Origin of the sequence: Lysinibacillus sp. RC46, from assembly GCF_041262385.1 — a bacterium.
Lineage (GTDB): Bacteria > Bacillota > Bacilli > Bacillales_A > Planococcaceae > Lysinibacillus.
Map to the genome: position 1 here is coordinate 57,672 of NZ_JBGCCF010000009.1, position 115,343 is coordinate 173,014.

119 protein-coding genes, 1 pseudogene and 1 riboswitch (2 of these 121 cut by a window edge) are annotated in these 115,343 nt (G+C 36.0%); of the genes and pseudogenes, 41 read left to right on the forward strand and 79 right to left on the reverse strand.

Going from position 1 to position 115,343, the window contains the following annotated elements:
* The 4 genes from ABH966_RS10310 to ABH966_RS10325 all read right to left on the reverse strand — a co-directional run.
* A protein-coding gene (locus ABH966_RS10310) for a carbon starvation CstA family protein (RefSeq protein ID WP_370078063.1) crosses the window boundary here: on the reverse strand, positions 1–1,314 show its 5' portion. It extends 480 nt beyond the left edge of the window; the window shows 1,314 of its 1,794 coding nt (coding positions 1–1,314); it begins with the start codon at positions 1,312–1,314; its stop codon lies beyond the left edge, outside the window.
* A gap of 118 nt (positions 1,315–1,432) precedes the next feature.
* The gene (locus ABH966_RS10315; RefSeq protein ID WP_370078065.1) at positions 1,433–2,179 is read right to left on the reverse strand and encodes a LytR/AlgR family response regulator transcription factor; all 747 of its coding nucleotides are present in this window, start codon (positions 2,177–2,179) and stop codon (positions 1,433–1,435) included.
* 4 nt (positions 2,180–2,183) lie between these two features.
* Positions 2,184–3,935 carry a LytS/YhcK type 5TM receptor domain-containing protein gene (locus tag ABH966_RS10320; protein WP_370078272.1) on the reverse strand — a complete coding sequence of 584 codons (1,752 nt, stop codon included), beginning with the start codon at positions 3,933–3,935 and terminating at the stop codon, positions 2,184–2,186.
* 23 nt (positions 3,936–3,958) lie between these two features.
* Entirely contained in the window at positions 3,959–4,456 is a 498-nt protein-coding gene (locus ABH966_RS10325; protein WP_370078067.1) for an NUDIX hydrolase, read from the reverse strand.
* Positions 4,457–4,626: 170 nt separating this feature from the next.
* Here ABH966_RS10325 and ABH966_RS10330 point away from each other — a divergent pair, with 170 nt between their 5' ends.
* Positions 4,627–5,178: a hypothetical protein gene (locus ABH966_RS10330; protein WP_370078069.1), complete on the forward strand. Its 552-nt coding sequence runs from the start codon at positions 4,627–4,629 to the stop codon at positions 5,176–5,178.
* 132 nt (positions 5,179–5,310) lie between these two features.
* Here ABH966_RS10330 and ABH966_RS10335 read toward each other — a convergent pair whose 3' ends face one another.
* Positions 5,311–5,754, reverse strand: a complete 444-nt coding sequence (locus ABH966_RS10335; RefSeq protein WP_370078071.1) for a MarR family winged helix-turn-helix transcriptional regulator — start codon at positions 5,752–5,754, stop codon at positions 5,311–5,313.
* A 144-nt stretch (positions 5,755–5,898) separates the two neighbouring features.
* Between ABH966_RS10335 and ABH966_RS10340 the strand changes: the two genes are divergently transcribed.
* Complete coding sequence (locus ABH966_RS10340; RefSeq protein ID WP_370078073.1) at positions 5,899–6,390, forward strand: CarD family transcriptional regulator; 492 nt, start codon at positions 5,899–5,901, stop codon at positions 6,388–6,390.
* A 60-nt stretch (positions 6,391–6,450) separates the two neighbouring features.
* On the opposite strand, the gene ABH966_RS10345 is transcribed toward ABH966_RS10340, so the two are convergent.
* Together ABH966_RS10345 and ABH966_RS10350 are read right to left on the reverse strand one after the other, a co-directional pair.
* Entirely contained in the window at positions 6,451–6,624 is a 174-nt protein-coding gene (locus tag ABH966_RS10345) for a hypothetical protein (RefSeq protein ID WP_370078075.1), read from the reverse strand.
* 532 nt (positions 6,625–7,156) lie between these two features.
* Positions 7,157–7,528 (reverse strand): HesB/IscA family protein, encoded by a 372-nt coding sequence (locus ABH966_RS10350; protein ID WP_370078077.1) that lies wholly within the window; start codon positions 7,526–7,528, stop codon positions 7,157–7,159.
* A 367-nt stretch (positions 7,529–7,895) separates the two neighbouring features.
* Here ABH966_RS10350 and ABH966_RS10355 point away from each other — a divergent pair, with 367 nt between their 5' ends.
* Entirely contained in the window at positions 7,896–8,588 is a 693-nt protein-coding gene (locus ABH966_RS10355; RefSeq protein ID WP_370078079.1) for a DUF2225 domain-containing protein, read from the forward strand.
* Positions 8,589–8,638: 50 nt separating this feature from the next.
* Here ABH966_RS10355 and ABH966_RS10360 read toward each other — a convergent pair whose 3' ends face one another.
* Entirely contained in the window at positions 8,639–8,875 is a 237-nt protein-coding gene (locus ABH966_RS10360) for a NifU family protein (RefSeq protein WP_010857481.1), read from the reverse strand.
* 83 nt (positions 8,876–8,958) lie between these two features.
* On the opposite strand from ABH966_RS10360, the gene ABH966_RS10365 reads away from it, so the two are divergent.
* Positions 8,959–9,294 (forward strand): YuzD family protein, encoded by a 336-nt coding sequence (locus ABH966_RS10365; protein WP_370078081.1) that lies wholly within the window; start codon positions 8,959–8,961, stop codon positions 9,292–9,294.
* 59 nt (positions 9,295–9,353) lie between these two features.
* Here ABH966_RS10365 and ABH966_RS10370 read toward each other — a convergent pair whose 3' ends face one another.
* Positions 9,354–10,418 (reverse strand): NAD(P)/FAD-dependent oxidoreductase, encoded by a 1,065-nt coding sequence (locus tag ABH966_RS10370; RefSeq protein ID WP_370078083.1) that lies wholly within the window; start codon positions 10,416–10,418, stop codon positions 9,354–9,356.
* A 342-nt stretch (positions 10,419–10,760) separates the two neighbouring features.
* Here ABH966_RS10370 and ABH966_RS10375 point away from each other — a divergent pair, with 342 nt between their 5' ends.
* Complete coding sequence (locus ABH966_RS10375; RefSeq protein WP_285398312.1) at positions 10,761–10,997, forward strand: YuzB family protein; 237 nt, start codon at positions 10,761–10,763, stop codon at positions 10,995–10,997.
* Positions 10,998–11,115: 118 nt separating this feature from the next.
* Here the strand turns inward: ABH966_RS10375 and ABH966_RS10380 are convergent, their stop codons facing one another.
* Together ABH966_RS10380 and ABH966_RS10385 are read right to left on the reverse strand one after the other, a co-directional pair.
* Complete coding sequence (locus ABH966_RS10380; RefSeq protein ID WP_370078085.1) at positions 11,116–11,871, reverse strand: TIGR01457 family HAD-type hydrolase; 756 nt, start codon at positions 11,869–11,871, stop codon at positions 11,116–11,118.
* Positions 11,868–12,320: a DUF86 domain-containing protein gene (locus tag ABH966_RS10385; RefSeq protein WP_370078087.1), complete on the reverse strand. Its 453-nt coding sequence runs from the start codon at positions 12,318–12,320 to the stop codon at positions 11,868–11,870. The genes ABH966_RS10380 and ABH966_RS10385 overlap by 4 nt, the downstream gene beginning before the upstream one ends.
* A gap of 88 nt (positions 12,321–12,408) precedes the next feature.
* On the opposite strand from ABH966_RS10385, the gene ABH966_RS10390 reads away from it, so the two are divergent.
* On the forward strand, positions 12,409–12,675 hold the full coding sequence (locus ABH966_RS10390; RefSeq protein WP_068985326.1) for a DUF3055 domain-containing protein: 267 nt from the start codon (positions 12,409–12,411) through the stop codon (positions 12,673–12,675).
* Positions 12,676–12,842: 167 nt separating this feature from the next.
* Here the strand turns inward: ABH966_RS10390 and ABH966_RS10395 are convergent, their stop codons facing one another.
* Positions 12,843–13,037: a hypothetical protein gene (locus ABH966_RS10395; protein WP_142510565.1), complete on the reverse strand. Its 195-nt coding sequence runs from the start codon at positions 13,035–13,037 to the stop codon at positions 12,843–12,845.
* A 64-nt stretch (positions 13,038–13,101) separates the two neighbouring features.
* Positions 13,102–13,629: a D-glycero-alpha-D-manno-heptose-1,7-bisphosphate 7-phosphatase gene (locus ABH966_RS10400; protein ID WP_370078089.1), complete on the reverse strand. Its 528-nt coding sequence runs from the start codon at positions 13,627–13,629 to the stop codon at positions 13,102–13,104.
* Between the two features lie 122 nt (positions 13,630–13,751).
* Between ABH966_RS10400 and ABH966_RS10405 the strand changes: the two genes are divergently transcribed.
* Positions 13,752–13,961, forward strand: a complete 210-nt coding sequence (locus ABH966_RS10405; RefSeq protein ID WP_370078091.1) for a hypothetical protein — start codon at positions 13,752–13,754, stop codon at positions 13,959–13,961.
* Between the two features lie 98 nt (positions 13,962–14,059).
* On the opposite strand, the gene ABH966_RS10410 is transcribed toward ABH966_RS10405, so the two are convergent.
* The 7 genes from ABH966_RS10410 to ABH966_RS10440 all read right to left on the reverse strand — a co-directional run bounded on the left by ABH966_RS10410 (position 14,060) and on the right by ABH966_RS10440 (position 20,943).
* Positions 14,060–14,413 carry a YutD family protein gene (locus ABH966_RS10410; RefSeq protein ID WP_370078093.1) on the reverse strand — a complete coding sequence of 118 codons (354 nt, stop codon included), beginning with the start codon at positions 14,411–14,413 and terminating at the stop codon, positions 14,060–14,062.
* A gap of 32 nt (positions 14,414–14,445) precedes the next feature.
* Positions 14,446–15,369 carry a lipoyl synthase gene (lipA, locus tag ABH966_RS10415; protein WP_370078095.1) on the reverse strand — a complete coding sequence of 308 codons (924 nt, stop codon included), beginning with the start codon at positions 15,367–15,369 and terminating at the stop codon, positions 14,446–14,448.
* A gap of 449 nt (positions 15,370–15,818) precedes the next feature.
* Positions 15,819–16,586 (reverse strand): sporulation protein YunB, encoded by a 768-nt coding sequence (gene yunB / locus ABH966_RS10420; protein WP_370078274.1) that lies wholly within the window; start codon positions 16,584–16,586, stop codon positions 15,819–15,821.
* Between the two features lie 64 nt (positions 16,587–16,650).
* Complete coding sequence (locus ABH966_RS10425) at positions 16,651–17,760, reverse strand: HD-GYP domain-containing protein (protein ID WP_370078097.1); 1,110 nt, start codon at positions 17,758–17,760, stop codon at positions 16,651–16,653.
* A gap of 41 nt (positions 17,761–17,801) precedes the next feature.
* Positions 17,802–19,166 (reverse strand): bifunctional metallophosphatase/5'-nucleotidase, encoded by a 1,365-nt coding sequence (locus ABH966_RS10430; RefSeq protein WP_370078099.1) that lies wholly within the window; start codon positions 19,164–19,166, stop codon positions 17,802–17,804.
* Positions 19,167–19,264: 98 nt separating this feature from the next.
* A complete protein-coding gene (locus ABH966_RS10435; protein WP_370078101.1) occupies positions 19,265–20,086 on the reverse strand; it encodes a sulfite exporter TauE/SafE family protein in 822 nt (273 codons plus the stop codon).
* Positions 20,086–20,943, reverse strand: a complete 858-nt coding sequence (locus ABH966_RS10440) for a DUF72 domain-containing protein (protein ID WP_370078103.1) — start codon at positions 20,941–20,943, stop codon at positions 20,086–20,088. The genes ABH966_RS10435 and ABH966_RS10440 overlap by 1 nt, the downstream gene beginning before the upstream one ends.
* Before the next feature lie 430 nt (positions 20,944–21,373).
* Here ABH966_RS10440 and ABH966_RS10445 point away from each other — a divergent pair, with 430 nt between their 5' ends.
* Complete coding sequence (locus tag ABH966_RS10445; RefSeq protein WP_370078105.1) at positions 21,374–22,198, forward strand: GNAT family N-acetyltransferase; 825 nt, start codon at positions 21,374–21,376, stop codon at positions 22,196–22,198.
* 61 nt (positions 22,199–22,259) lie between these two features.
* On the opposite strand, the gene ABH966_RS10450 is transcribed toward ABH966_RS10445, so the two are convergent.
* The 3 genes from ABH966_RS10450 to ABH966_RS10460 form a co-directional block, all read right to left on the reverse strand.
* Positions 22,260–22,862 carry a nitroreductase family protein gene (locus ABH966_RS10450; protein WP_370078107.1) on the reverse strand — a complete coding sequence of 201 codons (603 nt, stop codon included), beginning with the start codon at positions 22,860–22,862 and terminating at the stop codon, positions 22,260–22,262.
* Positions 22,863–22,940: 78 nt separating this feature from the next.
* The gene (locus ABH966_RS10455) at positions 22,941–23,543 is read right to left on the reverse strand and encodes a DsbA family oxidoreductase (RefSeq protein WP_370078109.1); all 603 of its coding nucleotides are present in this window, start codon (positions 23,541–23,543) and stop codon (positions 22,941–22,943) included.
* Between the two features lie 93 nt (positions 23,544–23,636).
* Entirely contained in the window at positions 23,637–24,074 is a 438-nt protein-coding gene (locus tag ABH966_RS10460; protein WP_370078276.1) for an Rrf2 family transcriptional regulator, read from the reverse strand.
* Between the two features lie 695 nt (positions 24,075–24,769).
* Here ABH966_RS10460 and ABH966_RS10465 point away from each other — a divergent pair.
* A complete protein-coding gene (locus ABH966_RS10465) occupies positions 24,770–25,120 on the forward strand; it encodes a DUF3592 domain-containing protein (RefSeq protein ID WP_370078111.1) in 351 nt (116 codons plus the stop codon).
* A 230-nt stretch (positions 25,121–25,350) separates the two neighbouring features.
* Here the strand turns inward: ABH966_RS10465 and ABH966_RS10470 are convergent, their stop codons facing one another.
* Positions 25,351–25,818, reverse strand: coding sequence for a DUF6097 family protein (locus ABH966_RS10470; RefSeq protein ID WP_370078113.1), 468 nt, complete (start codon positions 25,816–25,818; stop codon positions 25,351–25,353).
* A 716-nt stretch (positions 25,819–26,534) separates the two neighbouring features.
* Here ABH966_RS10470 and ABH966_RS10475 point away from each other — a divergent pair.
* Positions 26,535–27,404 (forward strand): ferritin-like domain-containing protein, encoded by an 870-nt coding sequence (locus ABH966_RS10475; protein WP_370078115.1) that lies wholly within the window; start codon positions 26,535–26,537, stop codon positions 27,402–27,404.
* Between the two features lie 89 nt (positions 27,405–27,493).
* Here ABH966_RS10475 and ABH966_RS10480 read toward each other — a convergent pair whose 3' ends face one another.
* The 7 genes from ABH966_RS10480 to ABH966_RS10510 form a co-directional block, all read right to left on the reverse strand.
* Positions 27,494–28,852, reverse strand: a complete 1,359-nt coding sequence (locus tag ABH966_RS10480; RefSeq protein ID WP_370078116.1) for a lytic polysaccharide monooxygenase — start codon at positions 28,850–28,852, stop codon at positions 27,494–27,496.
* A gap of 416 nt (positions 28,853–29,268) precedes the next feature.
* A complete protein-coding gene (gene sufB / locus ABH966_RS10485) occupies positions 29,269–30,666 on the reverse strand; it encodes a Fe-S cluster assembly protein SufB (protein ID WP_031417705.1) in 1,398 nt (465 codons plus the stop codon).
* 100 nt (positions 30,667–30,766) lie between these two features.
* Positions 30,767–31,195 (reverse strand): Fe-S cluster assembly sulfur transfer protein SufU, encoded by a 429-nt coding sequence (gene sufU, locus ABH966_RS10490; protein WP_370078118.1) that lies wholly within the window; start codon positions 31,193–31,195, stop codon positions 30,767–30,769.
* Positions 31,185–32,414: a cysteine desulfurase gene (locus tag ABH966_RS10495; RefSeq protein ID WP_100544504.1), complete on the reverse strand. Its 1,230-nt coding sequence runs from the start codon at positions 32,412–32,414 to the stop codon at positions 31,185–31,187. Before ABH966_RS10495 ends, sufU begins: the two co-directional genes overlap by 11 nt.
* Positions 32,414–33,721 (reverse strand): Fe-S cluster assembly protein SufD, encoded by a 1,308-nt coding sequence (gene sufD, locus ABH966_RS10500; protein WP_370078120.1) that lies wholly within the window; start codon positions 33,719–33,721, stop codon positions 32,414–32,416. The genes ABH966_RS10495 and sufD overlap by 1 nt, the downstream gene beginning before the upstream one ends.
* Positions 33,722–33,739: 18 nt before the next feature.
* Positions 33,740–34,519 carry a Fe-S cluster assembly ATPase SufC gene (sufC, locus tag ABH966_RS10505; RefSeq protein ID WP_370078122.1) on the reverse strand — a complete coding sequence of 260 codons (780 nt, stop codon included), beginning with the start codon at positions 34,517–34,519 and terminating at the stop codon, positions 33,740–33,742.
* A gap of 708 nt (positions 34,520–35,227) precedes the next feature.
* Complete coding sequence (locus ABH966_RS10510; protein ID WP_370078124.1) at positions 35,228–35,764, reverse strand: hypothetical protein; 537 nt, start codon at positions 35,762–35,764, stop codon at positions 35,228–35,230.
* Between the two features lie 291 nt (positions 35,765–36,055).
* On the opposite strand from ABH966_RS10510, the gene gltC reads away from it, so the two are divergent.
* Entirely contained in the window at positions 36,056–36,958 is a 903-nt protein-coding gene (gltC, locus tag ABH966_RS10515) for a glutamate biosynthesis transcriptional regulator GltC (RefSeq protein ID WP_370078126.1), read from the forward strand.
* 38 nt (positions 36,959–36,996) lie between these two features.
* Positions 36,997–37,305, forward strand: a complete 309-nt coding sequence (locus ABH966_RS10520) for a hypothetical protein (protein ID WP_370078128.1) — start codon at positions 36,997–36,999, stop codon at positions 37,303–37,305.
* On the opposite strand, the gene ABH966_RS10525 is transcribed toward ABH966_RS10520, so the two are convergent.
* From ABH966_RS10525 to ABH966_RS10550, 6 genes are all read right to left on the reverse strand, one after another.
* Entirely contained in the window at positions 37,288–38,382 is a 1,095-nt protein-coding gene (locus ABH966_RS10525) for a polysaccharide deacetylase family protein (RefSeq protein ID WP_370078130.1), read from the reverse strand. The two genes, ABH966_RS10520 and ABH966_RS10525, sit on opposite strands and share 18 nt — an antisense overlap.
* Positions 38,383–38,404: 22 nt before the next feature.
* Positions 38,405–41,596 (reverse strand): hypothetical protein, encoded by a 3,192-nt coding sequence (locus ABH966_RS10530; RefSeq protein ID WP_370078132.1) that lies wholly within the window; start codon positions 41,594–41,596, stop codon positions 38,405–38,407.
* Positions 41,593–43,017 carry a glycosyltransferase family 2 protein gene (locus ABH966_RS10535; protein ID WP_370078134.1) on the reverse strand — a complete coding sequence of 475 codons (1,425 nt, stop codon included), beginning with the start codon at positions 43,015–43,017 and terminating at the stop codon, positions 41,593–41,595. The genes ABH966_RS10530 and ABH966_RS10535 overlap by 4 nt, the downstream gene beginning before the upstream one ends.
* Entirely contained in the window at positions 43,014–44,057 is a 1,044-nt protein-coding gene (locus tag ABH966_RS10540; RefSeq protein ID WP_370078136.1) for a HEAT repeat domain-containing protein, read from the reverse strand. Before ABH966_RS10540 ends, ABH966_RS10535 begins: the two co-directional genes overlap by 4 nt.
* Before the next feature lie 2 nt (positions 44,058–44,059).
* Positions 44,060–44,956 (reverse strand): response regulator, encoded by an 897-nt coding sequence (locus ABH966_RS10545; RefSeq protein WP_370078138.1) that lies wholly within the window; start codon positions 44,954–44,956, stop codon positions 44,060–44,062.
* 717 nt (positions 44,957–45,673) lie between these two features.
* Positions 45,674–46,507 (reverse strand): amidase, encoded by an 834-nt coding sequence (locus ABH966_RS10550; RefSeq protein ID WP_370078140.1) that lies wholly within the window; start codon positions 46,505–46,507, stop codon positions 45,674–45,676.
* A gap of 296 nt (positions 46,508–46,803) precedes the next feature.
* On the opposite strand from ABH966_RS10550, the gene ABH966_RS10555 reads away from it, so the two are divergent.
* Positions 46,804–47,085: a hypothetical protein gene (locus ABH966_RS10555; protein ID WP_370078142.1), complete on the forward strand. Its 282-nt coding sequence runs from the start codon at positions 46,804–46,806 to the stop codon at positions 47,083–47,085.
* On the forward strand, positions 47,000–47,299 hold the full coding sequence (locus tag ABH966_RS10560) for a hypothetical protein (protein WP_370078144.1): 300 nt from the start codon (positions 47,000–47,002) through the stop codon (positions 47,297–47,299). The genes ABH966_RS10555 and ABH966_RS10560 overlap by 86 nt, the downstream gene beginning before the upstream one ends.
* Here ABH966_RS10560 and ABH966_RS10565 read toward each other — a convergent pair.
* The 15 genes from ABH966_RS10565 to ABH966_RS10635 form a co-directional block, all read right to left on the reverse strand.
* Positions 47,294–48,460, reverse strand: a complete 1,167-nt coding sequence (locus ABH966_RS10565; RefSeq protein ID WP_370078146.1) for a dicarboxylate/amino acid:cation symporter — start codon at positions 48,458–48,460, stop codon at positions 47,294–47,296. The two genes, ABH966_RS10560 and ABH966_RS10565, sit on opposite strands and share 6 nt — an antisense overlap.
* Positions 48,461–49,313: 853 nt before the next feature.
* The gene (locus tag ABH966_RS10570; RefSeq protein WP_370078147.1) at positions 49,314–52,490 is read right to left on the reverse strand and encodes a hypothetical protein; all 3,177 of its coding nucleotides are present in this window, start codon (positions 52,488–52,490) and stop codon (positions 49,314–49,316) included.
* Positions 52,487–53,911 (reverse strand): glycosyltransferase family 2 protein, encoded by a 1,425-nt coding sequence (locus ABH966_RS10575; protein WP_370078149.1) that lies wholly within the window; start codon positions 53,909–53,911, stop codon positions 52,487–52,489. Before ABH966_RS10575 ends, ABH966_RS10570 begins: the two co-directional genes overlap by 4 nt.
* The gene (locus tag ABH966_RS10580) at positions 53,908–54,954 is read right to left on the reverse strand and encodes a HEAT repeat domain-containing protein (RefSeq protein ID WP_370078151.1); all 1,047 of its coding nucleotides are present in this window, start codon (positions 54,952–54,954) and stop codon (positions 53,908–53,910) included. Before ABH966_RS10580 ends, ABH966_RS10575 begins: the two co-directional genes overlap by 4 nt.
* On the reverse strand, positions 54,951–55,823 hold the full coding sequence (locus tag ABH966_RS10585) for a response regulator (RefSeq protein ID WP_370078153.1): 873 nt from the start codon (positions 55,821–55,823) through the stop codon (positions 54,951–54,953). Before ABH966_RS10585 ends, ABH966_RS10580 begins: the two co-directional genes overlap by 4 nt.
* A 532-nt stretch (positions 55,824–56,355) precedes the next feature.
* Positions 56,356–57,204: a MetQ/NlpA family ABC transporter substrate-binding protein gene (locus tag ABH966_RS10590; RefSeq protein WP_370078155.1), complete on the reverse strand. Its 849-nt coding sequence runs from the start codon at positions 57,202–57,204 to the stop codon at positions 56,356–56,358.
* 87 nt (positions 57,205–57,291) lie between these two features.
* The gene (locus tag ABH966_RS10595; protein WP_370078157.1) at positions 57,292–57,960 is read right to left on the reverse strand and encodes a methionine ABC transporter permease; all 669 of its coding nucleotides are present in this window, start codon (positions 57,958–57,960) and stop codon (positions 57,292–57,294) included.
* A complete protein-coding gene (locus ABH966_RS10600) occupies positions 57,950–58,978 on the reverse strand; it encodes a methionine ABC transporter ATP-binding protein (protein ID WP_370078159.1) in 1,029 nt (342 codons plus the stop codon). The genes ABH966_RS10595 and ABH966_RS10600 overlap by 11 nt, the downstream gene beginning before the upstream one ends.
* A gap of 320 nt (positions 58,979–59,298) precedes the next feature.
* Positions 59,299–59,403, reverse strand: a riboswitch (SAM riboswitch).
* 64 nt (positions 59,404–59,467) lie between these two features.
* Positions 59,468–59,770, reverse strand: coding sequence for a thioredoxin family protein (locus tag ABH966_RS10605; RefSeq protein ID WP_370078161.1), 303 nt, complete (start codon positions 59,768–59,770; stop codon positions 59,468–59,470).
* Positions 59,771–59,786: 16 nt separating this feature from the next.
* On the reverse strand, positions 59,787–60,128 hold the full coding sequence (locus tag ABH966_RS10610) for a toprim domain-containing protein (protein ID WP_132361835.1): 342 nt from the start codon (positions 60,126–60,128) through the stop codon (positions 59,787–59,789).
* 381 nt (positions 60,129–60,509) lie between these two features.
* A complete protein-coding gene (gene gcvH / locus ABH966_RS10615; RefSeq protein ID WP_132361837.1) occupies positions 60,510–60,890 on the reverse strand; it encodes a glycine cleavage system protein GcvH in 381 nt (126 codons plus the stop codon).
* A 175-nt stretch (positions 60,891–61,065) separates the two neighbouring features.
* Complete coding sequence (locus tag ABH966_RS10620) at positions 61,066–61,422, reverse strand: arsenate reductase family protein (RefSeq protein ID WP_370042360.1); 357 nt, start codon at positions 61,420–61,422, stop codon at positions 61,066–61,068.
* Between the two features lie 783 nt (positions 61,423–62,205).
* Positions 62,206–63,990, reverse strand: coding sequence for an acyl-CoA dehydrogenase family protein (locus ABH966_RS10625; RefSeq protein WP_370078164.1), 1,785 nt, complete (start codon positions 63,988–63,990; stop codon positions 62,206–62,208).
* Between the two features lie 120 nt (positions 63,991–64,110).
* Positions 64,111–65,283 (reverse strand): acetyl-CoA C-acetyltransferase, encoded by a 1,173-nt coding sequence (locus ABH966_RS10630; RefSeq protein WP_370078166.1) that lies wholly within the window; start codon positions 65,281–65,283, stop codon positions 64,111–64,113.
* Between the two features lie 50 nt (positions 65,284–65,333).
* Complete coding sequence (locus ABH966_RS10635) at positions 65,334–67,718, reverse strand: 3-hydroxyacyl-CoA dehydrogenase/enoyl-CoA hydratase family protein (RefSeq protein WP_370078168.1); 2,385 nt, start codon at positions 67,716–67,718, stop codon at positions 65,334–65,336.
* A 364-nt stretch (positions 67,719–68,082) separates the two neighbouring features.
* Here ABH966_RS10635 and ABH966_RS10640 point away from each other — a divergent pair, with 364 nt between their 5' ends.
* Positions 68,083–68,427, forward strand: a complete 345-nt coding sequence (locus tag ABH966_RS10640; protein ID WP_370078278.1) for a thioredoxin family protein — start codon at positions 68,083–68,085, stop codon at positions 68,425–68,427.
* 58 nt (positions 68,428–68,485) lie between these two features.
* The gene (locus ABH966_RS10645) at positions 68,486–68,989 is read left to right on the forward strand and encodes a C39 family peptidase (RefSeq protein WP_370078170.1); all 504 of its coding nucleotides are present in this window, start codon (positions 68,486–68,488) and stop codon (positions 68,987–68,989) included.
* Positions 68,990–69,044: 55 nt separating this feature from the next.
* Here ABH966_RS10645 and spoIIP read toward each other — a convergent pair whose 3' ends face one another.
* The 5 genes from spoIIP to ABH966_RS10670 form a co-directional block, all read right to left on the reverse strand.
* Positions 69,045–69,950 (reverse strand): stage II sporulation protein P, encoded by a 906-nt coding sequence (gene spoIIP, locus ABH966_RS10650; protein ID WP_370078172.1) that lies wholly within the window; start codon positions 69,948–69,950, stop codon positions 69,045–69,047.
* Entirely contained in the window at positions 69,940–70,479 is a 540-nt protein-coding gene (locus ABH966_RS10655; RefSeq protein WP_370078174.1) for an RNA polymerase sigma factor, read from the reverse strand. The genes spoIIP and ABH966_RS10655 overlap by 11 nt, the downstream gene beginning before the upstream one ends.
* Positions 70,480–70,964: 485 nt before the next feature.
* Entirely contained in the window at positions 70,965–71,852 is an 888-nt protein-coding gene (locus tag ABH966_RS10660; protein ID WP_370078176.1) for a 5'-3' exonuclease, read from the reverse strand.
* A 210-nt stretch (positions 71,853–72,062) separates the two neighbouring features.
* The gene (locus ABH966_RS10665) at positions 72,063–72,611 is read right to left on the reverse strand and encodes a GNAT family N-acetyltransferase (protein ID WP_370078178.1); all 549 of its coding nucleotides are present in this window, start codon (positions 72,609–72,611) and stop codon (positions 72,063–72,065) included.
* Positions 72,612–72,837: 226 nt separating this feature from the next.
* Positions 72,838–73,830 (reverse strand): agmatinase family protein, encoded by a 993-nt coding sequence (locus ABH966_RS10670; RefSeq protein WP_370078180.1) that lies wholly within the window; start codon positions 73,828–73,830, stop codon positions 72,838–72,840.
* 551 nt (positions 73,831–74,381) lie between these two features.
* Here ABH966_RS10670 and ABH966_RS10675 point away from each other — a divergent pair.
* Positions 74,382–74,789 carry a DUF6157 family protein gene (locus ABH966_RS10675; protein ID WP_370078182.1) on the forward strand — a complete coding sequence of 136 codons (408 nt, stop codon included), beginning with the start codon at positions 74,382–74,384 and terminating at the stop codon, positions 74,787–74,789.
* Between the two features lie 116 nt (positions 74,790–74,905).
* Here ABH966_RS10675 and ABH966_RS10680 read toward each other — a convergent pair whose 3' ends face one another.
* The 5 genes from ABH966_RS10680 to ABH966_RS10700 all read right to left on the reverse strand — a co-directional run bounded on the left by ABH966_RS10680 (position 74,906) and on the right by ABH966_RS10700 (position 80,308).
* Positions 74,906–75,931, reverse strand: coding sequence for a polysaccharide deacetylase family protein (locus ABH966_RS10680; protein ID WP_370078184.1), 1,026 nt, complete (start codon positions 75,929–75,931; stop codon positions 74,906–74,908).
* A complete protein-coding gene (locus ABH966_RS10685) occupies positions 75,919–76,665 on the reverse strand; it encodes a hypothetical protein (protein WP_370078186.1) in 747 nt (248 codons plus the stop codon). The genes ABH966_RS10680 and ABH966_RS10685 overlap by 13 nt, the downstream gene beginning before the upstream one ends.
* The gene (locus ABH966_RS10690; protein ID WP_370078188.1) at positions 76,646–78,319 is read right to left on the reverse strand and encodes a GNAT family N-acetyltransferase; all 1,674 of its coding nucleotides are present in this window, start codon (positions 78,317–78,319) and stop codon (positions 76,646–76,648) included. Before ABH966_RS10690 ends, ABH966_RS10685 begins: the two co-directional genes overlap by 20 nt.
* Before the next feature lie 571 nt (positions 78,320–78,890).
* The gene (locus ABH966_RS10695) at positions 78,891–79,529 is read right to left on the reverse strand and encodes a sugar transferase (RefSeq protein WP_370078190.1); all 639 of its coding nucleotides are present in this window, start codon (positions 79,527–79,529) and stop codon (positions 78,891–78,893) included.
* Positions 79,530–79,864: 335 nt separating this feature from the next.
* Entirely contained in the window at positions 79,865–80,308 is a 444-nt protein-coding gene (locus tag ABH966_RS10700; protein ID WP_370078192.1) for an SACOL1771 family peroxiredoxin, read from the reverse strand.
* A 1,125-nt stretch (positions 80,309–81,433) separates the two neighbouring features.
* Between ABH966_RS10700 and ABH966_RS10705 the strand changes: the two genes are divergently transcribed.
* A complete protein-coding gene (locus ABH966_RS10705; protein WP_370078194.1) occupies positions 81,434–82,114 on the forward strand; it encodes an NUMOD4 domain-containing protein in 681 nt (226 codons plus the stop codon).
* 330 nt (positions 82,115–82,444) lie between these two features.
* Positions 82,445–83,131, forward strand: a complete 687-nt coding sequence (locus ABH966_RS10710; protein ID WP_370078280.1) for a ZIP family metal transporter — start codon at positions 82,445–82,447, stop codon at positions 83,129–83,131.
* A gap of 42 nt (positions 83,132–83,173) precedes the next feature.
* Here ABH966_RS10710 and ABH966_RS10715 read toward each other — a convergent pair whose 3' ends face one another.
* Positions 83,174–84,202 (reverse strand): S-layer homology domain-containing protein, encoded by a 1,029-nt coding sequence (locus ABH966_RS10715; protein WP_370078196.1) that lies wholly within the window; start codon positions 84,200–84,202, stop codon positions 83,174–83,176.
* Positions 84,203–84,875: 673 nt separating this feature from the next.
* Here ABH966_RS10715 and ABH966_RS10720 point away from each other — a divergent pair.
* Positions 84,876–85,040 (forward strand): hypothetical protein, encoded by a 165-nt coding sequence (locus ABH966_RS10720; protein ID WP_370078198.1) that lies wholly within the window; start codon positions 84,876–84,878, stop codon positions 85,038–85,040.
* Between the two features lie 468 nt (positions 85,041–85,508).
* Positions 85,509–86,408, forward strand: a complete 900-nt coding sequence (locus tag ABH966_RS10725; protein ID WP_370078200.1) for a 3-hydroxyacyl-CoA dehydrogenase — start codon at positions 85,509–85,511, stop codon at positions 86,406–86,408.
* A 609-nt stretch (positions 86,409–87,017) separates the two neighbouring features.
* Here ABH966_RS10725 and ABH966_RS10730 read toward each other — a convergent pair.
* The 3 genes from ABH966_RS10730 to ABH966_RS10740 all read right to left on the reverse strand — a co-directional run bounded on the left by ABH966_RS10730 (position 87,018) and on the right by ABH966_RS10740 (position 88,200).
* Positions 87,018–87,218, reverse strand: a complete 201-nt coding sequence (locus ABH966_RS10730; RefSeq protein WP_370078202.1) for a hypothetical protein — start codon at positions 87,216–87,218, stop codon at positions 87,018–87,020.
* Between the two features lie 3 nt (positions 87,219–87,221).
* A complete protein-coding gene (locus ABH966_RS10735) occupies positions 87,222–87,812 on the reverse strand; it encodes a sigma-70 family RNA polymerase sigma factor (RefSeq protein ID WP_370078204.1) in 591 nt (196 codons plus the stop codon).
* Positions 87,813–87,957: 145 nt separating this feature from the next.
* A complete protein-coding gene (locus ABH966_RS10740) occupies positions 87,958–88,200 on the reverse strand; it encodes a glutaredoxin family protein (protein WP_370078206.1) in 243 nt (80 codons plus the stop codon).
* Positions 88,201–88,409: 209 nt separating this feature from the next.
* Here ABH966_RS10740 and ABH966_RS10745 point away from each other — a divergent pair, with 209 nt between their 5' ends.
* The 4 genes from ABH966_RS10745 to ABH966_RS10760 all read left to right on the forward strand — a co-directional run bounded on the left by ABH966_RS10745 (position 88,410) and on the right by ABH966_RS10760 (position 90,561).
* Positions 88,410–88,583, forward strand: coding sequence for a YvrJ family protein (locus ABH966_RS10745; RefSeq protein ID WP_083227054.1), 174 nt, complete (start codon positions 88,410–88,412; stop codon positions 88,581–88,583).
* 1,076 nt (positions 88,584–89,659) lie between these two features.
* The gene (locus ABH966_RS10750; RefSeq protein ID WP_370078208.1) at positions 89,660–89,962 is read left to right on the forward strand and encodes a hypothetical protein; all 303 of its coding nucleotides are present in this window, start codon (positions 89,660–89,662) and stop codon (positions 89,960–89,962) included.
* Positions 89,963–89,982: 20 nt separating this feature from the next.
* A complete protein-coding gene (locus tag ABH966_RS10755; protein WP_370078210.1) occupies positions 89,983–90,249 on the forward strand; it encodes a S8 family serine peptidase in 267 nt (88 codons plus the stop codon).
* A gap of 105 nt (positions 90,250–90,354) precedes the next feature.
* The gene (locus tag ABH966_RS10760; protein ID WP_370078212.1) at positions 90,355–90,561 is read left to right on the forward strand and encodes a hypothetical protein; all 207 of its coding nucleotides are present in this window, start codon (positions 90,355–90,357) and stop codon (positions 90,559–90,561) included.
* Between the two features lie 86 nt (positions 90,562–90,647).
* On the opposite strand, the gene ABH966_RS10765 is transcribed toward ABH966_RS10760, so the two are convergent.
* On the reverse strand, positions 90,648–91,178 hold the full coding sequence (locus tag ABH966_RS10765) for a hypothetical protein (RefSeq protein ID WP_370078214.1): 531 nt from the start codon (positions 91,176–91,178) through the stop codon (positions 90,648–90,650).
* Between the two features lie 48 nt (positions 91,179–91,226).
* A complete protein-coding gene (locus ABH966_RS10770) occupies positions 91,227–91,706 on the reverse strand; it encodes a hypothetical protein (RefSeq protein ID WP_370078216.1) in 480 nt (159 codons plus the stop codon).
* Positions 91,707–92,232: 526 nt separating this feature from the next.
* On the opposite strand from ABH966_RS10770, the gene ABH966_RS10775 reads away from it, so the two are divergent.
* Together ABH966_RS10775 and ABH966_RS10780 are read left to right on the forward strand one after the other, a co-directional pair.
* Positions 92,233–92,805 carry a DinB family protein gene (locus ABH966_RS10775; RefSeq protein WP_370078218.1) on the forward strand — a complete coding sequence of 191 codons (573 nt, stop codon included), beginning with the start codon at positions 92,233–92,235 and terminating at the stop codon, positions 92,803–92,805.
* A 45-nt stretch (positions 92,806–92,850) separates the two neighbouring features.
* Positions 92,851–93,189 (forward strand): CHY zinc finger protein, encoded by a 339-nt coding sequence (locus tag ABH966_RS10780; RefSeq protein ID WP_370078220.1) that lies wholly within the window; start codon positions 92,851–92,853, stop codon positions 93,187–93,189.
* A 63-nt stretch (positions 93,190–93,252) separates the two neighbouring features.
* Here the strand turns inward: ABH966_RS10780 and ABH966_RS10785 are convergent, their stop codons facing one another.
* Positions 93,253–94,455, reverse strand: a complete 1,203-nt coding sequence (locus ABH966_RS10785; RefSeq protein WP_370078222.1) for an alpha/beta hydrolase fold domain-containing protein — start codon at positions 94,453–94,455, stop codon at positions 93,253–93,255.
* A gap of 641 nt (positions 94,456–95,096) precedes the next feature.
* Between ABH966_RS10785 and ABH966_RS10790 the strand changes: the two genes are divergently transcribed.
* Positions 95,097–95,351, forward strand: coding sequence for a hypothetical protein (locus ABH966_RS10790; RefSeq protein ID WP_370078224.1), 255 nt, complete (start codon positions 95,097–95,099; stop codon positions 95,349–95,351).
* Positions 95,352–95,485: 134 nt separating this feature from the next.
* Here the strand turns inward: ABH966_RS10790 and ABH966_RS10795 are convergent, their stop codons facing one another.
* The 3 genes from ABH966_RS10795 to ABH966_RS10805 all read right to left on the reverse strand — a co-directional run bounded on the left by ABH966_RS10795 (position 95,486) and on the right by ABH966_RS10805 (position 97,274).
* On the reverse strand, positions 95,486–95,896 hold the full coding sequence (locus ABH966_RS10795; protein ID WP_370078226.1) for a UPF0158 family protein: 411 nt from the start codon (positions 95,894–95,896) through the stop codon (positions 95,486–95,488).
* A gap of 98 nt (positions 95,897–95,994) precedes the next feature.
* Complete coding sequence (locus ABH966_RS10800) at positions 95,995–96,288, reverse strand: hypothetical protein (protein ID WP_370078228.1); 294 nt, start codon at positions 96,286–96,288, stop codon at positions 95,995–95,997.
* Between the two features lie 137 nt (positions 96,289–96,425).
* Positions 96,426–97,274 (reverse strand): pyridoxamine kinase, encoded by an 849-nt coding sequence (locus tag ABH966_RS10805; protein WP_370078282.1) that lies wholly within the window; start codon positions 97,272–97,274, stop codon positions 96,426–96,428.
* Between the two features lie 191 nt (positions 97,275–97,465).
* On the opposite strand from ABH966_RS10805, the gene ABH966_RS10810 reads away from it, so the two are divergent.
* From ABH966_RS10810 to ABH966_RS10820, 3 genes are all read left to right on the forward strand, one after another.
* Positions 97,466–98,017: an ECF transporter S component gene (locus tag ABH966_RS10810; protein ID WP_370078230.1), complete on the forward strand. Its 552-nt coding sequence runs from the start codon at positions 97,466–97,468 to the stop codon at positions 98,015–98,017.
* Between the two features lie 406 nt (positions 98,018–98,423).
* On the forward strand, positions 98,424–98,741 hold the full coding sequence (locus tag ABH966_RS10815; protein WP_370078232.1) for a hypothetical protein: 318 nt from the start codon (positions 98,424–98,426) through the stop codon (positions 98,739–98,741).
* 203 nt (positions 98,742–98,944) lie between these two features.
* Entirely contained in the window at positions 98,945–99,385 is a 441-nt protein-coding gene (locus ABH966_RS10820) for a cell wall hydrolase (RefSeq protein WP_370042418.1), read from the forward strand.
* Positions 99,386–99,524: 139 nt separating this feature from the next.
* Here ABH966_RS10820 and ABH966_RS10825 read toward each other — a convergent pair whose 3' ends face one another.
* From ABH966_RS10825 to pdxR, 4 genes and pseudogenes are all read right to left on the reverse strand, one after another.
* Entirely contained in the window at positions 99,525–100,058 is a 534-nt protein-coding gene (locus tag ABH966_RS10825) for a helix-turn-helix domain-containing protein (RefSeq protein WP_370078234.1), read from the reverse strand.
* Positions 100,059–100,127: 69 nt separating this feature from the next.
* Positions 100,128–100,658 (reverse strand): annotated as a pseudogene (locus ABH966_RS10830) (hypothetical protein); the annotation flags it as partial.
* Positions 100,659–100,718: 60 nt separating this feature from the next.
* A complete protein-coding gene (gene deoC, locus ABH966_RS10835) occupies positions 100,719–101,363 on the reverse strand; it encodes a deoxyribose-phosphate aldolase (RefSeq protein WP_370078236.1) in 645 nt (214 codons plus the stop codon).
* A 578-nt stretch (positions 101,364–101,941) separates the two neighbouring features.
* Positions 101,942–103,372, reverse strand: a complete 1,431-nt coding sequence (pdxR, locus tag ABH966_RS10840) for a MocR-like pyridoxine biosynthesis transcription factor PdxR (protein WP_370042423.1) — start codon at positions 103,370–103,372, stop codon at positions 101,942–101,944.
* A gap of 417 nt (positions 103,373–103,789) precedes the next feature.
* Between pdxR and qoxA the strand changes: the two genes are divergently transcribed.
* The 4 genes from qoxA to qoxD all read left to right on the forward strand — a co-directional run bounded on the left by qoxA (position 103,790) and on the right by qoxD (position 107,580).
* Entirely contained in the window at positions 103,790–104,629 is an 840-nt protein-coding gene (gene qoxA, locus ABH966_RS10845) for a cytochrome aa3 quinol oxidase subunit II (protein ID WP_370042425.1), read from the forward strand.
* Between the two features lie 122 nt (positions 104,630–104,751).
* Positions 104,752–106,698 (forward strand): cytochrome aa3 quinol oxidase subunit I, encoded by a 1,947-nt coding sequence (qoxB, locus tag ABH966_RS10850; RefSeq protein ID WP_370042427.1) that lies wholly within the window; start codon positions 104,752–104,754, stop codon positions 106,696–106,698.
* Positions 106,698–107,294, forward strand: a complete 597-nt coding sequence (gene qoxC / locus ABH966_RS10855; RefSeq protein WP_370042428.1) for a cytochrome aa3 quinol oxidase subunit III — start codon at positions 106,698–106,700, stop codon at positions 107,292–107,294. Before qoxB ends, qoxC begins: the two co-directional genes overlap by 1 nt.
* A gap of 1 nt (position 107,295) precedes the next feature.
* Positions 107,296–107,580 (forward strand): cytochrome aa3 quinol oxidase subunit IV, encoded by a 285-nt coding sequence (qoxD, locus tag ABH966_RS10860; RefSeq protein ID WP_370042430.1) that lies wholly within the window; start codon positions 107,296–107,298, stop codon positions 107,578–107,580.
* A gap of 148 nt (positions 107,581–107,728) precedes the next feature.
* Here qoxD and ABH966_RS10865 read toward each other — a convergent pair whose 3' ends face one another.
* Positions 107,729–109,195, reverse strand: a complete 1,467-nt coding sequence (locus tag ABH966_RS10865) for a DUF7309 domain-containing protein (protein WP_370078238.1) — start codon at positions 109,193–109,195, stop codon at positions 107,729–107,731.
* 539 nt (positions 109,196–109,734) lie between these two features.
* On the opposite strand from ABH966_RS10865, the gene ABH966_RS10870 reads away from it, so the two are divergent.
* The 5 genes from ABH966_RS10870 to ABH966_RS10890 all read left to right on the forward strand — a co-directional run bounded on the left by ABH966_RS10870 (position 109,735) and on the right by ABH966_RS10890 (position 112,351).
* A complete protein-coding gene (locus ABH966_RS10870; protein WP_370078240.1) occupies positions 109,735–110,016 on the forward strand; it encodes a hypothetical protein in 282 nt (93 codons plus the stop codon).
* 442 nt (positions 110,017–110,458) lie between these two features.
* Positions 110,459–110,665: a hypothetical protein gene (locus ABH966_RS10875; protein WP_370078242.1), complete on the forward strand. Its 207-nt coding sequence runs from the start codon at positions 110,459–110,461 to the stop codon at positions 110,663–110,665.
* A 51-nt stretch (positions 110,666–110,716) separates the two neighbouring features.
* Positions 110,717–110,935: a hypothetical protein gene (locus ABH966_RS10880; protein WP_370078244.1), complete on the forward strand. Its 219-nt coding sequence runs from the start codon at positions 110,717–110,719 to the stop codon at positions 110,933–110,935.
* A 301-nt stretch (positions 110,936–111,236) separates the two neighbouring features.
* A complete protein-coding gene (locus ABH966_RS10885) occupies positions 111,237–111,749 on the forward strand; it encodes an SMI1/KNR4 family protein (protein WP_370078246.1) in 513 nt (170 codons plus the stop codon).
* An 89-nt stretch (positions 111,750–111,838) separates the two neighbouring features.
* Positions 111,839–112,351 carry an SMI1/KNR4 family protein gene (locus ABH966_RS10890; protein ID WP_370078248.1) on the forward strand — a complete coding sequence of 171 codons (513 nt, stop codon included), beginning with the start codon at positions 111,839–111,841 and terminating at the stop codon, positions 112,349–112,351.
* A gap of 265 nt (positions 112,352–112,616) precedes the next feature.
* Here ABH966_RS10890 and ABH966_RS10895 read toward each other — a convergent pair whose 3' ends face one another.
* The gene (locus ABH966_RS10895; RefSeq protein WP_370078250.1) at positions 112,617–113,333 is read right to left on the reverse strand and encodes a hypothetical protein; all 717 of its coding nucleotides are present in this window, start codon (positions 113,331–113,333) and stop codon (positions 112,617–112,619) included.
* Here ABH966_RS10895 and ABH966_RS10900 point away from each other — a divergent pair.
* The gene (locus ABH966_RS10900) at positions 113,300–114,385 is read left to right on the forward strand and encodes a hypothetical protein (RefSeq protein ID WP_370078252.1); all 1,086 of its coding nucleotides are present in this window, start codon (positions 113,300–113,302) and stop codon (positions 114,383–114,385) included. The two genes, ABH966_RS10895 and ABH966_RS10900, sit on opposite strands and share 34 nt — an antisense overlap.
* A 325-nt stretch (positions 114,386–114,710) precedes the next feature.
* Here ABH966_RS10900 and ABH966_RS10905 read toward each other — a convergent pair whose 3' ends face one another.
* A protein-coding gene (locus ABH966_RS10905) for an HNH endonuclease (RefSeq protein ID WP_370078254.1) crosses the window boundary here: on the reverse strand, positions 114,711–115,343 show its 3' end. The gene runs 1,131 nt beyond the window's last position; the window shows 633 of its 1,764 coding nt (coding positions 1,132–1,764); the start codon falls outside the window, past its right edge; it ends in the stop codon at positions 114,711–114,713.

The following is a 115,343-nucleotide window of genomic DNA, read 5'->3' on the forward strand; positions in this document are numbered from 1 at the left end:
TGTCCCGGCATCAATAGCCGTTAAAATAAAGACCGCTTCAAACATGATCACGAATTGATAGAAGTAAGAAGACATTTCAGCAAACCAAGGAATCCCTGTGAAAATATCAGTCATCCCAACTGCTAGCGTTACAGCTCCACCTGTACGTCCTTCTAAATCCATCCCAATACTTTCCGCTAATGCATGTAAATGTACCGGCTCCATTCCTAAAGTAGCAAAGACTGCTGGGGCTGAATTAATCGCAAAATAATCTGCAGGATGAAGAGCCGTTGCTGCGATTAAAGCCATTACCCCTACTAAAGATTCTACGAGCATAGCACCGAAACCAACGATACGAATATCTTCCCAGCGATCAATCATTTTCGGAGTTGTCCCAGAGCCTACAAACGCATGGAAGCCAGAAATAGCCCCACAGGCAATTGTAATGGAGACAAATGGCCATACTGGGCCAGCAATTACTGGACCACCACCATGAATAAACTCTGTAATTGGTGGAAATTGAATAACTGGGTTCACGAAAAAGACCCCGATAATTAACGCAATAAATACGCCAATTTTCATGAAACTACTTAAATAATCACGCGGCGCTAATAAGAGCCATACAGGTAATGCCGCCGCAAAGAAAGCATAGATAGGTAGAATAATAGCTAAAGTATTACGATCAAACGTTAAAAAATCACCAAATGCTGTTCCTTGAATCATAGGTCCAACAAATACACCGATCATTAACAAAATAAAACCAACTGTTGACGTAACAATTAAATTTCCTGTTTTACGATAAGCAATACCAACAAGCATCGCTATTGGAATTGTAATCCCTACCGCAAAAGTTCCCCATGGATTTCGCTCCAACGCGCCAAGGACAACCATCGATAGCCCGGCCATTGTAATAGTAATAATGAAAAGCATTGCAAGGCCTGTACAGAATCCTGCAACAGGTCCTAATTCCTTCTTCATTACCTCTGATAACGACTTTCCTCCGTGGCGCATAGAAGCGAATAACACTACCGCATCATGTACTGCACCACCGATAACTGCACCAATTAACAACCAAAGGAGCCCTGGTAAATATCCAAATTGTGCAGCTAAAATAGGCCCAACTAACGGTCCAGCTGCCGCAATCGCAGCAAAATGGTGCCCAAATGTTACCCATTTATTCGTCGGAACATAGTCTTTACCATCCTCCATAGCGTGTGCTGGGGTGGGCGTATCATCTTTTATCTTAAGTACCTTCTTTGTGAAAAATATGCCATACAAACGATAGCTAATCATCAGAACACAAATGGAACCTATTACTATTGTAATAGCATTCATGTTATCACTCCTTTTACGTTTTCCACATCATAGCAAATGAATTAAAAGATTATTCGTAAAATTCACCGAAATGTCAGAATTTTAAGTTGAAAGGGTGTTTTCTACTGTTGAAATGCAGTTATTTTGATAGCTGGAAAATCTTGCGCACATCCTTCATATAAAGCCTGCTGATAGGTATCGAATGTCTATTATGCAAAATCAAATTGTATTTAGAGCTACTCCAAGGCTCCAGCTCTACAATATGTTCTAAATTGACGATAAATGCCCGATGGACACGCACAAAACCTTTTAAAGTGAGCTTTTTCTCCAAAACGGCTAACGACTCTGAAGCAAAATATCTCCCTTTTTCAGTGACAACAATCGTCTTACTATCTTCAGACGTACAATATAAAATTTCTTGTATATTAATAAGTAAGATTCGATCATTTATATAAACTGTTAATTTATCAAGCTTGTCCAATTGTAAATCCTTTAATTTCTCCATCGTTTTAGCCTGCGTCGCTCTTCTTTTCGCCACTAGCTTTTCAACTGCACTTTGTACACGCTCTTGCTCAAATGGTTTCAAAATATAATCAAAGGCGTTCACTTCGAATGCCTGTAATGCATACTCATCATAAGCAGTAGCAAAAATAATTTCAGGTTTAAGTATGCTTTGCTGCAGCTGTTTTGCTAATTCAAGGCCATTATTTACGCCTAGCTGAATATCTAAAAACACACAATCAATCTGCTCAAACTGCGGATTCTGCAGTATGTACTCCAGATTCTCCGATTCTCCAATAATCTGGACTAACTTTGTTTGCTCCAATAAATAGCGCAATTCAGCCCTTGCTAACGGTTCATCATCTACTATATAGACATTTAACATTTCTCTACTCCCATCTTGTGGCTTTTAACGGCAGCTGAATCATAATTTTTGTGCCAACGTCCAGCGTACTTGAAACATGAAAATCCGCCTCAGTTCCATAAATTTCATGAATACGTTGATAAATATTCCATAAAGCTGTCCCTGTCCCTTGCTCGGATTGCATGATCGTTTTGCCAAGCTGTTTAACCTGCTCTTCTCCAATCCCACAGCCATTATCCTCTGTTAACAACAATAGCTTATTATTAATTCGTTGCACCTTCACATCAATTTTGCCTTCCTTACGATTTTTAAAGGCATGATAAATGGCATTTTCAACAAGTGGCTGTAAAGTAAATGGGGGAATTTGTACGTCAAAAAGTGATTCATCCAGGTGAAATTGCACATTATAGCGGTTCGGAAACCTCGTTTGTTCAATCGACAAATACGCCTCCACATGGTCAATTTCATTTTTTAACGGAATCAGCATTTGACGAGCGCCCTGCAAATTACTCCTAAAAAATGTACTAAGCTTTATCAATAATGCTCTAGCTTCATCGGCATCCGTTCGAATCAAACTTGAAATCGTATTAAGACTATTAAAAAAGAAATGAGGATGAACCTGTGCTTGTAGCGCTTTAATTTCGGCATCCTTTAACAGCTTCCTTTGCTGCTCAATTTCAGCATATTCAAGTTGCGATGAAAATAGTCGACTGAGGCCCTCAGCAAGCTCCTTTTTCGCCCCTGTTAATGAAGAAACGTTGATAAAATATAACTTTAAAGTACCTACCGTTTTATGCTGTACTTTTAATGGTAAGACAATCGCAGCACTTAATGGACAATCTTCATGTGGACAATTGATTTCTTTTGCGGACATCGCTGTAATAATACGTCCCTCTACTAATACACGCTTCGTTAAAGCCGTCATTATTTCTTGATGAATAACATGATGGTCCTCACCTACTCCTACATGCGCTAAAATTCCATTTGTATCCGTAATCGCGACTGCATCAACCTCAATCTCTCTTTTAATAATTTCCGCAACCGTTCGGCAGGATTCTTCATTTAACCCTTTACGAAAATGTTCAATTGTTTGTTGGGCAATAGAAAAGGCTTGGTGTGTTTGTAATGCTTTTGTGCGCTCTTCTTCATCAATAAAAGTTTTGATAATAATGAAAAATATCAAAATCCCAAAGGCATTCATAAAAATCATCGGTAGCGCTATTAAAGAAACTAATTGCAAAGCTTGTTCAAACGGCTTTGCCACTATTAAAATAATAATCATTTGTAAAGTCTCTGCACAAATTCCGATAATAACAGCTTTTTTATAGGAGAAGGTTTGACGTATTTTTAATTGCTTACTTAAACTACCAGTAATGAATCCTGCTAGTATTGTCGAAACACCACAGGCAACCGCTGTAAAACCGCCAAGGGTAATACGATGAATCCCTGCAATAATCCCCACGCTAACACCAACAAGTGGTCCACCAAAAATACCTGCAATCGCTACGCCAATTAGCCTCGTATTCGCAATGGCTTCTTCTGCATTAATCGTGCTATGTATCATTTGATTTAAAGGATTGATGGACCCACTTTCGATCTTTATCCCTGTATAGCTGCTAACTATACTTAAAGCACTAAAAATAATTATAAGCCATACCTTTTCCTTAACCCCTTGATCTTGAAATAACACTCCCCGAAAGAGCCGCCATCTTGACATTAAAAAGGCAAACACAATGATTAGCCCTACTCGCTCTAACATAAACAAAAATAGCTCCATCATAGGTCCCCTCCTCTGTCACTTTATTTTTTAAAGAACAATTTATAAGAGGAATAGCCAAAGACATCTCCTGGATTAATGCCTTCAATCCCCTCTAATTGATGCTTTTCAAATTGGTTAGATGCCATTTCCTTTAACATCACTGATGTCATTTCATCCTCTGCAAGCTCCTTTGGATACATCCATTTCGCTTCTAATAATTCTTTTTCCTGAATACAAATCTTCTGCTGCTCATCCTTCATCCGACAATAAAAAATCGCCATATTATCACTAATGTCACCACGAATCACACCCGTTCGAAAACCAATTAAGCCTGATACGTAGCAATCGATACCCGTTTCTTCTTTTAATTCGCGAACAACAGCTTCATCTACTGTTTCGCCTGCATTGACAAAACCAGCCGGCAATGACCATCTTCCCTTTAATCCGCTATATGCCTTTTTGACAACTAGCCATTGTCCTAACTCATTTACTGTTACCCCTGCAACACCTAACCAAACTTTTCCTCTATCTTTTTTCATAAGCTTCACCCCTATATCACTATTATAACGGCCAATTTTCCATATATAGAAGTATTAAATCAGAATTTTATGGCTACTTCACAATCACAAAATACACATATACACTAATTTGTAAATATCTTACATTTTATAAAGAGCGGAATATTCACTCTATTGCAAGGAGGAGATTTATGTTAAACGAATTATCACCTAATGCAAAACTTTTTATTATAGCGATAGTGTTACTTTTACTATTGCCCTTCATTGTTTTCTTGTTGCCATTCACCATTTCCCAAACATTTTATTTTAGTAAAGATAATATCGTGCTGATTACTCTAACAAGCAACTTCACTATGCTTTTCCTAGCAATCGCGTTCATTATTTTAACGTTGATCATGCTTGGATTTAAAAGAAATAAATACACCTATTTGATTTCGATTATAACAATCGTGAGCGGTCTGATTTTAGGCTATTTTTCTCTTTTAAGTTATATCGCTATACAGAATACACAAATTGTTTTCAAAGAATTTCATCATCAAATTACATATGAATGGCAGGATATTAAGGAAGTCATTTATGAGTATGAAATAGGTGCAGCAGGCACTTATTACTTCCAAACGAACAATAACGAAAAGTTTGTTATTAGAGAAAACGGACAATTTGGCTTAGATGAAAAAAGCGCCATTTACAATTTAGCAAATGACAATAGCGCTACATTCGTAGAGCGCGAGAAGGTAAAGTAACTGATTTTAAAAAAAGGCCACTTTCGCGCTGAACGAAAGTGGCTTATGAAATGTAGCCTACCTGCAAAATAGTACTCTACATTTTTATGTTATAAACTTTGTTATTCATGTGCACCATACATTTTCGAATACTTATGCTTCCAACTGCTCGATATCCCAATTAAGCTTTAATATATTTTTTAATCGGATGACCTGATCTTCTCCAATTGTATTGACCAGTTGTTTTTCTATTTCTGCTTTACATAATTGATTTTTTTTATAGCAATCTTCACCAAATTCAGTCATTCGAATAGCTTTATGTTTTTTACTATGTTCGACACTCATAACTGTCACCAACCCTTTAACTTCCAAACTCTTTATTATTTTATGGGTTGCTTGTCTAGAAAATTTAACATTTTTAGCTACATCTGAAATCGTAAGTTGTTTTCGATAAATTATCCCCAAAATATACCATTCCGAATTTGAAATATAAATATCGTTATGCTTATTCCACTTCTCTTCAGCAAATCTTCGAAGTAGTTCGTGACGTTCGCTCAACAAATCAATTACATCTCGATTCTGCAATTCGTCCTTCAACTAGTTCACCTTCATTTCCTATTTTTCGTTATTAATATACAAAAAACAGCAGCAGTCGTCAACTAAGTTGACAAAAACCTTTTAATTGCTTACAATAGATTTAGTCAACTAAGTTGACAATATAGTTTGTTGGAGGGGATATACATGTACAACGTTGGCGATGTAGTCATTTACTCATCACATGGACTTTGTTCTATTGAAGATATTTGTGAACAAACCTTTAACGACATTACTAAATCTTATTATGTTTTACAACCACTAAATGAACCGCAATTAATCATTCGTACCCCTATTGACAATTCCAAAAAACAGCTTAGAGATGTTATTAAAAAAGAAGAAGCCCTCAGTATTTTACATTCATTCACATCACCTGGTGTGGAATGGATTGAACAAAATACACATCGAATGAGATTTCATTTAGAAATCATTAAATCTGGCAATCGCCAAAAACAAGCAAAGCTGTTAAACACATTGTTACGAAAAAAGCTCGAATATAAGACCAATGAAAAAAAATTCCCTAACCAGGAAGAAAAATTATTGCAATCTTTACAAGATACTATCTTTTCAGAGTTTTCCATAGCTCTTAATAAACCATCCGATGAAATTTATGATTATGTATTAACACAACTTCACTAATTGTGAATTATCGGTGCAGTAATAAGGTCACGATTAGAAATAGTCGTGGCTTATTCTTATTTAGAAAGAAATATAAAAAGGTTCTACTCCATAGTTTAAGCAAAGTAATAGTTCATGTTTAAAATCTTCATTTTCTATTAATAGTAAAGCCTCCTCAACATCAAAAAAACCGACCTCTAAACTTTCACAACTCGTTTGTAATTCACCGCCAACAGGAGTTCCTAACCACCACATATTACAAACACTATTTTTTATTTCTTGTGAAACCCCACAAAACTTTAGAATTTCGATTTCAATTCCAGTTCATTTTAGTTCTGTACAGTACTCTCACACCCATTGAGAAATGAACAGACGAATAATCGTTCACCTCGATACGTTGAGAGGTGTAGAATATTCTATCCGCAATAAGAAGTCATACATGATGTGGAGGTAGAAAATTGATTATTTTTGCGTTTATTATCGTTTACTTCATGCCTATACTCGGGATCATTTTTTGTTTAAATCTTGTCAGCATTTTAACTAAAATTGAGAAGGATGAAAAGACAACGAAGAATACATTTTGGCTTACACTATCATTCGTTCTAATAATTTGGTCTATAGCCATGGGAACTATTATGAAATGACCATCACCCATCAAAACTAGAGGCTTGTGGTTAGGTTATTTCTTCTCCAGAAAACCATACAAAAAAGCCTCTTCAATTTGCTATGTTTTCCAACATACAAATCAAAAAGGCTTAGTATCTACAAACATCTAGATAGTTTATTTTTAATCACAAATCTCAGGCGTACCTTCGCGTTTTGCTGTTTTGAAAGACGTGCCACAGCCACATGATGCGATAGCATTTGGATTGTCGATTGTGAAGCCTCCGCCCATTAGTGATTGCTTATAGTCAATTTTTGTCCCCGTTAAAATCGGCGCATCTTCACGGGAAACAAGAATTGTTAAACCATGTTGTATATCTTCAAAATCATCTTCTTTTTTCTCTTTATCAAAATGCATACCGTATGATAGGCCACTGCATCCGCCACCATTTACAACTACACGTAAAAACGAACCTTGCTCTTCATTGTGCTCCATCATTTCATTAATATGAAAACTAGCCGCTTCAGTAACTTCAATTACTTGCTTACTTGTCATCCCAATCACCTTCCTTCTTACTTATTATCATATCAATTTTGACTATTGTATGACAAACATTCAGCTCCAACAGGATTTTGGTTCATTATTAATAGTTAAGGATAACATTTGTTAAAACGTATGCTAAATAGTTGATTTTGGGACGACAGGGCGACTACTTGGGCTTACCCGATCACTTCCGGGGCTTACCCGATCACTTTTCAGGGACGCGCCCAGTTGGAACGGAAATCAACCTCACATGATCGTGACAAACCTGATTATTAGTAAAAATTCTAATATTTTTCACATTAATAGTATTTTTTATTCATGTTTATGAAATTTACATTGGTATAATAGTTGTAATAAGTCGATGAAAGAGGTATAAAATATGGAGATTTCACCTTATTACGAAAAAAAAATTCAATGTCTTAATTGCAAAAAAGAATTTCCAACATTAAAAGTACGCTCTAAATTCATTAAAGTAGATCATACAGAAACAGATTTTCATCCTATTTATGCAGACGGTGTAAATGCCCTTTATTATAATGTATTTGTTTGTGAACATTGCGGATTTTCATTTACAGAAGACTTTTCAAAATATTTTGCCCCTGGCACGCAAGATGATATTCGTACGCAAATTACAGAAAAATGGGTGCACCATGATTTTAATGGCGAACGCACTGTATTCCAAGCAATACAAGCATATAAATTAGCATTCCTTTGCGGTACGATTAAGAAAGAAAAATTTGTCGCTATAGCTGGGCTTACATTACGTCTTGCATGGCTATATCGTTCACTAAAAAACAAAGGCCAAGAGCAACGTTTTATGACAATGGCTCGAGATTACTATATGGATTCTTATTCAACTGAGGATTACAGCTCAACGCAAATGTCAGATATACGAATTATGTATATGATTGCCGAACTATCACGACGTATCGGTGATTTAGAAAATGCTACACGCTTCTTTTCAAAGGTCATCGAAAAGCAAAGTATTGGTGGAGAAGCGAAAATCATTGATATGGCTAAGGAACAATGGGCTATTATTCGAGAAGAGAAAGAACACGCCCGCCATGTTTAAGAAAAAAAGTTCTAGCCTGAATGTATCAGCTAGAACTTTTTTAAGTCGTTTTAGAATACTTGCTCTACTTCAATAATACCTGGTACTTCTTCTAATAATGCGCGCTCGATACCAGCTTTAAGTGTAATTGTTGAACTTGGGCAACTACCACATGCACCTAATAAACGTAATTTTACAATGCCGTCTTCTACATCTACTAATTCACAGTCTCCACCGTCACGTAGTAAGAATGGGCGTAATTTATCTAATACCTCTTGAACTTGATCGTTAATTGTTGCTTCTGCCATTTGTCTCGACTCCTTTCCTTATAATGATTATAATGTTAGCAACAGAAAAAATCCAATATAGAATCACGAGGAGTGGAAATGAAATGAATCAAACGAAACCAATGATTGAAATTTACGGAACAGCGGTAATCTGCGCAAGTTGTGTCAATGCGCCATCTTCGAAGGATACATATGAGTGGCTACAAGCAGCCATAGATCGAAAATACCCAAACCAAGGATATGATATTCGCTATATCGATATTGAAGGACCAATTGAGAATGAGCGCGATCAAGATTATGCTACACGCATTCAAGAAGATGAATTTTTTTATCCACTTGTCCTTATAAATGATGAAGTAGTGGGCGAAGGCTATGTACAATTAAAGCCTGTATTTACTGCACTTGAAAATTTAGGTTTCGTTCCTGACGAAACCGTTTAAAAGAAATAAAAGGAATTGTCTCAAAAGTAAATTTTGAAACAATTCCTTTTTATAATAAATTAATCATTTTGACGTTTGTAGTACCATAATAACCCTGATTTCATCAAGCGTGCAATACGTCCTGTTACTGTTGTATCTGCTAAATAAACAAAGCCTTGTTTTTTACCAAGAGCTCCCATGAACCCTTTTAATTTAATATCAGGCATTTTCTCAGGTAAGTTTTCGCCTTTCCAACGCATGCGAAGTACTTTGACGATTTGTTCTGCTTGCTCCTCTGCTAACTGCGCAGTTGGAGGTAGTTCTGAAGCAGCACAGTCACCTACAACATATACATGCTCATCATCAAGAAGATTGAAATACTGTGTTACAAGCGGACGCCCTTGTCTATCTTTCTCAACTTCTAAATCGCGAACAATTTTGACAGGCTGTACACCAGCAGTCCAAACTACAGAATCAAGTGCAATTTCTTCTTCGTGATTGTAAATTTTACCTTGATCAATTTTTGTAATATTTGAATTGGCAATGACTTCGACATTATGTTTTACAAACCAGTCTTTTACATATTTACTTAACTTTTCTGGAAAGTCCTTCAAAATACGAGGACCACGGTCGAATAGCTTTATTTTTAAATCTGATCGACTTTCACGCAACTCACTTGCAAGCTCAATACCACTTAAGCCAGCTCCTACAATTCCGACTGTAGAGCCTGCTGGTAAACCACAAAGTGCTTGGAATGTTGAACGTGATTTCGCCATTGTCTGAATGCTATATGTGTACTCCTCTGCACCTGGTACACCATGATATTTATCCTCACAGCCAAGACCAATTACTAAATCATCATATTCAATACGTTGTCCATTTTCTAGAATGACTACTTTTTCCGTACGATTAATTTCAACAACTTCTCCGTATACAGCCGATAAACGTTCATGCTCCGGGAAGCTTACACGAATTTCTTTATCTGTTGCAGTCCCTGCTGCTAATGCGTAAAATTCTGTTTTTAAACTATGGAAAGGCGCTCTGTCTACTAGCACGATTTCTGTGTCTAATGGAACGTTTGGTAATAATCGAAGCATAAGACGCATATTGCCGTAGCCGCCACCTAAAAGTACTAATTTTCCCATAATAGTCTCCTTTTATATCTCTTATATTAATTGTTCACAAAGTATCCACAAATGAGTATAACCGATTGTGAGAAGTTTCACAATATCAGAATGCAATTTTGTGAAAGATTTCACAAAATAAATGCTAACTTGCTTTTTTCGAACGATTTCTACATCATATTGTCGCTATTGTTCGAATTTTCCTTAAATACTGTTTTCTTCTCTTCACTTTTGTAAAGATAGTTTAAATCATTGGCGTGCGCACAATTTTATCACTTAGTATCTGCTTTTATCTCATGATTAACTCAAATCATTGACGAATGTTTTAAAAGCTAGTAGCATTACTTTGGTGAGGTGACATGTATGAATCCAATGGTTGAATTTTGTATAAGTAATTTGGCAAATGGCTCTCAAAAAACTTATGAAATACTAGAGCGTGATCCGAACATCGACGTTTTGGAATACGGCTGCCTTAGTTACTGTACAAAATGTTCTGAATCATTTTATGCAATCGTCAATGGTGAACTAGTTGAGGCTGATTCTCCTGAAGAGTTGACGAAAGCCATTTATCAATTTATCGAAGAAAATCCGTTATGGTAATGAAGGCATAATACCTCATTCATAAAATGATGAAACACTTACTAATACTAAATTTGAACATATAAAAAGGATGTTATGCCAAAAAAAATCGACATAACATCCTTTTTTTATGTTTGAACTAATCAATTAAAGCATCTACCACATAGGTAGGTTGCTGCTCCTTCTCAAGTACAGCCTTTGTTGGTGTAACACCCGTATTTACATGGATTGTGTCACAGCCAAAACGAATTCCACACATAATATCTGTGTCGTAATTATCGCCAATCATCACCATTTCATCTTTCTTAAAGCCATGCTCTGTTGCAATGACTTCAAGCATTGCAGGTGATGGTTTACCGATATAGATTGGCTCAACGTCTGCAACCTCACCTACTAATCGGGCAAAGGACCCATTACCTGGTAAAAAACCATGTTCTGTCGGGAATTTAATATCTTGATTCGTTGCTATAAACGTCGCACCATTTTGCACAGCAACTGTCGCCTTCGCGAGTGCCATATAATCTAGATTTCGATCAATGCCCATAACAAATACCTCTGGCTCATCCTCAGTAGGTTCAATGCCTTCATTAAATAACGCTTTACGAATACCATCAGAACCTAACATGGCTACTTTTTTGCCAGGGAAATTCAAGGCTACATATTTTGCTGTAACTAATGCACTAGAGTAAATATGCTCTAACGGTGCATTCACACCTATAGCGCTTAAAGCTTCCTGCAGTTGCTCTCTTGTCTTAGAAGAATTGTTTGTAACGTAAAATGGCTCGATTCCTGTTTGTTGTAACCGATGAATAAAAGTAATCGCAGAAGGAATGCCATCCTTTCCACGATACACTGTACCATCTAAATCAAAGCAATATGCCTTGTAGGTTTTCATTGACGATCCTCTGGTAAAAATGCTGAAACAGGGCCGAGTTCATTTGTTAAATAACTATTCACAGCTGGAGAGAATTGCTTTAATGCTGGTAAAGTCGTTGTTAACACATTAACAACTTCCTGAACATCTACATCTATAAATTCACGAACAAGCATTTTACGTAAGCCAACTACTGCTTTTAATGGTGCTTCCATTTCAATAGATACGACTTTTTCATCAATTAAAATATCAATAATATCCTCATAGCTTCCTGGATCACGCATAATGAAACCGTCAATCATTAAATTTCCTACATCCATCATTGACTCCATCACATTGTGACCAATTCGCTCGATTGCTAATTTCTTAATATCATTTTCTAGCCAGCTATCTTCTGACTCTAAAATTGCTAATAGTCCATCTAAGTACTGTAAGTTTTTTGTGATTTTATTACGATCTACAAAATACACAAGGAAAGCCCCCATTCAAATCTTTAAAAGTTGATAGTCATTTCTCTTCTATAGTACCATATCTATAGGACTGGAAGGAGATTAAAAGATGGAACGTTTTTTTTTATATGATGATGTAGAAGATACGAAAACACGCTTTGTTAGTTTTGCAGGGAATAAGTTACGTTATGATTTAGCCATTTTGCAATCGGGCCGTTTCTTTGGAAAAGTGCTTGTCATGGATATTCAATTTGGACGCTTTGCTATAATTGGTCCAGATGATGTAGAAGAGCCTGGCTATCTTGAACACGTATACAATCGCACAGAGGAAGATACAGTCGAGCTACGGGAATATTTACGTGAATTATTAAATTAACACCCTTCAAAGTGGGTGTTTTTTGTATAGCCATTAAGAATTTAATACAAAAAAATTCCGCTTTTCTGCGAACATAGGGTTCTACTTTGCGCACTGAGCAACAGAAGGTTGGCGGAATTTTTTTGTAAATATCTTAAGTATCAATGATGCCTCGACGGATCGTGCTCCTATTTTTCATTATTTAATTTAGCAGGATTATCCTTATTGCGAGGCTTGTCTTTGTTTTCATTGTCGTTTTGTTTTTTGGCTTGTTGATTTTGCCCAATTACTCCTAAGTCATCAACACTAATATCAAAGCCAAAACCATATTCTTCTCGATCTAACGATTTTTTATTTTCTTTAGTCAAATTAATCACCTCCAATAAATAAATTATCCTTTTTTACATGATTTATACGCTTTGTCTTTCCAATTCAACAATACTAGCGTTAGGCTGTTGCATCTTTAATAATCCAATCAGCAGCACTAATTAAATCTGGAAAAATCGCATCTGCCAGCGGATCTTTCTCACCTAAAAATACTCCCTTAGTTCCTGCTCGTTTGCCTGCTATAATATCTGTATCTGTATCTCCCACCATATAGGATTTTGCCATGTCTATATTATATTTTTCACCAAGATCGACGATTAATTTACTATTGGGCTTACGGCAGGCACAGCCAGACTTTGGTTTATGGGGGCAATATACGACTTCGTGAATAATGGCCCCTTCCTTCTTCAATTCTTTTACCATATGCTCATGTATTTTTTGTAGCTGCTTTTCTTTCATAAACCCCAATCCAACGCCACCTTGATTGGTTACTACAAAAATATAGTCGAAGTATTTATTCAATTTTTTTATAGCTTTCGAAACATGCGGCAAGAAATAGAGATCCTTAGGTTTATTGACAAATTTAACGCGATCCGTTAATACTTCATTGATGACCCCATCACGGTCCAAAAATACAGCTTTTTTCATCTAAACAACACACACCTTTAATATAAAATAAGTAGGTTAGTATAATAGCCAAATATACAGGTTCATCTCCATAGCGTGAGGTTGATTTCCGTTCCGGCTGGGCGCTTTCCTGGGGGCGTCCGATGAGCCGCTTCACTCGCGATGCTCGCTCCAGGGTCTCGGGCCAGCACGATGCTGGTCACGAAGGCGTTATCACAGGACGTGATGGTTTTAGCCTTCGTTCCTCTATTGCTGATCCCCAAGGAGTCGCCCAGCCTCCACTCCAATCAACTTATATCAATGGAATATGTTTTATCAGTGTCATCCCAACTTTGGTGAAAAGCCAAAAATAAAACAATTTTTTGCATTCACTTTTATTATTACCAAATTTTAAAAACCTATCACTACAAAGTAAAAACCTGATGCAAAATTTGCATCAGGTTTTAAAAGTTTATTCTGCTATTTGTGCATTCTCAACAAGCTTTGTCACTTCATGATCTTCATTTACTACAGCTTCTGGCTGTTGAGTAGATTTACCGGATTTTCGCAAGACGAAATATGCACAGCCAAAATTACAATACTCAAATAAGTAATCTTGTAGTGTACTAATCTTCGTATCGAAAGTGGCTTTCTGATTTTTATCGTCAAAAAAGCCTTTTAAGCGTAATTGACTATAGCCCCAGTCGCCCACAATATAATCATATCTGGCTAAAATATCTGAGTATCGTTCCTTGAATACTTCCTCTTGAAAAGCTTCTTTGTAATCTTCAATAATCTCGTATTCATATCCTTCAATATTGATCAAAGTGACACCGCCTTCTATTTCAACATTTGTTTTTACTGTTCTGCTTGTAGCTGACGTTCTTTTGTTGCTTCGTTAACTTGTTCATCAGCATGATAGCTACTACGTACAAGTGGGCCTGCTTCACAATGCTTAAACCCTTTTTCCATTGCGATTTTACGCAGTTTACCAAACTCTATTGGAGAATAATACTTTTTAACAGGCAAATGCTTTTTCGTTGGCTGTAAGTATTGACCAATTGTCATAATATCTACGTCGTTTGCTCGTAAATCGTCCATAACTTCTAAAATTTCTTCATGTGTTTCACCTAAGCCGATCATTAATGATGACTTTGTAGGGATGTCTGGCTGCATTTCTTTTGCCAGACGAAGAAAATCTAATGAACGCTCATACTTTGCACGTGCACGTACTCTTGGCGTTAAGCGACGCACTGTTTCAATATTATGATTCAAAATATCTGGCTTTGCATCCATTAACATTTGAAGGTTCTCTTGCAAACCACCTAAATCAGACGGTAAAACTTCAATCGATGTAAACGGACTTTTACGACGAATTGCACGGACTGTTTCAGCTAATACTTGCGCACCGCCATCCTTTAAGTCATCACGTGCTACCATTGTAATAACAACGTGCTTCAAGTTCATAATAGCTACAGAATCTGCTACTCGTTCTGGCTCAGCTAGGTCTAATTCATTTGGTAAGCCTGTTTTAACAGCACAGAAACGGCAAGCACGCGTACAAACAGATCCAAGGATCATCATTGTCGCTGTACGTCGTTCACCCCAGCATTCATGAATATTAGGACAGCGTGCTTCCTCACATACTGTATGCAGATTTTTTTCACGCATGAGCTTCTTTAGCCCTTTATATTCATCATTTGTGTTTAATTTAATTTTTAACCAATCTGGTTTTCTTAAATATTCTTCTTTTCCTTTGCTTGTAGGTTTACAAGATGTCATACGGATATCGCCCCTATCAAATATGTGCAGTTTTTATATTACTATCTTTACTGTTGTCAATGTAACATAATAAATGAACTCCAACAACTATCATAATCAATTTTGCCTCGGCAAAATTGCGTCCGGAACCGGCTTTGTGCTTAGGCCTGCAAATGCTTTTTTGCACGAAAGCGTAGTGCTAACCTAGCGACAGCAACGTGTTTTTGTTTGTGTGAAAGCGAAGCGTCAGCAAAAGGGTTTTATCTGCGCTAAAGCGTAGCGGCAGCGACAGATGTTTTTGCGCGAAAGCGTAGCGTCAGCGGCAACAACATGACGTTGATCACTCAGTCGTTGCCACAGGACGTGGCGTTCTTAGACTGAGTTCCTCTATTTCAGCGGGTGTTTGAAAACCTGTACCTGTCGCTACGCTTTCGGTACAAAAGACATTCGCCGAAAGAAGGCAAACATTTCTACTTTTTAGGAGAGACAGGTACTTGAATGGAAGGTGTCTCTTTACTACCATTTGAATAAACATCTGGAACTGCTCCCCTTACTAAGCCCATTGCCACCGGAATATCCTGAGTAACTGTAGTAGTTTTACTAGCAAAAGGGACAATAATTTGCACATTTACTTCTATATGAATCCCTACCGTCATATACGCACTATTTATACCAAATTCCTCTATTGAAGAAGTAACTTCACTATGCACATTGCCAATGACATGAAAGCGTATCGGAATTTTAGGTCCTAAATTCCCGATTAAAGGGATATTAGCCGCCTGACTCAACGGCATATAAAAAACTACCCCATTCCCTTCATTAATCTTGTTATAATCATATTCAACATCATCAACATTTGGCAAATGCGACAACTCCCCTTGCTCTGCCTGCTCTAAATACAATTTTACTTGATTGACCGTTTCTGTCCGAACTCGATTAATCGTTTCTGTATTAACTTTCAAATCAGCATGGTTGCCAGGGGATACTTCTACAAGAATATCATTAACATCCATAACACTTGATGTACGAGAATCAATCGCTTTACTCACAACCGAAGATGCAATCTTAGCCGTTTGTATTTCAGCATAATCTAAATAGGTCGGCATAAGCTTCGCATTTAAATAATAAATAAATAAAAAAACACCGATAATAACAAACACAACTACTAAGGTTAATCGATTCAACCGATTTCCCTTTTTTCTATAGGTACCGTGATTACTATATGATCGTAATTTCATTCGTTTTCGAGGGAAAAACAAAAAATCTCCTCCTGTTCCTTAACGTATGAACAGGAGGAGATTTTTATTCGATTTTCAATGGTACAACATAGTCCACTTCAACGCTTTCTATTATTACGGCTGAGTCGTCCACTAAATTAATTTCATATGTAGCTGCTAATAGTTGATTTTGCTCCTCAAAAATACGAATCCACGGTAAGGCTGGATTCAATGTATTTTGTCTTGATACAATACCTCGACGCCCATCCGATAATTTTAAAATAACGCCGTTAGGATAATGGACAACAGACCTTTTCAATGCATTCACAATACGTGCTTCGTATATAGTTCCAGCACCTGCTTCTAAAATGGCTAGGCCCTGAGAAGGTAGCATTTTTTCACGATATACACGACTTGTAGTCACCGCATCAAAGACGTCTGCTACACCAATAATTTTGGCAAACGGATGTATTTCAAAATCAACTAAGCCCCGTGGATAGCCACTCCCATCAATCCGTTCATGATGTTGGAAGGCACAATGTGCAACAATCAATGAGATGGAATGTAAATTACGTAACAAATCAAAACCATATCGAGCATGCTGCTTCATCGTTTCAAATTCCTCATATGATAGGCGAGCAGGCTTTGTCAGAATATCTTTTGGTACCATAAGCTTCCCTATATCATGTAACAATGCACCAATTCCAATTAATCGTAAATCTTCAGCTGAGTATCCAAGCTCTTTAGCAATCGCTATCGAATAAAGTGTGACTTGAAAGGAATGTTGATATAAATATTCATCAAATAAATACGCATCTGTTAGTATTGTTAAAATTTCATCATTACCTCTAACTGCCAACAGTAACTCATCTACAATTGAGACAATTGCTTTTGATTGTTGGTCAAGCACATAAGAGGCATTTACTGGATTTAAACCATCGATTGATTGGAAAGAATCTTTAATGGTTGAAATTGCTTTGTTTCGAATAACAGTTGGAACTGTTTCTTGTACCTCAATCCCCTCAGAAATTTTATCGTCAATATATATATAATGCATATTTAATTGTTGAAGTCTTTTTATGATACGTTCATTAATGACAACATCTTTCTTTAAAAGAGGATGCCCCGCCTCATTCCAAATGGTTCTTGCTAATACCATTCCTTCTTTTAATACATCGATTGAAATTAATCGCATGACCTTTTCCCCAATCCATTCTAAAAGCATTTTATCTACTATTACTTAAAGAATCTTTGACCATAATCTATCATAATGTTTCGTAAAAATTCTGGTAGAATATATTTTTTCTTAGCATATTTAAAGCTTGGATAAAAATAACCGAACGTAAACAAATCTAGTGTTACTAATTTATAAATTCGATCATTATCTGCTAGCTTCCCATTGATAAGTAATTGCCGATCTTCATTCATTGAAAAGCCATAAGTTAACATCTTCCCAAAAATAACGCCTCTAAACCCTAATCCTTTTAGCTCAATATAAGGCCATTCTTCATTTTTAGATTGCTGAAAAATTTCTTTCATTTCAGCAACTGATAATTCAATCGTACATACATTTATAGGATGTGGGAAAATTCTATGCAAATCTAGTGCTGTCACTGTTCCCTTAGGCAAACCATCTAAAAAAATACCCGCGTTAAATAACGCACAATCTGCTCCACTTTTCTCTAAAATCGCACGTGCGAACAAATCGGATAATTGTGAATAATGGAACCATTCCTTGTTGTACGATTTTTCCGTAGTGAATACTGGAATATCAAGTAATCGTTTGCCTTCCTTTTCAAAAGATTGAACAATTTCATGTTCATTCTTAATTGCAGGCAAATCATTATTATGAATTAACGTATCCTTTTTTTCAACAATTTTCCTAGATTTTGTATTATATTCTAACATAAGATGGCCAGTATATTGTCCAAATTTCCCTCCACCTGTTAATAAAACGCCATTAATTAGCTTTCCATTAGGGAGAACGTGATGTGTATGTGAGCCAAATATAACATCTATTTCTGGGCATTCCTCAGCTAAAAGCTCATCCTCTGATATCCCTAAATGTGACAAACAAACAATTATATCTACTTCTTCCCGAAGCTGAAGTGCTAAGCGAATGAGTGTACTTCGTGCCTCATCTATCTCCCAGTCTAATTCGTTATAATAAATTTCAAACATAGCCGTTGCTGCAATGACTGCAACCTTTGTGCCATAAGCTGTTGTTAATACAACATACTGCTTCATCCACGTTGGATTTGATCCTTGAGAGGCATTCACATTAGCAACTACTACGTCAAAAGTTGCTTCATCATACAAATGGTACAGCTCCTCATGGGACAATGTTATACCTTCATTATTACCAATTGTTACTACGTCGTAGCCCGCTTCATTCAATAACCTCACATTGCCCTTACCGACTGTTGCTTCCGTATAAATATTTGAACGATCTAAATGATCGCCGACATCAAATAAATAACATGTTTCTCCCATGGTTGTAAGCTTCGTACGCATTTCTTCCACATAGGTTTGCATCCGTGGCCAATACTTAAAATGACTGTGCAAATCATTCGTGTGAAAAATATGAATTTTTTCCAGCAATTAAGCCACCTCTTCTTTAAAATAGCTTCTATGTCTGTAGAAGACTTTCTATCAAAGTCATCTTTACTTTTCGGACCTATAGACATCAAAAATCAATATTACATTAAACCTTCGATAATAGAACGAATTCCTAATAATAATAAAATAACTCGAAGCGCTACTACAAGCGTATCTGATTTAATTCTTTTATTTAATGCTGCCCCTAGTTTTGCTCCAATATAAGCTCCTGGAATAACAGGAATCGTATAGAGCCATGGAACGTGTCCTAAATAAATATGACTCGCTGAATTAACAATCGACGATAAAAATACCATGAACATCGATGTTGCCACTGCAACGTGTGGTGGGAATAAAAATAAAATAATCATGGCAGGTACGATCATCGAACCTCCACCGATACCAAATAATCCAGAGGCAAAGCCAATGCCAAATGTTAATGCAATAGCAAACCAAATAGGATACCCATATATAAAGGTATTTCCTTCTTTATCTTCGAATTCCTGTTGCATACCGTTTTTTACAAACCATTCTACAGGTTTCAATCGATCACGTACAAGTAATATCGTCGCTAAAATGATTAGTAAAATACCAAAATACAAATTAAATGATGGTACATCTAGCCCCTTATTTACCCATGCGCCCAGAATCGTTCCAGGAATACTTCCTATAAAAAATATCCAACCACTCTTATAATCAACTGTTTTAGATTTCATATAACTTAATGTAGAGGCAAGTCCAGTGAAAATCATCATGACAACCGATAAACCAACTACTTTTTGAGGAGTGATATCTGGAATCATCCCTAGATTTAATCCAACGTATAACGTTGCTGGGACTAAGATAATTCCTCCACCAAGTCCAACCAACGAGCCAATTACCCCAGATAATAATGCAATAATAGCTAAAACAAAAAATTCCATTATAGTTCCCCTTCAAACATATTTAATTGTTTAGGCGCTAACCCTACATCTCTAATCGCTAAAATCCCTTGTAATTCCTTTGCATTTTTCGCAGCATGAAGCCCTGAATTATTATTAAATAATACATACAGATCCTGTACTTCTGATTGAAGATGTTTCAAATACTGTCCAAGCTGTTGCAATTCTTCACTATTATAGTCATATAAAAAGCGAACCTTCCGCCAGTTTTCGGCATTACCAGTATTACGCCACCCATGAATGTTACGTCCATGAATACGTACAAGTGCCTTAGTTGCAGTAACCGTAGGATGAAATGGTACAGAACCCACGCCAGCCTGTGGTTCATCACAAATGGTATGAATGAATTGATGCTCTCGTAAAAAATCCATTGTTTGCTGCACGACATTGTCCGCATACCATGTTCGATTACGAAACTCAATAGCTACGTCAAAGCCTTTAAGCTGTTGCCTAATATACAATAAATATTGTACATTCTTAGTCTGACAATCAAACCACGGTGGAAATTGTGCTAGTACCATTGCTAGCTTCCCATGACGTTTAAATTCATTGGCACATTCGATAAAGGCATTAAACATGTCATTCTTCGATTCAAACGGTATGTCACCACGTAAATGACCTGTCATTCCTTGATAGGCCTTCACAACAAAACTAAAATTTTCGGGTGTATCCTCACACCACTTTCGAACATTCTCTTGAGAAGGTATGGCATAAAAAGAAGTATCAACTTCGACCGTTAAAAAATGACCTGTATAATCGAATAATTTGTCCTTTGAGGCAGTCACTTCACTATAAAGCGAAGGATGATCACCCCAACCAGTTAATCCAACTATAATCATGTGACCCCCTCCTCTATGTACATTTATCATAGCATATACTTTCTAATGAAATATGAACGTATCGTAAAAAAACACAGCTAATAAACACGTATAGCAAGATGGCTTTTACCATCATTTACCTATATGATAAAGTAAAGTCCAAAGTTAAGTGAAGTATTTATTTAAAACGTATGTCCTGTAAATAAGCGGATTGGAGTGGAGGCTGGGCGACTCCTTTGGGATCAGCAATAGAGGAACGCGAGTGAAGCGGCTCATCGGACGCCCCCAGGAAGCTCTGCTCTGTGCGAAAGCGAAGCGGCAGCGGCAAATGTTTTATCTGTGCGAAAGCGAAGCGGCAGCAACAAAGCGCCCAGCCGGAGCGGAAATCAACCCTACGTTTTGAGGATGAGTCAAAATATAGAAAATAGAACATGAAAGGATAGTGATATAAATGATTACTGAACTACAGCAAAATGAATTTCACAGGTGTAAAGAGCTGTTGAATAAGCAAGGCCAATTAGAAGTTCAAGCAGTTGTAGAGGGAGTAAATCCTGGACGAGTATTTGTGGATAATATCGACACACCACGTACAGCACTTATTTGGTTAGGCAACAATGATGGATTTTTATTTATCGGGAATGAAGAAAATGACCAATTTAATAATCAAATAAATGATTTTGTAGATCGAGTAATTGTACCTGAAGCGAAGAAAGTGGGGTTACATTACTTCGAAGGTATTGGTAACCATCCAAAGTGGAATGAAACGATAGAAAAAATATTTAAACATCGCGAACTTGGTAGTTGGAAGCAAAGAGTCTATAAGCTACATAAAAATAACTATATAGCAAATAATGAGCCCGATGTTAAAGAAGGATGCACTGTTTTAAAAATAGATAACGCTCTATTTAACGATAACGCAATTAAAAATCCCGAATTTTTACATTCAAAAATTCTTTCGTGTTGGTCTTCTCCTGAGTGTTTCTTGAATAAAGGAATTGGATATTGTGTCGTTTACAAACATCACATTATTAGTCTTTGTTTTTCAGGCTTTGTAGTTGAAAATGTCCACTGTATTGACATTGAAACATTAGAAGCTCACCAAGGAAATAAATTAGCCCAAAAGTTAGCTCACTACGTTGTAAAAGATTGTTTAGCACAAGGTTCGACCCCATATTGGGATTGTATGGATTCAAACAAGCCTTCCATCGCTGTAGCAGAAAATATAGGGTTTACTAATGTTTTTAACTATGTAGGATACGAATTTTCATTCAACTAAAAATATTAAAACCCCGCTAAGTAAATCACTTAACAGGGTTTATTTGTAGATATGGATTTAATTAATAAAATTTCACTACATCTTCAAAAGGTAATGACGTTTTGTCTCCTGGTTGTTCATTTGGTTCACCAAATGGCATTTGAGCTACTAGGCTCCATTCTGCAGGGATATTCCAAGTTTCTTTAACTTCTTCATCAATAATTGGATTATAGTGCTGAATAGATGCACCAATTCCTTCAGTAGTTAAAGACATCCATGTTGCGTACTGTAGCATAGCATTTCCTTGATGTGACCAGAATGGGAATTGCTCTTTATAAGAAGGTGCGTTTTCTTGCATTTGTTTGATTGTTGCTTGATTTTCAAAGAATAAGATTGTTCCTACTCCATCTGTAAAGCCTTGTAAACGCTCTTCTGTTGCAGCAAAATTTTCTGCTGGAACACGTGCACGCAATGTTTCTTTAACAATATCCCAAAACTTTTCGTGTTCATTATCCATTAAAACTACTACACGTCCGCTTTGCATATTAAATGAAGATGGCGCATGGACACTGACTTTTAATAGCTCTTCAATTTTTTCCTTTGTAATCGCTGCGTTCTTTTTCACTTTACGGATTGAACGACGATTAATAATTGCATCTTTTAAATTAGTTGTTGTTACTGACATTTGTAGTTCCTCCAAATTTTAATCAATTTTATATATAGACTTTTTCATGCAGCATCATTTGCTACTGTTTAAATTTTATTACCTATTTTTTAATTGCTGATCAATGACTTGCGCAATTCTTTCTTTACTAGCTAATCCTTGGATCATTTCATCACCAATAATTAGTGTAGGAACAGCCGTAATATTCGCTTCTTCATAAGCATGCTTTAAAGCTTCTTGATGAGCTTCACGATATTTACCTGAAAGCAAGGATTCTTTGAATTCTTCTTTTGGCAGACCTACCTCATTTGCTAATTGAGTTAACACGTCTACAGCCTCAATATTTTGCTCTTCTTGGAAAAATGCTGTGAAAACTCTATGATGAAATTCATTTCCTTTTCCATATACTTTAGCGAATTGATATCCTTCAAAAGCTAAATTCGTATATGGATGTGGAGATACTCGTGGTAATCGCATATCAATCCCTAGCTTTTTGGCTGTAGGGAGAATATAGGAATCCCACGAACCTAATTTAGCTGGCTCTTTCCAAGGATCAATTTTTGGATATGGCTTAGGTCTTAATTCAAACGGCATCCACTCTATCTCTATATCCTTTTCTTTTGCAATTTCATCCAACGGCCCTTTCCCTAAAAAACAGAAAGGACAAATAAAATCCGAATATGCTTTTATTTTAAGAGTCACCCAATAAAAACCTCCCTTTCTCTTTTAGTTGTAACCATTTTAGTTACAACTAAGTCAAATAAATATGCATTCCGTGAAAAGAAAAGAATGCATTTATTGTGATTGTTGAATTTCATGGATTAAAGATGTAATCACTTGTTCCATAGTAATGTTGGCTAATACTTGCTCCATTGCTTCTTGTGCTTGCACTAAAATTAGTTCTAACACAGCCTGTATATTTGCACCAATAGGACAATCAGGATTTGGATTTTCATGTAGATGAAATAATTTATCTTCTTCCACAACCTCTACTGAACGAAAAACCTCTAGCAAAGTGATAGTATCCAGATCTTTTACTAAAAAAGCTCCACCTGTTCCCCGGCGCACTTGCACTATACCTGCCTTTTTAAGATAGGACAATATTTTCCTAATTACTACCGGATTTGTATTCACGCTTTCCGCCATAAATTCCGATGTGCAAATGGTCGATGGATTTTGTTTGATGATTGATAAAATATGAACAGCGATTGTAAAACGACTGCTAATTTTAATCTTCATCACCTCCAGCTGTAACCATTATAGTTACAACTGAAAAATAAGTCAACTGTTTTATAAAAAATACAACATGCGAAAAAAATATAGATCCAAAAACTGTTGGGTCTATACTTGAACATGCTATTTTATAAGATACTGCTACATGCCTTCTAAATTCGACTGTATGCTAGTCCTCCTTCCATAAGAGGGTCTACCACGTTACAAACACTTAATTACTTTTAAAGGTTGATATTTTGAACAATTGAATTCTTCTTGAAATGTTCTAATGTATTTGGTGAATCTGAGTTTTCATCTGCTGAGAATTGTATAAATAAATAGTCTAGATTCATATCTGCCAATTGCACTACAGAAAGTGCTTCTTGCTAATTTCATTAGGAACCTCTAAACTAAGCTCTCCGTATAATACAGATTTAAGAATACTTCTTTTGGATATACATAAGGTTGCCTCCTCCATACGAATAGCAACCAGTTTTTGACCTTTAAGTTTCTCAATTAAAGCTGATTTTGTAGCTTCAACTATTATTTCCACAAGTTATATTTAATTGTGAACAAAGTAAAAAGTGTATAGTATTATAAAAGTAAAGTTCCCAAAGCATTACTGGATCTGGCACCTTTCACAGAAAAAACAATATTCAAAAATTTTGAGTTTACCTATAGTCTTTTGTTTAAAAAAGAAAAAAGTGGGGATGCAAATGTACATTTTTATCGGGGTAATTATCTTCTTTCTAATCATTTTTGTCGCACTATGGATATTACCACTGAAGTATCAAAAAAATGAATGGATTGAAACGAACGCACAGATTATCGAAAGTGATTTTTCACACCGAACAGTTGGTCATGAGATTACATATGCAAAAGGAGAATCAAAGCGTAGCGTAAAGTTGACAGTACAATTTACGTCATTACAAAATAAATCAATCACTGTCACGAGCAAAGTATGGACATATACGAAAAATCGTGCTTTTTTTGAGGAAGGACAATGGGTGACGATTCTTTATAATAAAAAGAAGCCTCAACAGTTTAAACTCAAATATCAAATATAGAAGGTTACTGGGTTAAATGAATGGGAGATAATTTATTATTCATTCTTGTCCCATAGAAAAACACCTTCACGTTGATTTCATAAGGAGTCATACCAGTTTTTCAACGAAAGGTGTTTTTATTTATCTTAGAATTTCTAGGTCAGTACATTGCTACGCTTGACACGCCCATCTCATTGCTCCTAAGGTAGGAACTGTTGTAGAGAAATGAGCGGAAAGAAACTCCGTTAAACCTACTTTTCAATATTTTGATTTAATTGGTCTAATAATTTCAACTTTAAATTAGGATATATTTTATTATACATTTTCTTTTCTATTAATTTATGTGCAATTACGATAGAAGCAAATATAAAAGCGTACAGAATAAATGCCCATGGATACGCTAAGAACCAATCAAGTATATTTTTAAAGATATCCTCGCGACCTATTATTTTTAACTTTCCTAAAATCATATAAACAATAAAGACAACGATTGGTAATGCAATAACACCTGACATAATGTTTAAAGATCGTTTTTTATTCCGAGCTTCGATAAAAGTAGGTTCATTTAAATAATCGCTAACCCCCACTGCTTGTTTTTCAAAAGTATCTTCACTTCTAATAGGTAAGTTGTAATCACTAATTATTTTGTGAAGCTGTTTAAGTTCTTCCGCGCTAGAATGAATATCAAGCATCGTTTTTCCGTAATTCAGATTCCCCACTTCTTTCTCGCTTAAAATATTTAGTATATAGTACCATAAATGAAGGATTTTTGCTATTTGCAGGTTATGATTTGTCATATTTATCTAAGCGAAAAAACAGAGAAAAAAGATGATTCTACATCAAATGTTGGAGTGGAGGCATAATATGAAGCTTCCCGAACGTTTCGGCGACTCCCCCTTTCTTTATGATTTTCTATCCGTCTGTTAGATGGTTCTATCAGGTGGTGAAAAGCAACGTTTATCACCGGTGCTCGCATTTTTAAAAGATGCTCCATTGTTCGATGAAAAGAAGAATCCAACCTAGGCAACACAAGAAATGACTTTGCACAATTACCTATACACAATGCATAAGATAAGTTGATGGATCAATTACGCCTCGGCATAATTGCGTCCGGAATCGGCTTTGTTCTTAGGCCTGCAAATGTTTTTTGTGCGAAAGCGAAGCGCTAACGTAGCGGCAGCAAAAGGGTTTTATCTGCGCGAAAGCGAAGCGGCAGCGGCAGATGGCTTTTGCGCGAAAGCGAAGCGGCAGCAGCAGATGGCTTTTGCGCGAAAGTGAAGCGCCAGCGGCAACAGCACGATGTTGGTCACTCAGTCGTTGCCACAGGACGGGGCGTTCTTGGACTGAGTTCCTTTTTTTCAGCGGATGTCAGCGTAGCGACAGGTACAGATGTTTGGACACCCGCTGAAAGAAGTTAAACAAAAGGAGGACAATGATGTATCCAAATCAATACTATTATCATTATGCTCCACAGCATAATAGTACTTATCCTATGGTAAACGATGCTCAACTTGTAAATGATATTCAGAAGGCCATTAATGCTGAGTATAGTGCCGTTGCTTGTTATGAGAAGTTAGCTAAGATGGCACCTACTGAGGATGAAAAGAATAGAATACTTGAGATACAAAAAGATGAAATACGCCATCTCGAGGAATTTAGCAAAATTTATATGAATTTAACAGGAAGAAAGCCTTCTTATCAAATAATTGAGGAATGCCCGGACAACTATAGGGCCGGAATCGAATTTGCTTTTAAAGATGAACAAGAAACTGTTGATTCTTATTTAGATATAGCAGATAAAGCAAATGATCTGATGATTAAAGAAAGATTTCGACGTGCAGCAGCGGACGAGCAAAATCACGCAGTATGGTTTTTGTATTTTTTTTCAAAAAGCCCGGACATAACACATAAGCATACTCAAAATTACGGTCATCCAGATCTATTACATCCTCCTACATTGACATCCCCTCAATTATTGGGTGAAAACTTAACTCAATCAATTTTTGATAATTTTCTAGGAAACTTTAACTTTATTAATAATACTTTTGGGCATATAAATTCTTTAATACCCTTTTTCGGACATAATTGGGTACCGTTTTCTAATGATGAATCGCAGTTATTCGTAACAAACTCAGAAAACAATAAAATAGCATATACGGCTAGGAGTCGTAAGGAAAAAGACAATATTTCTATGTATGAATCGTTTATGGCATTTAATATTCCTACTGATAATTTTCCAACCGTTTTTCCTCAACTATATAACGACTCTTTGAACCTCCAAAACAACATTAGGTACTTACCTTAAAGAGCAAAAGAAGGAGACGAATTTTAAAGTTCGTCTCCTTCAATCTAAACGCTCTGTACTCTTGCTTTTCCACAAGAGTCCACGCAAAATTATTTAATTTCTTTCCATAAAGACAATGCGAATATCCAATTTGGATCTCCATATCCTTGATAGCTTTGAACAGCTTCATATATTTTACCTTGGTGCTCTACTTTATCACCTTTTGTGTATGCCTTAATTGGACTCCATTGCTCATAAGACGACCCTTGCTCTTTTGTAGTCACAGTGAAAATGGAACTTTTATTAGACTCATTTCCAGCTGTATCAACGGCAGTGACTGCATAGTTATATGTTGTATTTGATTGTAGATTCATGTCCATAAAGGAAGTAGTTTTCGATGTTCCAACTACAGTCATTTGCCCTACTTGTGTGCCTCGATATATAACATAATGGTCAACTGCTACATTATCCTCTGATGCCCCCCACATTAAGTCTACACTTGAGGCTGTTACTCCCATCGTGTGAAGTGAAGTTGGTTGCGTTGGTGCTTCCGTGTCTGGAACTGCATTCATTGTCTCTACAGCTATAGACTCACTTTCTTTAGAAACATTTCCAGCCGCATCCACTGCATTTATTGTATATGTATATTTTGTATTCGCTTTTAAATTTTTGTCTGTGAATGTTGTTCCCGGTACCGTTCCAATTGCTTTACCATCACGGAATACTTGATATTCTTTTACACCCACATTGTCTGTAGATGGATTCCATTTTAGCTCGACACTGTTAGCAGTAACTTTCGTTGCCTGTAATCCATTTGGCTGAGTTGGAGCTTCCTTATCTACATCCACATTATTCACTAAATTAACATCAATCACATTATAGAAAGCATTTGCAGTATTCGCTACATCCCAAACAGCTAAAATAACGTGGTAGCCACTACGATCAGTTGGTACGTTAATTGTATGAGTTAAATTAGTTGATGCTTCAGTACCGTTATGTTCAACAGTTCCAATTGGCTCAAGATCAGCTCGAGTTAATGGCTTATTAGGATCCCATCCCTTTTTCGTAATATAATAGTGCCATTTGCTTGTTAAATGTGATGCAGTGTACTTCCATGTAAAGGTATTCGGTCCCCCTGTAATCGTATTCTTAAACCAGCGATTTACAGATTGTTGATCGAGAATGCCATCAAACTGACCTCCTGCAGATGCAATTTTACCATCAACTGGTCCACCTTGTGGAAATCCTTTTTTGGCCTCTAAGCTCTGTGGCTCATACATAACCCTTCCACAACTCAAGTTAAGCGCGCCATAACTTTGGCTACATAAAGCAGCACGGCTAGCTGGTTTTTCTACAAACCCATGTGCAGATGCATTTGGCGCCATTGCAATCCCCATGATTCCGGCTGCTAATATTGCCGCACTTAGTCCCTTTTTACTTTTACTTAATTTTGTAAATTTAGTGTTCATATAAGTAATCTCCTATCTTTGAAAATGTATTTCTACTCGTATGATAGCTATGGATTAAAAATTAAGCAAACTATGGGTGAATATGATAAAAGTCGCTTTACATTGTGATGTTTTTTCGCAAAAGATATATATTAATAGCTCTAAATATAATAAATATCTTATAATTATGTGCCTTTTTATTTAAGTAGCTTCGGATTTTATTAAAGTGTTCATAAAATATTCAAATTAAAATTTGTCAATTTATGATCTTCCCCACAGTTTTTTATTCTGCGTAAAATAGGTGGTAAAGCTATGTAAACAACATCCGCATAAAAAAAATCGAGTGCAGTGCACTCGATTTTTATAAAAGAAATTTGTGGGCAATAAGGGGTTTGGCCATAGCGTAAAACCCTTACTTGCCAACGTTTATCGGCATATTATCCGATAGAACCTTCCATCTCAAACTTGATAAGACGGTTCATTTCTACTGCGTATTCCATTGGTAATTCTTTTGTGAATGGCTCGATGAAGCCCATTACAATCATTTCTGTCGCTTCTTCTTCAGAAATACCACGAGACATTAAGTAGAATAATTGTTCCTCTGATACTTTTGAAACTTTCGCTTCATGTTCTAAAGAAACATTATCATTTAAGATTTCGTTGTATGGAATTGTATCTGAAGTAGATTGGTTATCCATGATTAACGTATCACATTCGATGTTAGCACGTGCACCACTTGCTTTAGGGCCGAAACGCACTTGACCCATATACGTTACCTTACCACCTTGTTTAGCAATCGATTTAGAAACGATTGTTGAAGATGTGTTTGGTGCCATATGAATCATTTTCGCACCTGCGTGTTGGTGTTGCCCTTTACCTGCTAATGCGATTGATAATGTCATACCACGAGCGCCTTCACCTTTAAGGATACAAGCTGGGTATTTCATTGTTAACTTAGAACCGATGTTACCGTCGATCCATTCCATTGTACCATTTTCTTCAACAACTGTACGTTTTGTTACAAGGTTGTAAACGTTGTTTGCCCAGTTTTGAATCGTTGTATAACGGCAATATGCATCTTTACGTACAACAATTTCTACTACTGCTGAGTGTAAAGAGTTTGTAGTGTAAACAGGAGCTGTACAACCTTCAACGTAGTGTACGTGAGCGCCTTCATCTACAATAATTAACGTACGTTCGAATTGACCCATGTTTTCAGAGTTAATACGGAAGTAAGCTTGTAATGGCGTTTCCACTTTTACACCTGGTGGTACATAGATAAATGATCCACCTGACCAAACAGCTGAGTTTAGTGCAGCGAATTTATTGTCAGTGTAAGGAATCACTTTGCCCCAGTATTGTTTGAAAATATCTTCGTTTTCACGTAAAGCTGAGTCAGTATCTTTGAACACAATACCAAGGTCTTCAAGATCTTGTTTCATGTTGTGATATACAACCTCAGATTCGTACTGAGCAGATACACCTGCAAGGTATTTTTGCTCTGCTTCTGGAATACCTAATTTATCAAAAGTAGCTTTAATTTCATCAGGTACTTCATCCCAAGATTTTTGTGTAGCTTCTGATGGTTTTACGTAATACGTAATTTCATCAAAATCTAAATCTCCTAGGTCGCCACCCCATTGCGGCATTGGTTTTGTATAGAAAGTTTCAAGTGCTTTTAAGCGGTATTCAAGCATCCACTCTGGCTCTTGTTTCATATTTGAAATTTCACGGACGATTTCTTCAGTTAAACCACGTTTTGAACGGAAAATTGACACGTCCTTGTCATGGAATCCGTATTTGTAATCGCCAATATCAGGCATTTTTTTAGCCATCGTTTCTCCTCCGTTCATGCATTATTGTTATCTTGTTTCAAGCTCGGATATCTTACTTTGAGTGAAAGCACCTATAGTGACTTTCACTCAAATTTAGATATTATTGCTTTACACCTTTTTCCATCGCTTTCCAAGCTAATGTCGCACATTTAATACGTGCCGGGAATTGAGAAACACCTTGTAGTGCCTCAACATCCTCAAGGTCATATTTCTCGCTATAGTCTTCGCCCATCATCATTTTAGAGAAAATTTCAGCAAGCTCTAATGCTTCCTCAATTTTTTTCCCTTTGATAAGCTGCGTCATCATGGATGCAGAAGACATCGAAATCGAACAGCCCTCACCGTCAAACTTCGCATCCGCAACAATACCGTCAGTCACTTTTAGCGTTAAGTGAATACGGTCTCCACAAGTCGGATTGTTCATATCGATCGTTACAGCATCTTCTTCAATAGATCCTTTATTACGAGGATTTTTATAATGATCCATAATGACTGAACGATATAGTTGGTCTAAATTATTAAAAGACATCGCCAAAATACTCCTTCGCAGAACGTAACCCTGCAACTAGGCGGTCAATATCTTCCTCTGTGTTATACAGATAGAAGCTTGCACGCGCTGTCGCTACTTGTTGAAGACATTTCATTAGTGGCTGTGCGCAATGATGTCCTGCACGAACAGCAATACCGTTCATATCAAGAACCGTTGCCACATCATGTGGATGTACATCGTCTAGGTTAAACGTTACAAGTCCACAACGCTTCATTGGGTCACGTGGGCCGAAAATTTTAAGTCCGTCAATTGTTTCAAGCTGATCCATCGCGTAGCCTGCAAGTTTATGCTCATGCTCCGCAATGTTATCTAGCCCAATTTCAGTTAAGAAATCAATAGCGGCTCCTAAACCTACTGCACCTGCAATAATAGGAGTTCCACCTTCAAATTTCCACGGTAGTTCTTTCCACGTTGAATCATAAAGTCCAACAAAGTCAATCATTTCGCCACCAAATTCAATTGGCTCCATCTTTTCAAGGTGTTCCTTTTTACCATATAGTACACCTATTCCAGTTGGTCCGCACATTTTATGACCTGAGAACCCTAAGAAATCTACATCCAAATCTTGTACATCGATTTTCATATGTGGTGCTGCTTGTGCACCATCCGCTACCATTACAGCACCGTTCGCATGCGCGATTTGAGCGATTTCTTTAATAGGATTAATCGTTCCAAGGACGTTTGACGCCATTGACACCGACACAATTTTTGTTTTAGGTGTAATTGTCGCACGAACCTTTTCTAAGTTAAGTGTGCCATCCGCTTCAAGCTCAATATATTTCAGCGTTGCATTTTTTTCCTTTGCTAGTTGTTGCCAAGGAATAATATTAGAGTGGTGCTCCATGTGAGTAATGACAATTTCATCACCTTCAGCAACATTAGCACGACCATAACTTGATGCCACTGTATTTAAAGCAGTTGTAGTACCGCGAGTAAAAATAATTTCTTGTGTTGATGTAGCATTAATAAAATTACGAACCTTTTCACGTGCACCCTCATATTTGTCAGTAGCACGATTTCCTAATGTATGCACACCACGGTGTACATTAGAATTATCGAATTCATAATAATGCTTCATTGCTTCAATTACTTGAATAGGTTTTTGAGAAGTTGCTGCGCTATCAAGGTAAACAAGCTTATGACCGTTTACTTCCTGATCTAAAATTGGGAAATAGCTTTTAATGTCTTTATTCATCATTAGCGAACTTTCCTTTCAATAACCTCCGTCAGTTGCTTTTGTACGCCTTCGATTGGTAATTGCGTAACAACTGGCGCAAGGAATCCATGGATAACAAGGCGCTCTGCTTCTGCTTTCGAGATACCACGACTCATTAAGTAGTAAAGTTGTAGTGGATCCACTCGACCAACAGATGCTGCGTGTCCTGCTGTTACATCGTCTTCATCGATTAATAGAATTGGGTTTGCATCGCCACGAGCTTTTTCAGAAAGCATTAATACACGTGATTCCTGCTGTGCATCCGCTTTTGTCGCACCGTGTTCGATGTAGCCAATACCGTTAAAGATTGATTGTGCTGCATCTTTCATTACACCATGCTTTAAGATATGACCATTTGAGTTCTTACCCCAGTGACGAACTTCAGTAGTAAAGTTAAGTTTTTGTTCACCGCGACCAACAACTACTGTTTTTGTATCAGCATGAGAACCGTCACCGATTAGATGTGTAATGTTTTCAGAAATAGTATCTGAGTCATTCATTAAGCCAAGAGCCCAATCTACTTTCGCATCACGAGCTAGTCGTGCACGACGATTTACATAAGTAGTATATCCTTTCGCAAGTACATCAACCGCACCGTAAGTAACTTGTGCATTGTCTTGAACTACTACTTCTGCAATAATGTTTGCTTGACCTTTTGCTTCTTCAACTGTTGAAATATATGTTTCAACATAAGTTACAGCAGAATTTGCTTCAGCAACAACTAACACGTGGTTATATAATGAAGCTTCTGCGTTATCATTTAAGAATACTACTTGAAGCGGTTGTTCGATAATGACATTTTTAGGTACGTATACGAACACACCACCGTTAACAAGTGCCGCATGAAGTGCTGTTAATTTATGCTCATCAACTTTTACAGCTTCTGTCATAAAGTACTTTTTAACAAGGTCGCCATGTTCACGAACCGCTGTTAAAATATCTGTAAAAATAACACCTTTATCAGCTAGTTCTTGCGATGTTTTGATGAAAGCTGGTGTGTTATTGCGTTGAATATAAAGATTTTCTTGAGCCTCAAGATCAATTAAACCTTTTGCTTCTTCTGGTAATGCATCAAGTGAAGCGAATCCTTCACTGTCAACTGTGTGAGTTGGGAAATTTACGAAATCCCATTTTGTAATATTTGTTCTATCTGGTTTTGGCAAATCTAAACCAGTTACTTTGTCTAGTGCTGCCGCGCGAAGTTCTGTAAACCAAGCCGGTTCTCCATTTGCTTCTGAGAACGAGCGCACGTCCTGTACTGTTACAGGCAAGTTAAGTTCCACTGTCATGCTAGTTCGTCCTCCCTCTTATGCTTCTTGTTCTTCAGTTTCTTCTTCGATACCTAATTCTTTTTTAATCCAGTCATAGCCTTCAGCTTCTAAACGTTGTGCTAATTCTTCGCCACCTGATTTAACAACGCGACCTTGCATCATTACGTGTACATGGTCTGGTGTAATGTAGTTAAGTAGGCGTTGGTAGTGAGTGATCATTAAGCAGCCGAATCCTTCTCCACGCATTGCATTGATTCCTTTAGAAACAACTTTAAGCGCGTCAATATCAAGACCAGAGTCAATTTCATCTAAAATTGCGAAAGCTGGTTTAATCATCATTAATTGAAGAATTTCGTTACGTTTTTTCTCACCGCCAGAGAAACCTTCATTTAAATAACGTTGTGCCATATCTTCGTGCATTTCAAGGAATTCCATGTTTTTATCTAATTCACGGATAAATTTCATTAGAGAAATTTCATCGCCCTCTTCACGGCGTGCATTGATAGCTGAACGTAAGAAGTCAGCATTTGTTACACCAGCGATTTCAGAAGGATATTGCATTGCTAGGAATAAACCTGCCTGAGCACGCTCGTCCACTTCCATTTCAAGTACATTTTCGCCATCAAGTTCTACTGTACCAGAAGTTACTTCATATTTAGGGTGACCCATAATAGCAGAAGCTAGTGTTGATTTACCAGTTCCGTTTGGTCCCATGATTGCATGAATTTCATTTGTATTAATTGTAAGGTTTACGCCTTTTAAAATCTCTTTCCCGTCGATTTCAACGTGAAGATCTTTAATAACTAAAGTTGACATGAAAATACCTCCATAGTGTGTTCAGTGAATGGTGTACCATTCCTTAATTATCATCATTCTAATCTTAACTGAAAATCGTTCTCTATGCAAACCATTTCAATCACTTTCAATTTTCTCTGAAACAATCCTTAAAAATAAAGAGTTTGTAAGCATTTTCAGATTATTGCTAATCGTTATTGACAATGAGAATCAACTTACCTCATTTTCAATGAAATAATTCTAATTGAGAATCAGTTTCATCTAGCTACATAGTGAAAACCCCGCAGAAAGTGCGAATTGTAGCGGTTTTGTGACAGAAATATATAAATAACAATACCAATACTATAACCTTTTTTATTAGAATGGAATCAATTAAAGGAAAGAAATCTCGAGAGTACTAGTTCATAAAATTAAGGTTCTTCATTATAAAGTGGGTTGATTTCCGTTCCGGCTGTGGGCGTCAACCAGAACGGAAATCAACTTATATATATATGTCAAACTGTGGGTGGGCCAAAATTAATAAATGTAGATCATGCAATTTTTTTAATCTACTTTATTTTTCCCTTTGGCTGTTTTCCCCTTGAAAATATCGATTATGATTGAATATAATGCAGGTTCAGGAGGCGGACTGGAGATTTGTGTATGTATGAAGCAGTAAGTAAATTAAAGAAGCGGACCAACAAGCCTTATTCAAGACACTAGAACAAGGTCTCTATCTAGAGGAAGTAATTAATATAGAAGTACAAATATAAAAGAAGAAACGGCATAAAATATCATACTAATTCCGAAAATCATCGTCAGCTTATTAATCTCTCTCAAATCACCCGGTTCTTTTTTCATCTCTTTGTAAAATTTTGTCGCCATAAACACGCCGCCCATCAATAAAGCGGCGCAACCGATAGACGAAACAATGTCCGCTTCTAATGCTTTACCCATTTCGATGACCGATGCTGCTAAAAAGTATATAAAAGCTGCAAACAAATAAAGAGCTTTTTCCTTCCTCTCTAATTTTCTACTTTTCTTTTTCTTCACTTTATACCGATGCTTCAAACCTTCTTGCGACACATACTGTGCAACAATAGCTTCTACTTGTTTCGAACATTTTTTTTGAACTTTGACCATATAAAAACCTTCGTATTCTTCAGACGACCGCTTTAAAATATCTTTGATTCCTATTTCAAACGGAATGCTACTTTTCTCTAAGTGTTCGATAATTGCTAGGACAGCGTCTTCTGAATATCCAATCAATATTTTCTTTTTAAACAAACTAAACACCTCTTACGAAACAAGTTAAATTACGCCTAATTATACTATTCCATTCGCCTTTTACTGCAATCCAAAATATAACATACTCTTTTAAATATCTGACTCTTTCGTTTAGCAACATTCTTTGAGAAAACTGCCTTCGCCTTACTTTCTTGAGCTCCAATGAAGTTACTGTGCATCTCCCCCGCTTTCTAGCTAACATTTGTTTATTTACAATCATTTTTCATCTTAAATAGTATATAATTGAGGCATAATCAATCGTATTTTTCGATTAATAGAGGTGAAGATCTAGTGGAGTTACGTCAATTACGATATTTTGTTGAAGTTGCTGAGCGTGAACACATTTCAGAAGCTGCCGAACATCTTCATGTTGCTCAATCTGCAATAAGCCGACAAATTGCTAATTTAGAAAATGAATTAGGCACACCACTTTTTGAACGTGTCGGACGGAATGTTAAATTGACACCGATTGGAAAAATATTTCTCGAGCACACAATTACTGCTTTAAAAGCCATCGATTTTGCCGCAAAGCAAGTTGAAGAATATTTAGATCCTGCTAAAGGTACGATAAAAATTGGTTTTCCAACGAGCTTGGCTAGCTATGTATTGCCCACTGTTATTTCAGCCTTCAAGCGTGAATATCCAGATTTACAATTCCAGCTCCGTCAAGGCTCCTATCGTTTTTTAATTGATGCAGTCAAAAATCGCGAGTTAAATTTAGCTTTTTTAGGCCCGCTTCCACCGAAGGACGAATCGATTCATTCAACAATTTTATTTACTGAAAACATCGCAGCATTACTGCCAGCAAAACATCCATTAGCCAAAAAGGAAAGTATTCAGCTTGCCGATTTACGTAACGATTTATTTGTGCTATTCCCAGATGGATACATATTACATAAAGTAGCTATGGATGCCTGCCGAGCTGCCGGCTTCTCGCCAAACATCATCTCCGAGGGTGAAGACTTAGATGCACTAAAGGGTCTTGTCGCTGCAGGCATTGGGGTCAGCTTATTACCAGAAAGCTCACTGTATGATTCAGCTGCACGCTTCACAGTAAAAGTACCGATTATATCACCTACAATTCCAAGAACAGTCGGCATTATTTCACCTGTAAACCGCGAAATTGCTCCATCAGAAAAAATATTTTTAGACTTCGTTACCAATTTCTTTTCACGTCTTTCTCAATTCCAATAAAAAAATCGCCGTAGCTGGCGATTTTTTTGGGGCTTAAAGTGTTTCAATACGTCAGATTGATGGTTCTATCCATCATTTTGATGTTTCTATCCACGACTTCGGCGGTTCTATCCGTCGCTTTGACGTTCCTATCCACGACTTCGGCGGTTCTATCCGTCGCTTTGACGTTCTTATCCACGACTTCGGCGGTTCTATCCGTCGCTTTGGCGTTCCTATCCACGACTTCGGCGGTTCTATCCGTCGCTTTGACGATTCCTTCCGTCGTTCTCGCCTTTCTTTCCGTCGCTTTGATAATTCTCTCCTTCGGTTCTTTTTGGGATTCCGCTTTCTTATTTAGTAAGCTGTAATCCTTCCTTTGTATTCACTGATAATATAGAATCTTTACCTAGTCCATTAATATATTTCATAATCTGTTCTAAAATTTCTGGCGTTGTTTCATACTCTTCCAATCGATCTTCTGTAATACCGTGTAACATAATAATAACCCAAGACTTCTCAGCAACCGCCTTATCAATCCATTTTTTTACATCCTCGAATTCTATTGTATTTGTAATAGGATATGATTTTAACCAGTATGGATCATAATTATTAGGTACATTAGTTTCTCTACCTAATACACGTATACCGTCGAAATATTGCATAGCAATTTTTCTTACTTCTTCATTATAATCGGAATAAGGAATCGCAACTGTTGAAACGATACCTTTACCTAGTAAAGACTCGATTGTATTTATGCTTTCATCAAATTCATAATGAATTTCATCCACCGATTTTTTTGTTAGAAATGAGTGACTTTGTGTATGAGATGCAATTTCTAAACCTAAATCATGTGCAACCCATACTTGAGATGGTGACATATAATTCTTATCATCTGAGTACAATTTATCACCGATAATATTAAAGGTTCCTGGCATATTATATTTCGAATGAAGTGGTAGTGCTTTATCATACCAATTTCGATAACCATCGTCATAGGATAGGGTTACAAGTGCCTGTCCATGATAATTAGAATTATTTAACGGCTTGATTTTTTTAAGATCTTCGATTGCAAAATTGGTAGTAAAAATCAACTTGAAACTATTTTTTAAACGTTTTGATTTATCATTTTCAATATCAGTTTGGACACTTAAAGTATATGTCGTATAGTTTTCGTATGATTTTTCAGGCTTCACTTTGACTTTATTTTTATCAATTTCAAATGTAAACGGAAAATCATTTCCTGCCTCATCTTTTATTGTAATTGAAGAGCTAGTAATTGATTCTTTATTAATTGGCTGGTTAAATGTGATCGTCCATTCCTTATTTAAATCTGTTATTTCTTTGTGTTCTATCAAAGATTTCGCTTGCGTTATTGTAATACCATTTATGCATAAAAGCACAAATGGTATCGCTAATATAACAATAAGCTTTCTCCATTGAATCAATCTTTCTCTCTCCTTTAAAACATTATTCATATTTCTTAAATGTTTCTTTCATAACTTCATAGGATTTTTTCAAACGTTCTACAGTTTTAGGCATACTCCAATTATCCCATGTAAAACTATGCAATTGATTAAGTACACCTTTTTCAATCTCTGGCAATGAAGACACAACCTCATGCTTATCATTAAGAAATAATGCACCTATATTTATTTTATCTACAAAAACTGATGTTTCTCCGTTTTCTTTATAAAAATCCCCTATAAATTCTTTATGACTAGGATCCTTTGATTGAAGAAGTAACCAAGGAATACGTAATTCTATAGTTCCTTTATCGCTCCAATTATAATCGACAAGAGAATTATAATCCTTTGCCTTCGGATTACCATTTCCCTCTATTAATTTTCCTGTTTCATATTCTGAAAAAGGTACAGCTATATCTCGTTCCGGCAAGTATAGCTCTTTATTTAAAGCATAGTAAATCGGACTGAACGTAGTGTTCTTTTTCATAACATTTGAAGATGGAATGTCGATAAGCTTTAATTCATTTCCATATAAATAAGAATAGAAATCATAATAAGGATCGATGACCATACGTGACTCCTTATTCTTATTAAGCTCCACAACAAACTCAATGCCATTTTTGAACGTTACTCCTTTCAAATCTGATTTTGATGTTTTTCCTTGATTCGGAATAACATCTAATAGAATTTGAGTAGAAGATGTTTTATTGAGTAAATCTCCATTTAATTGGAGGTACAAGTATCTTTCATCATAATCAACACTCATTGAAGGCTTGTTTTTTTGTTGTTCATATAAGAGAGGAGCTTTCCATTCTGATATATCTCCGTCAACCTGTACCTTATGACGATCAAAGCTTAGTAAACCAAATTGTTGTTCATTTGTTTGAGCATTAGACCAATAAGGGCGTTGGTTTGGATTATCATAATCCATCGTATTCCATGTACGTTTAAACCACTCATCTTGCCAGGTAAATACTAATCCACCAAGTAAATCCTCTGCCATGATATCCTCAAAAAGATGGGTTAATATTTCACCTTGTTTCTGCTCTGATACAAATCCCTGAGTCCAGCCATACGGATTATCATGGGTTAAACCACGAGAGCCAGGGATTCCAAACTCAGCGATTAATACCGGCATACGATGTGCAGCGTGTAAGTCTGCTAAATAAGCTGCATAACTATTTTTTTCTCCACGATGATCCACATACGATAAGTATTTTTGATCGTAGTTAAAGAAATCTGGATAGTATGGATACACATGGTACGATGCAAATTGACCTGTTTGTTTCGCTAACCCTTTTGTATAAATAACATTCGGATTAACACTGGCAATATCTTCATCTGTATTTGGCTCAGATGGATGATCTAATAAATCTGTTGTAACCCAGTTTGTAAAGCTCATAGGGTGCATCCAGTCATAATTATTTTGCTCATATTGCGTAATATAATCCATTTGTTCTGCAAGCCAATATTCAAATGGAGAAGCATCTTTTGTTTCAAAATAAACACCATTATACTGTCCAATATTAGCATGCTTTTCATTTGTTCCGTTTACCATATGGGGGTACCATTCGATACCAATAACCCAACCGATTATATACTGTGAAATATCCGTATCATAATATCCAGATGCATGTCCTACTACGTGCTCTACATATTTATTACCGTGAATAACATCTACAAGGGTTTTCATTTCTGCTCGGAAATTCTCAAGCGTTGCAGGATCATAAGCATCTAAAGTTTTCTCTAAACCTTCTTCTTCAATCCACACTCCATGTAGTACATATAAAGGATTTTTTGCTTCCTCATTATATCTTTTTAAAGCTCTATAAAAGCCAGGTGGATGTAACGTATAGACTCGGATTGTATTGGCATTCATTTTACCAATCTGCTGGAACCAACGATAATATTCATCCTCCGTAATGGCCGCTTCTCCAGGGAAATAACCTGGTTTTCCCATCCCCATATTAACGCCTTTGAGGGTGATAGCTTCCCATTTTCCATCTTTTAAAATCTCAAATTTTTGATCGTTAATCCGTGTATTATAACCTAAATTATTTTTTGCTGAACTGTCAGATTTCTGCTTAACTTCTTTTTTCTCGAATTCTTTTAAAATAGACTTCATCATCGGTACATATGCTGACCAATAAAAATCATCACCTGAAAATTTTTGTAAAAATTTATAGACCGATTCCAGACCTTTCATTTTATAGAAAGATGGTACTTTATTAATATCATTAAAATCGCCAGCAAAATAATATTTTGTAGTATTTTTCTGTTCACCTGAAACAACTGCTGCGAACGAAAGAGGGACATCATGTTCATTTAATAATTTTTCACCTTCGTCAGTTAAGCTCCACTCATAATTCGCTAAAACATCTTGCTCATTCTTCGCGGTAACAATATCAAACCAGTAGTCATATCGTGGGCTCGATGAAACACCCAAGGACTCCTGCCCTACTTTAGTGAAGTTAAGATAAATACCTTCTTTATCAATATGTTTATTTAACTCTAAAACAAAAACCTCATCTCTAAAGTCATTCACTAATATGAAGCCCCCACCTTCATATTTCCAATCATCCTTAAATTTATCAACAACCCATTGTGGAATTTCATTATTTTTTCTATAATCTAATTCTTCAAAATAGCGGCCAATCCAACCAGACCAATCTATTTTCAAATAATCTAGCACTTGATTTCGCACTTCAGGAGACGTTGGTGATGCAATAGAGTTGAATTCTGCTATAAATAAACTTTTTTTTGTACTAGTTAAACGTTTCATAATAGCATCCCATTCTTGCGACTCTAATCCACCAACAATTTTCTTTGTGCGTGCCCCAAACCTTTCTTGCTTTGGGTTAAGATCATCTTCATAGACACCATACGTATCTGCTAAATAGATTGCATCATAATCTTTGTAATCCTTTGGCATTTTAGAAGTAGATACACTGTTATTTTGTTCATCTGGAATTGTGCCAAAATAATCCTTAGACTCATCATATTGACCTTCTTTATGTTCGTACTTCAAATAATTTAATAGCCAAGTTAACCCTAAATGCTCTCGATATGATTCATCCTTCACTGTTTTATCAATGATTGCAACATTCAGCTGTTTATTAGGTGACACGAACCAAAGAGCTATTGGTATCACTATAAGCAATAACACTACTATAATTCCCAAATAAATACGCTTCATATCGATTCTTGCTCCTTGCTTGAAATACCTTTACGATCCATTTTGCCCCACTCTCGTCTTCTTACTAAAAAGTTCAAAAGACCTTCACAGCGCCAAATGAGTGTAATAGGACGATACCAAAAAATTTCTGTAAAACTTAATAACATCATACGTATTAAATCTGCAACCTTGAACGTTTTATTTTTGCTCCATGCTTCAAATAACACACCCATAATTGAAAATACAACACCATAAAGTACAAATGCTAAAAGTAGTAAAATAGCTATCTCATAATAGATATCACCTAAGAAAAAAGCAAAAATAATATAAATATATCCACCAAGTTCGATAATTGGCCCAAAGCCTTCAATGAGCCAAAAATAAGGGAAGGATAATAACCCAATACCACCATATTTCGGATTTAAAGTCATTGTTTTATGATTCCATAAACTTTCTAATAATCCTTGATGCCATCTTCTTCTTTGTCGCCTTAAAACGGCCATGGTTTCTGGTGCCTCTGTCCAACAAACAGGGTTCTCTACAAATTCAATACGTTTATTTTCTTTCTTTTTACGGATATATCGGTGTAGTTTTACTACGAGCTCCATATCTTCACCAATCATACCTTTAGTATAGCCACCTGCTTCTACTACCCATTTTTTCGAAAATACACTAAATGCACCCGAAATAATTAAAACTAAGTTAAATTTACTTAGCGTAATTCGTCCTATTAAAAAAGCTCTAAAGTATTCAATAATTTGCATAGTAACTAAATAATTTTTAGACAAGTTTGTTTCTAATATGGAACCAAGGTGCATATTCATTCCATTAGCAATTTGAACATTCCCACCTGCCGCAATTACCGCACCATCAGATAAGGCAATGGGTTTCATTAAACGTAATAAAGATGTACTCTCCAGAATTGAATCTCCATCAACAGAGCAAAAATAAGGATAACTTGCAACATTAATGCCTACATTCAAAGCATCTGCCTTTCCACCATTCTCTTTCTCTACTAAAAAACAATTTGGGTGAATTTGTGATTGATAGATTTGAATAATGGGATCTGTTGGGATTTCCATCTTTATTATTTTTTCAATTTTTTTCATTTGAAAATGCTCAATAACTATTTCTTGAGTACAATCAGTAGAACCATCATTGACAATGATTATTTCAAATTCAGGATAATGTAGACTAAGTAGAGAATGAATACTATCCACAATACCTACTTCTTCATTATAGGCGGGTATAATTACAGATACTGGCTTAGAATAGAACGCATCAATATACGTATCATCCATTTCAGTTTGATCAAGCCTATATTCTTTTCGTAGCTTTAAAAGTGCAAACAAAAACATAAGCCCATACGTTACTATAACTAGTAGCATATAAATTATGATTACCCCACCAAAAAACCACATTAAATAGTCAAGTATAATCATACTGCACGCATCCTTTTTTCTAATACTTCATTAGCCATATCAATTGCATATTGGTCATTTGTTGTTGTAATGAATTCTTTTAATCTTTGATAACCTCGTGGATCTTCAATTATCGTGCTTGCTGCTTGTGATCGTACCCACCAATTACTATCCTGTAACAATTTTTCTAAATGCTCGGCAGTAAATGTTAAAGGTGCATATTTAAATATTTTTGCGACCATTAATCTTTCTTCCCATATAGACGAATTGACAAATGGAATATACGTTTCTATATCTCGGATAACCCCAATTCTTTCAAGTCCCTTAAGAGTACGAATGCGAATTTCAGTATCTTCACTTACTAATAAATCTTCAAGTCCCTCTATAACATCCATACTACCTTTTGCTGCAATTGTATCAATCAACGCATATTGTGCTGCTTGTTGTAAATTCTCCATTTTTTCCATAAGTCGTTGAAGCATTTCTACTTCTAAATACGAAAATAACTTTTTATATTCACTTTCTGAAAAAGAATAATTACATAGCAATATTTCTTGTATAAATTTTTCTTTTTCAAGAATAGAATATATTTTTAATAGCTGAAATACTTCTATAGAACGGTTGTAATTAATTGATACTTCGCAAGTACTAATAAGCTCTTTTATATGGAAATCAGCAATGCGGTACATTACATTCATTTTCTTACTCCAATTTCTGGATTTCAGCTCATTTTGGTAATATTCCTTTAAATTCATCTGTGCAAAAGTATAGATTTTTTGTTGGATAATCGGATTGGATATATTTCTTAAATACGATAAAAATATATGTTCTACCGCTAATATTTGAATTTTACTTTTAGGAATTTGCGTATCAGTAAATTGGCCGTCCTGTAGAATGTACTCCTGCCAAAGTATTTTTGTTTTTTGAATATACTTTTCTATCTCATGCTTTTTTCTCTCTTCATACCTTCTCTGATAGATTAAATAAATCATAGCTATACCACAAAATAGTAAGAGAATAACAATAATATATAGTAATAATTGAATAGATAATTCAATCATAATCATAACCTCGCAAATGTTCGCTTTAATTGTGCTTGAAATAAATTTAAATCAAATGGCTTAATTAAATACTCATCAACGCCACTTTCATATGCGTAATTCATATCTCCTTGAGATTTCCTATTTGTCATCATATAAATAATAAATTTCTTTTGATTAGCCATATTCCTTAATGTGTGCAAGACATTGAGACCATTTTTACGAGGTAAAATATCATTCATAATGACAATATGAGTATGTCCTGATAAATACCAATCTGACTGTAAAAATTCGTACCCATCTGAAAAAACTTTTGTTTCCAATTGAAAGTGATCTATAACCATTTTTTGAACTGTCATTTCTAATACTTCGCTTAAAATAGCATTTTCCTCTAAAATACTTACTTTCACTGTTTTAAGCGGCTGAGCCTTAAAGCTCGTCACGATTTCGATTTTCCAAGGTTCTGATAGTTCACTAAAAACTTCAAACTGTTTATCTTTTAAATCTTCAAACGTTACTTGATCATTTTTAACTGCTACAATAATCCCCTGCAATGTAAAAGTTGAATCGATTATAGAAGGGAAATAATCATTTTTTACGAGTTGAAAAATTCGATTTAAAAATGCATTTCCCTCCTCTTCACCATTTTGTGTTAACAAAATTCCCCATCGCAAACTTCCCTCTAACTTAAAAAGCATATCGGTATTCCGAACTTCGGATACTAAAAAATCAGCAATTTGTTCCTCTAAATCTACTATCACATTATTTTGATTGGGGTCAGTTACAGTTGCTTTTAAAAATATAACTGTCATTTCCATATTTGAACGAATAACATTTGCCTTTAACACATCAAAAAATGGTATAATATCACTTTCTTTTAAAATATTTACTTTTTGTGTCGCTTTAATTAAAGTGTTCATCCTATACTCCTCTTACAATTATTCAATATGATATTTGTTTGTTCTGTGGAACTATCAGGCTCATCACCATAACGTGTGGTTGATTTATGTTTCGACTGGTAGCGTCCGATGAGCCGCTAATCCCCAAGGAGTCGCCCAGCCCCCACTCCTATCAACTTACATATGGCATACGTTTCACATTGTCATCCACTACTTTTGGTGATCAGCCAACTATCATGTTATAAACGATAACTATACTTAGTAAATTAAATGAGTATAACTGCTTCTAGAACTTTCTGTATTGAGGTAAAAGTATTTTGTAGCTGATGCATTGATTTGCAACAAAACATCTACCGAAAGAAGATATAAAAAATAGTTAACTATTAGACGAAAACATAATAGTTTTTTTCTTTAGTACATGTGCTATTGGAGATAATATAATGGTAGGATATTGCTTTTTACGCAATTTCGTTAGGAGCTTTTCAGCGTTTTACAGTATATCTTATTAGAATCGTGTTATAAGACTATAACAGTTCAAACTAAACAAATTCTAAACAATTTGAAAATTGCCCCAAAATAACATTGGATAAAAAAGAAAAATCTACAACTTTCCTCAAATAAGCTGAGGAAAGTTGTAGATTATTTTCTTGTATGACAACGAACAAATGAAGGGAACATGCCTTTTAATTACTGATTACAAGAACAACTTATCTTAATTAATTTAATACCGTTAAGATATTATGGTCGCATTTCCATCCAGCTTTCAAGATGGTGGATTGCAATACCATTAAAGCTCTGATTTTCGGAAAAATATTGTTGAATTTTGTTCAATTGTTGATCCATATATGCTTCCCCTTCTTCTGAGAAGCTAACTAAGTCTCCTTCTGCTGACTTCAAAGTTTCAACACCTACAACAACTTTTTTATCCATTCGTTTAGCATATTCAATTTCATTTTTTACGATTTGTATAATGTCCTGTGAATTATCTCGATAAGCCATTATCGTCACACCATCTGAATAATTAATTAACCATTCAGATAAAATACCCTTACCATATTTAGTCTCATATAAAATTTCGTCATACCAAAAAGGTATATCTAATTCTAATGGTAATTTTAATGACCGTGCTTTCTTTTTCGCATGTATAACTAACTGTTGATAGGTTTGAATCGCGGTTGTTTGTTTTGTAGTCCAAATATGTGTTTCATATGGTTCAATATCTAAATGTATTCCTAAAAAACTTTGGGCCTCTGTTGCTTCACGTTGATAAAGCTCTAGCCAATTCATAAGTTGATTTTGATACTCAATGCCATTCTCTGTAATCCAATAGGATTCTCCAGCAAGTGCATATATTTGGATGTTTTTTGCGGTAGCCTTTTCTATAAAGTTTTGATAAACGCTTCTCGATATTTCATAATCAATTTGTAAATAAACTTTGTTTATGCGTTTATTTTCTAAAAATTGTAATGTACTGGTTTCGTTATCTACAAGTATCCATGGATTCCAAATCCATGTAGAGTGTTGTTCTTCTGTAATACCATTAGCCTTTATGGTTGTACTATTTAGTGACATAAACAATATGCATATGATCATCAACTTAAACTTTCGACTATTAATAATTTCACACAGCCCCATTCGTTCAAACTAGTTATACCATATCGAAAATTTCTATAAATAGAAATAAACAAAAAGAAGGATATGTTTCTTCTTATTTTTGCTCCTCATAGAATAGGGATTTGTTCTTAAAAGACTGATCAATCTATCTGTATTTTTCTATAGACACATGCCGGGCGCATCAAAAAAGCAATATGACCACAAATGAGATCATATTGCTTATTATTAAATATTCCCTTATGAAAAGTTCCTAAATGGCAATTTTTGTTGACTTAGTTGATTCTTTTCGTAATTTTAGCGATTTTAACAATCACTTTTATCCGTCACTGGCGATTCGTTCCGTCGCCTCTGCACTTCTATCCGTCTCTCTAATTTCTTTCCGTCTCCTCGGCACTCCTATCCGTCATTTTGACGATTCTTTCCACGACTTCGACTGTTCTATCCGCCACTTTGACGTTTCTATCCACGACTTTAACTGTCCTATCCGTCGCTCTGATTTCCATCCGTCGCCCTGGCCTTTCCATCCGTCGCTCTGATTTCTTTCCGTCACCTCGGCTCTTCTTCCCGCCGCTCTGGTTTCTATCCGTCGCCTCAGCACTTCTATCCGCCACTTTGATGATTCTATCCACGACTTCGACTATTCTATCCGTCACTTTGATATTTCTATCCGTCACTGCGTCGTTTCTATCTACGATTTTGGCGGTTCTTTCCGCGACTTTAGCTGTTCTATCCGTTACTCAGCTTTTATGAATTAGTCTCTTTGTTGAAACGATCAACAATCATAGATAATGCTCCATCTCCAGTTACATTTGTAGCTGTACCAAAGCTATCTTGCGCTAAGTATAGTGCGATCATTAGTGCAACCATTGTTTCATCGAAGCCGAGCATTGTTTGTAGTAAACCAATTGCTGCCATAACTCCCCCTCCAGGGACACCTGGTGCAGCAACCATTGTAATACCTAGCATAAAGATAAAGCCGATATATTGTGCAAAACCTATATCCATACCGTTCATCATCATAACACCTAAAGAACAAGTTACGATTGTGATCGTACTACCTGATAAATGAATAGTGGCAAACAGTGGGACTGTGAAATTCGTTACTTTTTCTGAAGCTCCTGTTTTTTGCGCTTGTCGCAATGTAACTGGAATAGCTGCTGCTGAGGATTGTGTGCCCAAAGCTGTAAAATATGCAGGTAGCATTGTTCGAAGTAACATAAGTGGATTTTTCTTATTTAAAGTTCCCGCAGCAGTGTATTGAACTAGCAATATTACCCAATGCATCACAATTATAAGTGCGAAGACAATTGCGAAGACAGATAATATTTTTGCTACTTGACCTCCGTATGTCATGTTCAAGAAGATCCCGAAAATATGAAATGGTAAAAGTGGAATAATTACAAATGAAATTAACTTTTCAATGATAACATTAAACTCTTCAAAACCACGTTTCATAACATCACTTTGAATGGCAGTCATACCAATTCCTACGATAAAGGCAAAAATTAATGCTGCCATGACATCCATTATTGGAGGCATTTCAACTTTAAAGAATGCCTGTGCTAAAAATTCCTCAGGGTTTTTCATGCTTTCCATATCACCATTTGAAATGAAATTAGGCAACACATTGCGCGCTACAAAAAAGGCAAATATTCCTGCAATGATTGTTGAGAAGTAAGCAAAGAATGTTGCTAAACCTAATAATTTCCCTGAGCCTTTCCCAAGCTGAGCAATGCCCGGAGCAATAAATGCAATAATAATAAGTGGTACAACAAATTTTAAAAAATTACCGAATATGCCATTGAATGTTGCAAATATCCGTACAAATGACTCTGGCGCAAAGCTTCCAAGTATTACCGCTAACAAAATAGCAACAATAATTTTTGCCAATAAACCAAATTTAAACTTCATGATATTGTCCTCCTAAAAAAAACAACTGTCTTTCTCGAATGTATTATTAGTAATTTAACATAAACAGTTGAGAGAATATACAGCTCACGAAATAGGCGGAATTGCAAAACTCTTTTTTATTTTCTGATAAAAATACCATTACCATAACGTCTGGTTGAATTCCGTTCCGACTGGGCGCTTTCGCACAGCTAACATCCGCTTCGCTGCAGGGTCTCGGCCAGCCGATGCTTTATACGCGAAAGCGTAGTGCTAACGAAGCGGCAGCGGAAAAAGGGTTTTATCTGCACAAAAGCGAAACGGTAGCAGCACTATGTTGGCTACGAAGATGTTATCACAGGACGTGATGCTTTTAGCCTTCGTTCCTTTATTGTTGATCCCCAAGGAGTCGCCCAATCGGAACGAAGATCAACATAGATAATGGCAAACGTTTTAAGACATCCATAACTTTTGATGACGAGCCAATAAAAAGCAAAAAACTTAGAATAGGCAAATACTCACCTATCCTAAGCTCTATTTAACTTCTTTCAGCAAAAGTCTCCCACCTCTATAGGTGATGAGATGAATGCGGATTTAAGCTACTTTACAACGGTTGTCCAAACACCAGCTGAAAGAAGTTAAAGCCTCCGGCGGATGTCACAGAATCGGAAAGGAGTTCTTAGGGGATGTTAGCCTAAAACCATCGCATCCATGCGATAACGGCTAACTGACCTGCATCGGTGCTGCTGTCGCTGCGTTAGCACTACGCTTTCGCGCAAAAAACATCTGCAGGCCTAAGCACAAAGCCGATTCCGGACGCATTGTTTATCTGCGCGAAAGCGAAGCGACAGCGGCAATTATGCCGAGGCATAATTGATTAATCTTTAAATAATTTTTGTAAAATATAATAGGATTGTTTTAAACGCTCTTCATACTTTGGAGTTTGCCATTGTTCCCAAAAATAAGCTGAAAGAGCAGGCAAGACATGGCCATTGGTCTCTGGTAAAGATTTCACAACCTTGCCATCCTTATCTACAAAGACAGCACCAATATAAATATTATCTACCTTAGTAGAAGCTGTCACTCCATCTTTATATAGATCTCCCATAAACTCACGCTGACTTGGGTCTTTTGCTTGGATTAGTAGCCAAGGAATTCGTAGCTCAATAACATTATCATCCGTCCAAGTATAGTCTACTAACGAATTATAATCTTTTGCTTTTGGATTGGCATTCCCTTGAAGAAGCTTCCCGGTTTCATAATAACTAAAATCGGTCGTAATTTTTTGCTCTGGTAAGTATAGCTGTTTATTTAGCACATAGTTAATCGGTGCAAACTTACCACTATTTTTTGTGATAGTTGACATACGAGGCGGAATCATTTTTAAATTGTGACCGTAAAAATAATCATAGAAATCATAGTACTCATCTATGACGACTCGAGAGTCTCCACTTTTATTTAATTCCACAATAAAATCTACGCCATTTGAAAAGGTCATATCTTTTATTGATGTTGCCGACGTATTTCCTTGGTTTGGTGCGACATCAAGTAAAATACGCGGTGATGCTTTATCTAAAACATCACTTTTTATTTTGAAATACAAATATCTTTCATCGTAATCGACAGCAAAATCTGTGGAATCAGAAGGTGCGGTATTGTACATTTGTGTACCTTTCCACTCCTTTGTATCGCCGTCTACTTTTACTTTAAACCTATCAAAGCTTAGTACACCAAATTGCTGTTCATTCGTTTGTGCGTTGGACCAAAATGGTCGACGATTTGGATCATCATAATCCATCGTATTCCATGTTCGCTTAAACCACTCGTCCTGCCATGTAAAGACAAGTCCTCCTAGCAAGCCTTCATGCATAATATCTTCATATAAATGTTGAAGTGTTTCACCTTGCTGCTGTTCGGACATATGCCCCTGATTCCAGCCATAAACATTTTCATGTGTCATACCGCGCGCTGCTGGGATTCCAAATTCCGCAATAAGAACAGGCATACGATGAGCTTCATGTAAGTCTTTTAAATATCCTGCATAACTATTTTTATTGCCCCGGAAATCTTTATAATTTAAATATTTTTGGTCGAAGTTAAAGAAGTCAGGGTAATATGGATACACATGATAGGAAGCAAATTGTCCTGGTGCCTGCATCTCACCCTTCGTATAAATGACATTTGGATTGACTCCTACTAAATCTTCATCTTCAGAAGGTTCAGATGGGTGGTCTAGTAAGTCAGTTGTTACCCAGTTTGTAAAACTCATAGGGCGAATCCAATTGTATTGATCCTTCTCATAAGTAGTAATAAGATCCATTTGCTCCGCTAACCAATGCTCAAATGGTGCAGCATTTTTTGTTTCAAAATACGTCCCATTGTATTCACCTATATTAGCGTGTTTTTCGTTCGTACCGACTACCATGTGCGGATACCATTCAATTCCTAGCACCCAGCCAATAACGTATTTTGAAACGTCAACATCGTATAATCCTGAAGCATGTCCTGTTACTGGCTTCACATAAGTGTTGCCGTGGATAACGTCTACCATGCGCTTCATTTCACTTTGGAAATCCTTTAAGGTAGTTTCATCATAGGCATCTAGTGAGTCAGACAATCCTTCCTCATTAATCCATACACCATGCAAGACATACAGTGGTTTATCTGGGTTTTCCTCGTTGTATTTAGCAAGTGCCCGATAAAAACCTGGTGGGTGTAATGTATAGACACGAATCGTATTGGCATTCATCTCACCAATTTGACGGAACCAGCGATAGTACTCTTCTTCCGTAATAGCGGCCTCGCCAGGGAATGCTCCCGGTTTCCCCATACCGATATTAACGCCCTTAAAGACTAGTGGCTCCCATTTCCCATCGCGTAAGACTTCAAATGATTCACCTTTAATCCGTGCATTATAATTTTGTTTTTCATGATTAACGTTTTCTTGAACCTCTTTTTGCTCAAACGTTTCAAAAATTTTATGCATGACTGGTATATAAATCGACCAGTAAAATGAACTATCTGCATATTTCTCAGCGTATTTATAAATGGTCGGTAATCCCTTTATTTTGTAAAGAGACGGTACCCGTGACATATCGTTAAAGTCTCCAGCAAAGTAATAGCTTGTAGTGTAGCGTTTTTCCTGTGAAACGATAGCCGCAAATTGCTGTGGAATATCGTTGTCCTTTAATAGTTTTTCCCCATCTTTTGTTAAGTCCCATTTATAATTAGCAAGAGCATCCTCTGCATATTTAGGCGTGATAATATCAAACCAATAGCCATACTCTGCACTAGCAGAAGTATTAAAGAATTTTTTCCCTTCTTCAGTAAATTGCAGCTGAATACCTTCCGTTTTTACATGCTTGTCCAGTTCCAGCACAATGAGCTTTTCTGTAATTTCATTAAATAAAAGAAAGCCACCGCCCTTATATGGCCAATTATCACCATGTTCATCTATGACCCATTGTGGGATTTCTGAGTTTTTATGATAATCAAGCTCATCAAAATAACGCCCAATCCATCCAGACCATGATATTCCTAAATAGTCCTGTAGCTCTTTTCTAACTGCCTCTGATGTTGGTGACGCAAATGTATTGTATTCAGCAATTAGCATACTTTTCTTGTTGCTTGCTAAACGACCTACTATTGATTGCCATTCATCCATTTCCAAGCCACCAACAATTTTTTCTGAGCGTTTACCTAGACGCTTTTTTTCATTTAAATCATCCTTATAAACACCATACGTATCTGCCAAATAAATAACATCATAATTGCTATAGTCGGTCGGAAACTTTTTTTCAGATACTCTTTTCGTTTTATCATTCGGAATCGTACCATAGTAATTTTTTTGTACATCATACGGATGATCATCGATTGTGTATTTATAATGGTTTAAAAACCAGTTCACACCTAAATGCTCTCGATATGTTTCATTCGGAACCGTTTTATCTAGAATCGCGACGTTCAGCGGTTTTTCATCGCTCAAATACCACCATGCTATAGGTGTAATAATGAGAATTAGAATAGCTATAATTCCTATATATATTCGCTTCATACACTGTTCTCCTTTTCAGCGATGCCGACACGCTTCATATTACCCCAATCGCTTTTTCTTAGCACAAACCGAACTAATCCTTCACAGCGCCATAAAAGAGTGAGTGGTCGATACCAAAAAATTTCAGTAAATGCTAAAAGTATCATTCGTAATAGCTCTCTCTTTCTCGGATAAGCGTTCATTGTCCATGCCTCGAATAGTATAGATGCTATTGAAAAAATAACTCCATAAATAACGAAGAGCAGCAACAGTATTACCGCTGCTTCATAATAGATTTTCCCTAAGAAAAATGCTACAACGATATAAATATAACCACCTAGCTCAACAATTGGACCTAGACATTCTACAAGCCAAAAATAAGGCAATGCAATAAACCCTAATAAGCCATATTTTGGGTTGAATGTCATCGTTTTATGCTTCCAAAGGCTTTCGAATAATCCTTGATGCCAACGTCTACGTTGATTTCGCAATACCCCTAATGTCTGAGGTGCTTCCGTCCAGCACACAGGATCTGGTACAAATTCAATACGCTTCTTTTCTTTTTTCTTTCTTATCAAACGGTGAATATTCACGACAAGCTCCATGTCTTCTCCAATAATATTCGTTGAATAACCGCCCGCTTCCACAGCCCATTCTTTCGAAAAGACGCTAAATGCTCCCGAAATAATAAGCACAAGATTGAATTTACTTAAAGCGATTCGCCCCATAAAAAAAGCTCTCAAATATTCTATTGTTTGCATGACTACTAAGTAATTATTTGATAAGTGCGTTTCAGTAACGGAACCAAGCTGCATTTTCGCTCCATTGGCTATTCGAATATTCCCACCTGCCGCAATCACTTCACCATCAGATAAAATAATCGGCTTCATCACACGAAGTAATGATTTTTCATCTAAAATTGAATCACCATCAATAGAGCAAAAATAAGGATATTGCGAAACATTAATACCTACATTTAATGCATCCGCCTTACCACCATTTTCTTTATCTACTAAAATACAATTCTTATAAATTTCTGATTCGTAAATTTGTTTCACTTGTTTTGTAGGGATACTTGCACGAACAATTTTATCAACGGGCTTCATTCTGAAATGCTCGATGACCGTTTGCAGTGTAGTGTCAGTAGAACCATCGTTAATAATGATAATTTCCGTTTGCGGATATCGTAAATTCAGCAATGAATAGACTGTATCGACAACTCCAACCTCTTCATTGTAAGCAGGGACTAGTAAGGATACTGGTTTTGAGTAGAAGGCATCGATATGTGCATCATCATACTCTGAGGGATCTAATTTATAGCGTTTTCGTAAATCTAGCATGGCAATTACAAACATTGTGCAATATGAAACGATAACGAATAACATATAAAACATAATAATGCCGCCAAAGAACCACATACAATAATCTAAAATTAATTTCATTTGATCCCCTGCCTTCTGACTACTGTTTCCTGTGCTATTTCAATTGCATATTGGTCGTTTGAAGACTCCATAAATTGCTGTAATTTTGCAATTCCTTCTCTATTTTCTGCAATTGTTTTTGCTGCCTGTGAGCGTACCCACCAATTTTCATCTTCAAGAAGCTGTTCTAAATAAGCATAGGTATAGTCTAGTGGCGCATGCTTAAAGAGTTTGGCAACCATTAATCTTACTTCCCACATATCTGAAGTCACAAATGGGACATAAGGATCGATTTCATCAATTACACCAATTTCGTAAAGACCCTTTAATGCTCTTATTGTTATTTCTGGAACCTCGTGTGTTAATAGCTGTTTTAACTTATCAATATATTGCATATTTCTTTTTACAGCTGCAGTATCAATTGCAGCAAATTGGATATTTTTCGTCCAGCTATCAAAGTCTTCAAACAATCGAATAAAAACATCATCCTCTAACAAGACAAATAATCTTCTATATTCGCTTTCAGAATAGCTAACGCTCGATTCTTTAATTTTTTCGATAAATAATTCTGGTTGGAACAGAGAGTAAATTTTTAACAGTTGAAAATATTCTTCCTCCGAAATTTTGGCTTTCTCGAATTGTTGACAAGCATCAACTAATTCCTCTATCTGTAAATCAGCAATTCGATATAAAGCATTCATCCTAATGCTCCAACGTTTACTTGCTAAATCCTTTTTATAAAACTGTTTTAAATAGAGATTAGAAAACTCTTTGATTTTATGTTCAACTATTTCATTCGTTATATTTTTTAAATACGATGAAAATATTGTTTCTATAGCTGCTACTTGAGCTCTTCCGCGGGGTACAAGGACTATAGAGAAATTTTCTTCATTGATTAAATAGTTGTACCAGTGCTGTGAATAGTTTTGTAAATAAGTATTATACGTTTCTGCAAAGCGAATCTCCCACTGATGCTGCAAAAGTAGATATATCGTAAATAAAAATAAAATGACTAATAAAACAACGATGGCCGTTAAAAGAAAAGAAATCGATAGCTCGATCATAGCCAAAACCTCGCAAACGTTCTCCTGATTTTTGCTTCTAACAAACGTAAATTAAATGGTTTTACGATAAATTCATCGACTCCACCTTCATAAGCATTAAGTGTCGCCCCTTCTGAGTTTCGTTCTGACATCATATAAATGATGAACTTTTTCTCATTCGGCATTTCTCGTAAAATGTGCAAAATTTCTAAGCCATTTTTACGTGGTAAAATATCGTTCATGACAACTAAATGCATATGGCCTGTTTTATAGCTTTCGGACTGTAAAAAACTATAGCCATCTTCATAGGTAGCCACATCTAACGTAAAATGAGGAATATCTAAATCATTGAGCGTTGTTTCTAGCACTTTTCTAAAGATTGCATTTTGTTCAATAATGCTTACTTTTACTTGCTCAGTTGGTTGTTCACTATAATCTGTAACTTGTTCTATTGACCAAGTCGGCTGTTCGTCATCTGCTAGTTTTTGCTTATTTTTATCTAACAAAGTGTCAAAGTTTACACTATTATTTCTTATTTCAGTAATGGAGGCTTTTAACGCTATTTGTTGAAATTCCCTTTCTTGCTTCAGAATTGCAAAAATCCGTTTTAAAAACGCCTTTACCTCGACTTCACTACTTTGTAGAAAAAAAACTCCCCAATGCACGCCATCCGCTAATTGGAAAAGTAAATCTGTTTTTCGTATTTTTGATTTTAGAAAAGCTGAAATTAGATTACGTTCTATATCTGTTCCTTGTGGTGAATTAGCTAATTTAAAAAAGACTGCAGTCATTGTGAAACGTGAGCGAATGACGCTCTCACGCAATGTTTCAAAATAACCCTTCACCTCATGCTCCTGCATGATGTCTTCTGCGATGATTAATTTATTCATTGGTGTTCACTCCAGTTGATGTAAGAAATATTTGATTTTCTTTCATGTTTTCTAGCACTTTTTCGATTTATAAACACAACAACTATAGTAATAAAGATCACTAATCAATTTCTATATAAAATATTTGGTAAATCAGTCACTTTTAAAATATATTATATTTTTGCTATAAAACACAAAAGAAGACCCTTTTCGATAAAAATGTTATACTTTTCTGATAATAGACATCCTTTTTTAAACAAGAAAAAAAAGGGAATGCAAGCTTTAATACTTACATACCCTTTCAAACTGTAGATAAACACTATTTTGATATAAAATTACATAGTGTTTTTTTGACAACCTCTGTAGAGAGTGGCGACTTCTGTGGAATGGGCTTGCATTGAAAGCCCCGCAGGAACGTAGTGACGAGGAGATTGAAGCCAAAACCGTGGAAAGCACCAACTCTGCGTGATCATTACATTTGTTTTATTCTTTTGTAGACAAGCAAAAAGGGTGTGTAAGCTGTCATACTTACATACCCTTTTTTCGATACATTTTATTTTACTGGTACAACTGAGCCTTTCCACTCTTCAATAATGAAGTCTTGGATTTCTTTAGATTTTAATACTTCTATTAATTTTTTAATTTCTCGTTTTGTTTCATCACCAGCACGTACAGCGATAATGTTTACATATGGAGATTCTTTATCTTCAAGAGAAATTGCATCTTTCAATGGATTTAAGCCGTTATCGATTGCGTAGTTAGAATTGATAAGAACTGCATCACCTTCATTATTTTCATACATTTGTACAAGCATTTCAGGAGCTGTATTTGCATCGAATTTGAAGTTTTTAGGATTTTCTACAATATCCTTAAGTTCAGCAGATGTTTTATTTACTCCATCCTTAAGTTTAATTAAGCCCTTAGCTTCTAATAATGAAAGCATACGTCCATGATCTGCAACTGAGCTAGAAAGTAAAATTGTTGCACCTTCTGGAAGATCCTCAAGAGATTTATATTTTTTAGAGTAAATACCGATTGGTTCAATATGAATACCACCAGCGTTTACAAAATCATAACCCTTTTCTTTAATTTCCTTCTCTAAATAAGGGATGTGTTGGAAATAGTTTGCATCAATTTCGCCAGATTCTAAATCTTGGTTTGGTAATACATAATCTTGATATGTTTCAATTTTAAGATCGATACCTTCTTTAGCTAAAATCGGTTTTGCTTTTTCCAAAATAACAGCATGTGGTGTATTAGAAGCACCTACTGTTAATGTTACATTCTCTTTACTATCACCAGCATCAGATGATGAGCTTTTTTCTTCTTTTTTACCAGCACCACAAGCGGCTAGAGCTAGTACTAATACAGATAAAAATAATCCTGTTAATAACTTCTTCATTTTATTACTCTCCCTTTTCCTATATAAAATATGTTAGCGGTATGAAACCGAGATAACCTTTTAGATGTTCATAGTATGATGCTCTTTTTAGCGTTTATCTGTTTTGGTTGTAATTAAGTCGCCAATCCATTGAATAATAAATACTACTATTAAGATTAAAATAGTTGCCATTAAAGTTACATCTGTGCGATTACGTTGGAAACCATCTAAGAATGCTAAGTTTCCTAGACCACCTGCGCCAATAATACCTGCCATCGCAGTATAACCAACAAGTGCTACAGCAGTTACAGTAAGACCAGAAATAAGCGCTGGTAACGATTCGGGAATTAATACTTTCCAAATAATCGTTGACGTTTTGGCACCCATTGAACGAGCCGCTTCAATAACACCTTTATCAATTTCGCGTAAGGCGATTAATACCATTCGCGCATAGAATGGTGCAGCTCCAATAATTAATGCTGGTAAAGCCGCATCTGCGCCACGAATTGTGCCGAGTAAAAATTTCGTAAATGGAATTAATAAGATAATCAATACGATAAATGGAATCGAGCGGAAAATGTTAACGATTGATCCTGTTAAAAAGTTTACAATTTTGTTGGCCCATAGTTGGTTGGGACTTGATAAAAATAATAAGATTCCAATTACTAATCCAAGTATAAATGTGATGACCGTAGAAATTGTTGTCATATACAATGTTTCATACGTAGCGTCCCACATTTTTTCCCAGTCGACATTCGGAAAAAGACTAGTTAGCATTTGTAATCACCTCCGTTTGTACTTCGACTGTATTTAAGTAACTCAGTGCAGCAGCAACATTCGCCTCTGAGCCATCAATTTGCACAATAAGTGTACCGTACGCTCCATTTTTCGTTTGCGAAATATTACCATGTACAATACTTACTTCTACATCAAACTGTTTCACAAGATGTGAAATGACAGGCTGCTCTGTTTTTTCTCCTACAAAGATTAGCTTAACAAGTTGTCCATTAGGGTAATTTTCTTTAATTTGTGCCACTGTTTCCTGTGTTTCCTTCGTATCTGTAATTTGAGAAACGAATTTTTTCGTAATGGCTGCTTGTGGAGCTTGGAATACTTGTAATACTTCACCACGTTCTACAATTTCACCAGCTTCCATAACCGCTACACGATGACAAATCTTACGGATAACGTGCATTTCATGTGTGATTAACACAATCGTTAGACCTAATCGTTCGTTAATATCGACAAGTAGATCAAGAATAGCATCTGTTGTCTCCGGATCGAGTGCAGATGTTGCCTCATCACATAACAATACCTCTGGGTTGTTAGCAAGTGCACGAGCGATACCTACCCGTTGTTTTTGTCCCCCCGAAAGTTGTGATGGATATGCTTTTTCGCGCCCTTCCAAGCCAACTAGTGTAATCAATTCATTCACACGTGCTTCCCGTTTGGCCTTTGGCACACCTGCGATTTCTAATGGGAAAGCGATGTTTTCGGCAACAGTTCTAGACCAAAGTAAATTGAAATGTTGGAAAATCATACTAACCTTTTGTCTAGCATCCCTAAGCTTTTGTCCCTTTATGGACGAAAACTCTTGATTGTTAACCGTCACCTTACCAGATGTAGGCTTTTCTAAACCATTTAACAAACGAATCATTGTACTTTTACCAGCGCCACTATAGCCGATAATGCCGAAAATTTCACCTTTATTAATAGAAAGGTTGACGTCTTTAACTGCTGTTAATTCGCCATTCGTAGTTTTGTATTTCTTCGTAATATTTTGAAGATTGATCATAGCGAATTCTCCTTTTCTTATATCAATTATGCCTCGGCATAATTGTTGCTGTCGCTTCGCTTTCGCACAGATAAACATTACGTCCGGAATCGGCTTTGTGCTTAGGCCTGCAGATGTTTTTTGCGCGAAAGCGTAGTGCTAACGCAGCAACAGCAGCACCGATGCAGGTCAGTTAGCCATTATCGCATGGATGCGATGGTTTTAGGCTAACATCCTCTAAGCACTCCTTTTCGATTCCAGGACACCCGCTGAAAGAAATTAAAAAACCCCTTCACTTAAAGACAAGTAGAAGGGGTCACGTACATATACGCTAAACCGTTCTCTCATCTGTCAAAGATAAATCTTTGGGTGATTTGGCACCTTTTCACGTTTGTGATGGTTGCCGGGCTTCATAGGGCACTTCCCTCCGCCGCTCTTTATAAGAGTTCGATATATTTATTGTTTTTTTAATATATTTGTTACTTTACCATGTGATTAATATTCAGTCAATTAGTTTTTTAACAATTCGTATAAATATGGTACGGATTGGAAGGCATAAACCTTTTCTATCACTTCTCCGCCTTCACATACGAGTAAACATGGTACACTTTCGATTTTATTATCATAAGCTATTTGCTCTATAAAATTAATATTCGCCTTACCAACCTGTAGCTGTGGCAGCAATTGCTCAATAACCGCCATCATTTTCGATGCAACTGCGCACGTTCCACACATTGGCGTATATAAATAAAAGGCAGCCTTTTCACCGGACTGGATAGCCGTGTTCCACTGCTCTTTTGACCATTCTTCCATCTTTTTTCACGCAACCTTACAAAATATATTCATTATGGATTGAGAAATGTGCACGAAGCAATATCGCCGCTAACACTTTCCTCGGAGTTGTCTCAACTTCCTTATATGTTGGCATCGTACGTAAATGCTCAGCCTCTGGATAATGTCTGTCCATTAATGCCCGTAGCTTATTACCTGATGTATCTGCATCAAAAAATGTATAAAGCTCACAACCCTCATATGGATCGAGTAGCTCTTCTAATTGATGCACACCAATTGTACCATTTGTACAAAGTATTTTTACGTCTTCATTTAAAATAGGTTCGATTTGAAGTTTATCCGATCGGCCTTCGACAATTAAGCATTTTCCCTCGAACATCACGCCACCCCCATTTAGACATATCCCTTATAATTCATTATATCAACAAACCTTGTCGTTGATACAGTTAGATACCTATTAATAAGGGAATATACTTGCATTTACCTTACCAACTATAGTGGCAGGATGGTTAAGATAAAAAAAAACGTCGGTAGTTTCCGACGTTTTTCTGATCAATTATGCCTCGACATAATCGCGTCAGGAATCGGCTTTGTGCTTAGGCCTGCACGACGCAGGTCAGTTAGCCGTTATCGCATGGATGCGATGATCTTAGGCTAACATCCTCTAAGCACTCCTTTCCGATTCCATGACATCCGCCGGAGGCTTTAACTTCTTTTAGCTGATGTTTGAACACTCGCTGAAAGAAGTTAAAGGCTTGTCTTATTCTGCAATCATTTCTTCGTATTGCTCAGCTGTCATAAGCTTGTCAATTTCTGAAGCATCAGCAGGCTCTACAACGATCATCCATGCTTTTTCATATGGTGATTCATTAACGAATTCTGGGCTATCTTCTAAATCTGCATTTACTTCAACTACTGTACCTGAGATTGGTGCGTATAATTCAGAAACTGTTTTAACAGATTCTACGCTACCGAATGGATCATCAGTTTTGATTTCGTCGCCAACTTGTGGAAGTTCAACGAAAACGATATCTCCAAGTTCAGCTTGTGCGAAATGAGAAATACCGATACGTACTTTACCATCTTCTACTTTTACCCATTCGTGCTCTTCAGAGTAACGTAAGTCTTTAGGTGTGCTCATGAAAAAAACCCCTCCATAAATATGTAATATATTCATTTTCAGTGTGCCATACTTCTACCATAAAAACAAGAATCAATTATGCCTCATTCAGCTCAATACCTATAGAGGTGAAGAGTTCTGACCTGACGCTTCGCTTTCGCTACATACAACATTTACTGAAACAAGTGAAAAGCGGTTATTTCCAAGCTTGCTCAAAATCTGATTCTTTAAACCCTAAAGTAACTTTTTTTCCATCGGTTACAATCGGACGTTTAATCAACATACCATCTGATGCAAGCAGTTCAAGCTGCTCCTCTTCAGTCATTTCAGCAAGTTTATCCTTCAAGCCAAGCTCTCGATATTTCATACCAGAAGTATTAAAAAATTTCTTTAAAGGTTGTCCACTAGCTTGCCATAAGTTTGATAATTCATCCTTTGTAGGTGGTTGTTCGACAATGTGTACCTCTTCGTATGAAACCCCATTGTCATTTAGCCATTTTTGAGCTTTTTTGCAAGTAGTACATTTCGGATATTGAATAAATTGAATCGTCATTTATAGGCTCCTCTACTTTCATCTTTAGGAACAACATTTTCAGTGTATCCCTCATTTTCTGTAGTATACCATCATAACCGTTACGAGCCAAAATGAAACTCTTCAAGCCAAAGCGTGGGGTTGATTTCCGTTCCGGCTGGAAGCTACTCATGATGCTTTCGGGGGTTCTTGGAATTTTTATCAGCGATTCTCATGTTGTTATCAGCGATTCTTGGCATTTTATCAGCGATTTTCTTGATGTTATCAGCGATTCTCAGCATTTTATCAGCGATTGGCATTTTGGAATGGTCCGTTTCCTTCGCTCCGTGCAAGGTCTCGCCTGTTTCGCTTTCGCACAGATGAAACCCTTTTGCTATCAAACTACATTTCAAAGGATACATGTGGAGTGGAGACAGGGCGACATTATAAAGCGCACACAGTTTTGTGTATGAATCCTTTTTTGCTCTTTGGCAGGTGGATGTCGATAAAATTTAGAAGTTGGGTGATAAAACATGAAAGTTAGTCGATAAAATTCAAAAGTTGGGTGATAAATCGTGAAAGTTGGTAGATAAAATTCAAAAGTTGGGTGATAAATCGTGAAAGTTGGTAGATAAAATTCAAAAATCGGGCGATAAATCGTAAAAGTGTTCTGATAAAACTAAAAGTTGGATGTTATTTTGTTAAAGCGAAGCGACCCCATCGAATGCGCGTAGCCGGAACAGAAATCACCGTAGAGCTATACTTTTATTTCCAACAAAAAAACCTAGCTATCACATCTCGGATAGCTAGGTTAGGATTGCTATATTAAACTACAAATTTTTCTGCTTCAATTAATTTAACAGAAGCTTCGCGTTTCTTCGCGATTAAGTTGTATGGATTGTTGCGAGTTAATTTACGTAGTGCAGACAATGTCATGCGTGCAGCGTCGCCGTCTGCTGAAGCAAGAATCGTATCTTTTGCTTCTTTTTCAATTTCTGCAAATGCTTCTTGGCAGAAGATTTGAGTGTACAGTAATTTTTGATGAGCTTTTTCAGCACCGTCACGAGCAATCGCTTTTTCTGTACGCAATACAGCTGATTCCATCGCGAATAATTGGTTTGCGATATTTGCAATATTCACCAATACTTCTTGCTCTTGATCAAGCTTCGCACCGTAGCGTTGTGCTGCTATGCCTGCTGCTAATACAGCAATTTTCTTCGCATTTTTCACAAGATATTTTTCCTGTGCTAGCGGCTCTGTGCCTACATCCTCAGGCATTAGCATTAGAAGCTCCTGTTGTAAGTTTTGAGCAACTTGTAGTAATGGTAATTCACCTTTTAATGCTTTCTTCATAAATGTACCTGGTACAATCATGCGGTTAATTTCATTTGTACCTTCAAAAATACGATTAATACGAGAATCACGATAAATACGCTCTACTTCGTATTCAGCCATAAAGCCGTAACCACCGTGTAATTGAACCGCTTCATCTGCAATGTAATCTAAAGTCTCTGAACCAAATACTTTAGCAATAGAACATTCAATAGCATACTCAGCAATTGCACCAGCGATCACTTTCCCTTGATTTTGCTCTTCTGGGCTTAGCTGACTTAAACGGTCTTCAAATAAACCTACTGTACGATAGTTTAATGACTCAGACGCATATAATTGCGAAGCCATTGTTGATAATTTTTCTTTTGTTAGATTGAAATCAGACAGCTTCGTTTTGAACTGCTGACGTTGGTTTGTATATTGAATGGCAAGCTCTAATGCACGCTTCGAGCCACCAATTGTTCCAACACCTAATTTATAGCGCCCGATATTTAAAATATTAAAGGCAATAACGTGTCCACGACCTACTTCACCTAAAAGGTTTTCTACAGGTACTTCTGCATCTTCAAGGATTAATGTACGTGTCGATGAAGATTTGATCCCCATTTTTTTCTCTTCTGCGCCAACCGAAACGCCATTGTAGGCACGTTCAACGATAAATGCTGAGAATTTATCGCCATCGATTTTCGCATAGACAACAAATACATCTGCAAAGCCTGCATTTGTAATCCATTGCTTTTCACCATTTAAAATATAATGTGTCCCTGCATCATTTAATTTTGCAGTAGTTTTTGCACCTAATGCATCTGAACCTGAACCTGGCTCAGTTAATGCGTAAGCAGCAATTAATTCACCTGATGCAAGCTTTGGTAAATACTTTTGCTTTTGCTCTTCATTTCCGAAAAGTACGATTGGTAAAGAACCAATACCTACGTGTGCACCATGCGTAATAGAGAAGCCACCAGCAACAGACATTTTTTCTGCGATTAATGCAGAAGAAACTTTGTCTAGTCCAAGACCCTCATATTCTTCAGGTACATCTGCGCTTAATAAGCCGAGTTCACCTGCACTTTTTAGTAGACGAACCGAATGCTCAAATTCATGGTGTTCTAAGTTTTCAACGACTGGTAACACTTCATTTGCTACATACTCTTCAGTTGTTTTAGCAATCATTTTATGCTCATCTGTGAAATCTTCTGGTGTAAATACACGATCTAATTCCACATCTTCAATAATAAATCCGCCGCCTTTAATGAAATCCGTTGTTTTTTCTGTCATTCTAAATTCCTCCCTATTTATCTATTGTTAGTAGTTTTAATCCCCAATATATAGAAAAGCTTGAAGCACTGTGTTCGGAGGCAACCGGAAACGCTGCACTCCAAGCTGATCTAGCAAAAATCATAGAATTTCAAACACTCCTGCAGCACCCATTCCGCCGCCAATACACATTGTCACAACGCCATATTTCTTACCTTGACGCTTCAATTCATGAATAAGCTTTAATGTTAAAATGGCTCCAGTTGCACCAAGTGGGTGACCTACGGCAATTGCTCCACCATTGACATTTACTTTGTTTTGGTCGATGCCTAAATGGCGTACGACTTGTAGGGATTGTGACGCAAATGCTTCGTTAATTTCCCATAAATCAATGTCATCAATTGCTAACCCTGCAATTTCAAGTGCTTTAGGTACTGCCACGATTGGTCCAATACCCATCACCTCAGGAGGTACACCACCAACTGCAAAGCCTAAAAACTTCGCCATTGGTGTAAGCCCTTGCTTCTCTGCTTCCTCACGATCCATCACAAGTACTGCCGCTGCACCGTCTGAAGTTTGAGAGGCATTACCAGCTGTAACGCTGCCCTTAACATGGAAGGCTGGACGAAGCTTCGCTAAACCTTCTACAGATGTACCTGGACGTACACCTTCATCCATGCTAAACGTGAATTTTTTCACCTGTGGCTTGTTGTTGTCATCTACATAATGCTGCTCTACTTCGATTGGTACGATTTCATCATTGAATTTACCTTCTTTAATCGCTTTTTCCGCAAGCTCATGTGAACGCACAGCAAATGCATCCTGATCTTCTCTACTTACATTGTATTGACGTGCCACTTCCTCTGCTGTGTGCCCCATCCCCATATAATATTGGGGAGCAGTTTCTGCTAAAGTTGGATTTAAGCGAGGTGTATTACCTACCATTGGCACCATACTCATCGACTCGACTCCACCAGCAAGAATCGCCTTAGAATGTCCTAGCATTATACGCTCTGCTGCAAAAGCGATTGCTTGTAAACCTGATGAACAGAATCTATTAATTGTCTGCGCTGGTGTTGTATTTGGTAACCCGGCAAGCGCTCCTATATTACGTGCTACGTTCATGCCTTGCTCAGCTTCAGGCATTGCACACCCTAAAATTAAATCGTCAATCGGACCTTCATAGCCCGCTCTTTTTAATGTTTCTTTGACAACAACCGCTCCAAAATCATCTGGTCTAACTGTTGCTAAAGAACCCTTCTTCGCTTTTCCAATCGGAGTTCGTGCTCCTGCTACAATAACGGCTTCACGCATCGTATTAATCCCCCTTTGTTTCATGTGCAAGTATGGTTACAGTCTTGAAATTAGTTACGCAGTGGTTTGCCCTTTAAAAGCATGTGCTGCATTCTTTGTTGAGATAAAGGTTCTGCAACTAAGCTTAGGAACGCCTCACGCTCAAGGTTTAATAGGTATTGTTCATCTACTAATGTGCCATACGGAACTTTACCACCAGCAATGACATACGCTAATTTTTTAGCGATTTTTAAATCGTGTTCACTAATATAGCCTGATTCAAACAACCCTTGCGCACCGATTAATAGCGTACCGTAGCCTGATGCACCGACTACAGGAACTTTCGCAGGTACAGGTGCTTGATAACCTGCCTCATAAAGTGCTAGTGCAGCTTGCTTTGCATCGTATAGTTGGTGATCTGGGTTAACAGAAATCCCATCAGCAAAGTTTAAGAAGTTATTTTCACGTGCTTCTTCGCCAGACGTCGAAACTTTTGCCATTGCAACTGTTTCAAATACTTTATTAGCAATATGTTGATAGTCTACCTCAACGCCATTTGGTAACCCTTTGATGAATTTTTGGTAAAGTGCCTTATTACCGCCTCCGCCAGGAATTAATCCTACGCCGACTTCTACTAAGCCCATATACGTTTCCATCGTTGCTTGAATATGTGCAGCTGGTAAGCAAACTTCTGCTCCTCCACCAAGTGTCATAGCAAAAGGTGCTGCTACAACAGGCTTGCGAGAGTATTTAATCTTTTGCATTGCATCTTGGAATGCTTTAATAACGAAATCTAGCTCAAAAATATTATCATCCTGTGCTTCTACTAAAATCATTCCTAGATTCGCACCAACACAGAAGTTTTTCCCTTGGTTACCGATGACTAAGCCTTTATAGTTAGTTTCTACTTCATCGACTGCAAAGTTAATCATTTGAATAATGTCTAAGCCAATTGCATTTGATTGGGAATGGAATTCAAGTAAGGCAATTCCGTCACCTAAATCTATTAAGCTAGCACCTGTATTTGATTTGATAACACCGTGCTTTTTCTTATAACGTTTTAAGTTAATTTCTTTTTCATTAACTGGCACTTTTACGTAGTCAGAGCCATTATAATAAGCTAGATCGCCGTCAATTTCCGAATAGAAAGTTTCAAAGCCGCTTGCTAACATATCTTTTACAAATGCCGGCACCTCACGACCTTCAGCCTCCATTTTAGCTACGGACTCTTTCACGCCAATTGCATCCCATATTTCAAATGGCCCTTGCTGCCAGCCGAAGCCCCATTTCATAGCATTGTCAATCGCAACAATATCATCAGCAATTTCACTGTGTAGCTGTGCCGAGTAAATTAGCGTCGGAGCTAAGATACCCCATAATAACTCTCCTGTACGATCCTTTGCATATGTTAGTGTTTTTACTTTATTTGCTAATCCACGAGTTTGTTTTGCCATCTCGATAGAAGGTGTTTTCAATTTTTTTGCTGGGCTATATTCTAGTGTGTCTGGATCAATTTCAAGGATCTCTTTACCTTGCTTTAAGAAGAACCCTTGACCTGATTTTGCTCCTAGCCAGCCGTTTGTAACCATTTTCTGTAGGAATTCTGGTACTGCAAACACTTGCTGCTCTTCACCAGTTGTTTGATCATAAACGTTTTTCGCTACATGAATAAATGTATCTAAACCAACAACATCCAACGTTCGGAAGGTTGCAGATTTTGGACGACCGATTAGTGGGCCTGTTACAGAATCTACCTCACCAACCGAATAGTTACCCTTCATCATTTCTTGTAAAGTAACTAGTAAACCGTACGTTCCGATACGGTTGGCAATGAAGTTCGGTGTATCCTTAGCAAGTACAACGCCTTTTCCAAGCACATCTTCGCCAAATGTTTTCATAAAGCTTACAACTTCTGTCGCTGTTGTGTTTGCCGGAATTACTTCAAGTAATTTTAAATAGCGTGGTGGGTTGAAAAAGTGAGTTCCAAGGAAATGCTTTTGAAAATCTTCTGAACGTCCTTCTGCCATTGCATTAATACTTATGCCAGATGTGTTTGAACTAATAATTGTGCCAGGCTTACGTACAGCATCAATTTTTTCATATAGGTTTTGTTTAATCGCTAAATTTTCAACGACAACTTCTATAATCCAATCTACATCTTTTAATTTCTCTAAATCGTCCTCAAAGTTACCAACCGTTAGTAGTGATAAATTTTTCTTAGAAGTAAGTGGTGCTGGCTTTTGCTTTAATAACTTTTGAAGAGCTCCGTTGACAATACGATTTCTTACAGCAGGATGCTCTAAGGAAAGATCCTTCGCTTCTTCCTCTTTTGTTAGTTCCTTCGGTGCAATGTCTAATAATAATGTTGGAATACCGATGTTTGCTAAATGTGCTGCAATTCCAGAGCCCATTACCCCAGATCCTAGAACAGCCGCTTTTTTAATGTTGTAAGTCACAAGCAATTCCCCCTTATTCTTCCATTGAATGAATAGTCATTCATTTTTTGGCCAAAAAAATATCAAGTTTGCCTTAGTGTATTTTTGTCCAGATCATCTTAGGCGTAATCTGTGACATACTACAAAGGCTTATCTTCATTCAGCAACCATTTTGAATTAGAGGTTAATATCTTCTGCTGAATAAAGATAAAACTACTTTTTCTGTTTTTAGTTTAGATTATTTTGTCTGATTTAGCAATCTTTTTTCACCAATTATTTTTGCAATATATAACTTTTTTCGTTTTTTACGAGCGAAAATAAGACAATAAGTAGATAGTGATAATTCCAAACAGAAAACTTTCAGGTTGAGGGAAAAATGTGTAGAATGGAAAGCAAGGAGAGTGAAATACTAATGAAAACAATTACAACTGCTGAACAATTTAATGAACTGATCTCAGGTGATCAAAAAGTTCTAGTGAAATTTTACGCTGGATGGTGCCCAGATTGCACACGCATGAATATGTTCATCGATCCAATCATCGAAGAATACAACCAATTTGACTGGTATGAACTTAACCGTGATGAGCTTCCAGAAATCGCGGACAAATATGATGTAATGGGTATTCCAAGCCTATTAATTTTCCAAAACGGTGAAAAATTAGCACACTTACATAGTGCAAATGCTAAAACACCTCAGCAAGTTACAGAATTCTTATCTGCACAACAATAATGGAAAAATGAGCTGCATTTCTTTTTGAAATGCGGCTCTTTTTAAAAAGGAGATTATGATGCGCCAGCAATTGTCGCTACTCGGAAAGTCTCAATATGATGCATCCATTTCACCAAAATACCGTAATTCAGCTTGTGGTCCTACAACTGTACATGTAGTCTTAAACTATTTGGAAGATCGAGCTCCTTCGGTAAATGAGCTTTATAAACTTCTCGGTGGCACAAAAATCGGGTTATTTAAATGGCGTCTAATTTGCAATCTTCGTCGGCTCCGTCCGACATGGGATATTCGTGATTGTACGTTAAAGGAAGCTATGCAGGAAATCGATGCAGGTCGCCCTGTCGCTATCCGCTTTGACCGATATTTTAGCTTAAATTGGCGCGATAAAAAATCTGCCTTCGCTTATCATTGGGTGCCTCTCATTGGCTATGAAATACGAAATGATGTGCTGTGGCTAATGTTCCATGATAATGGCGGCCCTAATCGTGAAAGTAAAATTCGAACGGCTCCTTTTAAAGAAAATGAAAAAGTATTGTGCTTCGTGAAAATTACACCGAACTAGACGAGAGCGTGCTTGCAATGTTAGACACGCTCTTTTCTTATCAATAATTCAAGGCTTATTTACTCTTCTCAATAATAACTTTTAGAACTTCCGCAAATACATCCATTGTTCTATACGATTCTTCCAACGTATTTTCTATACCTCCAACTTCTAATAATACTGAATTATCATGGAGCTCTTGATTATAGGTGTTTTGGGGATCGACCCCTTTTTCTATTACACCTATTGATAATCCCGGATATAATACTTCTAGTTGTTCATGAAGCTGAGTGGCAAATATTTTATTCGTTTCATAGTTTCCACTCGTTTTTGATACGACAAATTTAATTCTTGCGTAATCCTTCCCTTTAATTTCAATTGTGGATTCACGTCTTTTTTGAGAATCTCGATGTATATCAAACACCATGCGAATACTGTCATTTTCAGCTAAAACTTTTTGTAAATTTTCCCGTGATACTTTATATGATTCCCAATAATTTAAACCTCTTCTTTTTAAGATTCCAGCAATATCGGTCTCATCATGTACTGAATTAATTTGCATTTCCTTTAGTGCTCTACTTAACTCTTTACCTAGCAATGTTACATTTTTAGTATCGCTATAAATCATCTGATTAATTTCTTGTGCAGGAAGCTCTGGAATAAATGATTCCGTATTATGTGAATGATAAATATATACTACAGGTTCCTTTTCATCCATTGCATAAGACAATGACGCCCCTCCATCACTATGGGCTACCTCTGAAACTGTGCCACTTCCATTCAAGGAGAATAACCATGAAAAAATAAATGCACAAACTAAAACGCCGCTTGTAATCACAGAGAATTTTGTGAAGATTCTTTTTTTACCCATGCTTCGTGCTGTTTGTCTAAGAGTATTCTCAGTTGCAGAAACAAACTCCTTTCTAGGATGTTGAGGGTATATTTCTTTCAGCATATCAAATAAGTCTTTTTCATTTTGCATTTGTCAAAACCCCCTCTATTTCAATATTCAGTTTTCTTTTAAGCTCTTTTAGGGCTCTGTGATAATCAACTTTTACTTTCGCCGCACTACATTGAAGGATCTCCGAAGTCTCGTTTATGGAAAATTCATTAATACCTCGAAGAATGACTACTGCTCTATAATTAGGTTTTAATTTAGCAATAGCTTCATGAATAAATTGTTTTATTTCTGTTACCTCAAATTCCTCATCAGGCTTCTTTTCATTCGATGATAGCTGATTAAAAAAGCCGTCCTTAAATAGTGAGGCAAACCTTTTCTTTCTGTAGTGATCTATTGCCACGTGTTTTGCGATTGAAAAAATCCATGTTTTCAAATGATATTTACCATTAAAATTCGATAAACCTTTTAATACCCGAATGAATACTTCTTGGGTCAAATCCTCAGCATCATTTTGATTTCCCGTAAAACAAACAAGAAATCTATAAACGTCTAAGTAATACAAATTGTAGATTTCAACTATTCTTGATTCTAAGTTATTTGAATCAATCAATCGTTCCCCTCCTTTTACTTATTTGCTTATAATTCGTTTGAGGTTAGGAAAAGGTTACAAAAATTTATATAAAAAGATTCGTCACCATAACGTGTGGTTGATTTCCGTTCCGGCTGGGCGCTTTGCCGCTGACGCTTCGCTTTCGCACAGATAAAACATTTGCCGCTGACGCTTCGCTTTCGCGCAGAGCAGAGCTTCCTAGGGGCGTCCGATGAGCCGCTTCACTCGCTTCGCTCGCTCCAGGGTCTCATCTGTGACGCTAATCCCTAAGGAGTCGCCCAGCCTTCACTCCAATCAACCTAAGTACATGGCATATGTTTTAACAAATGTCAGTCTTTGGTGATGAGCCATAAAAAAACAGAGTATATTTCTATACTCTGCGTTGATGACCATGATGTTGGTCACTCAGGCGTTTTCAAAGGATATGAAGATCTTAGCCTGAGTTCCTTTATTTCAGCGGATGTTTTGACATCCACTAAAAGAAGTTAAATAAGTGAATACAGTGAGCGTGCTTGTTTAGCGATTAATGTGTAGCCTCGTTCTTCTATTTCTTTGAACGTTTGAGGCTCGTAATTAGGTAACACTAAGCTCGCTAATTCTGCCTCGATCGGTACGTTCGTTTGAATTGTTGCAAGCTCGTGTGACAATTTTAGCATGTCTAGATTCTCTTTAATTTTCGTGCGTTGACCTGGCTTTAATTCGTCTATTGACGTAAGAACATTTTCGATAGAACCATATGTTTGAATTAACGTAAGTGCCTGCTTTGGTCCAATACCTTTAACGCCTGGATAACCGTCACTCGTATCTCCCATAAAAGCTTTAACCTGTGCAAATTGAATCGGTTCGATGCCATATTCCTCTTGAAAGCGTGTATGCGTATAAACGTCATACTCTGTGTAGCCTTTTTTCGTAAAAGCAATTTCCGCTGATGGTCCTAGAAGCTGTAGTAAATCCTTGTCTCCGCTAATTACCGTAATGTCAGCCTCATCCTGAAATTTTGTAATCATTGAGCCAATTAAATCATCTGCTTCCATCCCTTTAACACCGAAATTTTGCCAGCCAATTTGTTGCGATAGATTTTTCGCCATATCAAATTGCGGTAGCATTTCCTCTGGTGGTGATGGACGATTAGCCTTATAGCCATCAAATAATTCGTTACGGAATGTATGTGCACCCATATCCCAACAAACAGCGAGATGGGTCGGCTTCATAATAGATTGTGCCGTTAATACATGACGTACAAATCCTTGGGCACCGTTAGAAGGTGTCCCATCCGCCAGGCGAATATAATGCCCCATCGCAGCCGAAGCAAAGAATGAACGGAATAATAGCGCCATGCCATCCACAATTAATAATTTTGGTTTTGTTGTCATGATAAATAGTCCTCTCTATAACAATACAATAATTGTATTCATCTATAATACTTTTATTAAGCATTGTCTATTATAGCAAACTATATAAGAACATCTACAATATATAGATAGTGTTAATTTTATGCAGTACACTAAACTTTAATTATGCCTCAGCATAATTCCGTGACATACTCTTCTACGGGCCTTCCTTTTGTCATCACACTGCCAATTTTATTTGAAAGCCGAGGCGGTGTATTCTGTCTTTAAAAGTCCATAAACATCAACGTCTTCATATGTATCTAATAAAAGTCTATTTTGTCTCAGTGTTCCTTCTTTGCGTAATCCACACTTTTCTAACACCCTAGTCGATGATTTGTTTCTAGAAATGGCAGATGCCCAAATTTTGTTGAGACCTAGTTCGGTAAAACCAAAATGAATCATTCTATTTACAGCTTCGGTTGCAAAACCTTTCCCCAAATAGTCCTGACCAATCCAATAGCCAAGTTCACCTCTATTGTTGACCTTATCAATTCTTAAAGTAATCGTACCTACAATTTCTCTTGATTCTTTAGAAACAATTCCTAAAGGGTATTCGACTCCCAGTTTTATAAGTTCTGGCTGCACCTCAATCCAATCTTGTGCGAACTTCAATTCATATGGGTGCGGAAGCCCAAGAATATCTGCTAATCTCTTGTCATTAGCCAATTCTTTAATTCTGAATGCGTCATCACTAGTAAAGGGTTCTATACATAGACGCTCGGATTCTAATTTTATAACCATATTTGCTCCCCCTTGTATTAAATTGTATCAACATACATATAGCAAAGCTTCAGAAGTCAACAATATGCTTAACAGAGCCTATAAAAAAGAGTGACTTAAAAAAGCTATTGTTTTGGTCAATCTTTATGCAAAACGATAGCTTTTTATATGCAATAAAATTTTAAGTTGATTGCATCACATGTAGAGGTAACTCCACGACCTACGTGAGAAATCTACTTTTACTTGATTATTTACTTACACCTTGGACGTTATTTTTTTGAATACGATTGCGGTAATCTAGTCGAATACCTGTTAGCCATTGTAAAAATGCTGTCACGCCCATCTTTACAGTTTCCGGGCGTAGGTCCCCCTCCTTTGGATCGGCATAGACAAAGTCAATATGGCGGACCCCTTCATTTTCCCCAATGAGCTTTAGAATATCAAATAATTCATAGGCCGTTAATCCACCTGGTGTTGCAGCAGGTACATCTGGGGCGAATGTAATATCAAGCGCATCCAAATCTACTGATACATAAATACGATCTACCTCATACATAAGCTGACGAAGCATTTCACGAATCGTTAATTGTATGCCGTCACGGCGCATTTGCTTTAACGTAATCATATGTATTCCTTGTTCTTTCGCGTAGTGAATCATTTCTGGTGAATTAAAAAAGCCGTGTAACCCGACATTGTAAACATGTTTCCCCTCTACAACGCCTGCTGCAATGAGCTGCTGTATTGGAGAATCCATAGCTAAGCCAATTTCCTCCTGATTCCGAGCATCCAAATGCGTATCAATTTGAATAATCCCTATGCGATCCTTCGGAAAAGCATTCTTTATTCCTCTAAGAGAGCAAGCTGTAATCGCATGATCTCCACCTATAAGACACGTGAAACTTTTAGAATAAGCGGTGCTTAAGCTTTCTGCTGCGGCTTCTATAGCTGACTCTGAAAGCATTCTATCCGTCTCATGGATGGCCACATCGCCTACATCAACGACTGCTAACGAGCGCAAATCTACTTGCTCATCTAAATTATATGATTGAAAGCTTGGCCATGCCTTTCGAAATGCTGTTGGATACAGTGCCTTTTTGGATGATTTACTAGCATACGATAATAAAGCACCATACAAAATAATATCTACATCATTTGGAAGTGGATTTTCTTTTTGCTTCACCCATTGATGCATAGCTGAACCATTCTCTTGCTTATACTGCCATTCTGGTTGAATAAACATGTTAACCGACCACCTTCATGCTATTTTTCTATAACTATCATAACGTAGGGTTGATTTCCGTTCCGGCTGTGCGCTTTCCTGGGGCGTCGAGTCGGAACGGATATCAACTTATTCACGTGACAAACGTTTTGTCATCCCGACTTTTGGTGATGAGCCAAATCGAAGTCAATTACCCTATGTAATTTATTGTTTACTGAAATATACCTAGTGAATTTATCTTCCACAATAATAGTACCATTAGTACATACAATTTCGTCAAAGCTCGGTATTTTCCCTCTTAATTTCTGAAAAATTCTCCATATGTGGATTTGTAAGAAAGATGTACCGGAAAGTTATACGTTTATAACAAAGTTGCACCGTTTCACCTCATCTATATTAGTTTTTTTCATGGGAATAATAGGATAACAGAGGTCGGATGTAGAAATAATTTACAGGTCACTAAATTAATGGAGGTTCAAAATCAACACCCTAAAAACAATGGGTGGTAAGTGCATTTCATCGAATTTTTATTAAGCTAACGAAAGTAAATGGTTACAGGAAGGATTGATTTAATGAGTTATAAAAATACTTTTATTAAAATTTCAGAGGATTCGGAAGTTGATTCAGCTATTACACCTCTCCCAAGAAATAACAAACCTACTATAGCTTCGATCGAATATGACTTAATCAGTAATAACCCTTACAAATACACTCAGGAAGAAGTACAATTTCAAACTTATTTGATTAAAAACCAAATTAAATCAGATCCATTAGATGAATTAAGAAAACATTTTCTCCAAAAACCTAAAGCGTGTTTTAGAGCTTCTCCATTGGTAAAGAAATATGGGTGGGGAATACACTACGATGATGAAGGAAAACTTGCAATATATGATGTTAATAGTGAAGTGTATGAGCAATTTCTCAATTCGGATAATATCACTTTATTAAAAGGTATGCGTTCTAAACGGAGCGGTAAATAACGACTCTTTTATCGCCTCGAGATCATTATACCTCGGCATTACCCCAATAAAAAAGTAGCGAACTAGGTAATCTTCTAGTTTGCTACTTTTTTGGTTTTCTTCACCACCGCTGATTATTAGTCTTCACCTATCGGACTTTTGCGGTATAAAGTTTGGCAAAGCACTGCGACCTCGTACATCGTATAACTTTGAAAGTTATATTGCTTATGCAATTCCTGATAATACTGTAAAAGTTCCTCAAGCATAGCTAAATTTTTTTCGATATTCTTGCCAAAATTATGAGGGTGCCACCATAAATGATAAAAAGCTTTAGACCGTGCAGCTGCTTGCATTCCCTCTTTTATACGTTGGACTTTTAAGCCTTCAAAAAATCGTAAAGGGCTACAATAGGGCCTTAAAAATGCACTTGAACGAATGTTAATAAAGGAATCCTTTTGCATTTCTTCTAGCGTTACTAGATGATTCCCCGTTACATTAACATAGCTATCCAGCCATTTTTTCGCACCTAATAGTCGACCTTTTTTCGTGAATTTTTGAGGATCGTACAACGGATGTTTTTCATTTCCTCGATAGCATACAAATCCTACTTCCTTACATGCTGAAAAATATGCTTCATTCACTTGATTCCGCGGAAAGACAATCGATTTCATCGGTCCGATATTTTCTTCACAAATCATGGCAGTAGCATGTAAATCTGCACGAAAATCCGCTTCAGTTTGTCCATTTTCTAAACAGTAAAAATGTGAAAATGTATGACTGCCTATTTCTTGATGTGGTGTACGTTTAATTTTCTCAATTAAGGATTTGCCAAAATGCAAAAGGTCCTCTTGCTCATTTTCTCCTACTTTTGCAAGTTGTGTATGTGCTGCGTAGCGCATGTTTTTATATTTTATTGGAATACCTCTTAAGTAATGAGCCATTTCAGCTTTTGTTTCTGCAAACAATAGACCCACTGTTGCCCAAGTCGCATGAATGCCATACTGTTCAAACAACTCTAGTATTTTAGGCAATGATTCACGGACGCCATATAAATTTTTATTGTATTGTCCGTGCTTAAATACATCGTGGACACCCCAATTTAGCTCAAAATCCAATGATATGACAAGACCTCCACGATTTACTTCAATTGCTACTTCCTCCATTTTTGCACGCCCAGTAACAGTGCACGTATTTTGGATTGGGTAATGTAACCAGAGTATACATCGACGACTTGTCCACCGAAGCCTAGCTTAAATGCACGAACATTTTGATCATCTGTCAGCTTCCCCATATCATATAAAACAAAGCCTTGCTCCTTTAAATGCAATAAATTGTGCCACAGTAAGAAACGATTTGCATAACGAATTGGTCTTATTAAATGTTCTGGCATTGATTGTGAATGACAAGTCGCTACATAATAGGACATCGCTTTTTTAGCGTATATAATATCGAGTCTATAGCATAGTGTTTGTCCACAAAAACTGCGAATCTCAGACAACCATAGTGCCCCTTTATTTTTTAAAAGCGTAATAGCTTCCATTTGAGACTTACTAATTAGCTCGAGTTTTTTTCTTTTTGCGAAATTATTATAAAACTGTTGAAAGGCTCGTAAATTTTCATCTGATGGTTCTTTATAAATAAAAACTTGATAGGACTCTTTTTGTGCACGACGAAGAATTTTTCGATTACTTTCCGAAAGAGCAAGATACAATGATGACTCACTATCTGTAAGGTGAATATGAACGGTTTCACTTTTTACAAGCTTACGGCTTGGTACAAGTGAATTTGTATATCCAATAACCTTCATTGATTTTCTAACATTGGCTGGCTTCTCTACAAAATAAAAATGCTGCATTGCGATATTCCATCGCTTACTTTTAATGGACAGAATGAACATCGCCCCCACTCTCTGTGTATTTTTCTACATGATTTCGCCCGTAACGAGCACATTTAAAATGTTTCATTCGAGAAATACGTTTATAGCCTAGCTGCAATAATCGTTTACGCTTTCGCCATTGCCAAAAGCTTGCAGTAACCCAAAGTGTTTGTGCAGGTTTCATTTTTTGGAAAAAAGCTGTGATAATATCGATATTTTTATAAACATCATAGGTTAAAAAATATGTCTGCTTTGGCAATTCTTCAACAATTTGCAATTCATCTACACGCCAGTTCACCGCATGTAACGCAAACGCAGGCTTATTCGTTTCTGCATAAGAATCTTTGTAAATAGTGTATCCCTTATAAAATAGAGAAATAATCTCTTCCTTTTCGAGTTGCATCGCTTCCTGTATTGACAACTCCTCAAACAAATCTCCTACAGGTTGTTGCGGTGTAACATTATCTGATGGGGATAATTCATACAAATCCACTTGCTTAAAACGAATAAATTTTTCTACGAACAGTTGTCCATATTCTAGCCAATTTTTTACTTTCCCATACTTTACTAAATAACGTAATTGACCTAGAGTATTGCGTTTCCATTCCACGACACGATGATTGCCTTTAAAAAACTCCTTGAATCGTTCCTTCAGCGTATAACAACTCGCCAATAGTTTCGCTCGCTTCGTGCCACTGCTTACAAGCATACGTCTTGTAAAATCAATATTAGAGCGCCAATCGAACTTATACGGCTCATAGCCAATACTCATATCGAACAATCGATAGTTATCAGAATAGGATCGCTTGATCGTTCCCTGATTCACTAATCTATCCGGCCCAAATATATTAAATGTTGGCTCATGTGCAAGTGCGTAAGTTACATAACGTCCACGACAGCAAATTCCGTAGGTGAAGGCAATCCATTGGTCTTCAAAAACAAGTGCGTCTACCTCAACTTGCAATGCCTCCCCTTTAAGAAGCGTTAACCGTTCAAAAAAGTCCTTTTTCTTACCTTTCGTAAAATCACTTGTATCTATTTTATTAGCCCATCGTCGATTAAATAATCTAAACATTTGCCAAAGCTCGTCCTGTGAAGGTATTTTCCTCGTTAACGAACCTAATTTACGGAGCTTCCGTTCTCTTCTATCCACACCATGCATGTTTTGACTTTGATTGTAATAGTTAGGAAAATCTACATCGCGAAAGGCAAGATACGGGGTCACTACACGAAAAATACTCGGACGTAACTGCCTTTCAACAAAATATTGCTCAATGACCTTTGTAGAGTCTTTGCTTTCCAATAATCCATGAAGCGAAAATAGTAGATGTTTATACTTTTCAATGAGCTGATCAAACACAAAAGTCGTAGCGAGCAACAGCCATTCTTTTTTCGCCACAACACCTGAATAATTCGCAATATTTTCTCCCGCAAAGGCATAAATTCGTATTCCCCATCGAAGTCGAACTAAAAAGGGGAAAAAGGCAATGATAGAACCATTTTCTTCAACAGCATAGAGCTCAACACGCTCTCTTCGCCCAACAATTTGCCACCAGTTATAAAACCAAGCAAATTCTATAAATGGATTATCATTGTCCTCCGCTGCTAAAATTTCATCCCAAATATCCTTGTACCACATAAGCTCATCATCAGTTCGAATGCGAATTAATTGCAAATTAATCACCTTTCTTAGCCGATTTTAATACAGCCTGTTCGTAGATAAACAGAGTTTTCTGATACAGGTAGAAACGTTAACTTTCTTAAAAAGCGTTCATTTTTTGACGTAAACTCTCATCCATTAATAATTGTTTAAGCCTTTTATTTAGTAGATCTTTATCATCTCGATTAATTAAAAATCCATTCTCTAGGGCCCAGTGAGCCATCACCTACAAGGTACGTCAGAAAGCTTCGCTAAGGCCTCTAGCAATAAATCCTGGCTTTTCGGCACTTTAAAACGAGCAACCATCACGATTAATGGATGCTCCTTATTCTCTAAAATAGGTGCTACTCGCTTCTCTATTTAGTAGATGCCATTATGAATCGTCTGCATTTTATGTGCAGGAGCAATTTTTTCGTTAATGCAAGCTCGCGATTGGCGGATCATAAAATCCTGTTACCATAGTTACCTCGTTATTATCTTGCTTTAATTTTACGGCAAGTGCCTCTACATGCTTTTGCGTTCCTCCAATCTCATCCATACCGTGTAATAAGCTGAGCGATTTTCAGAACCTAGCACTCCTTAATTTTTAATAAGCACCTGTTCTCGCTAAAACTACGTAAAGTGTTTTAATGATAATTTTAAAATCCATCCAAAAGGAATGACGATCAACGTATTCTAGATCATATGAAATTTTTTGCCCGTGTGAAATATTAGAGCGGCCGTTAATTTGAGCAAGCCCAGTTATACCTGGCTTTACTTCTAAACGCCGTGCCTGTAAAGTGTTATAAGCATTTGTGATGGTTGGAACTTCAGGTCGTGGTCCAACAATACTCATATCTCCTTTTAAGACATTAATGAGCTGCGGAATTTCATCAATACTGAACTTCCGAAGAACGGCCCCAACTCTTGTGATTCGTGCATCCTGTTCAGTTTTAAAAAAATAATCATCCGGAATTCCGTCTGCACACAAAGTAGGCATATTCACAGGAACTGCTTGTATAGTCATTGTCCGTAGCTTCCAAATAACAAAGCGCTGATGATCCTGTCCGGTACGGATTTGTTTAAAAAAAACAGGACGGCCTGTGCTAATAAGTAAAACGAGGAATACTACTAACATAAGAGGGATGGTAATGAAAAGTAATAAGAGTGCCCCCCCAATATCAAAAATTCTTTTCCCGTACTGACTATAAAATTTAATAGTCTGAGCTGACTGCTCGTGCAACACATCATCCTTTGCATTTTTTTACCACTTAACTTTATATATTCATTTGAGACATTTATAGAACTTTGAAAAAGCAATTTCATAATAATATGTAGAAAAAGATGACATCACCAGAACATGGGTTGATTCCCGTTCCGACTAGACGTTTTCTTGAGGATGTCAGGGCAACAGTGTTTATTGTGCGAAAGCGAAGCGACAGTCAAACGACAGTCAATGAGTCGCCCAGTCTGCCTACTAAAATGCATACATTTTAAAATTAAAAAAAGGAGTTATTTCAAAATCATTTTTGAATAACTCCTCATATTATTATATTCAGCCATTAATGGTGATGTTCCTTTTTAACCTTGTATAATCTGTACTTCGCATGTAATTTGAACATTTCCTTTTAATGCCTTACTAATCATACATGTTTGTTCTGCCTTCTCAGCTAATCGATTAATTCTTTTTTGTTCTCGCTCAGATAAATTTTGTACAACAATTTTTGGCTTATGTACGATTTTCTCATAAGTAAAAACACCGTTCGTGACATCAACAAAACCTTCAGCTTGCATAGACAAATCCAACACAGCAATCTTCGAATTTTCAAGTAATGTAGCCAGTGTAATTAAATAACAGGTTGCTGCCGCTCCAAGCAGCATTTCATCAGGATTTGTCCCCATCCCCGGTCCATTCATTTCTCGAGGAATTGAAATTTTCGTATGTAGATTGTCTGCAACAATATTACCCGTCCCATTTCTCCCCTCCGACCATTTTAAATTCATAGTAAATAAATGTTGAACCATAAATAAATCCTCCTTTTGATTTTGTTGGGTACGGGTTAGAGCGCTTACCCTTGGGACCTGAGCAGTTCTCAGGGTTATCCGAGCAGTTCTTTGCTCTACCCGATCACTTTTCGAGGTTACCTAAGCAGTTCTTCGCTCTACCCGATCACTTTTCGGGGGTACCCGAGCAGTTATTCACTCTACCCGATCACTTTTTGGGGTTACCCGAGCAGTTATTCGCTCTACCCGATCACATTTTGGGGGTACCTGAGCAGTTATTCACTCTACCCGATCACTTTTCGGGGGTACCTGAGCAGTTATTCACTCTACCCGATCACTTTTCGGGGGTACCTGAGCAGTTCTTCTCTCTACCCGATCACTTTTCGGGGGTACCCGAGCAGTTCTTCTCTCTACCCGATCACTTTTCGGGGGTACCTGAGCAGTTTTCTTGTTACCCGACCAATTCTATTACCTGCCCAATCAGTTTGCAAGGTTACTTGAACGATTCTACGTACAACCCAATTTCTCCCTTCGAAAGATTCTATATTTTTAAAGTAAGTTTATAAAAATGGAGGGTGGGCGACTCCTTGGGGATCGTCAAGTCCTTAATATTGTGTAAAATTCTATACAAAGTTTTTCAACTCTGACTTTAGTTTTGTCAAATTGTCCTGCTTATGTTGGAATTCGCCGCTAAAAGTGTGAGTTGCGCCGCTAACCAAAGGAAGAACGCCGCTAAAACTCGAAATTCCGCCGCCAACCAAGCAAAGAACGCCGCTAAAACCCGAAATTCCGCCGCTAACCAAGCTCGGGGATCATCGTACGCCCCCAGGAAGCTCTGCTCTGCGCGAAAGCGAAGCGTCAGCGGCAAATGTTTTATCTGTGCGAAAGCGAAGCGTCAGCAACAAATGTTTTATCTGTGCGAGAGCGAAGCGTCAGCAACAAATGTTTTCTGTAGCGAAAGCAAAGCGGCAGCTACAAAACGCCCAGCCGGAACGGAAATCACCCTCACGCTATAGCGATAAACGCAATTCTCCCCTCAGTATAAAGTATTATCAGAGCAATAATGAAACATCCAATATTTAAGAAAAACAGGAAATCTGATTTTATGGTAAAATAGAAAAAACAATTCTTTAGGAGATTTAAAAAATGATTTTAACAAAGCAACAAGCAATACAAGCACTTAAAAAGAACAAATTTATCGGTTTTACTATTAAAACAGGAAATATTATTATGAAAAAAATAAATAAAACCGAATATAATATTTTTGTATTTGAAGAAGGCAAAGATAAACCTGTACGTTATGTAGGTTCTATTATGAACGTCATGGCGACAATGAGCGACAAAGCTTCTAACAAGGATTTCGTCATTGTGGAACAGCTTTCAACTCCAAATAAAGAAGAGGCTGAATCTGTAGTGAAAGAAGAAGTCAAAGAAGTAGTTGAGCCTGCAGAAAAAGCTGAAATTAAAGAAACTGCTAAGCCTGCAGAAAAGAACGAAGTCAAAGAAGCAAAAAAAGAAAAAGTAGAGAAAACAGCTGATTTCGATGAAGAAAGACGTGCTATTTCAGGTTACGAGGGCTTATATGATGTTACAGCGAGCGGCCGAATCATTACAGTGCGTGAAAATCGTCCATTAGCTCGATGCAACGATGAATATGGTTTCCATATTGTTCGACTAACAAAAGAGGGTACTGCTTCAAGTCACAATGTATTTGAACTTTGGAAACAGGCATACCCTGAACTTGAACAAACTAATTTTAAAGGTGCTTTAAAAGCGAAATATGGTACAGGCTGCAAGTTAAGCGACAAACCAGGTATACACTTCTAACTCTTTTAATGAGTGTCACGGAATTTTGCAGAAGCATAATTGATTTATAAAAATCCCCAGCGTCGTTGCATTGACGCTGGGGATTTTTTAATTATGGTAAGGAACCTACCATAATTTGCGATTGATATCTATTCTGGTTTGATAACACAGATTTCGATAATAAAACCCCCAAAAATAGATTTATCGATAAAATAACCTCTTACTTTTTAGTAATTCATACAATGGACCTTTTCTAAAACTTACGATTATCATATTCGTTTCTACTTAGCATATATTTTTTAAAACAGCTTAAAGAATATATAGGGTGGAGGAATTTTGCAGTTGAGTGCAATGATACTTGGTGGTTTTCTTTTTTTTAGTGCTAGCATAGGAGGAGCTCTAGCTTGGGTATTCTCTAGGCTATTTCAGCATACAACTCATGGATTATCATTACTAAGTGGAGGATTTTTAGTTGGCATACTTGTAGTAGACGTTATTCCTTCTTCTTTTCATATGTACAAATCAATGGGCCTTTTACTGGGAATTTTAATGGGCTATTTAATGTTTGAAATACTTAATAGTTTCTTTCACACTTCCCATACACAAAACCCCTCTGTATCACTACTTGCAATCGCTATAATCATCCATACTATTCCGATGAGTCTTACTGTCGGACAGTTACTAGGGAAATCCGCATTAAGTATTGCCATAACAGCTTCCATTATTCTACATCATCTACCAGAAGGCTTTGCACTATCAACAGCATTACTATCACAAGGAGAAAGGCTATGGAGACTCTTTATGTATTTTGTAGCATTCTCGATTTTCTTTAGTATTTTTATACAGATCGGCCAATATTGGGAGTTATCTGATAAGGCACAAGGAGTACTAATGGGCGTATCGATTGGGTTAATAGCAACAGCCAGTATTTCAGAATTTATTTTGCATCATATTCGTTCAGTATCACGAAAATCCTTTATAGCGTATATTTTATTAGGATATTTATTAAGTCATGTATTTCATATGCTAGTCGAATAAAAAAGCAATCCACCCAATATTGTGGATTGCTTCTTCTTTTAATTATTCATCATCACTAATTAACATTATTGTTAGTGATAAGATTTTAGCGAACTGTGCACGTGACAGATTACCTTTTGGATTAAATTGACCGTTAGCTCCATCAATCACACCTAATTGCTTTAATAATCCGATTGATTCAACAGTTTCCTTACGCATTTGGTTTTTGTCTGCAAATGGGTTATTTTTGCTAACCTTGCTTACATCAAATTCCATTGCTTCTAAGTATCTTGCTGTTACAAATGCCATTTCCTCACGTGTAACAGGTTTATACGGCTCAAAATTAGCACCATCAAAAATATCGATTAGGCCATATTCCTCTAAAATCGCTACTTCTTTCGCGCCCGGGTATTTTGCCAAATCTTTATATGTAGCAGGACCTTCATAATCTTCCTTCACATCTAATCCTGAAGCACGGAAAATCATAGTAGCTAATTGTCCGCGTGTTACTTGTCCATTTGGATTAAATGTTGTAGCAGATGTACCATTAATAATGTCTAATTGGAACAATAATTGGATATGTCCCTCTGCCCAATGCCCAATAGTATCCGTGAAGTAACCACCTGGTTTTAAGTCAAAATCCTCTTCTTGAATTGATCCAATAAAATCATTCAAATCTTCATCAGCTAAAGCTTGCCATTTCCCTTCAGCATAAACTTCCGCCTTAAATGCATTTCCAGATGGAGTAAATCTCATTTGAATAGAGTCACCGAAAACCTCTTTAAATTCTTTTTGTTCTTGTGCACTCATTTCAGTAGTTTTCAATAGTCCTTGTAACGAAATCTTTAATATCATATTATTTTTCGTCGTTACTAATGTCATCTCTTTATCTTCATAGGCTAATTTAGAGATTACTAGTGTTTTATAAAGATCTTGGTATGTCATCGATTGCGTTTGTTTAGTCGCTGCAACAGCATGTTTTGGGTGGATAATGCTAGAAACATCTACAGTTTCTTGAGCATTTGCTTGTAATCCAAAACCTCCTGTAAAACATGCAATACTAAGCGCGCCAGCTAAAAACGTCTTTTTCATTATACTTGCCCCTTTCAATTCATAAATTCAGTGTACTAAAACAACCGTTAGTAAATCTATAAAAATATGTAAATTATTCAAAATTATAAGAAAGTCCTATATCCCCTAACGTAAAAAATTACTAAATCTCCACAGAATCTCAGGGGGTATATTACTTAATTTCTACAATGTATCATGTACTTTTTCCAATAAATCAAACGTAATGTACAATTATTCTTCGTTTAGAATAAACACCATATCATAAATATGCTTTATGTCTCTTTTTATTTATCTAGGAAAATTAGTATACCTATTTATTCTTTAGTAGGTATAAAGTAGATAACCAACACCCAATCATGCGAAATAATCAAGGGATTTTCTTTGCGTGGAAAAAAATTCAATGCTAAGTATAGTTCTATTTTATTCTATATATTAAAATATTTGATAAATAGAAGATTTCGATCTTAAGAAAGGAGAGTTTTAGTACTTGGTAAATATATTACAACTTATAACTCTAATCAGTATCATTATAGCGATTGTCTTTCTTATTCTTGCAGTATTCAATTTCATAAAGTTGGATCGAATTAAAGCACTAAAAATGCTGAAATTAACCGCGATTCCCATTATCATTATCATTTTTTGTACGTTGGCCCATTTGGATATTTCACCTAAATCTTAAGCAAATAAATCAGATGTGGCTATTACATATAAGGAAAAACCCGCAGCTAAAGTAGACTCAACAGAAGATGCAACTTGGCAGGATAAAGTTGAAAAGGTTGCTTCTTTTAATAGCACTCCTTCTAAGAAGCTCGATACAGTTGATGCCTTCGCTAAAAAATATCCGGCAACAAAGGCTTAAATCAAAGAATTCGAGGATTACATTATAGCCGAATATAAGAACAAAAAATATTTAGCAAATGTACAAAATGATGAATATATGCTAGGAAATATATTTAAGGCATATGTAGTGAATAGATACAATGGAGAAGAAGAAACACCTATTAACGATATTGTCTCTGGGTTTTATCAAAATTCTAATTATACTTTTAAGGGACTCGAATCCACTAATAGTAATGCAATAAAATATAATGAACGCCAAATGGACAAAGCATTAGCAGCTCTTGAACATTAAATGTCACTCTCTCGGGTGACGTTTTTTTTATTTTCGGTGGAATTCATTCAGCGTAGATTCTTTATATCATTATAATAATCGAGGCTTTTATTTGATTTTTCAATATCGAAAGAAGTAGTATGGAGTTGTAATAAGGGATGCACACCCTATCCAAACAATTATATTAATGTAACAATTTCAAGGGAGGAATTTAGGATGGATTATCAAAATATTACGGTTGCAGGCAGCGGTGTTCTAGGTAGTCAAATTGCTTATCAATCAGCTTTTAAAGGATTTAATGTAACGGTATACGATATTAATGATGAGGCATTAACAAATGCACAAGATCGTATCACAAAATTAAAACCGTTATACCAACAAGATTTAGGTGCGACTCAAGAAGAAGTGGATGCTGCATATGCACGTTTATCATTTAAAAGTGATTTATCAGAAGCGGTTGCAAATGCTGATCTTGTGATTGAGGCGATTCCTGAAGTTGTTAAAATTAAAACAGAATTTTACACAAACCTTGGCAACGTTGCCCCTGCTAAAACAATCTTTGCGACAAACTCATCAACGTTATTACCAAGCCAATTTGCAGAAGCAACTGGTCGTCCAGAGAAGTTTATAGCGCTTCACTTTGCAAATACGATTTGGAAAAACAACACAGCCGAAATTATGAAACACCCAGGCACTGATATGAAAGTGTTCGATGAAGTCGTAGAATTTGCACGTGCAATCGGTATGGTTCCACTGCCATTATATAAAGAACAACCAGGTTACATTTTGAATTCTTTACTAGTTCCATTTTTAGATGCTGCTGAATCACTATTAGTAAAAGAAGTAGCAGACCCAGAAACAATCGATAAAACATGGATGATCGGAACAGGAGCACCACTAGGTCCATTCGCCATCCTTGACATTGTCGGTATTAACACTGCATTCAACATTGTAGAAGCAAAAGCCGCTGCTACTGGTGAAGAAAACTTTAAAAAATTAGCCAATCTCTTAAAAACAGAGTATATCGATAAAGGCAAACTAGGTCGCGCAACAGGCGAAGGCTTCTATAAATATCCAAACCCAAACTTCGCAAAGCCTGATTTCCTAAAAGGCTAGGATAATTAATCAATAAAACGATGTACATAGTGTCTACGCTATGTGCATCGTTTTTTTGAGGTGTCTGCAATTTGAAGTGATTGGGTTGGCCAGGAATGTGATCGGGTAGCTACTCAATTTGCTCGGGTAGGCTGCGAATTTGATCAGGTGGCTACTTAATCTGCTCGGGTTGGCCGTGAATGTGATCAGGTGGTACCCCAATCTGATCAGCTAAGCCACGAATGTGATCGGGTGGTACCCCAATCTGATCAGGTAAGCCACGAATGTGATCGGGTGGTACCTCAATGTGATCGGGTAGCTACTCAATCTGCTCGGGTAGGCTGCGAATTTGATCAGGTGGCTACTTAATCTGCTCGGGTTGGCCGTGAATGTGATCAGGTGGTACCCCAATCTGATCAGGTAAGCCACGAATGTGATTGGGTGGTACCTCAATCTGATTGGATAAGCCACGAATGTGATCAGGTTATACCTCACCCTGCTCGGGTATGACGTGAAAGAGATCTGCCACTAACTCGAGACAATCGGATTTACCAAGAACTATTTACTCAAACTGATCAGATTTGCCAAGAACTTAATTAGGTTTCCAACCCGAGCCACCTTGGATATAGTTCACGAGAAAAAATCCCAAAAGCTAGGCGCATCTTGAAACTTTACTGTTGCAAGCTTTTCTATAATTTTCAATTTAATTTCTTGCTCCAAGTCTTCCCTTTCTTGATAATCTGTATTGTGCAAACAATGTTTAATTTTAGGTATGAAATTCTCTATAATCGTTAGAGTCTCTTCGTTATGTTGATTTTCAAAATTTGCCATAAGTCATTCCTCCTTTTTTCTGAGTGTATTATTGAGTTTATTTAAAGCCTTCCTGTGAAGGTTTGATATATTCTGTGGAGTTGTTCGTAATGTTTGAGCTATTTCTTTTATAGAAAGTTCTTTTACATAAATCATCTCTAAAATTTGGAGCTGTCTAACCGTTAGTTTTTGTAAGGATTTTAAAAGCTGTTCATCTTCAATATTGTCTAATAGCCCTTCCCCAACAATAGTATCAAGTTCCTTTTCAATGCTTGCATCTTCTACTTGCTCTTTTGCAGTCGTGCCACCTTCTTCTGATAAGCCCTTATCTAATATTAATAAAGTATGCTTTTGCAGATTTTTCCTTTTTTTATCAAAATCTAAGCTAAAGAAATAAATTAAATTACTAACGTATTTGATCTTCCTAACATTTATATAATGAGATTGAAAAGATTCATCAACGAGTTTTTTATTAATATCAGTTGGATATAAGATCGCTTTTTGCACCAAATAAAGATTTTTGGAATCCGACAAAAAGCTTTTTATAATTGGATTGTTTACCTGTTCATTATTCCTATAGAAGAATTCCTCTATTTTTTGATTATCTTTCTCCATTTAATAATCCCTCCTATATATCCGCCCTCTTTCTATATAAAGTGAATGTAGTATCTATATTATAAACCAAAATAAGAACAAATGTTCTTAGAAGAGAATAAAAAAATCACCTTTTATACAAAAAAGGTGATTTAATCCAACTTCTTCAACTATCTAAAATAGCTTTTATTTTCTCTGGCTGATAACCTTTAATTTCCTCCGCTTTATTATCAGTGACTACTAAAGTTAATGGGATAGCGCTACTATTAAATTGCTTAAACTCCTTTAATACGTGCTCTTCATTAATATCCTTATTAATATAAGTAATATTATTTGCTTCTAACCATTCCTTTAACCTGACACAATATTGACATTCCTCGCTTGAATATACCGTTATATCATATTTCATCTTAAAGACCTCCTTTTTTTCTAAAAGAGAACTAAAACATTAAAAACGAAACCATGCACAAAATAATATTTTTCAACTGGAAGGTTGTCTTTATTAAAGAAAGATTCTCTTTACATATTACAATTAAAATTTTGGTGATATAGCCAAGCGGTAAGGGTCTGTCTAGCAGATGTCACGGATTTTGAATAAGAGGGAGGGTGATTTACATTATGACACCAGAAAATGTTCCCATGTGGATTAGCTTAATAGGAAATTTTGGATTTCCTATTGCCATAACAGTCTATCTGTTCATTCGCTTTGAAAGGAAAATAGATAAATTAGAGGCTGTCATCATGGAGTTATCTGAAGTTATAAAATCTCTTAATTACAAAAAAGGAGGGTGATCCATATAGAAATTGAAAAATTATTGGCTTGTTACTGTAAATCGAGAGAAATTCAATCATTTTATACAAATTGCTTAACTAATGATAGTCTTTCTCCAAAAGAACGCGATTTACTAATAAATCTTATTAAAAACGCCAATACTTCTTCTAATTTATTGCGTGAATATTGTCAGCATACTAATGAAATATGATCTTTTTACAAGTAAACCCACCAAATAATTTAGGTTATAGACAACCTAATTTTATTTGGTGGGTTTTAATTTTTAACGGAATATTCCATTGCCAATTTTCTTACATCTTTCATCCAATTAATGTATGATTGTATGAACAGGAGGGGAATTTTATGATAGCCTACAAGAGAATAGCTATACTATATCTTCTTATAATAATCCTTAGTATATTTATTGCTACACAGATGAACAGCATATTAAATGGATTGTTGGTTCTTGCTTTTTTGTATTTGTTGTTTATTGGCCTTCCTTATTTATTACAAAAAAAGGTGAAGTTTTTCGAGATGTTTTGGAATTGGTTAACAAAAGGTGAGCGAATAGGTCCTAAAAATTAATTTTTTCCAAAACAAAATAAAGAAACACTCTAACTGTTCTACCGTGTAGGCCCAAGCGGCTCATCGAACGCCTCAGAAAAGCGCCCAGTCGGAACTGAAATCAACCACACGTTATTGTGATAAGCCTTATTTTTCTTAGAAAGCAAAAATTACATCTTGTATATTATGGTAAAATGCGATAGAATTCATTAACTGTATTTGGTGTTGAACAAAACGGTTCTAATTATACTGACTTTTTCTTGTATGGAAGTGAAGTAAATATATATCCTAATATCTAATGTTGAACTGGGGCGCTTGTTCAATAAAATACAAATTTTTTATTGTAGTAAATAAATTCAGAATAGTACAAAAAAAGGGCGGAGCACCTTCTAACTTTGGCTCATCTATCCAGGTTCTAATTAATTCCATGACATTTAACTTCTATCAGCAAGTATTTTTTGTACTTAAAGCGAAGCGTCAGCGGGTGTTCAAACATCTGCCGAAATTTAAATGAAGGGTGGGAGGGTCTAAATTGGGAATTGGATTAGTTGCTTTGGGATTAGTATTGGTACTAGGAGTAGCTTTTATGATAGGTCTTGGTAAATCGAATAAAAAGAAATATATACTTTGGGGAATAACTATGATGTTAGTAATTGCTCCTTTATTCTCAGGGGTTGTTTCTATTCTGTATGGGAGATATGAAGGTGAGGGGTTTGCGGCGGTCGCACTAATGATGGTCATGTTTCCACTTCTATTTTTAACTGGACTTGTGCTTCTTCTTTTAGGAATTTTTAAAAAAGGGAAAGCTAAATCTATTAAGCCAACGGATGCGTAACAGCTTTTATTGCTTTTCATATGAATTTCATTTGTAAGCGTCAAATAGCGCCCACCTGTTACTCAGGGGGCGCTATACATTTAAACAGTGATTATGTAGAGTTGACCGGAACCTCTATGGCAGCGCCTTTTGTTGCTGGTGCCGCTGCACTTATTATAAAGATGATAAATCGTACTGAGCCACATTTGATTCCTATGTATGTGTATGATTACTTATTGTCGCATGCTCTTCCATTGGAAAACTTCTCAATCAATCAAGTTGGAAATGGTTTTATTCAATTGAAATAAGCAACTACTTAAGGAATGTAATCAAGGCCATGACGTTTAAATTCTTTAGCAGATTTTTATTCCAAGCATACTATACATCAATAAAAGGATCGATTGGAGGCAATTATGACTAGCAACAATAAAATTGCATCGACCAATATAGTGCTGTCAATTTTACTTGTTCTAGGTATTACCTATAATTATTTTTACAATCAATCACCCATTCAAATGGAACGCTTTGGTCATTTAGGGTTTTGGTTAGCTTTCCCTTTATCAATAATCAATATAGTCCTGAGTTTGAAGCTACTGAAAAATAAAACGGGCAAGCGCTAGCAGCTATATACGACACAAAACCCCTAGAAAAGATTCTAGGGGTTTACTTGATAATGGTATCTTAAATTGACTTTTTAAAAGCTCCATTAAACGGACACATCAATAGAACCGCTGGATGTACTGATATGACTTTGATTATTTTGACTTGCTGCTTTAAATGAGCGCCAAGCTTCTGTATAAATCGAATTAAATTCACTTTCACGGAGATGTTCTTCTCGTGTACCAATCGCATGCCAACCATTATGGGGCGAATAGGTAGAAGTAATATTCCCCCTCGCATCCTTCACCTCTAAATAGCTCACATTTCCACGCTGCATGAATGGTAATTGCCTTAACATTTGTGCTATCGAGCCTTTACGATCAGGTGATGCTACAGATACAAAACTCTTCTTTAATGTCCTATAAGAAGAATTTTTATGCCCACCAAATTTGTCATTTTCAAAATCTTTTTTAGCTTGTGCAATAATTGCTTCCTTATATTTTTCTTCACTCATCGCTGGAGCTGATTTTGTCGGCATCGCATTTATTCCTGAAAAACTTGGCATTGAAATAGGTGTTAATTTACTTTCAACACCTAACAATTTTAATGCATCACTACTTATAGTTGGAAATCGCATTTGTACCTCCTATATTTGAGAGAACATTATAATTAGTTACATTATTATTTACTCATAGTTATAGTAAACAGTTAATTTTGGAGAGGAATATTTCTTCCATGAACTACCTGCTAAAATACTTACATTTGTCCCATTATAATAAATAGACCATGTACCGGCAGCTGGTTGTCCTATAACTCCAGTAGTTATTTCAGTTTTATTAAGCGAACCCCAAGGGGCAGAAGTATAATTGTCCATAGAATCATTTTTGATATGCACTCTATTAGAAACAATTGCTCCGTTACCTCCATATGTGAGACCACTATTGGCATCAACTACCACTTTAGTAACTACAGCATCAGATGGTAATCCAGAAAAATTAAATGTAGCTACACTAGAATCTCCACTTGTTTGTTGAGCAAGAGTTAGACTCATTGTATCCCTAGAAGTAACCGTTTTTGAAGATGATGCAGCAAGTGTTGTAGATGTTGTGAACGAAAACATCATTACTACTACAAGCAGAAAACTAAAGAATTTCGTAAATTTCATTTCAATGATCCTCCTTCGTAAAGATAATTAGGTATTATTACCAAAAATAAACCTAACATTGTTATTGTTAGTATTTTTTTACAATAACACCTCTATTATCATATCGGATAGGCAACCAAAATTTTTAGTTTAAATTATAGAACACTCGCTATGCTTATGAAATAGATGTTCTACTAATGTTACATAAACATGCTACTACCCCCTTTGCCCCTAAAACTTTTCTTGGAGAAAACCCATAAAACCTTATACACTCACATACAAAACGAGTTTACGCATCATTAGAATTAGGCAGTAACGACAAAGGGCAAACCCTTGTCATTACTGCCTTTTTGGTTGAATCACTAGTTATTATGTATACAGTATTTTATACATTGTTGGTTTCATAGTGTTTTTCGACTGGTTCACCAACAAATAAGTAGCTATATATTTGTAAAGGTCGTAGGAATCTCCGACCAAGTCAGTTTCATGTACTTTCACCACAAAACTCCCTAAAATGGAAATGACAGCATAAAGGAGATTCTAAATTATGAAATCTAACACTATGGCGCATCATTTTCATACATTACAGAAGCAGCGAATACACTACCTACCTTGTATTCAATCACTCTCGCTGGAACAACTCTGGCATCGTGAGAAAGAAGAAAAATGGTCTATCGGTGAACATTTCTATCACCTTTATCTCATCCTAAAAATGCTAAAAACAGCAACAAAATTTTCCTTACTACTCACCCCTTACGCAAAAATGCGAAGAAACAAGCCTTACGCTACTGAAATACATGATATTTACGAGGAATATAAAAACAAAAAAGGACGAGGCATGAGAGCACCAGGAATATTAGTGCCTCCTACAAAAATTCGTTTTACCTTGAGCACCGCTGAAATCGAACAATTACTAGTAAACGAAACGAGCGCAATGCAAGAATTAGTAAAAAATATTGAGGAGGATATTGCCGGGCATATTATCTTTCCAGATCCCATTGCCCACTATCCTAACCTTATTCAATCTATCCAGCTCCTTGCCATCCACGAAAAACATCATTTTAGAATAATGGAGGGGCAATATAATCGATTGAGTGCATCTAGCGAAGTTTTAATTTAAAACAAAAAAATAAGTAGATTTTATTTATGAAAAGAGGTTTGAAATATGAAGATTCTAGGAAATGTTATTGATGATCAAGGAAGATGTAAGCACTATTTTAATAAGGTAGATACAATTTCACTTAAATTTAAATGTTGTGGAGAATATTATCCTTGCTATAAATGTCATGAGGAAAATTCAAATCATAAGATTCAGCCGTGGAAGAAAGAAGACTTTGATGAAAAGGCAATATTTTGTGGCGTATGTAAAAGTGAATTAACGATTCGTGAATATATGAATAGCACAAACTGTAAGCATTGTAATACACTTTTTAACCCAAATTGCAGTAAGCATTTTCATATATACTTTGAGACGGATAATAATAATTCTACATGTACTTTCTAAATAGAAAAGCCTTTGAAGGGATAATGCCTTCAAAGGTTTCCTCTTAGGATCTATGCGTAATGATTATTTATCATACTTTTGAAGAAATGCTTTTACTTTCTCCTTGGCAAATTGCGTGCTCAAACTACCTGGATTTGCATCAAAGCCATGATCGACCTTTGGAAGAAGATAAAGCTCATGCGCTACACCGCTTTTAGTCAGTTTCTCGTCTAAAACGTTCGCCTGCTCTACAGGAACAATACGATCCCCCGTTCCTAAAAACGTAATAGTTGGTGGCGTATTTTCCTGAATATAGCATATAGGGGAAAGCATCTTATAACGCTCAGGGTATTCAGATAGTGAACCTCCAATGTACTTATTCATAACATCTTGGACATAATGCATACTTGGATTGCTCTTGTAAAACAAAGTCATATCTGACGGCCCATACATGTTAATCACCGCCTTGATTGGTACATCCGGTACATCCGTTGATGGTGGTAAATGCTTATCTCCCATACTATATGTAGCAAGCATAGCTAGATTTCCCCCAGCAGACTCACCCATTAAAATGATTCTGTTCGGATCAATCTTATACGTATCTGCATGTTGCACGATCCAACCTAACGCCGATTTAACATCCCCTACTTCATCTTTCCAACCTGCTTCAGGAGGCATACGGTATTGGACATCAAAAACAGTGTACCCTTGATCATTCATCCACTGATTCCAGTCTTGAACTTGGCCTTTATCTCCACTTACCCAACCACCCCCATGCACTTGAACAATGACAGGTGTTAAAACATCCTCTGATTTTTTCTTTGCTGGCCACACATCGAGCTTTAATTCAATGCCGTCCGTAGTTTTCCCATACACCACATCTACACTAGGCTTTGTTGAGATATTTTGTTTATAGAAAAAAAGTGAGCTAAGAGAAACCGATACATTCTCGCTTTTGGCATAGCTTTTCATATTACTAATTGGCTGCACAGTTAAAAAAATTAATAACAACAAAATAGGAATTAGAACAGTAAGAGCAATTAAGGTTTTCTTCCAAAAAGAAAGAGCTAGTAAAACTATTATTATTAATGCTGTAATTACTAGAATAATCGGAAATATAGAAGCCCCCCATGCAAGTAGACTCATTATTTTATCCATATTACTTGGATTTAAAATATAGTATGCCACTATAATGATAATGAAACATACTATCACAGAGAGGATTGTGAGTAGCCACTGAAGAAAACCTCTAGGTCGCCAATTTAAATTTGCTTTTGTCTGATCCATCTTTTAAAAATCCCCCATACTACACCATATTTTTATAATGCCTTAAAACATAAGATTTCTAGTAAATATTTCAAAATCCATACTTTAATATAAATGATATGCCACATTGAAAACTTTAGGAATAACAATCTCCATTGTTCAAAGACTCCGTTGTGGTTACCTGGAATCTGCATGTTTAAAGCACCTTATTCTGTATGTAACATGCGCGAATCCCAGAGTTGTAGCTGATTGTCCTCAAATTTCAGAATTTGTAGAAAAATATACAAAAAATGATTTCGAAACTTTATAGCTGATGGTTTTGTAATAACATAAGCAAAAAAGAAAAGCAGGAGTGCCGTGATGAAAACAAAAAGAATCTTAGGAAAACCCTCTGTTTAATTGGAAGTAAAGCATCATTATTCTAGTTTGAACATCACTTTAAAACATTAAGGAATGAATTAAGACTAGTTATCTGAATTATCAATTTTCTATAATAAAATAGCAAAAGTTGATTATAAAACTTTATTGCAAATGGTATGGTATTCACATCACAAAAAAGAAAAGAGGAGAATTTATATGAAAATCAAAAAATTCCGAAAACTATTAATGTTTAAGGTGTTTAAGTTCGTCTAAAAAAATCATTGAATCTAAGGAGTTAGAAAATGAAGATAATAAAAGTAATACTCTTTTTTATCATACTTGTAATATCTCTTGTGATTTCAGAACGTGGAATCATATATTATTTGATGTCAACTCCAAAACCGGGACCGGTAAATCCATATCCGTTATCTGAAGTGACACCATTTGTGCCCCATGGTATCGCAGCGTTTATTGTCCTAGTAGCGCTTTGGATTACAAATAAAATAATGCATGTTTTCTCGCTCATAAAAACTAAATTAGTAAAAAATCCTTCTTAGCCTTGAATTTTGCCTTCAAGGCTATTTCTCTTATAGTGGCAATTTGTTCGTCTCATACTTACACGGGATGTGTTTTACACTGCTACGCTATCTCATTTTTCCACATGCATTTAATTTTCAAAATACTTTATTGCTTAACTGTCTTCAATTTCGGAAAACTCTTTTAGCCACTCTGTCATTCTACTCATAGCATAATCCTGTTCAAATTGGTACCAATGATTTTCGATGCTTAATTCATTAATTTTTTCTTTAAAAATTCGAAAAGGTTTTCTTCCGTTAAGTACATTGATTAAATGCATCGTAATCGGATCTGATTGCTTTTTAGCAAAACTGACCATGACATCATACATTTCAGATGATGAAACGTTTGGAATCATCACTAAATCCACAGCCACTTCCTCATCATCCCAATCAATCTCAGGCTCACCAGTAATAAATTCTGGCGCATCCAAAAGAACTTCACCCGTTCGACGATTTAACACATACGATATGTCATTATCATTTCCATTTAAAAATATATCCACAAGTTCATCTAGTAGTTTCAATTTCCTCACCTCATATTAGTGCTACACGGACAGGGATAGAATGCTTAAGCTCAGTCGAAAACTGCATAAAAAAGAGCCGAAAAGATTCGATTCGGCATTTATTCAAACATTCCTATACTGAGCTCCCTACAAAACGATTCTATCGTGTCACGCTCTTCTTTTGGCAATGCTTCGTACTCAACCAGATATTGTGCTGAAAAGTCTTCTAGCTCCTTATAACCGACTTCTCTTGTCAGGACGATTCCATTGACCTCATTAGCCAATTCGTTTGCCGCCACAATATCCGTAAACGCAAAGGCCTGTTCTTCGTCATCCGTAAATGTAAGAAGGTCAATTTCTCCCTGGTAATAGCGATTATCTACTTGCACTACATAATATCTAATTGAATCCATTATACACCTCCCCAATTCATGATTTTCATTATTACCTTTTAACTAAAAATCCATCCCTCATCAATTCGTACGGGCCTTACCTTCAATAAACTGATGAATGCCCATGTAACAACGTAGTTATAAAAACCCTGACTTTTCTAAAGTAGCATTCGTAAAAACTTTTCAAAATTCACGCCTGCTTCGCGCGGAATTTGCTCCTTCGACGTAGCTTCAATTGAAGCGGCTAAAAACGTCTCCGCAAGCTTCATCGACTCAACTAAATCCTGCCCGCGCATCATGCCACCCATAATGACGGATGCAAACAAATCACCTGTCCCTGAATAGCTCTCGCCGTTATATTCTCGGATGCTAGAAAATGAACGATGTGCATCGATATACATATTGCCTACATAGCGCTTATTCGCATCTGCTGGCGGCGGATTCAAACCGGTAATAATAACGTTCGCTCTAGTTTCCTGCTGCAGCTGATGGCCCGCTTCCTCTAACGCCTGCAGATAATCTGAATCATTTTGATAGCTTTGTAGCTTCTCGTATGACAAACCCGTAAGCAAACAGCATTCTGTAATATTAGGCGTAATAATGTCAGCACACTTCACTAGCGCTTTCATACGATCAAGCAACTCGCCTGTATACATTTTATACACCTCGCCCAAATCGCCCATTACCGGATCGACAAGCAGCTTCGTTTTACTTGAGTGAAACACATTTAAAAATCGAAAAATGTTATCAATTTGCTCTTTCCCTGTCACAAAGCCTGTGTGTATGCCATCAAAGGTCGCACCAAGCTTGCTCCACTCATACACAAAATAATCCATCTTTGACGTTAAATCCTCACAATAAAAACTCGAATACCCTGTTTGCGCCGTTAAAATCGCAGTTGGTAGTGGCACCGCCTGAACACCCATCACTGACAGCACAGGCATCGCAGCCGTTAACGAGCACTTCCCAAAGGATGACATATCTTGAATTACAGCAACTTTTTTCATCATACTCTCCACCTAACTAATCCTGCATGTATTCTCTTCATCGTATCATAATTAGATAGATGCGAAAATGCACTCCCTTATAGAAAAACAAACTGACCTTTAATATTTTTATCAAATTGGCACTTTTATGATAGTCAGTCCTTTGCTAAAGTAAAAATTATTAAAAAATTCATCCTAGCGAGGACATGCAAATGCAAAATATACAAAGTCAACCCTATACAAAACCACGTACGAAAACATTTGATTTAGTCATTACTTCAATCCTTGCAGCACTTGTTTTCGTCGCGACAATGTTCATTAATATAAAGCTACCATTCGGGCAAGGTGGACTTATTCACTTAGGGACATCCATGCTTTTGATCGCGTCGATTTTATTTGGTCCTAAAAAGGGAGCACTTGCTGGAGCAATCGGAATGGGCTTATTCGATATCGTAGGTGGCTGGTTAATTTGGGCGCCAACCACAATAATCTCCCGCGCATTACAAGGCGCCATCGTTGGGAAAATCGCTTGGTCTAAAGGTCATAGAGGCGACAATATTGGGTTAAACATTTTCGCAGCAGCTGTTTCAATGCCTGTGATGATGGCAGTCTACTATATCGGGCAAGCGATTATGTTCAAAAGCTGGGTTGCCCCTTTAGCATCCATTCCAGGAGACGTAATCCAAAACGTTGTCGGTTTAATTATCGCTATTCCTGTATGTATCGTGATGAAAAAAACACCGTATTTTAAAAAGAATTTTTAACTTCTTTCAAAAGAAGTTAAAGCCTCTGGCGGATGTCACGGAATCGGAAAGGAGTTCTTAAAGGATGTTAGCCTAAAATCATCGCATCCATGCGATAACGGCTAACTGACCTGCATCGGTAAAAACGCCACGTCCTGTGGCATTACCGAAATGACCGACATCGTGTCGGCCCTCACGCAGGCCTTAGCACAAAGCCGATTCCGGACGCAATTATGCCGAGGCATAATTGATTACTACAAAATAAACACGCCATCTTGTTGTTTTGCTGACAGCATAGATGACGTGTTTTTTGGTTGGCGTTTCGTTTAAAATTTCAAGTCGCAATAATGGAGGATTTTTTCCATACTATATCTTTAGGGCGAAAATGCCACGAGTAAAATTGAATTAACCTAAGGAGTGGTTAGGAATGAACGGAGATGCTATCGTTTGGATCGTTCTATTACTATCTATTGTAGTTTGTGATTATTTAGCAGCCTATTTATACAAAAATAAGAAGATCCCTATATGGGCTTCTGCAATTGGCATGGCGGTTTTAATCCCAGTAATAGTCGGAAGCTTTGTGTATTTAGGGGTCAGTTATGCTAAAGCCTTTGAACCAGATAACACAAGAGAAGGGATTGCTTTTGCAGGAGGATTTATAGCGGTGATCATTGCATTAAATGCAATAATTATGTTCGTTATAGGAGTTATTTTAAATATTTATACATTCGTTAAAAAGCATTAAAACAATCATGTGTTATAAAGCATAACTGCTTGTACTTGGCGTTTTCAATATAGAATGCTCAAAATCTAAAGCTAAATTAAAGGGAATTGTTAGCTCACTTTCACAAAAGTATTTCGAAATGACTTTTCAACCTTTTCTGAATGAATAAATTTGATTTTCAATAATGAAGGTTTTTTTTCATACTATATGGTGGAGGTGAAAAAATGCCAAGAGTAAAATATATAAATTCTGACGTTGACTTAGTGGCAAGGATGATGAGAGCAGAAGCTGTAGGTGAAGGAAATCAAGGAATGCTATATGTTGGCAATGTCATTGTGAATCGTGTTATAGCAGAGTGTCCAGACTTTAAAGATTTAAGAACCATTAATGATGTCATTTATCAGGTACAGGGAGGAAATTATTCTTTTGAAGCTGTTCAAAAAGGTAATATGTTTTACCAAAGAGCGCGACCTAATGAAAAAAGATTAGCAAAATTGACTCTGGATTATTGGCGAGATCATCCAGCGAAATACGCACTTTGGTATTTCAATCCATACGCACCATGTCCTCCAACATGGTACGGTCAACCTTTTACTGGTCAATTTAAAAATCATTGCTTCTATGAACCAGCACCTGATACATGTGAAAGTGTTTATCAAGGATAGGTAGCTATTTTCCTTTTTTGTTACAGTTTTTCTGTTGAGCCTTTTACAGTCTCAAAATATTAAAGTCTATAAATAAAAAAAAGACATTCTACCCAAGTAGTTTGTCTTTTTTGTATCAATATTTTTTTGTAGATATTATTTAAAAATCTACCACGCCATTCTTGTGCTTTAGTTCAAATATTGTTTGTGATTTAATTTTATTTGTATTTTTCAGGTATGCGTTCTCCATTTCTAAACGCTCAATTTTTGCTTGTAATGTTTCAAGAGAGCCTTCAGCTTCTCTTACATTTTTGGATTGCTTCTTATTGGTTTCTTTTTTCTTGGGAGAACGTCCCCTTTTCTTTGGCTCTAGAGCTGTTAGTCCTTGTGTTTTTAATAGCTTTGTCCACTGATATATTGTACTCGGAGAAGATATATTAAATTTACTTGCTGTTTCTAGAAAAGAAGCACCTGTTTCGTTCATAAAGTTTAGTACGTCTAGTTTAAACTGAACAGGATACGTTGTATAACTTTTTTCAAAACCTTTAATCCCTTGAGCCTTAAATAATTTTACCCATGTGATAATTTGATTTTGATTTGAACCAATACTTTCTGCAATCTCTTTATAAGTCTCTGTTCCATTTAAATAACGATTCACTGCGTTTAATTTTATTTCAACTGTAAATTTAGACATATAAACACCCCATTAATGTTAGTTAAGACACATATTTACGGGTCATATCAAAATAAGAAATTTTCTTTCTTATTGCATTCTCTTTTTATTTCTCGTCATTTCCCATTTTTTAATGGCCAACACGGAACCAAAGAAAAATACCGTGGCAACCAATATACCTACCGGAAGACTAGTCACAATGTCTGCAGGTAATACAAAAGTAAGCAGAGGGAAAGCATACACAGCTGGTAAACGGATGCCAACGATATGCAACAAAATAAACATTAGCAACATAGCTAAAATCGTAATGAGTATCCAAGAATTAATATTCAAATACAAAAGCGTTCCTACAGTTGTTGATATGTACAGTAGCAATACTTGCTTAAACGCCATTTTGCTACTGTACATTGGTTTTTGAAGCACTTCATACACGGCGACAAGGATGACCGCAAGCTGCTCATAACCAACAATCGTGACTGAATCAATCCAAACCAAATTGAGGAATATAAAAACCAACATATACTTATACTGAATTGGCACTTTCTTTACCAATCCCTTATTTAATCCAAATAGGAGAACACCACGCATTAAGAGGAGCGTGAAAATGAAAACCGCTATAATAATTCGACCTCTCCATAGCTTAGTTGCAAAGAATTTTGCAACCTTGGAGACGATTGCTAACTATAAATCTAATATTCTTACAGCAGAACTAGTGCCTATTCTAGATGCACCAGCATCAACCATTAATTTTATATCATCGATGTTACGTACTCCGCCCGATGCTTTGACCCCAACATTTGGTCCAACTGCTTTTCTCATGATCGCAACATCTTCAACAGTTGCTCCGTGCAGAGAACAACCTGTGGAAGTTTTAAGATAGTCCGCACCCGCTTTTACAGATATTTCGCAAGCACGTACTTTTTCTTCATCCGTTAATAGACATGCCTCTATAATAACTTTTACTAGGGCCTTTCCTTTTGCAGCGTTTACAACTCTACTAATTTCTTTTTCAACTAGCATATTGTTTTTATTTTTTAATGCCCCGATATTAATCACTACATCTATTTCCGTAGCCCCGTTACCAATTGCATTTAGAGTCTCAAATACTTTCGTCTCAGTAGTGCTCGCACCTAAAGGAAATCCTATAACTGTGCAAATATTAACATCTGTTTCACGTAAAAGATCTGCAGATAAGCTTACCCAAGCAGGATTCACGCATACAGACGCAAAGTAAAATTGTTTTGCCTCTTGGCATAAATTAATTATTTCTTTTTCGGTAGTACAAGGTGAAAGTAATGTGTGGTCTATTAATTTTGGATAGTCCATAAATATATCAACTCCATCTTCAAGATATGTTTAGTGAAATTAGGTGATCTGCGTTTTTTTTACCTCAAGAGCTTTTTATGATAGACCAAGAGGATTTTCATTTAATGCTACTTTTTTCAAGCCTAATCCATTTGTTTTCATTTCTAAAACCATTATGTGAAAAGATAATTGTGAATTGTGAATCATTCCACATATTTAATTTATAAACCATTTATTTTAGCCTATATGGATGTTAAATTACCCATGTCTCTTATAATAAAGGGTTTATCATTTTTTTGACCATCCAGTACATTTGTTTTTTACCCATCCATTTATAATTAAAAAAAGAGACAAAACTGGTCAAATCCTAAAAAAAAGCGAGAAATCAATTTTAGAAACATTGATTTCTCGCGCTTTTCTGATGTGAAATTTTCATAGTGTTAAAAAATAAAATGGTTAAGGTTCGCACCAAAATTATCTGTTGCTGTCACTTCTTTAGCACTACGTAAATCAATCCCTCGTTTTGCCAGAGGGTCATACTTAACTGACACCTAAATTTCATTAGTTTTTCAATAAAAAGAATCAAAATAGTTTAAAGTTTAAAGCGAATGAAGTGCTTCTGCAAACCTTTTGATTCCTTCTTCAATTGATTTTTCATCTTCCCTTGAGAAAGTAAAACGCACAAAATTCTTTTTAGACCCAATTGTAGAACCGGGGACATAAATTACTCCTCTTTTAATGGATGTCTCAAGTAATTGGACTTCATTAAAGTCTTTTAATATTTTACACCAGATATGAATCCCCCCTTGAGGAACAAAAAATTCCACCTCATCCTTTAAATAATGAGTAAGACTTTTAACAATTTGATTTCTTCTTTTTTCTAATTCCACAACTAATTTATTCATATGAGATTGGAAATTTTCTGATTCTAAAAAATCATTAGCAATCCATTGTGTAAAGCTTGAATGACCAAAGTCTATTTGCTGTTTTGCATCGGATAATCTTTCTATTACTGATTTGGGCCCTATAATCCAGCCAATTCTTAGTCCTGAGGCAACAATTTTGGACAATGAGCTAATGTATAAAACATTTCCGTTAACATCCATTGATTTAAGTGTAGGGATTTTTCTCCCTGTAAAAGCTGTTAAACTATATGGATCGTCTTCTACTACTGGGATTCCTAGTTCGGAGGATATGTCTAAAATATCTCGTCTTTTCTTTTCATTCATGACAGAACCTGTAGGGTTTTGAAAATCAGGATTTAAAAAAATCATTCTAATTCGATGTTTTTTATATAATGAGCGTAAATCTTCTGGTTTTATGCCATCCTTGTCCACAGATAAATAATGTATTTGAATGCCTGCTGTTTTGAAAATTTGAAGATTATAACTGTATGAAGGCTCTTCTAGCGCAACTGCATCTCCTGGTTTTAACAAACACTGCACGATTAAATGTATGGCTTGTTGTGCACCAGATGTAATGAGAATGGAAGCGGGATCGGTTTCTATTTGACGATACTGTCTCATATGTTTCGTTATTGTTTCTCTAAATATCTCATTCCCTTGTGGATGATCATATCCTAAGCTCCCAATAAAAGAACGGGTAAAAGTAATCTCCCTTAAATAATCCAACGGGAAAAGATCCTCTGACAATTCTCCACTAGCTAAATTGATTAGTTTATGTTCAACCGCTTCTTTTCTTATTCTCTGCGTTACAGGTTGATTAGGTAAAAAAGGCCCCGCTTCAATATATCTATTCCAACTAGGAATGCGTTTATTTGTAATTCCCCAGATGTCTTTACTGATTGTTGTACCGCTTCCTCTATTTCTTTCAATCAGTCCATTGGATTCCAACTCATCATATGCACTTACAACAGTGCTTCTGTTTATATTAAATTCTTTAGCTAAAAACCTTTCAGACGGTAAGGATTTATCAGCCGGAAATGTGCCATCTGCTATCCCTTTTTCAATATATTCGGCAAGTTGTTTATATATAGCTTTCTTTGATTCTCGATCTGGTTTCCAATCCATAAAAACTCTCTCCTTAAAATTCCTAATTGTTCCTATCCCAAAAAATGGGGGTTCAATAGAATTATCCTGTATTCTCTTTTATCAAACTGCAATAACTTCCTCTAATCTTTTCGATTAAAAAGAATTATTTTAAATAAATCACACTCATAATAAACCACCCATTTAACCTTTAATTTAACCATCCACTTTGTTTATCAAACCACTTCTTGCATTTTAAAAGCTTGATATAATCCCTTTTTTCACAAAAAAATTATATCAAAATATTTTTTTCATTTGAGAACGTTTTGTGATAGATTTCATATTTTCTTGCCTTTCGATTTTTATGCAACTAATATGAAACTCGAATTGTGAATCAAATTCCGCACAAACCCTTATTAGCCTTTAAAACATACAAGAATAATTGAAAGGGGTTTGTCTATGAAAAAGATGTGGATCAGTTTCATTAGCTTTTTCACTATTGCCACTATATTAACAGGGTGTGAACCGTTGTTAGTATTGGATCCAAAAGGGCCTCAGGGTCAAGTACAAGCTAAAGATATAATGCTATCGATTTGGATTATGTCCGTTATCCTTATCGTTGTGTATGTCATCTTAGCTTATATGTTATTTAGATTTCGCGCGTCTAAACAAAGCGCAAACTATAAACCTCCCTACATTAAAGGAAGTACACTAGTTGAAATAATTTGTGTTGGTATACCTGTATTGATCGTTATATTCCTATCAATTGTTTCAGTTCAAAGTAACAATAAGGTTGAATCAACACCTGCAGAATATAAGGACAAAGAACCTCTTGTCATTTATGCTGCAACATCTAACTGGAAATGGCACTTTAGCTATCCAGCAGAAAACATTGAAACAGTTAACTATCTGTATATTCCTGTTGACCGTCCAATTGAGTTTAAACTCTACTCTTACGGACCTATTACAAGTTTCTGGATTCCGCAGCTTGGGGGGCAAAAATATGCAATGTCAGATATGGTGAATACATTGCATTTAGGTGCTAACACACCAGGTGAATATATGGGACGAAACGCAAGTTTTAGTGGTAAAGGATTTGCTGAAAATACTTTTAGAGTCGAAGCAGTACATCAGGAAGAATTTGATAGCTGGGTAAAGGACATTAAAAATACTTCTCCAGAAATAACGGAAGAAAAATTTGATAATTTACTAAAGCCAGGTCATGTGGATGAAGCTTCGTTTAATGGGACTCACTTAACATTTTATCCGGCACCAGACAGTGAACATGGTGAACATTAACACAGGTTTCTAATTCATTAGAATAGTGTTCATTCAAACACCACTAATTCTTATGATGAATCATTTAATTATTAAAATTCCACTATTTTACTATAGAACTCTTGAAAGGAGTATTAATCGTTATGGAATTCTTTGAACGATTTGCTATACCTCATCCAAGTGCTGCGATTTACGGATCAATGGTTGCCATTGCACTAACGATTATAGCAATCATTGTCGGATTAACTTTTTTTAAAAAATGGGGCTATTTATGGCGTGAATGGTTAACGACAGTTGATCATAAGCGAATTGGGATTATGTATTTAATCTCTGCATTACTAATGCTTTTCCGCGGTGGAGCAGATGCGATTATGATTCGTGCTCAACTAGCTGTACCTGATAATAAATTACTTGATGCTCAGCACTATAATGAAGTATTCACTACTCATGGGACTGTGATGATCATCTTTATGGCAATGCCCTTCATTATGGCATTTATGAACTTCGTTGTACCATTACAAATCGGGGCTCGTGACGTAGCTTTCCCAAGGTTAAACGCATTAAGTTTTTGGTTATTCTTTATGGGGGCAATGCTCCTAAACATTTCCTTTGTCATTGGTGGTTCACCTGATTCAGGTTGGACAAATTACTTCCCTCTAGCGAATAACGATTATAGCCAATCAGTAGGTACTAACTATTATTTATTCGCTCTACAAATTTCTGGATTGGGCACATTAATGACTGGTATTAACATGATCGCAACGATTCTTAAAATGCGAGCACCTGGTATGACATTAATGAAAATGCCAATGTTTACATGGTCTGCTTTAGTAGCTAATGTTATTATCGTTTTCGCTTTTCCTGTATTAACAGTAGCACTTGCTATGGGGACTATGGACCGCTTATTTGGAACTAACTTCTTCTCAACAACAAGTGGTGGTATGGATATGCTTTGGGCCAATTTCTTCTGGGTCTGGGGACATCCTGAAGTATATATTCTAGTGTTACCAGCGTTCGGTATTTACAGTGAAATTATCTCCACCTTTTCTAAGAGAAACCTTTATGGATATAAATCTATGGTTGGCTCAATGGTGATTATCTCCTTCCTATCATTTTTAGTATGGACGCACCATTTCTTTACGATGGGACAAGGAGCTTTAACAAACAGTGTCTTCTCTATTACAACAATGGCGATAGCCGTTCCAACAGGAGTTAAGCTTTTCAACTGGTTATTTACACTTTGGAAAGGAAAAATCGAATTCACGACTCCAATGCTCTATTCATTACTATTTATCCCCACTTTTACAATTGGTGGAGTAACCGGAGTTATGCTCGGAATGTCAGCTGCTGACTATCAATATCATAATACGATGTTTCTAGTGGCTCATTTCCATATGGTTATTATTCCTGGTGTTGTATTCGGTATGTTAGCCGGTTTACATTACTATTGGCCAAAAATGTTTGGCTTTATATTAAATGAAAAAATCGGAAAATTGACAGCTTGGATTATCGCTATTAGTACGCTTGTGGCGTTTATGCCAATGTTCTTCTCAGGTCTCGATGGACAAGCACGTCGTATGTACACATACACTGAAGAAACTGGTTTTGGCATATGGAATATGATTTCGTTTGTAGGTGCAATTGGCCTAGCAATTGGATTTGCCTTAATCGCCTATAACGTTTACTACAGTATTCGTTACGCATCAAGAGATATTGGCTCAGATCCATGGGATTCACGTTCACTAGAGTGGGCTACGCCAAATCCTGTACCTCATTATAACTTTGCTATTTTACCGCATGTTAACTCTACTGAAGCTTTCTGGGATTCAAAGTATAATAATCATGTTTTATTCCCAGATAAATATGAAGAAATTCATATGCCAAATAACAGCGGTGTCCCATTTATATTAAGCTGTATTTTCTTTGCTTGGGGCTTTTCTTTTGTATTCGGAATGTGGATTCCAACGATCATCACTACCATTGGGATATTTATATGTATGGCTTTACGTTCTTTAGAAAAAGATCACGGACATTACGTATCTGTAGAAGAAGTAATAAAAACAGAAACGCAATTGCGAGGTGCTAAATAATGAAGATTGATAAAACACTTCCACTCGAATATAGTACACAACAGAATCAATTAAACATTCTCGGTTTTTGGATTTTCCTAGGCGCCGAAATTATGCTTTTTGGAACGCTCTTTGCAGGTTACTTCGTTTTATTTAATCGTGTTGGTAACGGTCCAACTGGGGCAGAGATTTTCGAACTCGCGCCTGTCCTATTTGAAACATTTATACTCCTAACAAGTAGCTTTACGATCGGGTTAGGAATACATGCCATGCGACATGAAAACAAGAAGGCCATGATTACATTCTTCGTGATCACACTACTTCTTGGTCTAGCATTTATAGGTTTTGAAGTTGCTGAGTTTGCTCACTACATTCATATTGGTGCAGGACTACAAACAAGTGCTTTCACAGCTATATTACTAACAACACTAGGAACTCATGGAGGTCACGTAACATTCGGTGTATTCTGGGGATTCCTTATTGTCCTACAACTAATAAAACGTGGACTGACTCCACAAACAGCTAATAAAGCTTTTATTTTCTCCCTATATTGGCACTTCTTAGATGTCGTTTGGATCTTTATATTCAGCTTCATTTACTTGAAAGGAATGGTATAAAATGAGCAATTTATTCCCTCTTAAACAAGTAATAGGTTTTGCACTTTCAATAATCCTAACTTTAATCGCAGTTAGTGTTTATTTTCTGGATGTATCCTTTCCCATTATTATGACGATTTTACTTGTCACAGCATTTATTCAGGCAACCCTTCAACTGATTGTGTTTATGCACGCAAGTGAAACGAAGGATAAAGGAGCAATCTTTACAAACATTTACTATGCTTTAATTATTGCCCTTGTTACAGTATTCGGGACAATATTATGTATGGTTTGGGGATATTTATAATATCATTATATAAGCAGACAAATACTCTGATAGAAGTATTTGTCTGCTTTATTACATACGAAATTAATTAATAAATTATATATTTGTGTACCTTTTATCTGTTCAAGTAAAAGTAAATTTACTATATAATGTTGAGAAAATATTTGCGCTATTCTCCAAATAAATTCATTGGTACGGTTTTCAAAAATTCTCTCACTTCTCGAATGCCAGGAAGTTCACTTTCTACAAGCTCCACCCCGACAATTTTTGCTAGTGGCTGAAGCATCGGTCTTAATTCTTTAGAGACAAATATTTTACTTGGTCTTACCTCTAAGCCTTGTAAAAATGCCCATAACATGCCTTGTGCAATTGGTGGCGTTTTAGGCATAGAAAGCATTTCGTGTTCAATAACTAAATTGCTTCCTCGTTCAACAAGCATACCAGAAATCGGATAAACAGTGCGGTTCGTTTCTTCCGACTCTACGCCAAAAGGCATATAAAATAAATCATATTCTAATTGTAATGCACTTTTAGGTTTTTTCTTATATTTTGCTTTTTCAAACATTGATATTTCCTCGTAGCACTCATACGTTGGCTTCGTCATATTTATTTGCAAAATATAGATTTCTTGTAACTCACCATCCATTTGCACTTTAAACGTTGGATATTGATGTGCAGCTAGCTGCGGATATTCCCAGTCATCCTTCCGAGCTTCTGTAATATTAATCATCCTACTTACAACATCAATTAAAAGCTCTACCTCAAGATAATTTGGTCTTTCAGGATGCGTTCCCTCCAGATAGCTACGGAATTGAATCCAATTCTTCTTCCCTCTATACGACAGCCCATAATCTTTAATTAGCAGATAATCTGCTGTATCTAATTCTTCTCTATCAACAAAATTCACAGTTAAAGCATTTAAACCATAGGAGAAATCGCTCGATAAATTTTTCTCAAAAAGAATTTTTTCTAAGCTATTATAGCCAAGCTCCATGTCAAAAATCATTAACCCAAACTCTTCACCACCAGCTCCCATAACAGAAACAAGTACTTTGTAATCTACATCTTCAAAGTGAATGACAACGACTTCATCATCCCTAAAATATTGCCATGGCTTCAATTTTTTCAGGTCATTCGTAAGCTCCAATAAAGTAAGAAAGTCTGGCTCCAGTTCTTCTAGTAAACTGTCTGCCTCTTCATCCTCCCCTATCAATTCATTAATTTTCTCTAAATTGATTTTGTCCAATTTACCCGTATGAATATTACCTACTCCAGCAATACATAAAGGACTTTCAGAGTTCATCGGTAAATCCTCATTGCTCTCTAATCGAATAGTAAATGATTCGCTATAATCAATTACATGTGCGATGGCTTCATCACCAGGTTTTCGAAGCCATTCATCGACCAACTCTTCATCTGTATCTAATTCCGTATCATTTTTAGGTAAAAAACAAATCTTTTCTTTAGATTCTCGTCCATCTTTTTTAACCATTTCAAAATCAAAATAGTCCGCCCCATCCAAATCAAAACTTAGTAATATAATTTCATCTAGCGCGGAAAAACTACTGCTCTTCGGTAACAATAACTTTCGATAAATCTCCGGTTTTTTCTTACTTTCAATATGCAACTGTATCATTGTTTACCCTCCTTCTTCTATTTGTTAATGGATGCTGACCTGCTTTCACACAGAAATGTAATAATCACTTGTTCCATCTACTTTGTAACTATTCTCAAAATGAACCACTTTCTATTCACTTTACTAACAACCTGTCCGTTCTGCAATACTTCAAAATTCATTCTCCAATTATCATTCTCTTCTATACTTGCCATGTTAATTGTGCGAAACACTCTAAGTGTTGTCTAGTAACAGCTCCCCATTGGAATCACAAATTCATTTTTTAGAAAGCAAAAGATATTTTTCTGACTTTTATCAATTTTTGTTCAATTTTCAACAAAAGTTGATTTTGAAATTTTTAGAGCTAATGGTATGGTACTACTTAAGAGAGAGATTTTTAGATTTCACTTTAAAATTTAACATTGATTAGTGCATTTATTTATAAAATCTTTCCAAATCCATAGGTTGAATATTTTAATTATCATAAGACTTCATAGTATTTTCTTGTTTTACTCCTTAAAAGGATTATCAAATAATTTCAAAAAAATTGGGAGGTAGAGATGAAGAAATCACATAAAACTATTGCTGCTATTCTATTTAGTATTATTGCTTTTACTTTAATTACGTTTTTAGGAACTATTGCTATTGTGTTATTTAATGTAGAATCTTTTAATTTTCAACCTACGATTTTTGGTCAAGATATTGTTTATGTTCATGTACAAGATAATGCATTTAAAGTGAACTTACCATGGACAGGTGTAATTATATTTGGTCTTTTAGGTGGTTGTATTCAACTTCTTATTAATAAATTTAGTAAATCAGGTAAACAGGCGTATAGATGAATCTAAATATAGTTTACATTCATAAAAATCCAGTTAAAGGTAAGGTAGCACAAAGAAACTGAAAACTCTAGCTGTCCCTTTTGCTTTAGATTAATTAGTTGTGAAGGAGGTAATAGCAATGAGTGTGAATTACCTTGATATTTTTTTACAATAGTTTTTTCGCTTTTTGGACAATTATCATCGTTTTGATTGTGAAATTCTTTAATAATAAGAAGTCTAAGCTTAATAATTAGTTAAGTTGCAGCAAGTTTCGGGAATAGAAAAAGAAAGAACGCGAGAACGAGGAAACTCACTCAAATGTTCTTTCTTTTTTCGCTATTGGCCTCGCAAAAGAAAAGTTAGGGGGATTTATATTGTCCTTGACTACAAATAAGAAAAAGTTGAGTGAATTCGGAGTTCTAGGTCCATTGAGTATTGGATTTTATGTAGCATCAGCTACGGAATGTTATTCGTTTCTTTAATGCTCGTAACTGGCAAAGAGCTTACAATTAATGTTCTAGCTATACCAGCTTTAGTTTTATTTTTGGTTGTTAGAGTTACTGAATATTTTGTGACGAGAGGCGGAAAAAAAGATACTCCTCAATGGATGATTGTAGGGGCATTTGTTATCGCAGTTTTTACTGCAATAGGTATGACGGTTATACACTAAAGGCATAATAAGAAACTATATTTGCTACTTACGTTTCCGAGGTGTGAACATATGAAGAGAAAATATATTGCTGTTATTAGTTTGGTGATTGCATTTATTTTAGGGATTCCGTTTAAATGGATCCAGTATAAAGGTTCAGAAGATGTATCTATCCTTCAAATAACAGATTTAGGGATTAATAATTTATTTTTTGATTTTACTTTATTAGGCTTAAGTACTTTAATAATTTATTTAGTGTTATCTAGAATACTAAAAATGCGGGTTAAATGATGCATGAATGGTTGTGATACGGATGTCAAAGTGATATTGGCTTGGCGATTACTCATTATCTTAGCATTATTGATATTACTTATGAATAAGGTTATTTCTCTATCACTCTTCATAGCTATTATATCGGGAATAGTTCTCTTTTCTGTCATTCCTGATACGTTAATAAAAAGTTTTAAAAAAGAAATCTCCTATGATCTGTAGGAGAAGAGCATTAAAAAACAAAATTATATTAATTGCCTTACTTATTCAACAGAAGCATTGTATCTCCTTGATGAAACTATTTGAAATAAGGTGATTCAATATGTCTATTGAATTAATTTTAACATCATTAAACAAACGATTAAAAAAAGAGAAGACTATAACTATTCAAAGAAAAAATGGTGAGACCTTAAATGTTACATTTGATTGGAACAAACCAGTTAGTGACCAAGAACTAAAAGAATTTTCTTTAAAAACAAATCATATTTTGCCGAAAGACTTTTGTGCATTTTTAAAATTATGTAATGGCGGAAAATTATTTTCAGATGGCATGGATTACTTTGAACTATTCAATATAAAAGAGATACTAAATTATTTAAATGAATATGATAAAAATTTAAATTATAAAAGTGCTTATAATAAAAACTGGTATATGATTGGATATTATAAAGGATATGGTGACTATTTGTTCATTGATTCAGAAAAAGTTGCTAATTGTGAAGACGACTATCTAATATATGTTCAAGTAGGTGCTATTCAAAGATTATCAATGAATTTTGAAACATGGCTGGATCGATTTATTGTCGCACAAGGAGCTAGATATTGGTTATGGTGATTAGATTAACTTATTGTATTAACTGAAATTCTCTGAACACAAAAAACTCAATAGCTATTCTATGATAACTCTAGCTGAGGAGGAGTATATTGGACCAGATTATTACTAAATCAATAGATGCTTTAAAAAGTCGCTTGGATTCTGAAAATATATTAGTAATTCAAAGAGAGAAAGGTTATCTATACAATGTAAAATTTGAGTTTAATAATCCGGCCTCAATCAAAGATGTAGATCGATTTGTTGAAAAAACAGGATTGCGTCTTCCAAATGACTATAAAGAATTTCTGCTTAAACATAATGGAGCATTACTCTTTTCAGATGTTGAATATGGCGGAGGATTTGAACTACTTAGTGTTGAAGAAGTTCATAAAGAATATCTTGAGTACCTTGACCACTTCCCAAAAAATTGGTATCCCATTTCTGTAGATAATGGAGACTATATTATTATTGACTCCTCTCAAGTAGAGAAAGGACAGCAAAATTATTTGATTCGTTATCAAGGCGGAGAACCTGTTGAATATGCAATAAAATTAAACATGAACTTTGCAACTTGGTTAGATAGACTAATTGTTAGTCAAGGATCTGAGTTTTGGTTGTGGTAGATCACTAAATTACGTTATGTACTTTAGCATAACTTGTTTCTTTGCATCTTTATTGGTATAGGAAGAGATTTATATTGAATAATTTTAGAATGAAATATGGTGTACCATTGATGTTAGGCTAACGCTGAGCATCACGAAGTTAAAACTACTTAAACTTCGGATTTGATTTTGAAGACAATTATAGGAAAATTTAAAAAACGTCAAACCTTAAGTTTATAATGGTTTTGACGTTTTTTTACACTCTATTTAACACCAGCTTATTTTACTATGAAAGTTCAATCTCATCACCAATTGCTTCAAAGGCGATTTTAATTTTCTCTTTTAAATCCTCAAGAAACTGATTTCGTTGATCTAGTTTACTAGCTTCTTCACGTGTCCACGTATATTTCATTACGAAACCTGGACAAACATTTAAACGGTCATAATTCTTACATAAAATCTTTTCTTGTATTCGATGTTGATCTTCAGGTAAAATCATGCCACTGTTTTCGAATGATTGGAATAAATCTATAAACTCTTCTCTTTTTGACTGACGTAACGTTAGCACATGCTTTTTCCAATATTGAATATACTCTTCAAAAGTTAATTTTCCATCAAACCACAACAAGTTACTCGAGCGATAAGATACATGAAAATTACTTGAAAGTTTAAATCCTGTATTAAATAAATTCTTTACCTTTTCAATATCTAAGTTTGAATATGTATTCTTAGCAGAATGCATTGTATCTCCAGCATAAAGCCATAAATGAATACTCCAGTCATCACCTTCAACACTAGAATCAAGAGCAATTTGCTTCACTGTATTTTTCTTACTTTCCGCATAATGCTTCCATCCCCGATGATAATCTACAACTGCATTTTCTCCGTTTATCTTCAACGTTTCTAATAAAGCTACACAACGTTTATTTAATAAATATTGATTCCCTTTACATACTGCAAATTGCGTATATGGGTTTAAATAAGAAAATTCATGACAAGACACTAGATCAAGGCATCTTGATTTGTATTGATGGAATAATATTCATAAATGATGGTAGTAAGCTTACGGATATTTACCAACGTGAAATTAAAGAGGATTTTGAAAGTTGTTTAAAAAGTACACCTATATTAATTGCACTAAGACATTCTTTTGATTTGCCTTTTGAAAGTTTATCTGGCTTTAATACTTCATTAATTGCTGATACAGATGTGACGCATTATTTACAATGTCTTGAGAGCTACTGCTCCAACAGCGAAAATAATACATATAATGAGATCAAGGAAATTTTACAAACGTGTGGTTTACATAACAATGGAGTTGTTAGTAAAATTGTAGATAAGTATGCTTTCAATGCACTTCCACAAGACTACTCAAAAGATAACTCATTAAAAGGCAAAGTCATAATTACAAAGAAAACAGAAGATTTTTATTTTTCTGCTGTTTTACAGATGACAGCTAGCGCATTGCTAAAAGCGCAAGGTCAAATCATAAATTCGTTTACAGATGTGTCTAAGTTTGGATGTGCGATGGTTAGTCAAATTGATTGTGAGAATAGATTGAATGCAAAGATTTTAAGGGCTTATCCAGATCAATCAGGTAGATATGGTTGGCTACAGTATGCACTTTCAAATGATTATTATGAAAAAAAGAGATTAAGAATAACACTTTATAATACTGTAGATATGGCGATAGATTATAGTTTGGCTAATCTAGTAGATAATAAGATTATTACGGAAGATATAGCTAAAATTCTATCTGTATATTTTTCTATTGAATTAAAAACCAAGAGTTCATGGGTTACTATGGGATATGACAGATTGGGAATAAACAAAAACAGCTTAAGAGCTGCTATAGATTATCTTGTTAATACCGAAAAACAGGAAAGCTTTCAACGGTTAGATTGGTATTATTACGAAATAGATAAAATAAATCCAGAAGATAGTTGTGCGGCATCAACAATTTTTGAACTTTATCTAGGATTGTTTAGTTCTCTAAATTTAGTTAAGTTTAATCCAAGTGTTTTAGATAAAGCAATGGTCGTATCCATGCCTTAATAGGGACTTAACAGAATAGGTTGTCCTTGGGGGAGGTTGTCATGCAATACGTAAAAAAGAGGCTGGACATAACTAGTCAAAATCTTAAAAGCGTGGGAAATCAATTTTGAACTGATTTCTTTCGCTTTTTTGATGTGAAATTTTTTAATTATGTTTTATTTTAAAAATATACTTATGTTCCTGCCTCTTTGTGTTTCATAAAGCTTATTAAAATGCACAAGAACTTCTCAAATAGTTCACGACTGAATCCTTTTTCTAATAAATCCCTACTTTCAACCATCTTCTTTATATAATTTATTTTTTTCATCAAGATTCCTTGTAAAGCTCATAAATTGGTTCTAATTTCCTCTCTTATCATTAAATTATAGTATTTATTTAAACTATCCTTTATAGATTCAATATCTTTTTCAACTAAAAAATTTTTACACTCTCTAATAGTTACTACCATACATCTAAAAATTAAGTCAACTTTGTAAAGTGAAACTGATATAATTTCATCATCAACTTTATCTACCAAAATGGATATTGCCCTTAATAAATTTTCTTTATTTTCTTCTTCTAATTCTAACTGTAATTTAGATTTTACATAATTTATTTCTGAGCTCTCCATATCAGAATAAGAAATGATTTTTTTAAAAATTTTATAAAAGGTTTTTAAATCTTCTGTTTGTACTACCATTGATGGGAGCCCCATAAAGAAAGTCTGTAGCTTTTCTAATATAGTTAATAAATCCATTTCAATTTCGTTATTTGGTATTAAACTTACATAATTGCTGAGAACAAATTCTGTTTTAAATCTTTCAAAGCTTTTGGTAGAAGTAAATAATTTCTTCGTTCCTTTAATTTCAATTTCATAAATAACCTTAGGTATAAGGTCTTCAACTAGCCATTTATATGCCATGATTGGGCTCCAATATTCACTTTCTTTAAAATAGTGAATTTTTTTATCCCAAAAATA

Excerpts from the sequence above, each read along its gene's own strand:
- ABH966_RS10315 (WP_370078065.1), bottom strand. The coding sequence starts at position 2,179 with ATGTTAAATGTCTATATAGTAGATGATGAACCGTTAGCAAGGGCTGAA.
- ABH966_RS10320 (WP_370078272.1), bottom strand. The coding sequence starts at position 3,935 with ATGGAGCTATTTTTGTTTATGTTAGAGCGAGTAGGGCTAATCATTGTG.
- ABH966_RS10325 (WP_370078067.1), bottom strand. The coding sequence starts at position 4,456 with ATGAAAAAAGATAGAGGAAAAGTTTGGTTAGGTGTTGCAGGGGTAACA.
- ABH966_RS10330 (WP_370078069.1), top strand. The coding sequence starts at position 4,627 with ATGTTAAACGAATTATCACCTAATGCAAAACTTTTTATTATAGCGATA.
- ABH966_RS10340 (WP_370078073.1), top strand. The coding sequence starts at position 5,899 with ATGTACAACGTTGGCGATGTAGTCATTTACTCATCACATGGACTTTGT.
- ABH966_RS10345 (WP_370078075.1), bottom strand. The coding sequence starts at position 6,624 with ATGTGGTGGTTAGGAACTCCTGTTGGCGGTGAATTACAAACGAGTTGT.
- ABH966_RS10350 (WP_370078077.1), bottom strand. The coding sequence starts at position 7,528 with ATGACAAGTAAGCAAGTAATTGAAGTTACTGAAGCGGCTAGTTTTCAT.
- ABH966_RS10355 (WP_370078079.1), top strand. The coding sequence starts at position 7,896 with ATGGAGATTTCACCTTATTACGAAAAAAAAATTCAATGTCTTAATTGC.
- ABH966_RS10360 (WP_010857481.1), bottom strand. The coding sequence starts at position 8,875 with ATGGCAGAAGCAACAATTAACGATCAAGTTCAAGAGGTATTAGATAAA.
- ABH966_RS10365 (WP_370078081.1), top strand. The coding sequence starts at position 8,959 with ATGAATCAAACGAAACCAATGATTGAAATTTACGGAACAGCGGTAATC.
- ABH966_RS10370 (WP_370078083.1), bottom strand. The coding sequence starts at position 10,418 with ATGGGAAAATTAGTACTTTTAGGTGGCGGCTACGGCAATATGCGTCTT.
- ABH966_RS10375 (WP_285398312.1), top strand. The coding sequence starts at position 10,761 with ATGAATCCAATGGTTGAATTTTGTATAAGTAATTTGGCAAATGGCTCT.
- ABH966_RS10380 (WP_370078085.1), bottom strand. The coding sequence starts at position 11,871 with ATGAAAACCTACAAGGCATATTGCTTTGATTTAGATGGTACAGTGTAT.
- ABH966_RS10390 (WP_068985326.1), top strand. The coding sequence starts at position 12,409 with ATGGAACGTTTTTTTTTATATGATGATGTAGAAGATACGAAAACACGC.
- ABH966_RS10400 (WP_370078089.1), bottom strand. The coding sequence starts at position 13,629 with ATGAAAAAAGCTGTATTTTTGGACCGTGATGGGGTCATCAATGAAGTA.
- ABH966_RS10405 (WP_370078091.1), top strand. The coding sequence starts at position 13,752 with ATGAGCCGCTTCACTCGCGATGCTCGCTCCAGGGTCTCGGGCCAGCAC.
- lipA (WP_370078095.1), bottom strand. The coding sequence starts at position 15,369 with ATGACATCTTGTAAACCTACAAGCAAAGGAAAAGAAGAATATTTAAGA.
- yunB (WP_370078274.1), bottom strand. The coding sequence starts at position 16,586 with ATGAAATTACGATCATATAGTAATCACGGTACCTATAGAAAAAAGGGA.
- ABH966_RS10425 (WP_370078097.1), bottom strand. The coding sequence starts at position 17,760 with ATGCGATTAATTTCAATCGATGTATTAAAAGAAGGAATGGTATTAGCA.
- ABH966_RS10435 (WP_370078101.1), bottom strand. The coding sequence starts at position 20,086 with ATGGAATTTTTTGTTTTAGCTATTATTGCATTATTATCTGGGGTAATT.
- ABH966_RS10440 (WP_370078103.1), bottom strand. The coding sequence starts at position 20,943 with ATGATTATAGTTGGATTAACTGGTTGGGGTGATCATCCTTCGCTTTAT.
- ABH966_RS10445 (WP_370078105.1), top strand. The coding sequence starts at position 21,374 with ATGATTACTGAACTACAGCAAAATGAATTTCACAGGTGTAAAGAGCTG.
- ABH966_RS10450 (WP_370078107.1), bottom strand. The coding sequence starts at position 22,862 with ATGTCAGTAACAACAACTAATTTAAAAGATGCAATTATTAATCGTCGT.
- ABH966_RS10465 (WP_370078111.1), top strand. The coding sequence starts at position 24,770 with ATGTACATTTTTATCGGGGTAATTATCTTCTTTCTAATCATTTTTGTC.
- ABH966_RS10475 (WP_370078115.1), top strand. The coding sequence starts at position 26,535 with ATGTATCCAAATCAATACTATTATCATTATGCTCCACAGCATAATAGT.
- ABH966_RS10480 (WP_370078116.1), bottom strand. The coding sequence starts at position 28,852 with ATGAACACTAAATTTACAAAATTAAGTAAAAGTAAAAAGGGACTAAGT.
- sufB (WP_031417705.1), bottom strand. The coding sequence starts at position 30,666 with ATGGCTAAAAAAATGCCTGATATTGGCGATTACAAATACGGATTCCAT.
- sufU (WP_370078118.1), bottom strand. The coding sequence starts at position 31,195 with ATGTCTTTTAATAATTTAGACCAACTATATCGTTCAGTCATTATGGAT.
- ABH966_RS10495 (WP_100544504.1), bottom strand. The coding sequence starts at position 32,414 with ATGATGAATAAAGACATTAAAAGCTATTTCCCAATTTTAGATCAGGAA.
- sufD (WP_370078120.1), bottom strand. The coding sequence starts at position 33,721 with ATGACAGTGGAACTTAACTTGCCTGTAACAGTACAGGACGTGCGCTCG.
- sufC (WP_370078122.1), bottom strand. The coding sequence starts at position 34,519 with ATGTCAACTTTAGTTATTAAAGATCTTCACGTTGAAATCGACGGGAAA.
- ABH966_RS10530 (WP_370078132.1), bottom strand. The coding sequence starts at position 41,596 with ATGAAGCGTATTTATTTGGGAATTATAGTAGTGTTATTGCTTATAGTG.
- ABH966_RS10535 (WP_370078134.1), bottom strand. The coding sequence starts at position 43,017 with ATGATTATACTTGACTATTTAATGTGGTTTTTTGGTGGGGTAATCATA.
- ABH966_RS10540 (WP_370078136.1), bottom strand. The coding sequence starts at position 44,057 with ATGATTGAATTATCTATTCAATTATTACTATATATTATTGTTATTCTC.
- ABH966_RS10545 (WP_370078138.1), bottom strand. The coding sequence starts at position 44,956 with ATGAACACTTTAATTAAAGCGACACAAAAAGTAAATATTTTAAAAGAA.
- ABH966_RS10550 (WP_370078140.1), bottom strand. The coding sequence starts at position 46,507 with ATGTCACTAAATAGTACAACCATAAAGGCTAATGGTATTACAGAAGAA.
- ABH966_RS10555 (WP_370078142.1), top strand. The coding sequence starts at position 46,804 with ATGGCAATTTTTGTTGACTTAGTTGATTCTTTTCGTAATTTTAGCGAT.
- ABH966_RS10565 (WP_370078146.1), bottom strand. The coding sequence starts at position 48,460 with ATGAAGTTTAAATTTGGTTTATTGGCAAAAATTATTGTTGCTATTTTG.
- ABH966_RS10570 (WP_370078147.1), bottom strand. The coding sequence starts at position 52,490 with ATGAAGCGAATATATATAGGAATTATAGCTATTCTAATTCTCATTATT.
- ABH966_RS10575 (WP_370078149.1), bottom strand. The coding sequence starts at position 53,911 with ATGAAATTAATTTTAGATTATTGTATGTGGTTCTTTGGCGGCATTATT.
- ABH966_RS10580 (WP_370078151.1), bottom strand. The coding sequence starts at position 54,954 with ATGATCGAGCTATCGATTTCTTTTCTTTTAACGGCCATCGTTGTTTTA.
- ABH966_RS10585 (WP_370078153.1), bottom strand. The coding sequence starts at position 55,823 with ATGAATAAATTAATCATCGCAGAAGACATCATGCAGGAGCATGAGGTG.
- ABH966_RS10590 (WP_370078155.1), bottom strand. The coding sequence starts at position 57,204 with ATGAAGAAGTTATTAACAGGATTATTTTTATCTGTATTAGTACTAGCT.
- ABH966_RS10595 (WP_370078157.1), bottom strand. The coding sequence starts at position 57,960 with ATGCTAACTAGTCTTTTTCCGAATGTCGACTGGGAAAAAATGTGGGAC.
- ABH966_RS10600 (WP_370078159.1), bottom strand. The coding sequence starts at position 58,978 with ATGATCAATCTTCAAAATATTACGAAGAAATACAAAACTACGAATGGC.
- ABH966_RS10605 (WP_370078161.1), bottom strand. The coding sequence starts at position 59,770 with ATGGAAGAATGGTCAAAAGAGCAGTGGAACACGGCTATCCAGTCCGGT.
- ABH966_RS10610 (WP_132361835.1), bottom strand. The coding sequence starts at position 60,128 with ATGTTCGAGGGAAAATGCTTAATTGTCGAAGGCCGATCGGATAAACTT.
- gcvH (WP_132361837.1), bottom strand. The coding sequence starts at position 60,890 with ATGAGCACACCTAAAGACTTACGTTACTCTGAAGAGCACGAATGGGTA.
- ABH966_RS10620 (WP_370042360.1), bottom strand. The coding sequence starts at position 61,422 with ATGACGATTCAATTTATTCAATATCCGAAATGTACTACTTGCAAAAAA.
- ABH966_RS10625 (WP_370078164.1), bottom strand. The coding sequence starts at position 63,990 with ATGACAGAAAAAACAACGGATTTCATTAAAGGCGGCGGATTTATTATT.
- ABH966_RS10630 (WP_370078166.1), bottom strand. The coding sequence starts at position 65,283 with ATGCGTGAAGCCGTTATTGTAGCAGGAGCACGAACTCCGATTGGAAAA.
- ABH966_RS10640 (WP_370078278.1), top strand. The coding sequence starts at position 68,083 with ATGGAAAGCAAGGAGAGTGAAATACTAATGAAAACAATTACAACTGCT.
- ABH966_RS10645 (WP_370078170.1), top strand. The coding sequence starts at position 68,486 with ATGCGCCAGCAATTGTCGCTACTCGGAAAGTCTCAATATGATGCATCC.
- spoIIP (WP_370078172.1), bottom strand. The coding sequence starts at position 69,950 with ATGCAAAATGAAAAAGACTTATTTGATATGCTGAAAGAAATATACCCT.
- ABH966_RS10660 (WP_370078176.1), bottom strand. The coding sequence starts at position 71,852 with ATGACAACAAAACCAAAATTATTAATTGTGGATGGCATGGCGCTATTA.
- ABH966_RS10665 (WP_370078178.1), bottom strand. The coding sequence starts at position 72,611 with ATGGTTATAAAATTAGAATCCGAGCGTCTATGTATAGAACCCTTTACT.
- ABH966_RS10670 (WP_370078180.1), bottom strand. The coding sequence starts at position 73,830 with ATGTTTATTCAACCAGAATGGCAGTATAAGCAAGAGAATGGTTCAGCT.
- ABH966_RS10675 (WP_370078182.1), top strand. The coding sequence starts at position 74,382 with ATGAGTTATAAAAATACTTTTATTAAAATTTCAGAGGATTCGGAAGTT.
- ABH966_RS10680 (WP_370078184.1), bottom strand. The coding sequence starts at position 75,931 with ATGGAGGAAGTAGCAATTGAAGTAAATCGTGGAGGTCTTGTCATATCA.
- ABH966_RS10685 (WP_370078186.1), bottom strand. The coding sequence starts at position 76,665 with ATGTTCATTCTGTCCATTAAAAGTAAGCGATGGAATATCGCAATGCAG.
- ABH966_RS10700 (WP_370078192.1), bottom strand. The coding sequence starts at position 80,308 with ATGGTTCAACATTTATTTACTATGAATTTAAAATGGTCGGAGGGGAGA.
- ABH966_RS10705 (WP_370078194.1), top strand. The coding sequence starts at position 81,434 with ATGATTTTAACAAAGCAACAAGCAATACAAGCACTTAAAAAGAACAAA.
- ABH966_RS10710 (WP_370078280.1), top strand. The coding sequence starts at position 82,445 with ATGATACTTGGTGGTTTTCTTTTTTTTAGTGCTAGCATAGGAGGAGCT.
- ABH966_RS10715 (WP_370078196.1), bottom strand. The coding sequence starts at position 84,202 with ATGAAAAAGACGTTTTTAGCTGGCGCGCTTAGTATTGCATGTTTTACA.
- ABH966_RS10725 (WP_370078200.1), top strand. The coding sequence starts at position 85,509 with ATGGATTATCAAAATATTACGGTTGCAGGCAGCGGTGTTCTAGGTAGT.
- ABH966_RS10730 (WP_370078202.1), bottom strand. The coding sequence starts at position 87,218 with ATGGCAAATTTTGAAAATCAACATAACGAAGAGACTCTAACGATTATA.
- ABH966_RS10735 (WP_370078204.1), bottom strand. The coding sequence starts at position 87,812 with ATGGAGAAAGATAATCAAAAAATAGAGGAATTCTTCTATAGGAATAAT.
- ABH966_RS10740 (WP_370078206.1), bottom strand. The coding sequence starts at position 88,200 with ATGAAATATGATATAACGGTATATTCAAGCGAGGAATGTCAATATTGT.
- ABH966_RS10745 (WP_083227054.1), top strand. The coding sequence starts at position 88,410 with ATGACACCAGAAAATGTTCCCATGTGGATTAGCTTAATAGGAAATTTT.
- ABH966_RS10755 (WP_370078210.1), top strand. The coding sequence starts at position 89,983 with ATGAATTTCATTTGTAAGCGTCAAATAGCGCCCACCTGTTACTCAGGG.
- ABH966_RS10760 (WP_370078212.1), top strand. The coding sequence starts at position 90,355 with ATGACTAGCAACAATAAAATTGCATCGACCAATATAGTGCTGTCAATT.
- ABH966_RS10765 (WP_370078214.1), bottom strand. The coding sequence starts at position 91,178 with ATGCGATTTCCAACTATAAGTAGTGATGCATTAAAATTGTTAGGTGTT.
- ABH966_RS10770 (WP_370078216.1), bottom strand. The coding sequence starts at position 91,706 with ATGAAATTTACGAAATTCTTTAGTTTTCTGCTTGTAGTAGTAATGATG.
- ABH966_RS10775 (WP_370078218.1), top strand. The coding sequence starts at position 92,233 with ATGAAATCTAACACTATGGCGCATCATTTTCATACATTACAGAAGCAG.
- ABH966_RS10780 (WP_370078220.1), top strand. The coding sequence starts at position 92,851 with ATGAAGATTCTAGGAAATGTTATTGATGATCAAGGAAGATGTAAGCAC.
- ABH966_RS10785 (WP_370078222.1), bottom strand. The coding sequence starts at position 94,455 with ATGGATCAGACAAAAGCAAATTTAAATTGGCGACCTAGAGGTTTTCTT.
- ABH966_RS10790 (WP_370078224.1), top strand. The coding sequence starts at position 95,097 with ATGAAGATAATAAAAGTAATACTCTTTTTTATCATACTTGTAATATCT.
- ABH966_RS10800 (WP_370078228.1), bottom strand. The coding sequence starts at position 96,288 with ATGGATTCAATTAGATATTATGTAGTGCAAGTAGATAATCGCTATTAC.
- ABH966_RS10805 (WP_370078282.1), bottom strand. The coding sequence starts at position 97,274 with ATGAAAAAAGTTGCTGTAATTCAAGATATGTCATCCTTTGGGAAGTGC.
- ABH966_RS10810 (WP_370078230.1), top strand. The coding sequence starts at position 97,466 with ATGCAAAATATACAAAGTCAACCCTATACAAAACCACGTACGAAAACA.
- ABH966_RS10815 (WP_370078232.1), top strand. The coding sequence starts at position 98,424 with ATGAACGGAGATGCTATCGTTTGGATCGTTCTATTACTATCTATTGTA.
- ABH966_RS10820 (WP_370042418.1), top strand. The coding sequence starts at position 98,945 with ATGCCAAGAGTAAAATATATAAATTCTGACGTTGACTTAGTGGCAAGG.
- ABH966_RS10825 (WP_370078234.1), bottom strand. The coding sequence starts at position 100,058 with ATGTCTAAATTTACAGTTGAAATAAAATTAAACGCAGTGAATCGTTAT.
- deoC (WP_370078236.1), bottom strand. The coding sequence starts at position 101,363 with ATGGACTATCCAAAATTAATAGACCACACATTACTTTCACCTTGTACT.
- pdxR (WP_370042423.1), bottom strand. The coding sequence starts at position 103,372 with ATGGATTGGAAACCAGATCGAGAATCAAAGAAAGCTATATATAAACAA.
- qoxA (WP_370042425.1), top strand. The coding sequence starts at position 103,790 with ATGAAAAAGATGTGGATCAGTTTCATTAGCTTTTTCACTATTGCCACT.
- qoxB (WP_370042427.1), top strand. The coding sequence starts at position 104,752 with ATGGAATTCTTTGAACGATTTGCTATACCTCATCCAAGTGCTGCGATT.
- qoxC (WP_370042428.1), top strand. The coding sequence starts at position 106,698 with ATGAAGATTGATAAAACACTTCCACTCGAATATAGTACACAACAGAAT.
- qoxD (WP_370042430.1), top strand. The coding sequence starts at position 107,296 with ATGAGCAATTTATTCCCTCTTAAACAAGTAATAGGTTTTGCACTTTCA.
- ABH966_RS10865 (WP_370078238.1), bottom strand. The coding sequence starts at position 109,195 with ATGATACAGTTGCATATTGAAAGTAAGAAAAAACCGGAGATTTATCGA.
- ABH966_RS10870 (WP_370078240.1), top strand. The coding sequence starts at position 109,735 with ATGAAGAAATCACATAAAACTATTGCTGCTATTCTATTTAGTATTATT.
- ABH966_RS10875 (WP_370078242.1), top strand. The coding sequence starts at position 110,459 with ATGTTATTCGTTTCTTTAATGCTCGTAACTGGCAAAGAGCTTACAATT.
- ABH966_RS10880 (WP_370078244.1), top strand. The coding sequence starts at position 110,717 with ATGAAGAGAAAATATATTGCTGTTATTAGTTTGGTGATTGCATTTATT.
- ABH966_RS10885 (WP_370078246.1), top strand. The coding sequence starts at position 111,237 with ATGTCTATTGAATTAATTTTAACATCATTAAACAAACGATTAAAAAAA.
- ABH966_RS10900 (WP_370078252.1), top strand. The coding sequence starts at position 113,300 with ATGGGTTTAAATAAGAAAATTCATGACAAGACACTAGATCAAGGCATC.